Genomic DNA, 110,764 nt, shown 5'->3' with positions numbered 1-110,764 from the left:
AACCAGGACTTTGGCCTGGTCTGCCAATCGCAACGCGAGGGACAGACCGGCGGCACCGCTGCCAATGATCAGTACGTCGCAAAGGTATTCAACACTTGCTTTCATAAGTATCATTGGCCTGGATTAAGAACTGGCCCCATGGTAGCCCAAGGGGGGTTGTGATGCAGCTCGCATCACATTTTTTTCAATGCAAGCGAACTTTCTCTGATTCCTCCTGTCTGAACTTGTGCGCTTAGAAGGGGCCGGAAAAGAAGAACGATAACCTGATGGGGGTTTTACGGCTCTGATGAGCGACCAGAATCTACTGGACGAACAGCTGGTTGAACGGGTCCAGCGTGGCGATAAAAATGCATTCAACCTGTTGGTAAGAAAATACCAGCATAAGGTGGTCAACCTGGTGGCTAGGTATGTCAACAATCCGGGCGATGTGCCGGATGTGGCGCAGGAGGCCTTTATCAAGGCTTACCGTGCGTTGCCGACATTCCGTGGCGAGAGCGCGTTTTACACCTGGTTGTATCGGATCGCCGTCAACACGGCCAAAAATTACCTGACCTCACAGGGGCGCAGACCGCCCAGCAGTGATGTCGAAGCGGACGAGGCTGAATATTATGGTGGTGGTGAAGCCCTGCAAGAAGTGGCCACCCCGGAAAACCTGGCGCTGACCGACGAGATCAAGCGCACTGTGTTTGCCGCCATAGAAGCCTTGCCAGAAGACTTGAGAACAGCGATCACCCTTCGTGAAATGGAAGGGCTGAGCTACGAAGAGATTGCGGAGATCATGGATTGCCCTGTGGGTACGGTGAGATCCCGTATCTTTCGGGCGAGGGAAGCAATCGATAAAAAGCTGCAACCTCTGATCGAGAATTAAACTGGGGAAAGACAGGCAAACTTATGGCAAATAAAGAGCAACTTTCAGCCCTGATGGATGGTGACCTCAGCGACATGGAGGTTCTGAACGAGCTGGGAACGGATCCCGCTCTGCAAGATACCTGGGCTCGTTACCATCTGATCGGTGATGCCATGCGGGGAGACCTGCCGGTCAATCTGCAACTGGATCTCAGTGACAGCATCATGCTGGCACTGGAAGACGAACCCGTCATACTGGCGCCCAAGCCGGTGCAACCCGTTGCCCCCCAGCTGAAACCGGCTGGCAAGGTGATACCTCTGATCCGTCGCTTTGGTCAGCAAATGGGGCAGTATGCCATTGCTGCCTCCGTGGCTGCCGCCGTCATCTTCGGGGTGCAGCAGTATCAGGGCAACGACGGCATGCCGGCCAACCCTGTGCTCAACACCATACCGGTCGGTGGCAGTGCGACGCCAGTGAGCGTGCACTACCCCCAGGAGGGCAACCGTGCCACTCCTCGCCAGCAAGGCTTGAACGAGCAACAGATGCAGGAGCAGCGCGAGCGTATCAACGCCTTCCTGCGAGACCATCAATTGCAACAGCGTCTGCTGCAAGACAAGCAGATTCAGGAATAACGCATCTTTAGGGATCAGACCGTGCGCCAGTCCAGCCTCATTCTGCTGGCCTCTCTCCTGCTGATTTGTGCCAAGGCCTCGGCCGACGATCTGTCGGCCGAGGCCTTGTTGCAGCAGATGCAGAGTGCCGTTTCGCAACAAAATTTTGAGTTGTCCATGGTCAAGGCCCGTCAGGGACGCCTCGAGCCCATTCGCTTCAGCCACGGGGTGATCGATGGCAAGGAGGTCGCTCATCTGAGTTATCTCGACGGCAAGACGGTGGAGTATCTGCAACGCCAGAATGAATACACCTTCTTCGAAAACACCCACGAACCCTACACCCTCAAGGGGGCGCGTTTCCCGGGCGTCTGGTCGAGCCTGGTGAAGATGCCGCTGCCCCGGGTGCTGGAGAGCTATGATCCCGTGCTGGCCGGTCGCAGCCGGGTGGCCGGCCTGGTGGCCCAGGTCGTGAGACTGGTGCCCAAGGAGGCTGACAAGTACGGTTTTGTGCTCTGGGTCGACGAGCAGAGTCATCTGCTGCTGCGGGTGGACATGGTGGACAAGGAGGGCAACCTGGTCGAGCAGGTGCTTGGGGTGGATCTGGACAGGCAGCCGGCGCCCGCGCCCTGGCTTGTCACCCTGGCCCGCAGCAAGCTGCCCGATGCGCTGGCATTGGAAGACGCCTATCCCGCCCCCCAGCAGACCCTGAACTGGCACCTGACCTGGCTGCCGGGTGGATTCAAGGTGCTCTCTCAGGACAGGCACCAACTGGTCAGCACCAGCCTGCCGGTGGACTACATGATGCTGTCGGACGGCGTGGTGGATCTCTCCGTCTACGTCTCCCGGGTCGATCCCAAGCAGGCGGTGCGCCAGCAGTTGATCCGCCAGGGGGCCACCTCGCTGGTGAGCTTCGTCAACGAGGTCGGGGTGGAGATCACCGTGGTCGGGGAAGTCCCCACCGAGACGGCCAAGCGCATCGCCGAGTCGGTGCAGCCGCTGGCTCGCAACGAGGCGGTTCAGTGAGGCGGCATGCTGCCACTTGCCGAACCGGGACGAGCGTGCTGAGATCGGGTAAATCCATAGCCGTTCGTCTGGAGTCATCCTGTGAGTAACATGAGCGAAGAGCTGGCAACCGTGGTGGCCGTCGAGGGGGCTTTTGCCTGGGTGGAGTGCGAACGGCGCTCCGCCTGCAGCGGCTGCCATCAGCAGTCAAACTGCGGTACCGGCACCGTCGCCAAGGCCTTTCCCCTGAAGTCGCAGCGCCTGCGGGTGGCACTGACCGGCGAGGTCATGGTCGGTCAGCAGATCAGGCTCGGCATTCCCCAGGCGAGCATCCTGCGCGGCGCGGCCCTGGTCTATGTGCTGCCGCTGTTCTGCCTGCTGCTCGGTGCCCTGCTGGGTCAGCTCTGGCTGGCGCCGCTGCTGTCGGCGGGGGAGGGCGTCACCATCCTCAGTTGCCTGCTCGGCGGCACCATCGGATTTTTACTGGTTCGTTACTTTTCTGCCCGGCTCGAGCAAGGGGAATATGGTCCCCGCATGCTCGGTGTGGTACTCAATACCCGCCACCTCTCCTGAGCGGCGCCACCCTTTTCTGGCTCCGTCGCCGCCGTTTTGGTGCCGAGGGCCCGCCAGACAAGGCGCTATTTCTGGTGCCCGCCGACTAAAGATTGGCCGTCGACCGGGTTATCCAGTAAAATCCTGCCCTCATATCCGACCCTAACTTAATTTTGAGTGATTCTTGCTCGATGAAACACATTCGTAACTTTTCGATTATTGCGCACATCGACCACGGTAAATCGACCCTGTCGGACCGTTTGATCCAGACTTGTGGCGGCCTGTCCGACCGCGAGATGCAGGCTCAGGTGCTTGACTCCATGGATCTGGAGCGCGAGCGCGGCATTACCATCAAAGCACAGAGTGTGACCCTGAACTACCAGGCACAAGACGGTAACACCTATCAGCTGAACTTTATCGACACCCCGGGCCACGTGGATTTCTCCTACGAGGTTTCTCGCTCCCTGGCTGCCTGTGAAGGGGCTCTGCTGGTGGTGGATGCCGGTCAGGGGGTTGAGGCACAGACTCTGGCCAACTGCTACACCGCCATGGAGATGGAGCTGGAAGTGGTGCCCATCCTGAACAAGATCGATCTGCCTGCCGCAGAACCCGAGCGGGTTGCGGAAGAGATCGAGGACATCGTCGGCATAGACGCGGTGGATGCGGTGCGCTGCTCCGCCAAGACCGGCCTGGGTGTCGATCTGGTGCTGGAAGAGATAGTGGCCCGCATCCCGGCACCGGAAGGTGATCCGGATGCTCCGCTGCAGGCGCTGATCATCGACTCCTGGTTCGACTCCTACCTGGGGGTTGTCTCCCTGGTGCGGATCAAGAACGGTTCCCTCAAGAAGAACGACAAGATCAAGGTGATGAGCACCGGTCAGGTGTGGGGCGTGGATCGCATTGGTATCTTCACCCCCAAGCAGGTGGACACCATGGGCCTGGGTTGTGGCGAGGTAGGTTGGGTCGTCTGCGGCATCAAGGACATCCATGGCGCCCCTGTGGGCGATACCCTGACGCAGGCCAAGAACGGTGCCGACAAGGCGCTGGCCGGTTTCAAGAAGGTGAAGCCGCAGGTCTATGCGGGTCTGTTCCCCATCTCCAGCGATGACTACGAGTCGTTCCGTGACGCCCTCGACAAGCTCTCCCTGAACGATGCCTCCCTGTTCTTCGAGCCGGAAAGCTCCACCGCGCTGGGCTTCGGCTTCCGTTGTGGCTTCCTCGGCATGCTGCACATGGAGATCATCCAGGAGCGTCTGGAGCGGGAATACGATCTGGATCTCATCACCACGGCACCGACCGTAGTGTATGAAATCGAGCTGAACAACGGCGAGACCATCCACATCGACAGCCCGGCGGCCATGCCTGCGGTCAACAACATCAAAGAGATGCGCGAACCCATCGCCGAGTGCAACATCCTGTTGCCCCAGGAGTACATGGGCAACGTGATCACCCTCTGTATCGAGAAGCGTGGCGTGCAGACCAACATGGTCTATCACGGCAAGCAGGTGGCGCTGACCTACGAGATCCCGATGGCGGAAGTGGTGCTCGATTTCTTCGACCGCCTCAAATCCACCAGTCGCGGCTACGCCTCCCTGGATTACGGCTTCAAGCGCTTCGAAACCTCCGACATGGTCCGTCTGGACATCATGATCAACGGTGAGCGCGTCGATGCCCTGGCCATCATCACCCACAAGGAGAACGCCCAGTATCGCGGTCGCCAGGTGGTGGAGAAGATGCGCGAGCTGATCCCGCGCCAGATGTTCGACATCGCCATCCAGGCGTCCATCGGCAACCAGATCATCGCCCGCAGCACGGTCAAGGCCCTGCGCAAGGACGTGACCGCCAAGTGCTACGGCGGTGACGTGAGCCGGAAGAAGAAGCTGCTGAACAAGCAGAAAGAAGGCAAGAAGCGGATGAAGTCCCTGGGCCGTGTCGACGTGCCGCAAGAGGCCTTCCTCGCCATTCTCCACGTCGGAAAGGATTAATAGATGGCAAGCACCTTTTCCCTGATCCTGGCCATAGTCACTCTGCTGACCGGCATCATCTGGACAGTCGACAAGCTGGTCTGGTCCAAGCAGCGGGCGGCCAAGATTGCGGCCGCCCGTGCCAACGCCGGCTCGAACATCGATGAGAAGACCCTGGCCAAGGTGGCCCCCATGCCGGTCTGGATCGAGCAGACCGGCGGTGTCTTCCCGGTCATCGCGCTGGTGCTGATCCTGCGTTCCTTCATCTTCGAGCCGTTCCAGATCCCGTCTGGTTCCATGATGCCCACCCTGCTGGTGGGCGACTTCATCCTGGTGGAGAAGTTCGCTTACGGCCTGCGTGATCCCGTGACCAACACCAAGTTCCTCGAGACGGGTTCTCCCGAGCGTGGCGACGTGGTGGTGTTCAAGTATCCGCTGGATACCCGGGTGGACTACATCAAGCGGGTGGTCGGCATGCCCGGCGATCGGGTGATCTATCGCAACAAGGAGCTGATGATCCGGCCCAAGTGCGAGGAGCAGGAAGGGAAAACGTGCCCGGGCTTCAAGAAGCTCGACGTCAAGTTCGAGCAACGGGGTGAGTTCAGCCAGATGGGGATCCCGCTGGATCGCTACACCGAACAGTTGGGCACAGTTTCTCACGAGACCCTGCGCAACCCCCTGATGCCGGACCTGGTGGATCGCTACTATCGCCAGCCCGGCACCTACCCGGATGAGTGGGTGGTGCCGGAAGGCCACTATTTCGTGATGGGTGACAACCGCGACAACAGTACCGACAGTCGTTTCTGGGGCTTCGTGCCCGAGCAGAACCTGGTGGGCAAGGCGGTTGCCATCTGGATCAGTTTCGAATTTGAGCGCGAGGAAGGATCCAGCTTGCCAGGCTGGGTGCCGACCGGTGTGCGCTTCAACCGCATTGGCGGAATCAAGTAAATGAATATCAAGATGAACAGACTGCAGTCCCGTCTCGGGCATGTCTTTCAGGATCAAGAGCTGCTGACCCGGGCGCTGACCCACCGCAGCGCCGGTTCCCGTCACAACGAGCGACTGGAATTTCTGGGGGACTCCATCCTGAGTCTGGTGATTGCCGATGACCTCTTCCACCGCTTCCCGCAAGCGGCGGAAGGGGACCTCAGCCGGATGCGCGCCACCCTGGTGCGGGAGAAGACGCTGGCCGAACTCGGCCGGGAGTTTGACCTCGGGGATCACCTGATCCTGGGGCCCGGCGAGCTGAAAAGCGGCGGGTTCCGTCGCGAGTCTATCCTGGCCGACACTGTCGAGGCGGTGATCGGCGCCGTCTATCTGGATACCGATCTGGAGCGGGTGCGGACCCTGTTGCTCGGCTGGTACGCCAGCCGCCTGGATGAAATCAAGCCCGGCATCGAGCAGAAGGATCCCAAGACCCGGCTGCAGGAAATTTTGCAGGGAAGCCGCAAATCCCTGCCGACCTACACAGTGACCAACGTCAAGGGCGAAGCCCACAACCAGGAGTTCACCGTCCAGTGTGACGTGGATGGCCTGGATGGTCCGCTGGTCGGGGTCGGCACCAGCCGCCGCAAGGCCGAACAGGCCGCGGCGCAGCAAGCACTGGAAAAACTGTCATGACAGATACTACCTATTGCGGCTTTGTCGCCATAGTGGGCCGCCCCAACGTGGGCAAGTCCACCCTGCTCAACAAGCTGCTTGGCCAGAAGGTCAGCATCACCTCGAAGAAGCCCCAGACCACCCGTCACCGGATCCTGGGGATCGACACCGAGGATAACTACCAGACCATCTATGTGGATACCCCGGGTCTGCACATCGAAGAGAAGCGGGCCATCAACCGCCTGATGAACCGCGCCGCCACCAGCTCCCTGGGGGACGTGGCCATGGTGGTCTTCATGGTCGACGGCACCCACTGGACCAAGGATGACGAGATGGTGCTCGGCAAGTTGCGCCACCTGCACTGTCCCGTGGTGCTGGCGGTCAACAAGATCGACAACGTCAAAGAGAAAGAAGATCTGCTGCCCCACCTGGAGTGGCTGGGCCAGCAGATGAACTTTGCCCACATTCTGCCCATCAGTGCCGAGAAGGGCACCAACGTGGAGAAGATCCGCGAGTGGGCCAAGCCGTTGCTGCCGGAGAACGTTCACTTCTTCCCGGAAGACTACGTGACCGACCGTTCGTCCCGCTTCATGGCCTCCGAGATCATCCGCGAGAAGCTGATGCGCTTCACCGGCGAGGAGCTGCCCTACTCGGTGACGGTGGAGATCGAGCGCTTCAAGGTGGAAGAGAACGGCCTCTACCACATTCACGGCCTGATCCTGGTGGAGCGCGATGGCCAGAAGAAGATGGTCATCGGCAACAAGGGCGAGAAGATCAAGACCATAGGTACCGAAGCGCGCCTCGACATGGAACGGCTGTTCCAGAACAAGGTGCACCTGGAGCTGTGGGTCAAGGTCAAGTCCGGCTGGGCCGATGACGAGCGTGCCCTGCGCAGTCTCGGTTACGGCGATGACTAAGCGGCGCTGACGGATTGCTGAACCCGGCTTTCGTCATCCACAGTCGGCCCTATCGGGAGACCAGCCAGCTGGTCGAGGTCTTCACCCAGGATAGCGGCAGATTTACCCTGGTGGCTCGCGGTTCCCGCGGGCCACGCTCCCCTCTGAAGGGGCTGCTGCAACCCTTCACCCTGCTCACCATGAGCTGGCGTGGCAAGGGCGATCTCAAGAACCTCGCCCAGGTCGAATGCCCGGATCACTCCCTGCGACTCGGTGGCGATCGCCTCTTCTACGGCCTCTATCTCAACGAGCTGGTCTACTACCTGCTCGAAGCCCATACCCCCTTCCCCGAGGTGTTCGATGCTTATGCCCGTGCCCTGATGGCGCTGGCGGATGGCGAGACGCCGGAGCTGCCCCTGCGCCGCTTCGAGTTCCTGCTGTTGCAGGCCTTGGGCTATGCGGTGGATTTCGAATATGCCGCCGACAACGACACCCCGATCCAGCCCGATCTGCTCTACGGCTTCGAGCGGGAGCTCGGTTTTGTCGCTTGCGAGCGGGCGCCGGATCCCCGTACCCTGTTTCTCGGCGCCCACCTGCTGGCCTTCGCCGAGGGGCGATTCGATACCCCTCCCTTGCTGCAGGCGGCCAAGCGCTTCAGCCGGCTGGCGCTGCAGCCCTACCTTGGCAAACGCCAGCTCAAGAGCCGGGAGCTGTTTTTAAAACGCAAAGCCAGCATGCAAGGCTGACACAGATTACAGACATATGGATATTGGCGCGGAGTGATTCGCTGACCGCGCAGTCAACAGATGAAGAGTTTCAAGGAGTCCTCAATGAGTGAAATCTATCTGGGTGTGAACATCGACCATATCGCCACCCTGCGCAATGCCCGCGGCACCCAGTATCCGGATCCTGTCCAGGCCGCCTTCGTGGCCGAGCAGGCCGGTGCCGATGGCATTACGGTTCACCTGCGTGAAGATCGCCGCCACATCACCGACCGCGACGTGGAGATACTGCGCCAGACCATCCAGACCAGAATGAACCTGGAGATGGCGGTGACCGAGGAGATGATCGGCATCGCCTGCCGTATCAAGCCCCAGTTCGTCTGCCTGGTACCGGAGAAGCGCACCGAGGTGACCACTGAGGGTGGCCTGGACGTGGCCGGTCAGCTGGCCAAGGTGACCGATGCGGTGACCCGCCTCGCCGCCGTCGGTGCCCAGGTGTCGCTCTTCATCGACGCCGACCCCATCCAGATCGATGCGGCCGCCGAGAGTGGTGCCCCCTTCATCGAGATCCACACCGGCCGCTATGCCGATGCCACCACGGATGCGGAGCGCAACGCCGAGTTCAAGCGCATCGCCGCCGGCGCCTCCTATGCCGCCGGCAAGGGCTTGAAGGTCAATGCCGGCCATGGCCTGCACTACCACAACGTCAAGGCCATCGCCGCCATTCCCGAGCTCTATGAGCTCAACATCGGCCACGCCATCATAGGCCGTGCCGCCTTCGACGGTCTGGCCAAGGCCGTGAGCGACATGCGCCTTTTGATGCAGGAAGCCCGTCAGGGGATCTGATGCCGGTCTGCCTGCATCGCACAGACAAGGGACGCCTCGGCGTCCCTTGTTGTTTTCGGGGGGGCTCAGCCCGGCTCGGGAAAGTACCGCTCCAGCAGGGCCATCAGGATGGCCTGGCACTCGGCATCCGGCTCACCGGTGAGGTGATCTATGCGGGGCGGAAATGGAGCTGGAAGGCGGGCATCGCGACTTGGGAACACGCTGCGTTAGCGGAAATATCGGGACAACATCAGCCCGGCTCGGGAAAGTACCGCTCCAGCAGGGCCATCAGGATGGCCTGGCACTCGGCATCCGGCTCACCGGTGATCAGGGCGGGACGGAAATGGAGCTGGAAGGCACGCATGGCGGCGCGGCTCTGCTCATCCCAGGCGCCGTGCTGGGGGAGGCCGTAGCCGTAGCGGGCGAGCCGCTGCTGCCATTGCAGCGCATCCCAGGGGATGAACTGTGCCTGGCGCAGCTCGGCCACCCTGGCCTCGTCTGGCCAGGCGCCGACGCCATGGTGCAGGGCCAGCTCGCGCCAGGGGAAGTGGGGGCCGGGATCCTGCTTGCGTTCGGGGGCTATGTCGCTGTGGGCCAGCACCTGGGTGGGGGGAATGTGGTAGCGATCGACCAGATCCCGGGCCAGAGCGCCGAGGGCGGCGATCTGGGCCCGGGTATAGGGTTGCCAGCGCCGCTGGTGAGCGGGCAGGGCTTCGTCTTCCGTGGGATAACCCAGATTGACTATCTCGATGCCGAGGGAGCTGGCATTGAGCCCGGCATACTGATGCCAGCGGCTGCGACCGGCGTGCCAGGCGCGCTGGCTGTCGGGCACCAGCTGGTAAACGGGAAGCGGCCGCTCGTCGGTATCGCGGGGGATCAGGTAGTGGGCACTCACCTTGTGCTCGGGTTCGGTCAGCAGGCGCAGGGAGCGGGCGTCGTCCTCGTCGGTATAGTGGAGGATCAGAAAGGCGATGCGCTCATTCTGGTTGGCGCTGACATGACGGGTGTTGAGCTGATAAGGCGCCGGTTGGCAGGCGCCGAGCCCGAGCAGGCAGAGTGACAGCAGTATGGTGCGGCACCTGCCTGGCCAGGGGGCACTGAAAAGAAGCGCTGGCCAGCGCGGCCTGCCGCCCAGGCGGAATGACGGGGGGCAGGTGCGCTGGCCCATGGCTCAGGCGCGCTGTCTGAGGGGGACGCGCGCGCGCGGGCTCATGGCGCTGTCCTGTACTTGGCGGTGAGGCCGATGAGGAAGTTGCGCAGGATCTGATCCCCGCAATCCTGGTAGTGCTTGTGATCCTTGGCACGGAACAGGGCGCTCAGCTCGGACTTGGAGAGGTTGAAGTTGGCGAGCTTGAGGGTGCCCAGCATGTCCTCTTCCTTGTAGTCGAGGCCGATGCGCAGCTTGCGCAGGATCAGGTTGTTGTTGATCCGGTTCGGGATCACCTGGGGCGGGGCATTTTCCCGCACACCGCGACGCACGGCGATGAAGCCGTCGAGGAACTGGCTCAGGGCCGAGTCCGGGCAGGCGGCATAGCCGGCTTCCTGCTCTTCCCCTTCCGCGGCCTCTTTCAGCAACCAGCTGTGGAGCTGGGCGTGGGTGACAGTCAGGTTACCCTTGGCAAACATCTCGACCATCTGATCGTTGCTGATGGTGAGGGCGTAGCGCAGGCGGCGCAGAATATCGTTGTTGGTCATGTTGACTCCTGTGGAAACGGCGCGATTTTACCATCTGCGGGCCCCGCAGTCAGAAAAAGCGCCTCACTCGGCCAGGGAGAGGTAACGAGGGGCCTCCTGCCTCACCTGCTCCAGGGCATCTTGCAGCTCCAGCAGCTCGGGTTCGAGCTCGCTCACGGGCACGCCGTCGCGCAGCTGCTGCTCGAGCTGGGAGAGCAGGCGCTGCAGGCCGGGCACCCCCGAGTAGGCACAGCCGCCGTTGAGGCGATGGAGCTGGGCCAGCACCTCGGCATCCTCCACCTCTCCCGCCAGCGCCTCGTCCAGCATGGGTTCCACCTCGTCGAAGCTGGCCAGCAGCATGGTCAGCATCTCCCTGGCGAGATCCTCTTTGCCCGCCGCTTGACGCACCGCCAGGGTCCAGTCTATCTGCTGATCCCCCTGGTTCTGGTGGCGCCTGTGGGCGAAGTCGGTGATGAGCTGCGCCAGCATGCCCTCGTCGATGGGCTTGGCCAGGTAGTCGTCCATGCCCTGGCGGATCAGCCGTTCCCGCTCGCCCGGGATGGCGTGGGCGGTGACCGCGACTATGGGGGTCTCGGTGTTGAGGGAGTGATGGCGGATCGCCTGGGTGGCGCTGATGCCATCCATGACGGGCATCTGTATATCCATGAAGATGATGTCGAACGGCTGGCTCTGGGCCAGGTTGACCGCCTCCTTGCCGTTCTTGCACACCACCACCTCGGTCACCATCTCCTTGAGCATGGCGGCGATGAGCTTGAGGTTGGCGGCGTTGTCATCCACCGCCAGCACCTTGACGGCCTGTACCCGGTGGGGGGCAGGCGCGGGCAGCGGCGTGCGCCTGGCCGCCTCGGGGGAGAGCAGGGCGTGCAGCAGCTTGCGGTGGTTGATGGGCTTGGAGAGGCAGTGGGCGGCGCCATGGGCCAGCATGGCGTCATAGAGCGCCGGTTCATGGCTGCTGAGCAGCACTATGGTGTTCTGTTGCCCGCTGAGGCCATCGAGGCGGGTGATCACCTGCTGGGGGGTATGCAGTGTGCTGCTGCCGATGATCACCATGTCCTGGCTGCCCATCTCGGGCCAGTCGTCGGCCATGGTCAGGGAGTGCACGTCCAGCTGCCATTCGGCCAGCAGGGCGAGCAGGGAGGCGTGGGTGAAGGGATCCGGCTCCAGCAGCCAGACCCGTTTGCCCAGGATGCGATCCAGCGGCAGCCGCTCGGTCTGGGGCAGGGGGGAGACATCCAGCTCCAGATTGAAGGAGAAGACGGAGCCCTTGCCAAGCTCGGACTCGAAACGGATCTGGCCTCCCATCTGCTGCACCAGCTTCTGGGTGATGACCAGGCCAAGCCCGGTGCCACCATAGCGGCGGGAGATGGAGGAGTCGGCCTGATTGAAGGCCTGGAACAGCTGGCGCTGCTGCTCCTCCGAGATGCCGATGCCGGTATCCCGGATGAGGACTCGCAGGCGAACCTTGCTGCCGTTGGGGGCCCCGGTCTGCTCGACGCGCACATCCACGTTGCCCCGCTCGGTGAACTTGATGGCGTTGCCGGTGAGGTTGGTCAGCACCTGTTGCAGGCGCATGGGGTCGCCGGTGAGGTAGTCCGGCACGGTGGCATCCACCTGCAAGGAGAGCTCGAGCTGCTTGTCGTGGGCGCTTGGCCCCAGCAGGTGCATGGTCTCGTTGAGGGTGTCCCGCAGGCTGAAGGGGATGTGCTCCAACTGCAGCTTGCCCGCCTCCAGCTTGGAAAAGTCGAGGATGTCGTTGATGATCCCGAGCAGGTTGCGCGCCGACTTCTCTATGGTCTGCATGTAGTCGGTCTGGCTCGGGGTCAGGCTGGTCTTGAGCAACTGGCGGGTGAAGCCGATAACGCCGTTGAGCGGGGTGCGCAGCTCGTGGGACATGTTGGCAAGGAACTCGGATTTGACCCGGGCCGCCTCTTGCGCCCGCTTCTTCGCCATGTCGAGCTCGACGTTCTGGATCTCGATCTGCTCGAGCGTCTCTCGCAGATCCGAGGTCGCCTGATCGATGTTCTGCTGCATCTCCTCGTGGTATTCGGAGAGCGCCTTGGCCATGGCGTTGATGCCGTTTTTGAGCATGTCCAGCTCGCCGGTGAGCTGGCCGCTGACCCGGGTATCGAGGCGCCCCTCCCTGATCCGGTGCACCGCCTGCACCATGTCGGTGATGGGCTGGGTCACGCTCTTGACCAAGCGGAAGCCGAACAGGGTGCTGATGGCGAGGCCGATGAGCACGATGATCACCGCGAAGAAGGCGTCGCGATACTGCAGGACTATGGCCCTGTCGGTGGCGAGCTGCATGGAGATATAGCCGATGACAGGCGGCTCCAGATCGCTCGGCAGGGGGAAGCCGTCCAGGCTGGTCTCGGCCTGGATGGGGGTGCGCAATATGATGTCATCGCCATTGAAGGTGACGCTGGTCAGGGCCGGGATGGCGCTGCCGTCCGGCAGGCGCAGCTGGCTGAAGTCCCTGTGATAGTTGGACGTCACGAACAGCTGGTTCTCCTGGGTGAAGACGGCGATGGACTTGATGAAAGGAGAGTTCTTGCGATGGGTCAGCCCGATCAGCCGCTTGAGGGATTCGCGACTGTGCTGGGTCATGCCGTATTCACTGGCGATGGCCAGGGGCTCTATGATGTTGATGCCCTGATCGATCAGGTTGTTTTCCAGCTGATGGTAGCGGTGGAAGGTGAAGTAACCGGCGATCAGGCCGCCGATGATCAGGGTTGGCAATATGGTAAATGCCAGTACACGGGCTCTGAGGCCGTACTTGGTCATGCTGATAAACCGCCGGCAAACATGATGAAGACCATAGCCCGGGGGGCCTGTGGGCGCAGGGGGAGGGCTGGCAATACAGTCGATGTCACCGTACGGGCGCTCAGGCCGTATCCTGTCATATCAATGGGCCACTTATGGTCAGATTGGGCAATGGGGCAGAGGCCGCAGCTCGGGCCCACAGGCCGCATTTGGTCATACTATTATTCTTGTGGGACAATGGCCTGCTGCAGATTCCACAATCATGACATAGCCACCTATAGGCACCAAGTTTTATGGCCCAGTTTTTCAAGCCCCAAAAGAAATCCACCCAGCCCCAACGTATTGAATTTACGATAAACAGTCTGGACCACCACTGTGTCGGTGTCGGCCGTCATCAGGGCAAGGCCATCTTCGTCGAAGGGGCACTCCCCGGTGAGCTGATCAAGGCTCGCATCGTCGATGACAAGAAGCACTATGCCCACGCCGCCCTGCAACAGATAGTGACCCCGGCGGCCAATCGCATCGATCCCTTCTGCCCCCATTATCGCGAGTGCGGCGGTTGCAGTGCCCAGCACCTCGGCGAAGCGGATCAGCAGGCGGTCAAGGAGGCCGGGCTGGTCAGCCTGTTCGAGCGCCTTGGCAACATCAAGGCACCGGCGCTCGAGCCCGTGCTCAAGGGAGAGTCCCGTAGCTATCGCCGGGTCTGCCGTCTCGCCATCAAGTTTGACAAGAACGGTCGCTGCACCCGGGTGGGGTTCCGCCGCCGTCAATCCAATGATCTGGTGGAGGTGGCGGGCTGCCCCGTGCTGGCCGATCCCCTCTCCGCCCTCATCACCCCCCTGCGCGAGTGCCTCAATCGCTTGAAGAGCCAGCGCGAGCTGGGGCATGCGGAGCTCATCCAGGCCGAACAGGGCATCATGATGCTGCTGCGTCACACGGGTCGCCCCAACGAGGCGGATCGCGCCCTGCTGCTGGCATTTGCCGAGGCCCAGGGGATAGACCTCTATCTGCAGGCGGCGGATGAGCACATCGAATCCCTGCGTCAACAATTTCAGCCGAGCTACACCCTCGATGGCCTGTCTCTTGCATTCGCCCCTGGCGACTTCATTCAGGTCAACGGCCCCATCAACCAGAGCATGGTGACCCAGGCGCTGGCGTGGCTGGGGGCGACCAAGGACGACAAGGTGCTGGATCTCTTCTGCGGCATCGGCAACTTCACCCTGCCGCTGGCCCGTCAGGCCCGTGAAGTGGTGGGGGTCGAGGGGGAGCTCGCCATGGTGGCCCGTGCCGAGGAGAACGCCCGTCGCAACGGCATCGACAACGCTCGTTTCTACAAGGCGGATTTGAGCGGCGACATCGTCGGCATGTCCTGGGCGCGGGAAGGCTTCGATCTGGTGCTGCTGGATCCGGCCCGGCCCGGGGCGCTGGAAGTCATGAGCCACGTGGCGGCACTTTCGCCCAAGCGGGTGGTCTATGTTTCCTGTAACCCTGTCACCCTGGCCCGGGACAGCCAGGTGCTGGTGAAGGGGGGTTATCGACTGGCTCGCCTGGGGATGCTGGACATGTTCCCCCACACCGGTCATCTGGAGTCCATGGCGCTGTTTGAACGGGATTGAGCAGGCTGTTTTCAGATTGCCGGTGCGGTGTTTTGTCGGCCTTCCGATGCCGGTAGCGCTGTTTGCGCAGGGGTGATTAGGGTAATCTAGATCTGCAAAAATGGGCCTGATGTGCGAGAGAAACCTGTTGCCGGGATCGGCAACATGCCTTGAAAACTCTCCCGCGCATCCCCATTTGAGGCAGTCATCAGCTGATGAGGGGATGGCAGAAAGCATCGGCTTTCGGCCCCACAATTTTAAGGATTGATACCATGGTTGCGGTGCGCGAAATTCATTTGAAAGACAATTTCACTCTGGAGGAGTGGGTCAGTTCCCTTACCCTGAGTGAAAGCGACAAGAATCAACTGCGAACCGTCTACCAGTACTGTCTGACGCTTGGCGACGAGGCGCTTACCAACCGCCTGCTGGTGCGTGGCGTCGAGATGGTGGGCATACTGCTGATGCTCAGCATGGATCTCGCCACCCTCAAGTCGGCCATTCTCTATCCCTTCGTCGAAGCCGGCCTCATCAAGCAGGAGAAGGTGAACGAGGACTTCGGTCCCAAGATCTCCAAGCTGGTGGAAGGGGTGCTGGAGATGGAGGCCATCCGCTCCCTGCAGACCCTGCACCGCAGCGAGACCTCGCCGGAGCAGGTGGACAACGTGCGCCGCATGTTGCTCGCCATGGTGGAGGATGTGCGCGCCGTCGTCATCAAGCTGGCGGAGCGGATCGCCTGCCTGCGGGAGGCCAAGCTGGCGGATGAGGAGACCCGGGTGCTGATGGCCCAGGAGATCACCAACATCTATGCGCCCCTCGCCAACCGCCTCGGCATCGGTCAGCTCAAGTGGGAGCTCGAAGATCTCGCCTTCCGTTACCTGCACCCGGATACCTACAAGCAGATCGCCAAGCAGCTCGACGAGAAACGACTCGATCGGGAACGCTACATCCGCGAGTTCGTACAGTCCCTGCGGGATGCTCTGGCGGAGGCCGGGGTCGAGGCCGAAGTCTACGGTCGCCCGAAACACATCTACAGCATCTGGCGCAAGATGCAGAAGAAGCACCTCGAGTTCAACGAGCTGTTCGACGTGCGCGCGGTGCGGGTGATCACCAAGCGGCTGCAGGATTGCTATGCGGCGCTCGGCATAGTCCATACCCATTTCCACCACATTCCCCGCGAGTTTGACGACTATGTCGCCAACCCCAAGCCCAACGGCTACCAGTCCATCCACACAGTGGTGGTGGGGGAGGAGGGGAAGACGGTGGAGATCCAGATCCGCACCGAGCAGATGCATCAGGATGCCGAACTCGGCGTGGCGGCTCACTGGCGCTACAAGGAAGGGGCCCAGGCCGCCGCCAAGACCAGCACCTTCGAAGACAAGATCGAGTGGCTGCGCAAGCTTCTTGCCTGGCAGGAGGATCTCTCCGAGAGCGGCTCCCTGCTGGACGATCTGCGCAGTCAGGTGTTCGAGGACAGGGTCTATGTGTTCACCCCCAAGGGGGACGTCATCGACCTGCCGGCGGGGGCCACCCCGCTCGATTTCGCCTATCACGTCCACAGCATGATCGGCCACCGCTGCATCGGGACCAAGGTGGATGGCCGCATAGTGCCCTTCACCTACACGCTGCAGACCGGCGATCAGGTGGAGGTGATCACTCAGAAGGAGCCGAACCCGAGCCGCGACTGGATGAACCCCAATGCGGGCTTCCTGCGCTCCAGCCGGGCGCGGGCCAAGGTGGCAACCTGGTTCAGAAAGCTGGATCGGGACAAAAACATAGCCGCCGGCAAGGAGCTGCTGGAGAAGGAGCTGGACAGGCACAACCTGACGCTCTCCAAGGTGGACAAGGTGGTGCTGGAGCGCTTCCATGCGGAGGAGCTGGAAGACCTGCTGGCCGGGATCGGCAGCGGCGACATCCGCATCAACCAGCTGCTCAACTACCTCGACACCCGTTACAACAAGCCGACGGCGGAGGAAGAAGACCGCCGCCTGCTGGAGAAGCTGGAGCAGAAGGCCAATGCGCCCTTCCGCCCCAAGGCCAAGGATCACATCGTGGTGGAAGGGGTCGGCAATCTGATGACCCACATTGCCCGCTGCTGCCAGCCCATCCCGGGGGACTCCATCCAGGGCTTCATCACCATGGGCCGCGGCGTCTCCATCCACCGGGAGGATTGCGAACAGCTGAAAGAGCTGTCGCGCCGCAACCCGGAGCGACTGATCGATGCGGTCTGGGGGGAGAACTACTCCGGCGGCTATGGTCTCACCATCCGCATCCTCTCCAACGACAGATCCGGCCTGCTGCGGGACATCACGACCGTGCTGGCCAACGAGAAGATCAACGTCATGGGGGTGCGCTCGCGCTCCAACGTGCGCGAGCAGACCGCCGAGATCGACATGGAGCTGGAGATCTACAACATCAACGCCTTCAACCGGGCCTTGGCCAAGCTCAGCCAGCTCAATGACGTGATCAGCGCCAAGCGCCTCTGATACCCGATAAATAGTGACCGGCCCCCGTGGCCGGTTGTGCTTTATGACCCTTCTTGAACGAATCGAAAGCGAACATCCCATGTCCCAACGTTACGATCTCCCTCAACTGCTCGACATCATGGCTCAACTGCGCTCCCCGGACGGGGGATGCCCCTGGGATCTCAAGCAGAGCTTCCAGACCATAGTGCCCCACACCCTGGAGGAGGCCTACGAGGTGGCCGATGCCATCGAGACTCAGGATTGGGATGGATTGAAGGGGGAACTCGGGGATCTGTTGTTCCAGGTGGTCTTCTACGCCCAGCTCGGCAAGGAGCAGGGGTTGTTCGATTTTGCCGACATAGTCGATGCGGTGAGCGAGAAACTCATTCGCCGCCACCCCCATGTGTTCTCCGATGCGGACCTCGGTGACGAGCAGGCGGTCAAGGTAAACTGGGAGGCGGAAAAAGCCAGGGAGCGGGCCGCGCTCGACAAGGAGAGCGTGCTCGATGACATCCCCCTCTCGCTGCCAGCCCTGACCCGCGCCGCCAAAATTCAGAAGCGCTGCGCCACCGTAGGTTTTGACTGGAAGACCCTGGGGCCTGTGGTGGACAAGATCCACGAAGAGATCGAGGAGGTGATGGAAGAGGCGCTGATGGTCGACGTGGACGAGGCACGGGTGAGCGACGAGCTCGGCGATCTGCTGTTTGCCACCGTCAATCTGGTGCGCCATCTGGGCAAGGATCCCGAGCAGGTGCTGCGGGCTGCCAACGCCAAGTTCGAACGCCGTTTTCGTCAGGTTGAGCAGTTTATTGCCGCGGAAGGGCTGAAAATGACCGATTGCACCCTGGAGAAGCTGGACGAGGCCTGGAACAAGGCCAAGGAAACCGAGCAAAGTTGATTTGGCGCAAGACGGGGCGGCGGGGAGCCTGATAGATTTTTGTTCATTGTTTGGGAGAGGGGGTTTTGGTATACTGTTTCCCCGTCCTGCTTCATCCCCGAAGCACCCCTTAAAATTCCCTAAACTTCTTTCAGGTTCAGCATGACGACAAAATATATTTTTGTAACTGGTGGCGTTGTTTCATCCCTCGGCAAAGGCATTGCCGCAGCTTCTCTGGCAGCCATTCTGGAAGCCCGTGGTCTGGATGTGACCATCATGAAACTGGACCCCTATATCAACGTGGATCCGGGCACCATGAGCCCGACCCAGCACGGTGAAGTGTTCGTAACCGAGGACGGGGCCGAGACCGATCTGGATCTGGGCCACTACGAGCGTTTCATCCGCACCAAGATGACCCGTCGCAACAACTTCACCACCGGCCGCATCTATGCCGACGTGCTGCGCAAAGAGCGTCGTGGTGACTATCTGGGCGCCACCATCCAGGTCATCCCGCACATCACCAACGCCATCAAGGAGCGGGTGATTGCCGGCGCCGAAGGCCATCAGGTGGCCATCGTCGAAGTGGGCGGTACCGTGGGCGACATCGAGTCCCTGCCGTTCCTCGAAGCCATTCGTCAGCTGGCTGCCGAAGTGAGCCGCGACAATGCCATGTTCATGCACCTGACCCTGGTGCCTTACCTGGCCGCCGCCGGCGAGGTGAAGACCAAGCCGACCCAGCACTCCGTCAAAGAGCTGCTCTCCATCGGGATCCAGCCAGACGTGCTGATCTGCCGCTCCGATCGCGCCATCCCGGCCAACGAGCGTGCCAAGATCGCCCTGTTCTGCAACGTGCCAGAGCGCGCCGTCATCTCCATGAAGGACGTCGACTCCATCTACAAGATCCCGGCCCTGCTCAAGTCCCAGAATCTGGATGACTACTTCATCGCCCGCTTCGGCCTGGAGTGCAAGGAAGCCGATTTGTCCGAGTGGGAGCAGGTGGTCTATGAAGAGGCCAACCCGACTGCAGAAGTGACCATCGGCATGGTCGGCAAGTATGTCTCCCTGCCGGATGCCTACAAGTCCGTCAACGAGGCGCTCAAGCACGGTGGTCTGAAGACCCGTCTCTCCGTCAACATCAAGTACATCGACTCCCAGGACATCGAGACCCGTGGCTCCGAGCTGCTGGAAGGTCTGGACGCCATCCTGGTGCCGGGTGGCTTCGGTGAGCGTGGCGTGGAAGGCAAGATCCTGGCCGCCCAGTATGCCCGTGAGAACAAGATCCCTTACTTGGGTATCTGTCTCGGCATGCAGGTTGCCATGATCGAATTTGCTCGCAACGTGGCGGGCATGGCCGGTGCTCACTCCTCCGAATTCAAGAAAGATTGCGCCTATCCGGTTGTCGGCCTCATCACCGAGTGGGTGGATGAAGAGGGCAACGTCGAGACCCGTACCGAGAAATCCGATCTGGGCGGCACCATGCGTCTGGGTTCCCAGCTCTGCCACCTGGTGGAAGGCTCCAAGGTGCGCCAGATGTACGGCAGCCCGACCATTTACGAGCGTCACCGTCACCGTTATGAGGTGAACAACAAGCTGCTGCCGCAGATCGAAGCGGCTGGCTTGAAGGTGACCGGTCTCTCCGCCGACAAGAAGCTGGTGGAAATTATCGAGATTCCGGATCACCCTTGGTTCGTGGCGGCGCAGTTCCACCCGGAGTTCACCTCGACTCCCCGTGATGGCCACGCCCTGTTCGCCGGTTTTGTGAAGGCCGCCGGCGAGTATCAGAAGCGTAATTTGAAGTAATTGAAAATAAATGCGGTTGGGGCTCTGTGCCGCAGCCGCTTTTTTTGGCATATTTTTGTTGTTTTTTTACGAAACCTGAGGAAATACACATGTCCAAGATCGTTAAAGTGATCGGTCGTGAAATCATCGACTCCCGTGGTAACCCGACCGTTGAGGCCGAAGTTCACCTGGAAGGTGGTTTTGTTGGTATGGCAGCAGCTCCGTCTGGCGCGTCCACCGGTTCCCGCGAAGCGCTGGAACTGCGTGACGGCGACAAGAGCCGTTTCCTGGGTAAAGGCGTGCTGAAAGCCATCGAAGCCGTTAACGGCCCGATCGCTCAGGCTCTGCTGGGTAAAGATGCCAAGGACCAGGCCACCGTTGACCAGATCATGATCGACCTCGACGGTACCGAGAACAAATCCAAGTTCGGCGCCAACGCCATCCTGGCCGTTTCCCTGGCTAACGCCAAAGCCGCTGCTGCTGCCAAGGGCCTGCCGCTGTACGCCCACATCGCCGAGCTGAACGGCACCCCGGGTGTCTACTCCATGCCGCTGCCCATGATGAACATCATCAACGGTGGTGAGCACGCCGACAACAACGTCGACATCCAGGAGTTCATGATCCAGCCGGTTGGCGCCAAGACCCTGAAAGAAGCCATCCGCATGGGTGCCGAGGTCTTCCACAACCTGGCCAAGGTACTGAAGTCCAAAGGCTACGCCACTGCAGTGGGCGACGAAGGCGGTTTCGCACCTAACCTGAAGTCCAACGCCGAAGCGCTGGAAGTGATCGCCGAAGCCGTTGCCGCTGCCGGTTACAAGCTGGGCACCGACATCACCCTGGCCATGGACTGCGCTGCTTCCGAGTTCTACGACGCAGAGAAGAAAGAGTACAACCTGAAGGGCGAAGGTCGTATCTTCACCTCCAACGAGTTCTCCGACTACCTGGCCGACCTGACCACCAAGTTCCCGATCGTCTCCATCGAAGATGGCCTGGACGAGTCTGACTGGGAAGGCTTCGCCTACCAGACTGCTGAACTGGGTAAGAAAATCCAGATCGTGGGTGACGACCTGTTCGTAACCAACACCAAGATCCTGAAGCGCGGCATCGACAACGGCATCGCCAACTCCATCCTGATCAAGTTCAACCAGATCGGTTCCCTGACCGAAACTCTGGCTGCCATCAAGATGGCCAAAGACGCTGGCTACACCGCCGTCATCTCCCACCGCTCCGGTGAGACCGAAGACGCGACCATCGCCGACCTGGCCGTGGGTACCGCTGCTGGCCAGATCAAGACCGGTTCCATGAGCCGTTCTGACCGTGTTGCCAAGTACAACCAGCTGATCCGTATCGAAGAAGCCCTGGGTGCCAAGGCTCCGTTCCGCGGTCTGAAAGAAGTCAAAGGCCAGTAATTACTGCCTGCAATTCTTAAGCTGTTGAAAAGCCCCGCCACTCTGGCGGGGCTTTTTTGTATCCGTCGCCACCCCATTGTCAGGCCCGCCCCTGAGCGGCGGCGGTTTTCCTGTGGTTGCCGCCAACCTGGCGCCAAGGTCGTCGTCCTGGGAACTGTGCGGTTTTTTGGCCCTCGTCTGCGGGGCCCCGTCATCTTTTTTAGTCCCCCGCCCCGTCTGGCACACCGGCTTTCTTTTGTCTTGCCTGCGAATATGGGAAACTAGGCCGCTTGAAGGAGACTCAGTGCATGCGGCTACTCACTCTTATCCTGCTCCTCCTCTTGGGAGGGCTGCAATATGACTTCTGGCTGGGGAAAAACGGCCTATCCGATTATCGGGAGCTCTCCAATGCCATCGAGCGGCAACAGCAGGACAATCTGGTTCTCAAGGACCGCAACAACCTGATTTACCGGGAGATCGACGATCTGACCTCGGGCCTTGAGGCCATCGAGGAGCTGTCGCGCAACGATCTTGGCTATATCAAGCAGGGCGAGACCTTCTACCGGATCATTCCCAAAGACAAAGACCAAGCAACGGAGCCGGACGGCGTCCCCTACGATGACTGATTGCCACAGCGGGCTGACCGCCATAGTTCCGGCCGCCGGTATCGGCAGCCGCATGGGGGCCGACTGCCCCAAGCAGTACCTGACACTGGCAGGGAAGACCATCCTGGAGCATACGCTCGGCTGTTTACTGTCCCATCCGGCCATAGCCCGGGTGATAGTGGCGCTGGCGCCCCACGACCGCTGGTTTGAGACGTTGGCCGTGGCCGCCGATCCGCGGGTGCTGCGAGTGGAAGGGGGATGCGAGCGCGCCTATTCGGTGCTCAACGCCCTGCATGTGGCAGAGGGGAAGTGGGTACTGGTGCATGACGCCGCCCGTCCCTGTCTGACCCAGGGGGATCTCGATGCCCTGATAGCCAGTGCCATGGCGTGCGATGGCGCCATCCTCGGCAGCCGGGTGCGTGACACCATGAAACGCACCGACGGGGCTGGCAACATAGTGGCGACCGTCGAGCGCGAACAGCTCTGGCATGCCCTGACGCCGCAGATGTTTCCCACCGGCACCCTGAAGCGGGCGCTGGAGGAGGGGCTGGCCCTGGGAGCACTCATCACAGACGAAGCCTCCGCCATGGAGCGCGCCGGTTTTACCGTGAAGATGGTGGAGGGGCGTGCCGACAACATCAAGGTGACCCGCCCGGAAGATCTCTCCCTGGCCGAGCTCTTTTTACAACAACAGAGTGCGCGCCAGCAGGCGCGACCCGATTGACCCGCAGAGGGGCCCGCATGATCCGCATTGGACATGATTTTGATGAGACAGATTTCTGTGTATTGAGGGGGGAGCAGGCATGATGCGAATTGGACATGGTTTTGACGTGCACAAGTTTGGCGGGGTTGGCCCCTGCATGCTGGGTGGCGTCCCGGTACCCTATGAGCAGGGCCTGCTGGCCCACTCCGATGGCGATGTGGTGCTGCACGCGGTGAGCGATGCCCTGCTGGGGGCCATCGGTGCCGGCGATATCGGCCGCCACTTTCCCGATACCGCGGCCGAGTTCAAGGGGATCGACAGCCGCATCCTGCTGCGGGACGTCTTTGCCCGGGTACAGCAGGCTGGCTACGTCATCGGCAACCTGGATGTGACCATCATCGCCCAGGCCCCCAAGATGGCGCCCCATATCGCGGCCATGTGCGTCGTGCTGGCGGCCGATCTGCAATGTGATTTGAACCGGGTGAATGTCAAGGCGACCACCACAGAACAACTCGGGTTTACGGGGCGCAAGGAAGGGATCGCCACCGAAGCCGTCGTCTTACTGGTGAAACAATGATGCTGGAACAGCTGAGCTATCTGCACGGGGCGCCCACTGCCCGCGGCATCCTCAAGGCCGAGGCCGCCGACTTCGTGGTGAATGAAGATCTCGGCTTCGAACCCTGCGGCGAGGGGGAGCACATCTTCGTGCGGGTGCGCAAAACCGGCGAAAACACCGCCTGGGTCGCGGGCCTGCTGGCCGATGCGGCCGGCGTCAACCGCAATGCGGTGACCTGGGCGGGGCTCAAGGATCGCCACGCGGTGACCGAGCAGTGGTTCGGCATTCATCTGCCGGGCAAGGGCGAACCGGATCTCTCTGTCATCCAGAGCGACAGCATCCAGATCCTGCAGGCCAAGCGCCACAACAAGAAGCTGCGGGTTGGCTACCTCAAGGGCAACCACTTCACCCTGCGCCTCACCGGTCTGGAACAGGCAGGCGATCTGGAAGCTCGGCTGCAGGCCATCGCCACTCAGGGTGTGCCCAATTACTACGGCGAGCAGCGCTTTGGCCGGGATGGCAACAACCTGGACGCGGCCAAGGCGATGTTTGCCGGCAAGCGGATCAAGGATCGCAACAAGCGCTCCCTCTACCTCTCCGCCGCCCGCAGCATGCTGTTCAACGCCATCGTCAGCGCCCGCATCGAGCAGGGGCTGGCACACCAGCTGCTGGCCGGTGACTGCGTGATGCTGAGGGGCAGCCACTCCATCTTCAGTGAAGAGGTGCTCACCCCCGAGCTGGAGGCGCGTCTCGCCTCTGGCGACGTGCAGCTCACCGCCCCCCAGTGGGGCCGTGGCCGGCTGGCGAGCCAGGGTGCCGCCGCCGAGTTTGAACAGGCGGTGCTGGCCCCTTACGCCGAATGGTGTGACGGGCTGGAGAAGGCCGGACTGGATCAGGACAGGCGTCCGCTGCTGCTCAAGCCGGAGCAGATGAGCTGGCAGCTGGATGGCGAGGTGCTGACCCTCTCCTTCTTCCTGCCGGCCGGTGCCTTTGCCACCAGCGTGGTGCGCGAGTTAATGCAGGCCGAAGAGGCCGATCACGGTTTCAGGAACCCAACCGATGCGAATTCTGGTCAGTAATGACGATGGAGTACATGCCGAGGGCATTCGTGCCCTCAGCGAGGCGCTGACTGCCTGCGGCGAAGTCATTGTGGTGGCGCCGGACCGCAACCGCAGCGGCGCGAGTCACTCCCTGACGCTGGAAGTGCCGCTGCGGGTTACACGCCTTGGCGAAACCGGCTTTAATGGCAGCGAGAGCTATGCGGTGAAGGGGACCCCGACCGACTGCGTGCACCTGGCGGTCAACGAGCTGGTGCGCCCGGAGCCGGACATGGTGGTGGCCGGGATCAACCACGGCGCCAACCTGGGGGATGATGTCATCTACTCGGGCACGGTCGCGGCGGCCACCGAGGGGCGCCACCTCGGCTTCCCCTCCATCGCCATTTCTCTAGTGGGCAAGACCCATTTCGCCACGGCGGCCCACTACGCGGTCCTGCTGGTGGAGGGACTGATGAAACATCCCCTGCCTGCCGATCGGATCCTCAACGTCAACGTACCTGACCTGCCCCTCGAACAGATCAAGGGGATCAGGGTGACCCGCCTTGGCAACCGCCATCCCGCCGAGTCGGTGATCCGCAGCGAGGATCCCCGTGGCCAGCCCATCTACTGGATAGGCCCCCCCGGCAGCCAGCAGGATGCGGGAGACGGCACGGATTTCGCTGCCATCGAGCAGGGTTATGTCTCCATCACCCCGTTGACCATCGACATGACTGCCTATGACAGTCTGGCGAGTCTGGGTGCCTGGCTGGATCTTCAGGGATGACGTTGTGATAGTACAGCGCCTGTTGAATCAACTGATTGCCCAGGACATTCGTGATTTCCGCGTGCTCGCGGCGATTGCGAAAGTGCCGCGCCAGCTGTTTGTGGATGAAGCCATGGCCCACAAGGCCTGGGACAACACAGCTCTGCCCATCGGCCACGGCCAGACCATCTCCCAGCCCTATATAGTGGCGCGGATGACAGAGTTGCTGATCCAGAACGATCCGGCCCATGTGCTGGAGATCGGCACTGGCTCCGGCTATCAGACCGCAGTGCTGGCCCACCTGGTGGAGCATGTCTACACGGTGGAGCGGATCAAGTCGCTGCAGTTCCAGGCCCGGCGCCGGCTGCGCCAGCTCGACCTGCACAATGTCTCGGCCAAGCACGGCAATGGCTGGCTGGGCTGGCCCAACAAGGGACCGTTCGATGCCATCCTGGTGACGGCTGCGGCGAGCGAGGTGCCCAAGGCCCTGACCGATCAGCTGGCCGAAGGGGGGCGTCTGGTGCTGCCGGTGGGGGATAGCCAGCAGACTCTGCAGCTGATCGAGCGATCCGGCTCCCAGCTGACCAGCCGGATCCTGGAGCCGGTGCGTTTTGTTCCCCTGATTGACGGAGATGTGGAGTGAAGTTGTTTTCCCGTTTGTACGTACTGGTGATGCAGTGGGCCCGCCACAAGCACGCCCCCTGGTACCTCTCCATCACCGCCTTTATCGAGTCGGTGTTCTGGCCGATCCCGGTGGACGTGATGCTGGCCCCGATGGCGCTCGCCAAGCCGCACAAGGCGTGGCACTACGCCGGGTTGGCAACCCTCTTCTCTGTGCTGGGGGCGCTGTTTGGTTATGCCCTTGGCTATGCACTGTGGGAGCCCGTGGTCCAGCCGCTGGTGGTCTCCGTCGGCTATGAAGACAAGATGGCGCTGGCGGAGCAGTGGTTCACGCAGTGGGGGATCTGGGTGGTTTTTATTGCCAGTTTCACGCCGATCCCCTACAAGGTGTTTACCGTCACGGCGGGCTTGCTTCATATGGCGCTACTGCCATTTATCGTGACCTCCCTCATCGGTCGTGGCATGCGCTTCTTCCTGGTCGCGGGCCTGATGCGGTGGGGGGGTGAGAAGATGGAGCGCAAGCTGATGCACTATGTGGATGTGCTCGGCTGGCTCTGTATTGGTTTGGCCATTGCGGCCTATTTCTGGTTTAGTCGTTAAGGATCCACTATGCGTTCGCGTGTTTGGCAAGGAAGTAGTGTCGTCGTGTTGTCATGGCTACTGCTTGCCTGCTCTTCCAGCAAGACTGCTGCCCCGGTACAGAGTCTCGGCAATGATCCCATTGCCTCGACCATCCCGACTCGTCAAAACATGGCCAATTCGGGCATGCAGGGTGGCAGTTACACAGTGGTGAAGGGGGATACCCTGTACTCCATCGCATTCCGTTCGGGCATGGATGTCGCCTCTCTGGTCAGCCTCAACGGGATCAGCCCCCCCTACAACATCTATCCGGGCCAGCAGCTCAGGCTGGATGGCTCTTCCGGCGCCGTGGTCAGCACCGGCATGGCGATGAGCCGCCCTGTCACAAGCGGCAACGGCACCTATGAGGTGCGCCGTGGCGATACCCTGAGCAGCATAGGCCGCCAGTTCAACGTCTCCAATCAGACGCTGGCACAGCGCAACAACCTGCAGGCACCCTATTCGCTCCATGTTGGCCAGGTGCTCAACGTGGGGGCGAGTGCGGCGGCAGGCGGCCAGATGGTGGCGGCGACCACTCCGTCGGTGACCAGCTCAGGACCCAAACCCATGGCGACGGCACCGGCAGGTACGACCACCCCATTTATTGCTCAGAAAACGATTGCTCCTGCATCGTCAACAGCATACGCTCAGGCGAAAGAACAAAAAAACATCAGTTCCCAGTCAACTCTCTCCTGGCATTGGCCAGCTAAGGGACGGATAGTCGAAGGCTTCTCCGTTGCGGAACAGGGCAACAAGGGCATCGATATCTCCGGCCAGAAGGGCCAGCCCGTTTACGCCGCCAGCGGCGGCAAAGTGGTCTACGCGGGCAGTGCACTCAGGGGTTACGGCAAGCTGATTATTCTCAAGCACAACGATGACTATCTCTCTGCTTACGCCCACAACGACGAGTTGAGGGTCAGGGAGGGAGACTCCGTCAAAGGCGGAGCCGTTATCGCCAACATGGGTAGCACGGATGCGCCGGATGTGCGCCTGCACTTTGAAATCCGGTACAAAGGCAAGTCAATCAACCCGATGGGCTACTTGCCAAAGCGTTAACCCAGAGAGCTAGGTCTTACTCTGGTTCAGGTCAGGGAGACATATCATGAGCCAAGAACAACTGGTAATGCAGGATGCAGAGTTAGAGTTCGACGAAGAGCTGGAGGCCCAGGAGGAAGAAGAGGTTCAGGAGGTTGCCGCCGAGGCTGAGGAGACCATCTCCGATGAGCTCATGGTGCCGGAACTGAACAAGGTGATGGACGCCACCCAGCTCTATCTGGGGGAGATCGGCTTCTCCCCCCTGCTCACCGCCGAAGAGGAAGTCTATTACGCCCGTCGTGCCTTGCGCGGTGACAAAGCCGCGCGCAAGCGCATGATCGAATCCAACCTGCGCCTGGTGGTCAAGATTGCCCGGCGCTACAACAACCGCGGCCTGGTGCTGCTGGATCTCATCGAAGAGGGCAACCTCGGTCTCATCCGCGCGGTCGAGAAGTTCGACCCGGAGCGCGGCTTCCGTTTCTCCACCTATGCCACCTGGTGGATCCGCCAGACCATAGAGCGGGCCATCATGAACCAGACCCGCACCATCCGGCTGCCGATCCATGTGGTCAAGGAGCTGAACGTCTATCTGCGCACCGCGCGCGAGCTCTCCCATCGTCTCGACCATGAACCCACTGCCGAAGACATCGCCTTCGCGCTGGATCGCTCGGTCGACGATGTGAACCGCATGCTCAAGCTCAACGAGAAGATCACCTCGGTGGATACCCCCATCGGCGGCGATCGTGACAAGGCCCTGCTTGACGTCCTCTCCGATGAGCGAGGAATGGGGCCAGAGCTGGAGTCCCAGGAAGATGACATGCGCAGCAGCATAGTCCACTGGTTGGAAGAGCTGAATCCCAAGCAGCGTGAGGTGCTGGCTCGCCGCTTCGGCCTGCTCGGTTACGAGCCGGCGACGCTCGAAGACGTGGGGGCCGAGATTGGTCTGACCCGGGAGCGGGTGCGCCAGATCCAGGTCGAGGGATTGCGCCGCCTGCGGGAGATCCTGCTGGGGCAGGGGCTCTCCATCGAGGCCCTGTTTAGAACCAATTGATCCGAACCAGCCGACGGCTGTTATGCCGAGGACAGACACAACAAAGGGGCCAGAGGCCCCTTTTTCATTGCGAGAGGATCCTTGGGATCACACGGGATCCAGGGTATCCAGCGGCCAGCGCGGCACCGCCTTGACGACCAGCGGCTCGAACACGCCTGCCTTGAGGCGTTGCATGCCGGCATAGGCGATCATGGCGCCGTTGTCGGTGCAATACTCGGTGCGCGGATAGAACACCTCGCCCTTGAGGCTCTCCATCAGCTCGGCCAGCTGGGCGCGCAGATGACGGTTGGCGCTGACGCCCCCGGCCACCACCAGGCGCTTGAGCCCGGTCTCTTTCAAGGCGCGGCGGCACTTGATGGCCAGGGTGTCGACCACAGCATCCTCAAACGCCCGGGCGATATCGGCACGGGTCTGCTCATCGTCACCGTTGGCGGCTATGGAGTTGGCGGCAAAGGTCTTGAGGCCGGAGAAGCTCATGTCGAGGCCGGGTCTGTCGGTCATGGGGCGGGGGAAGGTGAAGCGTCCCGTGGTGCCCTTCTCGGCCAGACGGGAGAGCAGGGGACCGCCCGGGTAGTCCAGCCCCATCAGCTTGGCGGTCTTGTCGAAGGCCTCGCCGGCGGCATCGTCGATGGATTCCCCCAGCAGCTGATAACTGCCGATGCCGTCGACCCGCACCAGCATGGAGTGACCGCCGGAGACCAGCAGCGCCACGAAGGGGAACTCGGGGGCCCGCTCCTCCAGCATGGGGGCCAGCAGGTGGCCCTCCATATGGTGCACCGCCACGGCGGGTTTACCCCAGGCCATGGCGAGGGAGCGGCCTATGGTGGCCCCTACCAGGATGGCGCCAACCAGACCCGGTCCCGCAGTGTAGGCGATGCCGTCGATGTCATCTTTACCCAGTCCCGCCTCTTGCAATGCGGCCTGGATCAAGGGGATCGTCTTGCGGACGTGATCCCGGCTGGCGAGCTCGGGGACGACGCCACCGTAGTCCGCATGCAGCTTGACCTGGCTGTACAACTGGTGGGAAAGGATCCCTTTTTGATCGTCGAAGATCGCGATCCCGGTTTCGTCACAGGATGTCTCTATGCCCAATACACGCATTGCTAAAAAATTTCACTGCTAAAATGAGACGGCTATGGTAACCTTCGCGGGTTTTTTAAACCAGAGCGATCTCTGCGGGTTTACTTTCATTCCCTGTCCAGAGTATAATTTCGCACCATTTTAAGACATGCTGATCGATTGAAGGTCAGCTAACCATATATCACTGAGGTGAAAGGCACATGCCAGTAATCAAAGTCCGTGAAAATGAGCCGTTTGACGTTGCTCTGCGTCGCTTCAAGCGTTCTTGCGAAAAGGCCGGTATCCTGTCTGAAGTTCGTAGCCGTGAGTTCTACGAGAAGCCGACTACCATTCGCAAGCGTGCCAAAGCGTCTGCCGTCAAGCGTCACGCCAAGAAGCTGTCCCGCGAAAACGCACGTCGTATCCGCCTGTACTAATCGGGGGATCATGCCGTGTCTCTGAAGGATCGACTCAAGGATCAACAAAAACTCGCCATGCTGGCCAAAGACAAGGCCCGCTTGGGAGCGATCCGTTTGTTGATGGCAGAAATCAAGCAGCGTGAAGTCGATACCCGTGTCGAGCTCAATGATGAGGATATCCTCGCTGTCGTGACCAAGATGGTCAAACAGCGCCGTGATTCCATCAGCCAATTTGAAGCTGCCGGTCGTCAGGATCTTGCCGACAAAGAGTCCGCCGAGATCCTGGTGCTGCAGGAATTCCTGCCGCAACAGCTGACCGCAGAGGAAATTGCCGTGTTGATCGAGCAAGCCATCACCGAAAGTGGGGCTGCCGTCATGGCGGACATGGGCAAAGTCATGGCTGTCTTGAAGCCGAAAATTCAGGGGCGTGCCGATGTCGGCGCCGTCAGTGCTCAGGTGAAAACCCGCTTGGCGTAACAGGCATTTCTCTTGTTAGTCGAAAGAAGCCGTGCTTCCCTGTGAATGCGCGGCTTTTTTATTTTCTCTGCAGTGAAACAGGACGGTTATGGCAGGCAGGATCCCACAATCCTTTATCGATGATCTGCTCGTACGCACAGACATAGTCGAGCTGATCGACTCGCGAGTGCGGCTGAAGAAGGCCGGCAAGAACTATCAGGCTTGTTGTCCTTTTCATAACGAAAAAAGCCCCTCTTTCACCGTCAGTCAGGAGAAGCAGTTCTACCACTGCTTCGGTTGCGGTGCTCACGGCAATGCCATCGGCTTTGTCATGGAGTACGACGGACTCGAATTCCCGGACGCCATCGAAGAGCTCGCCAGCATGCAGGGCATGCAGGTGCCTCGCGAGCAGAGCCTGGGCGGTACAGGCAGTGCCCAACCCGCCGTCAGCAAGGATCTCTTTGAGCTGATGAACCAGATCGCCCGCTTCTACGAAAGCAACCTGAAGAGCGCTCCCCATGCGGTGGAGTACCTCAAAGGGCGTGGCCTGACCGGGGAAGTGGTCAAGCACTTCAACATAGGTTATGCCCCGGGAGACTGGGATCAGGTGAGGCGCCATTTCGGGACCAGCCGGGATCACGAGCAGTTGCTTATCTCCGGCGGCATGTTGATCCCCCGAGACAGCGGTCCTGGCAGCTATGATCGTTTCCGCGATCGCATCATGTTCCCCATCCGCGACAAGCGGGGTCGGGTCATCGGCTTCGGTGGCCGGGTGCTGGGGGATGGCACTCCCAAGTACCTGAACTCCCCTGAAACCCCCATCTTCCACAAGGGACGTGAACTGTTTGGCCTCTACGAGGTGAAGCAGGCACACAAGGATCCTCGCCGGATCCTAGTGGTGGAAGGCTACATGGATGTGGTGGCGCTCGGTCAGTACGACATCGACTATGCGGTGGCCGCGCTGGGCACCGCCACTACCAGCGACCATATCCACACCCTGTTTCGCACCACGGCCGAGGTGGTCTGCTGTTACGATGGCGACAACGCCGGTCGTGAGGCGGCCTGGCGGGCGCTGGACAACGCACTCTCCCATCTGCAGGACGGGCGCGAACTCAAATTCGTGTTCCTGCCCGATGGGGAGGATCCCGACTCTCTGGTCCGCCAGATCGGCAAGGAGGGGTTTGAGGCCTTGCTGGACGAGGCCCAGCCCTTCGCCGATTTCATGTTCGAGCGTCTCGGGCGTGATGCCGCCCTCTCTGGCGAGGCGGGCAAGTTTGAAGTGGCCAACAAGGCTGCCGAACTGATCCGCCGCGTGCCGGAGGGATTTACCCGAGAAGGATTGATCACCCGGCTCTCCAGCATGATGCGTTGGGGGGAGAACAAGCAGCGGATCGCCGAGCTGTTTGCCCGCAATAGCCAGCCCAAGGGGGAAGTCAGCAAGCCCAAGGCCGCCAAACTGACCCCCATTCGCCGGGCACTGGCTCTGATGGTGCAATATCCGGCGGTGACGGCTGAACTGCCGGCCATGCCGGAACTGGCCGGGCTGCGGGTGCAGGGCATCAAGTTCCTGTTGCAACTGCATCAGCAGATCCTGACTCAACCAGGGATCACTACCGGCATCCTGCTGGAGCACTGGCGCGGCACCAAGGAGGGGGAAATCCTGGCTCAGCTAGCCATGCACGACCTGTTTGAAGAGATCAAGCTCGACCAGGAGCCGGATATTCTGGGAGAATTGCAGGATACCTTCGTCGGTTTCATCAACCAGTTTCTGAAGCAACGAATCGAAGAATTGCAGGCCAAGGTGGCTCAGGAAGGGCTAAGCTCTGAGGAAACACAAGAGCTGATGATGCTGATCAGAGAGGTACAGATTGAGAAAAGAAATGAGAGCGGGGCTTGATATTTGAGTGATTAGTCCCAATATGAATACCGTTGCCCGAATCGACGGGATTAAAAGCAAACATTTTATAACCGCCTGGCCCCGACAATACTGCGGGCAGGGGTTTCTCATGACCGACGCCGCAACCAGACATAGCATGTCTGGCGGTTTTCTATTAGAATTGGCTATTTGCGCAGCAGCGCACTGTACGCGCAACCTAGCAACACCAACCGGATGAGTTCTATGGAGCAAACCCCGCAGTCTCAGCTTAAACTCCTCGTTGCCAAAGGTAAAGAACAGGGCTACCTGACCTATGCCGAGGTGAACGATCACCTCCCGCAAGACATTGTCGACTCTGACCAGATCGAAGACATCATCCAGATGATCAACGATATGGGGATCCAGGTAGTGGAAAACGCCCCGGACGCCGATGATCTTATCATGGCCGAAGGTGGTACCGCCGATGAGGACGCTGCCGAAGCAGCGGCCCAGGCTCTGGCATCTGTTGAATCTGAGATTGGTCGCACGACCGATCCCGTCCGCATGTACATGCGGGAAATGGGTACCGTCGAACTGCTGACCCGTGAAGGCGAAATCGACATCGCCAAACGGATCGAGGACGGTATCAATCAGGTACAAAGCTCTGTTGCCGAGTACCCTGAAGCCATCACTTACCTGCTCGAACAGTACGACAAATACGAAGCCGAGCAACTGCGTCTGTCCGACATCATCTCCGGCTTTATCGATCCGAATGAAGCGGACGACGTGGCGCCGACCGCCACTCACATCGGCTCCGAACTCAGTGAAGACGATCTCGCTGACGAAGACGAAGATGAAGACGAGGATGAAGACGAAGACGGCGACAGCTCCGACGACGACGGGGACGGTGGTCCGGATCCGGAAGTCGCCCGCGAGAAGTTCGGCGAGCTGCGTGCCCAGTACGAAGTCACCCGTCTCTCCATCCAGAAGAATGGTCGCGCCCACGACGACACCCAGGCTGCCATCGCCCAGCTGGCCGATGTGTTCCGTCAATTCCGCCTGATGCCCAAGCAGTTCGATCGCCTGGTCAACAACATGCGGGAGATGATGGAGCGGGTTCGCGTGCAGGAACGCATCATCATGAAGCTCTGCGTTGAGCAGGCCAAGATGCCGAAGAAGACCTTCGTCGCGGCCTTCACCAACAACGAGTGCGAAACTGCCTGGTTTGAATACCAGAAGCAGGCCGGCAAGGCTTGGTCACCGCGTCTGGTGGAGATGGACGAAGATGTGCTGCGCGCCATCGGCAAGCTGCAGCAGATCGAGGAAGAGACCGGTCTGTCCATCGCCCAGATCAAGGACATCAACCGTCGCATGAGCATCGGTGAGGCCAAGGCCCGCCGCGCCAAGAAAGAGATGGTCGAGGCCAACCTGCGTCTGGTTATTTCCATCGCCAAGAAGTACACCAACCGTGGTCTGCAGTTCCTGGATCTGATCCAGGAGGGCAACATCGGTCTGATGAAGGCGGTAGACAAGTTTGAATACCGTCGTGGCTACAAGTTCTCGACCTATGCGACTTGGTGGATCCGTCAGGCCATTACCCGCTCAATCGCGGATCAGGCCCGTACCATCCGTATCCCGGTGCACATGATCGAGACCATCAACAAGCTCAACCGTATCTCCCGCCAGATGCTGCAGGAGATGGGTCGTGAACCGAACCCGGAAGAGCTGGCCATGCGCATGGGCATGCCGGAAGACAAGATCCGCAAGGTACTGAAAATCGCCAAGGAGCCCATCTCCATGGAGACGCCCATCGGTGATGATGAAGACTCCCACTTGGGCGACTTCATCGAAGATACCACGCTCGCCCTGCCGGCGGATGCGGCGACCAGCGAGAGCCTGCGCAACGCCACCCGCGAAGTGCTGGCCGGTCTGACCGCCCGCGAAGCCAAGGTGCTGCGGATGCGTTTCGGTATCGACATGAACACTGACCACACCCTCGAGGAAGTGGGCAAGCAGTTCGACGTCACCCGTGAGCGTATTCGTCAGATCGAAGCCAAGGCACTGCGCAAACTGCGCCACCCGAGCCGCTCGGAAGTGCTGCGCAGCTTCCTGGACGAATAGTCCTGAGGCGCCGCCTGAACTTGTCTCAAAAGCCCCGCCATGCGGGGCTTTGTTTTATCCGGCAGCCTGGGTGCAAAAGATTAGCGGATTAGTGGACAAAAACTCGCCAAGTGGTTGATCTGCCTATGGACGGCTTATCTCGCATCCCCTATAATCCACGCCGCAAAACCAAGATTCTGGCCCCTTAGCTCAGTTGGTTAGAGCAGTCGACTCATAATCGATTGGTCGCCCGTTCAAGTCGGGCAGGGGCCACCAATTTCAGAGGGTTGGCGAGTTAGTGCTCGCCAACCCTCTTCTCTCTAGGATACCTATAGGATATCTCAGCCTGTAGAGTAACCACTCTAAAATTACTCTCCTGCCACTCCAAAAAATTTTTCTCCACCAGGAAGAAAAATGATCAGCCTCTTCGAAATGTTCTCTTTTGAGAACCATCGCTAAAATTTTTTCTCCTCCCCAGATTTCCCTTTTCTATCTCTATATATCGAAAAAAACGGGGTTACACGGGTTACGAGGTTACAACTCGGCTCTAGCCCAGTACTGGCGCGGCTTTGAGCTGTAACCCCACTCAGGGCACAAAAAGCGAATAGAGGTTACACGCACAGAAAGAGGCATGAGGTTACAAGCCTGTAGCCCTTGTCTGGTGCGGGCTGTAGCCATTTTTCTTGACGCTGTAACCTGTAACCCCGTGAGGTTACAAATCTCAGCGTCCCACGACTTGCCATGTAACCCCTGGAGAAACCCGCCGGTTCCTCCCCCATCAAATAGCCACCTCTGGTCAGCGCCTCTATCACCCCATGCCCTCATTCCCAGCATGAGGGCATGCCTTGCCCCCAGTGAAGGCCAGGACGCGTTTAGCGGCCGTATACGGCCTTCTGGTGGGTTAGGTGGAAAACTGAAATTTTTCAGATCTTATAAATCTGAGAAATACACATAGGTCATTGTTTTTAAATGAAAAGAGGTGATTCCAGTCGGCAAACTGAAAAATCTGGGCAATAGCGAAACGGCCACGGAAAGTACAGTTTTTATATATAAATCAGATGGTTAAGTTTTACGTCTGGCCTGCTAATGCGGCGCATTTTTGCAAAAAACTGAAATTCCTTTCACTTCGTGCAGTTCCTCCCAAGCCCCCACCCCCCAAGAGCGGCGCGGCCTAGAGCTAGGAAACTGCGGTAATCCATTTCTGCAAAAAATTTTCTCAACGCGACCCGCAGGCGGGAGCGGATGAGCGCGGATTCCGTGACGTAGCTCTGTCCGTGGCTCTTTCCGCGGGCCTAGACGCTGCGTGGAGGTATGTAAGCTCTGAGCTTGGCTGTGGGTTCTCTTAGTAGCCCAGCAGGGTGTTGTTGATGATACAGCTCTTGCTGCTTGGCACGTTCAAACCGTCTTGTTTTTCAAACCCTAGGTTTTTGCAAAATAGATGATATATACAGCACGTAGGCGGGAGCGGATGAGCGCGGATTTTGTAGACAATATGCCACGGAGAGCGTTAAACGGGGGTGTAGTTTGATGTTAGGGCCTATAGCTGATGACTTCTCATACAATTTAGAGTTGATTAATATGGGGAGTGTGACCACTCCCCAATTTTTAATTACTTCGGTAATAATCTATCATTTTTTTCCTGGCGGATTTGTTGGACCACTTCCTGAACCTGAGGGGGGCTGATAGCCTCCACGCTGTTCTTTGCTATTAGGTTGATAGTGTTTATCATTTGATTGACTTGGTGTTTTTGGTGCTCTTTGCTTATCTTTCATTTTTATCTCCGTTAGTTTTCTTCACGAAATTCGATGTGGCTAATTTCACTATGGAGGATGATCACTCCTGCGGAACGCTCCACTTTTCTCTCGAATACACCATCTGAATCAATCATCCATCGCTGTTCTAGATAAATATGCTCATTCTCTGGTGCGCTTGAAGCGAAAGAGTTACCACCATAATACCCGGCAATGATGGTTTTATCTTTTAAACAAACCTCAATCCAGTATCTTTTTCGTTGAGAGAAAACGAAGTCCCATGCACTTTCAGATGGATGGCATATTATTTTTTTAAATAGCGTAAGAGAGCGAATGTAGTTCCATAAAAATACAATTAAGATTGGCGATAGAAACATTATAGAAAAATAAAATGCCGCCTTGTATATTGGAGGCACTCCATAAGATTCCACTAGATATATGGCCCAGCTCCAAAGTGCATAGTTGATACAGCTATATGTAACAGCATCATATAAAAGCAATCCTGCATCTTTTCTCTGTGATGGGTATATTAATCCATATACTTTCACGCAGATAAAACCAGGAATGAAAAACATAATAAAAATAGCTATTTTATTCTCATCCCATATATCCATATCCCAACCTTAGACTCTTCCAGTGTGACCAGAAATTAACATAGATAATGGTCCTCGTTTGCGACTCTAGTCACGAAATTAAATTGATATACATGCTATCTGTACAGTGTTTGATAAGGCTTTAAGTGCGGTCAAAAAAACAAAGTATATAGGAAAACATCGATCATGAAACTAACTAATCCAGAGAAACTGATCCTAACAATGCTTGCTGATGTCCATGAAGAGCTAGGTATTAAAGAGGTGAATACACACTTTTTAAAAGAAGCAATTTATACTGACAACACATGGGCATTAACTTGGGAAATGCCTGGCATTGTGGGTGACAATGGTGATGAAACACCCGAGGAAGTTTTATTTGTTTGTGATGTTCTTAATATGTGGTCTGTATTGGAGCGCTCATACGCACAATATACAGAACCTCAAAGGGAGCAGTTGGCCATAGAAGCTGATCCTTTTGGCGCACGGGTACACTTCGATGGTTTTGATGGAAATAATGAATCCAATTATTTAAGTATAGTGCATTTCCTTGTAAATGAAATGAATCGATTTAATGAGTTCGAAGGTCGAGATTTTAATTCACATGCACCTTCAATCGGTGGTTATAGAAGAATGCTAGCTGTCTTTAAAGAATTACCGATGAATTATAATGGGCAACCACTATCATTGCCACAGTTGAGTCGGGTATTGCAAGCTAGAAGGGCTTGATTATTGAAATATTGGCAGAGGGCGGTCAACCCTCTGCCATTTTTCATATAGAGCTTTCTGCTAAAACCAGATCGCAGAAAACATATACTTTCGCAGGGCGATTAGCTGTACAAGGCAATCTAACTGTAACTTGAGTTCTATTGTCTTTAGTTTTTATTAACCAGCCACATTTTTGAACTAATTTTGCGGCTTTTTTATAGTCTCTCCCTTTCGTTATGTCTCTCCATCCTTCTGGCAATACCAGGAAAGTAACCCCTTCTGTATCACCGATCTTCGCATTTCTTCTATATCCTACCATCTGCGAAGGTCGGTGATTAGGATCGTCCCAGTCCGCAAATCTGCTGTACTGATAAGCGGTGAAAAACTGGCGGATTTGGCGCAGGGTCGCGGCGTCTTCCTGATTGCCCAAGTGGCCACGGTCGGCCAGCCACGCTTCAAGGCAAATTCGTGCAGCTTTGGTCGCCTCTCCTAAAGCCCATCCAGTGATCCCGAGATGAGTGGCCAGTTCACCGGCCGCAGCGACTAGGGCAAAGCGGTTAATGGCTCGCCCTACCTGATTACCGGCTCCCTCTGGGGTCATGGCCGTGACCAATCGGCGGATCTCGCCCTTCATCCATGCGCTATGCCCGTTTAGGTCATTGGCCAATGCCTCGACATAGGCACGAAAGGCGGTGCCGTGTTGCCCTTGCAGGCGCTCACGCAAGGTATCGGCGAACTGGCGGCCATCGGCCATGCCGTGCAGCTCCTCAAACGCACCATGCTTGCCGGTATCACTCGGGATCTGGATAGTGCGGATCTCCATACCGGCAAAGGTGCGCTGGCCCGCTTGCTCGGCGTGGTCTTCCAGTGAAAGCTCACCAGTGGAGAGGAACAGCAAGCGCCACTGCTTGCGCTCGCGCAGCTCCCCATCCTGGCGGCTTCGCCCCTTGCCCTGTCCGTTGGCCAGCATATAGGCCACCAGACCGGCCTCTCGTCCATCCACCTCCTTGATTTCATCCAGGCACAGCAAGGCATCATTGCGGCGACTGGCGATCCCTTCTATCGCGTTACCGGTGGCTCGCCAGGTATGGGCAAACGCCTCTGGGCCGTACACGCTGGCAGCAGCCATCATCACGGTGGTCTTGCCATCGGTACTCTCACCTTTCAGGTGGAACCCTCCCCCCTCTACCCCGATCAGTGATAGCAAGGGAGCAGCAAAGGCACACGACATGGCAAAGGCTAACCGACTATTGCCGACCGCTAGGGCGGCAACCTGGGCTTGCCACTCGGCCAAAGAGCCGGATGTAGTGAAGTCGTTATTCACATAACCGGTGGTTTGCAGGATCACCTCGTTGGCATCCGGCCCCAAGTTGCCATTTGGCAGCACATAGGCCCGCTTGTGCCAACCAGTGCGCTCGACACAGGTGATCCTGGCTTGCGGCTGGCAGCTCATGAGGTAATCGCGCAGCAGGTTCTTTTTGCTCATGTTGATGTAACTGAGCCCGCTCTCCGCCAGCTGGCCGAATACCTCCTCCCCGCCTTTGTGAACCAGCATGCGCATGGGCATTGCCCAACGGCGGATCTTGCCGTTGGTATCCCGCCACTCCAGCAACCGGCCAAAGCCTTGGCCCTGCTCGGTGTGGGTGATCGCCCTGACATGCAGCGGGGAACTGATAGGCACCGGCACCCGCTCGGCCTCCTCCCCCTTGCCGCGCCACTCCATGGCGAAGAGGCGATCTTTCCCCATGCTGTAGTTGTCGGGGAGTTCTGGTGTCTCTGGTGTTTGTTCTGCTGGGGTCTTGGTATCTGCGAAAGAGGTCATGATCGCCTTCTTGGTATCGAGCAGCCCATGGGCCTGGTGGTAATCGTTCCAGTCACCAGCTTCACCAGGAAGGCAGATCAGCGCCCCTATCGCTGTTGCTGCTTCTTGGGCTTTAGCTTGGCCAGGGTTGCCATCAATATGAGCGTCGTTGTCACCGGCAATCAGGATCGGCGCTGCACCTTCTCGGCGCTTGGCTATCTCCGCCACGGCTAGCAGATTGCTTGCATCCATGGCGCAATAGACGGTTGCACCTGTCGCCAAATGGACAGAGACCCCCGTTGCGTAACCTTCACAGATTGCTACCAGTAGCCCGCCGGTTAACCGGTGAAATGCCCCTGCTTTCTGGCCGCCGGCCAAATAACGCTTTGCGCCCTGGGGGTCGATGAGCTGGACATTGACCAGCTGATCATGTTCATCCGTGAGCGGGATAACCAGGGAGCCTTGGGGGAAGTTGTGCCGAGCTTCTCGGATCAGGGTCTGATTGGTATCTGCCAGCCAGTCGGGCAGGTGCTTGAGGGAGAGATAGGGGCTACGGCCCTTCACGCAATCCCCCATGATTGAGGCAGCCCTGATGCAGGCTTTGCGCTTGGCTTTCTCTTCATCCTGTCTGGCTTTGGCTGCTACCTGCTCGGCATTCTGACGGCGGGCGGCTACCTCGTTTTCATCCAGACCTTCTGGGGATAACCCGAGCAAGGTGGCCACCTCTTGGGCGGCCTCCTTGGTACTCTTGTGGGTGGCCTTGGCCAGAAGGGTTAAGCCATCACCGGCACCACACTGGGAACAAATCCAGGTGCCTCGCCCCTCCTTATCGTCCAGGCGAAACCGGTCTTTGCCACCACAGGCTGGGCATGGGCCATGTTGGCCACGCTTGGGAACTGATAGACCGAGTTCAGCGAGGATAAAGGGCCATTGCCCACGGGCAGCCAGGGAGACATCAGAGACAATCCGTATAGAGGTCATGACTCACCCCCAGGCAGCCGGTCATTCAGCTCACTGATCCGGCAAGAGTTGGTGTCTATGTCTTTTGCCAGTGCCTTGAGCAGGCCGGAAAGGCCATAGGTAAACTCTTCATGGTCGATGCGGCTCTTGCGCTCCCAATCCACGCTGGCGGACAACAAATGTGACAGGGTATGAAGGGCACACGCTGACGTATCTAGTTCAGCAGTAACGCGGGTAAGCTCTTTTGAGGGGGGTTGGTGAATGTTCATGCTTGCCCCCTTTTCGCACAGGGAATACGGGCAACAAACACGAGCGGCAAACCAGGAAGATTGGCACGCGCTTGGGCTTCGGTATCAGCGACGGCAGAAATGGTGCGTATACGGTGAAGGTCAGAGACCCTGCCATGAGTGGCGATCAGGAAGGTGAAGATCATGATTGCAGTCCTTGGTTTTGGTAGACCAAGGCGGATCGGGTAGCCGCAAGACAGTGCCAAACCAAGGAAGGCACAGTGGGGGCGTTTTCTTTGGCTCCCGACCCATGCCCCCAAAAAAGGATAGATCTCCGGCATGAGGCCAAAGATGGGGGAAATGGTGCAAATTGTCCTTGGTTTAGTCATTGCCTGCGGGTGTCTAATCCGCCAGCCATACCAAGGGGTGTCTAAGCCCTTGGTGACCTGAAGGCTATCCGAATTGATCCGTGGATGCAACTCTTGCCGGGGATCAGGGGCTTTGCTATGGTGCATGGGCTTGCTCCTCTGGATTTGGGGGTGGGGTAAGCAAATAGGGAGCCCTGGCAGGCTCCCTTTTGTTTTTCTGGGCGGTTACTCCTCCAACTCCCGTTGCAGGCATTGGCGTTTGCCTGGACTGTCACACAGGGCCAGCAGGTCAGCCGCTTGCGGGCGGGTCGAGGTGCCCAACACCTCGCGGGCGGCGGGGTTGTCGCCCTCCAGCTCGACCTGCTCGCCGCTCATGGCCTCCTTGAGCGCAGTGCCTAACTCGTTCATCGCCCAGCGGCGCGCCCCTTCCTGACCGATGATGCAGCCCTTGGCTCGGGCCAAGGCAGCCAGCTCGGCTAGCTGTTGCTTGAGCGGTGCCAGAATTGCGGGAGTCAGCTTGTGGTCGAGGTAACTTTCATAGCCTCCGGCGACCATGCTTTGGGCACTGTTGACGGCTAGCTGTACCTGATAGAGCGGGATGGCCAAGCGCCTCTCTTGCTGCTCAGACAAGATGGCCGCCGCATTGGCATCGTCGAGCAGCTCGGTCAGCTCGCGATATTCCCGCGCCGCTTCCAGCGACACCACGCCGCCCATCAGTTGGTTAATACGTCCCTGGCGCAACTCTTCACGGCGGGCCTTGGCGGCGGGTATCTGGGCTAGCATGGCTTTTCGTTGCTCACGCAGGGTTAACACCTCCTTGTCCAGCTCCATCAGCTTGGCGTGCTCGCTTTGGAACAGGGCCACATGCTCATCCAGGCGGCTGGCACGGGTGGCGGCGGGGGCGGTCGGCACGGTCTGCAAAGTGGTCTGTTGCATCGGGTTACTCCTGGGTGGCAATGGTGATGGCATCAAAGGCGGCGTAGGCGGTGGGAATGCCCAAGGCGTAGGACTGGGCGCGGTTGTAGCGGATACCCCAGCTGGCGAGGTCGTCAATGTCCCCTGCATTGAGGCGGTGGGTGAGGTTGACGGTGAGCACTTGCAGGTTCTCCACCAGGGTGATGGCGAGGTAGTTTCCAGGCATGTGCTGGTGCGAGATAAAGGGTAGGTCGGCAATCTTCATGCGCTGCTGCTTGTCCCGTACCTGCCCTGGCTTGAGATAGGCTTTCTGGTGAGCCCGCAGCAGGTCGCCGCCGACCATCACGATTAAGCGCGGGTCTTGGCGGTAACTCTCCGGCAGTTTCTCAATCAGGGCATACACCATGGCATCCAGGTCGGCAAAGTCGCCCTGGCCGCTCGGGTCGAACGTGACCACATCGCGCAGCACCCGCAGTCCTTCGGGGTCGGCGGCCTTGGCCAGTGCGGGCCAGCCCATCATGACGTCTTCCCCGTTCGGGTTGGCCTCGGGGTCGGTATTGACGGCGGCGGTTTGGCCATGGAAACCGACCCGTATCAGGTCATCCCCAAAGGCGGCGAGTGCCAGCTCTTCGAGCAGGTTGTTAGCTTGGCGCTGGTCGAGCCCCGCCAACATCTGGGCCAGTTGCTGCCATGTCCAAATAACGCTGCTGTCCAGCTCTTCGAATTCATGTTGGCGCTTGCTCGGGCTTGCGGGCACCAGGAAGCGCCCTTGTGCCTTGCGGCCACTGCGCAGCCCTGGCTTGAGCGGGTCAAAGCGGGGAGCGGTGTGGTCATCGACCCCCTGAATGGACACCATCCACAGAAACGGAACGGCCTGCACGATGGCGGCGGTCAGGGCCATGCTTGTGGCCTCGTCCAGGTTGCCAAAGCTGGCTTGGGACGCAGGGGTAAAACTCAGGCGCACATCGTGCAGCAGGTCAGATAAGTTCATCGGGCAGGGCTCCTTAGTAAATCTGGTAATGGTTGGCGTGCGTGGGGTCGTCACGATGGCCAGAGATGGGATCACGGGCTTGGTCGGGGCGATATGGGGCAAAACTGTCCAGTTTTTGGTTAAGCGCGGTCAGTCCGGCAGACAGGGCCTCTAGCTGGCTAAACATCTGCTCAGGATTGAGTGGTTGGGACGCTGCTTTGGCAGGTGCAGGCATCGGTGCAGGGAATGAAGCTGGCACCAGCAACGGGCGGGCACTGGGCGGCTTGGCGCGAAACTGCAACTGGGTGAGCCCCGTTAGGCAAGGTTGGTCAGTGACCGTGACCCCAGCCAGATACCATTTGCCCGTGCCTGCAAAGTTCTCGGCCGCCTCAATGGTGCAAAAGCCATGGGTGCCGTTGCTGTTGAGGTCAATCAGCTCCAGGGTGGGGCACAGCACCGCCAGCAGCTTGAGCTGACTGCCTTCCTCTTGCACCTTCAACGCATCCACATGCCCAAGGGGGCGAGTGCGAGCGCCCTCCGGCCAGAGCTTGGCGACATAGAAACTCGGGTCGTAAACCTCGGCCATCTGGCGCAAGGATTCGGGGCTGATGTTGCGCCCGTCCAGGGTAGGGCCCGCCGTGGCGATACAGATCCAGCCTGTTTTCACCTGACTGCTCATACTGCCCTCCGCAAGGTCACCACTGGTTTATCCAGCTCTTGCGCGGCCAGCATGTTCAGCTGTTGCTGGCGCTCGTTCACGCTATGGCACAGCGAGCCGTGCGCCTCCGGCGACAGGCCCCGCGCCAGATTCATGGCCATGTCACTGGCCCGCTTGGCGGATGGGCTTAGGGTGTGGCTATAGGCCAGCGTGGACACCCAGGAGTGGCCGCAACTGGCGTCGGTGCATTGGCAATAGAGGTTGGCGACCCCCGCAGTCATGCGGTTGGTCTTGGTGATGCGGCCCAGTTGGCCGCACTCGGTGCACATCACGCGCATAGTGAATACCTCCAAGGTTATTGGATGGGGTTCGCGGGTTTGCTGGAATGCAGCATCTTGCGGGAGGCGAGGAACGCATCGAGATCGGCGCGTTCGTAGAGGGTTCGGTTGCCGAGCTTGTAGTAAGGGATCTCATAGCGGCCATTGCTGGCCCAGACCCCTAGGGTCTTCTCAGACAATCCAAGGTAGGCGGCAGCCTCGCGGCGAGTGAGGCGTTGCGGAGTGTTCTGGTTTATTGCGGATTTCATCTTGGCACCCCCAGTATTGCTTTGATGGTGCTGATTTTCTCTGGGGGGGCATTAGGAGTTAAGGTATAACTGGCAAGCAGTAAACAACCCTTGCGATATTAGAATTTTTTTGCTATCGCCTCTTTTATTGTTAGATGTTCCACTCCAGATTTAGTCAGGGCCCGCTTCCAAGCTGAGACATGACGCACATCAGCAAACTTCATCGCTTGGTGTTTGTATGTTTTCCTCAGCGCATCCAGCTCAATATCAAGCGATGGATAGAGAACATCCAAAATTGTTGTGTCACTCACTGCACCATTAAATATTTTATTTGCAATCATGCCATCTAATAACGGGAGGTATTTATTGTTGATGGCCTTCCTTAGAGAATTTGAGCTAATGCCTTTGCAATCGTCCTCTTGGTGAATGGATAGTTCATTACGCCACATTTTAAGTAATGTTGCCATGTCATCTAAAATTTCCTTGTCGGAAAAATCCTCAATATTGACGTTTATGGCTACTAGCTTTGGCATGCTTTCTTTGTATGCCTCAGAAAGCAACGTTGCTAAAGGCATTTGTGGCATCCTGTAGCTGTAAGAGTCATTGCTATTAAAACCATCACGCTTTGCTATCTCTGCCATGGCAATGATAGTTCGAACGCTCACAGGGTTGATGCTATTGAGTGAGGACAACTTATCGCCAGGACTATCAAGATTATATGAAAACTCGCTCTCTACCATTTCCACTTTAGCTTCAGGTGATAACATCGCGGACACATCTACAAGTAATCCCTCTGGCTCAGAGATATAAATATCATCAGATAAATATACCGCTAACCAATTAGGCAGGTAATGGGGCAAGCAGGGGGAGCCAATATTAAGCATTTCCATAACATCAGCCCTTATGCGCAACTGTTCAATAAAATCAAAGGCGCTAAGGTCACTCACCTTTTCGTACTTCCCAGACGCATAAATCTTTAAAAAGTTTTCTTTGTGTTCTTTATTGTCGCCGTTATTCTCTGCATGGCGAATCAGATCGTCAATATCCACAATCATACTCATGAATTTGATCCTTTTTATTTGCTGCCAGCATTGCTAATACTTAAAAGCAAGCGGCGCTGCTCGTCTTCTGGCAACGTGGCGAAAATAGTCAATAGATTACTATTGGCATTATTTTTACTGTCCAGGCGGCCCGCATATTCCAACATATCCCGTTCAATCCTGGTTGCCGGTTTGCGCAGCTCGTCTGCGGTGAAGTGGATGTAACCCTGGGTGACATCGGCACTACGCAGGGTGCGGTGGTTCATCAGGCGCTTGATGGTGTACTGACCGACCTCGGCCAGTTCGGCCACGGTGCCGAAGGTACGGCGGGCATCGTGGCATTTGAACTCGAGCGGCGGTAGGCCGTCAGGATTCGGGTTCGGTACAGTGGCCGCGCAGATCTTGGCTATGACACGGCGCGGCTCATGGATAGGGCGATCCGGATTGCGACCTGGGAATACAAAGCGGCTCTGTTTCAGGTTCCAGTGCCAACGGCGGCGGAAAATGGTGAGCAGGGTATCGGTGATCGGCAGCTCCAGCGGATCGCCATTCTTGGTCTGGTCAATCCAGAAGTAGCCGCCGCTCATGCTGACCCGATCCCAGGTGAGCTGGAATACTTCAGCGCGGCGTAACCCCGTAAACAGCGCCATGTCGATGGCATCGCAGACGGTGGCGGTCGTATCGTCCCGCCAGTCGATAGCGTGCTGCCTGACCTGCTCCACGGCATCCAGCCAGCGCCTCAGCTCATGGGTGCGGATCCGGTCGTTGCGTCTGGGGGTGTTGTGCCAAAGCCGCTTGCTGCTCAGGACTTCGGTCGGTGGCTCGGGCAGCATGACCCGATCATTGGCATCCCGATAGTGATCACGGGCAAAGCGCCACACGGCCCGCAGTGTGCGCGCCCAGCGGTCGGCCTGCGCCTTGCTGCCTTTGCCGGTGCCCGCCTTGCGAAACTCTGGCGATGCACCGTGCCAGGCACTGGGCAACCCCTCGGTGATGGCCTTGTGGCGTACCTCGATCTTTTCCCGGGTGAGCTTGACCAGGGGGATCGTCATCCAGTCGCCGGAGTAGTTGGTCAGGTCGGCGCGGTAGTGCTTGGCCGTCTCGGGCCGGATCCGGTCGCCACGGCTGGCTAGGTAGGCATCTACGGCCTCGCCCAGGGTGACTTTCAGCTTGTCCTGTTCGCGGCGGATCACGTTAGGGTTCTGGCCACTGATGGCCACCTCTCCCAGGATCTCCAGCGCCTTGGCGCGGGCCATGTCGATGGTCAATGCCGGATAGCGCCCCAAGGTCGCCCTGATAAAGCGCCCCTCTTTCCTCTTGGCCACGCTAAACGACTTGCTGCCAGTGGCCCCGACCCGAAGCCTCAACCCCTGCACCATGGCATCACAGTACTCGACCTGCTTCCCCTCTGGTGCAGGGGGTAGAGCATCGATCGTGGCCTTGGTGAACTTGAACGCTTTCATCTTCCCCCCACAAAACCGGCTAGCCAGAGGAAGGGCAGGCAAGACAGGGCTTGTAACCCCTGTAACCTCTGACTATTTCAGGTGAGGTTACAAACAAACCCAGTAAAACCGTGGCTTGTAGAGAGATGTAACCTTGTAACCTCTGTAACCTCAAGAATGAAACCCTATGCGAGCTTTTTTGGCCCAAGGGGGGGAGTCGTGTGTGCCACTCCTTTCCCTGGCTAGCCTGCTCTTGGCCGACCAATCGATCCAGGTATCCTAGAAATCGATTGGTCGCAATAGGATACCTATAGGATATGACAGAGGGAGAATATAGGGGAAGACCAGGGAAGGTCATAAAATGAACGGTTCGCCATAAGGTATTGATTTATATAACATCATATACTGTACATAAATACAGTAAAATGCGTTTTTCCCACGCTCATAATCGATTGGTCGCCCGTTCAAGTCGGGCAGGGGCCACCACATTCAGACAAAGCCGCTCATCATGAGCGGCTTTGTCGTTTCTGGCGTTCACCAGCGCCGGTCCAGGTCGGCGGCGTAGAGTGCCATGGCACGCCTGTAGGGGACGAGGGCAGGATCTGCGGTCGTCTCGGCCAGCACTCCCAGCAACGCCTCCATCCCCTCCTTGTGGCGCCCCAGGTTATGGCAGGTCATGGCACGGAACACCCTGAACTCGGTGGCATCCGGAAAGCGGGCCAGGGCCTCGTCGAAAGTGGCCAGCGCCTCGGCATATTGCCCGGTGCAGCGATAGGAGCTGCCAAGGCCGAGCCAGGCGCCGCGCAAGGAGGCCTCACCCAGCCCCAGCGTGATGGCCTTCTGGTAGAGAGGGATGGCCTGGGCCTCGCGCCCCTGCATGTCGTGCAGGCTGGCCACTTCATAATGCAGTTCGGCGTGTTGCGGGTGCTCGATGAGTTGCAGCAGGCCGTGCTGGCGGGCTTCTTCGATCCGTCCCTCGGCCTTGAGGGTTTCCAATAGTTTCATATGCGCTCCTGCATGGGGATGAAGGATCAGTATGCCTGCCGACGGGCTGGCGGGGAACCGGCCATGGGGCCATGAAAAAGGCCTCCCGCCGATGGCGGGAGGCCTGATTCTGCGCCGGGGCTCAATGCCCTGGGCGTGTGTCCAGCCTTACTGGGCGCTCAGGCTGTAGGCCAGTGTCTGGTCGTTGAAGCGCACCACATAGGCACCGACCACCGCCGTGGTGATGTCTGCCCCGGCCAGCTCGGCCACGCCGTCCTTGTTGGTGTCGCCGTAGTTCTGGGTCCAGTCGCCCTTGACGTCGAACTTGAAGCGCTGGCCGCCGCTGGCATCACCGGCCCCCGTGAAGGTGACGCCGGCCTGCCACTGGTGATCCCCCACCAGCGTCATGGGGGTGGTGCCCCAGCCATTGGTGGTGCCACGGATGTTGAGGCTGGCGACATTCCTGGCATAGCCGACGCTGACCGGAGTCAGGCTGTATTGCAGGGTCTGGTCGCTGAAGCGCACCCGGTACTGGCCGCTGACCGGGGTCAGTATGTCGGCGCCCCCCAGCTCGGCCACGCCATCCTTGTTGGTGTCGCCATAGTTCTGGGTCCAGTCACCCTTGACGTCGAACTTGAAGCGCTGGTTGGCCTGGCCGTCGAAGGTGGCCAATGCCTCCCACTGATTGTCGGCAACCAGCGTCATGGCCAGCGAACCCCAGGCATTGGGTGTGCCGCGCAGGTGCAGGGTCGGCAGCACGCTGTTGTAGGCACCGTTGCTGTCGGTGACTGTCACGGTGGCGCTGGCACTGGCGGTCAGCCCCTCGGCATCGGTGACTGTCAGGGTGACAACATGGGTGCCCGGGGTATCGAACTGGACTGTCTCAGTGGGGGCGCTGCCGCCGGTGGACCAGCTGTAGCTCGCCACGCCTCCATCATCGGTAGAGGCGGAGCCATCGAACACCACGCTCTCTCCCGTCTTGACGCTGAGGACCTTGGGGGAGAGGGCGGCGACCGGTGCCTGGTTGCTGGTGAGGGGGGTGACCGTGTAGCGCAGATCCCCTTCGTTCAGGGTGATGCGATAGGTGCCCGCCCCGCTGACCAGGATATCCTTGCTGCTGCTCTTGTCGGCGATGCCGTCCCCTTCGTTGTCGCCGTAGTTCTCGGTCCAGTTGCCGAAGACGTCGAACTTGAAGCGCTGGGCGCCGGTGGCGTCACCGCTGCCGGTCAGGGTCAGGGTGGCGGACCAGACACGGTTGGCATCGACTGTCATGGGGGTGTTGCCCCAGGCGTTATGGGTGCCGCGCAGGTTCATGCTGCTGAACTTGTTGCCCGGCAGGGCGCTGCCGGCGCAGGGGCTGGCCTTGGTGCAGCCGGCGATGATGGCAGCCGCCTTCATGGCGGGCACGTTCAGGCTGGCCTTGCCGCTGCCGTCGACGGTGACATAGCCCCCGCTGCAGTAGTCATTGCCCCCCAGGAGGTTGCAGTACTCGCCCGCCGGCAGGCCGGTCTGCACCGAGGCCACCAGGCTGCCGCTCTCGTTGTTGATGGCGACGAAGCCCTTGTCACCGCGGCCGAAGGCTATCTGGTTGTTGCCGTTGTCCCACCAGTGACTGACAGCTTGCCCTTCGGTCCTGTTGTGGAACAGGGCCATGTTCATGATGGTCGGGCGACGCTGCTCGCAGTTCCATTGGCCGTCTGTGCAGGGCGTGCTGCCCGGCGCCCCCTTGTCGGTTTCATAGGTGCCCATGTTCTCGAAGCGATAGCCCGACATCACCTGCTTCCAGCCATAGGGCCAGGCCATCATGAAGGTGTTGGCCAGCTCATAGCGGGCACCGCTCATGAAGGTGAGCATGCCGCCACCGCCGTGGCCGCGCTCGCGGTCGTGGTTGACCACGAAGACGAAGGCCTTGCTGGAGGGGAGCAGGCCCCAGCTCTCGCCGAGGGTCTTGAGGTTCTTGATCTGACCGTTGAAGTTGGCTGCGAGATCCGTGCCGTATTTGAAGTCGGTGACGGTATCGATATAGGTGTAGCGACCCGGCTGGATGTCCGCCGATTCTCCCCCGGCACCTATCACCTCCAGATAGGCCTTGGGGCTGCCCGCCTTGTCGAGAATGGCCTTCACCTCGCCGGGAGCCATGTGCTTGGCCGCATCGATACGAAAGCCTGCCACGCCCCAACCCAGCAGGGTCTTCATGTAGGTGGCTATCTGATCCTGCACGTAGGGAGAGCCGGTATTGAGATCCGGCATGCCGTAGAGGGCGCCGTTCCAGACGTTGTTGCTGTCGCCGTAGTTGGTGATGTCACCGCTGTGGTGGAAGTCGTTGTAGCCGAACTGGGGATACTGATACTGCCCCGAGTTATAGCTGCCGCCGCCGGTGGCGGTTCCGGTGCCCGAGGCCAGCTGGTTGAAGACGGCGTCCGCATAGACCTTGACCCCGGCCGCGTTGCAGCGGGTGATCATGCTCCTCAGTTCCGCCTCGCTGCCGCCGAAGCTGTTGAAGTTCTTGAAGCTGACTGGCTGGTAGACGGTCCACCAGACCTGGCTCCCCTGCTTGTGCTCGGCGGGCGGGGTGATCTGGACACCGCCGAATCCCTTGGGACCGAGCACTGTCTCGCACTCGTTGGCGATGTCGTTGAACTTCCATTGGAACAGGTGGACCATGACCCCTTCGGCGGCGGCTGTGTGGCTGAATGAGCCCAGCACCGCGGCGAGCACGGCGGTTCGAAACACTGTGTTGTGCATGACGATTTTCCCTTCGATCTTGTTATTGACGTCTCACTGTCATCATGTCGAACGGACCACAAACAACCTCGTTCGGCTCTGTAGCATTCATGAAATCGAGGGGATTGAAAATCGTACAGCCGGGATTAGTTAAGAAGTGTGAATGAAAATGCTTTCATGGCGGCGTGGCAAAAGAGGGAGGAGGCGTCACGCCGTTGAGGGGGATAAACCGGTGCGGTCGCCAGGCTGATATGGCCTTGCGGCCGGACCGGCGGGAAGGGAAGACGGGCACAGTGGTGCCCGTCTGCTTCAGGAATGGGGTTCCTGCTGGTGCTGAGACACCCTGCGCCGGCGGCGGGGCAGCATGCGGGTCACCAGGTTGCTGCGCTGACGCCAGGAGGTGTAGACGATGGCGGACAGGTGCAGGGCTATCATGGCCTGCAGCGCCCAGGTACACCATTCGTGCCAGTCGTCTGCTCCCAGCTCGAAGCCGGTCTCTGTGTTCTGGAACCAGCCGCTGCCGGCGGTCGCCAGCACCAGCAGCCAGAGTACCCAGACCGCCAGCTTGCCGCTGCCGTGATGGCCGGGCGCTGCGGGGGCGCGCTCGCGCAGCGCTACCGCCTGCTGGCGGAAATCGTCCCGGCTCGGGATCAGGGCGCTCAGGCGGGCATGGCCCCGTGCCAGGGTGAGCCCCCACAGCAGGCGCAAGCCGATCAGGGCCATGGCGGCATAGCCCAGCCACTCATGCCACTCCTCGCCCGCCTCGTTGAGCCAGAGGTTGCCGATGCAGACCGCTGCCACACCCCAGTGGGTGAGGCGGACCAGGCCATCCCAGTGGAAGGGATCAGCCTTTCTGCTTGGCATATTGGTGGTACTCCTTCTTCAGGTCGTTGACCTTGGCCAGGTGGGCCTGGGCCTTCTCCTGATCACCGGCCTGCAGGGCCGCCAGGCTGGCATCCAGCTCGCTCTGCACCTTGTTCATGCCCTCGAGGAACTTCTCCTTCTTGGCAGCCGGCATGTTTCTCTCCTTGGCCACATCGAGCTGAGCCTTCATCTCCTTGATGTGTTTCTCCATGGTGGCCGCATCATCTGCCTTGACGGCCTGCTTGTAGTTGAAGCCGATCTTCTTCATCGGCTGCTCCAGATCGCCGGCCATGGCGGGCAGGGTCATCAGGCCAAACATCAGGGGCAGCAGCAGGGGACGCACAGTTTTCAACATGGGATTTCCTTATGAGACGACGAGATTGCAGGTTCTTATGGCACTCATTTGAGTGCGGTATCATACAGCATGATGCCATGAAAGCGGGGCAATTGTATGGGGAAAGTGCGACCAATTGTGACGAAATGTGTGCATTGTGCTGTACATATGTAGTCAGAAGGGGATGAGCCGGGAGCGGAAACAGGCGGCAACCCGGGGCCGTGGACCCGAGGCGGCGAGCGGTGCCAAGGGATGGATGCCGCCTGCCACCCCCATGCCGGGCTTGGGAGGAAGCCTGGGACCGGCAGGGCGATCCCCGGTAGCCCGGGCAGCAAAAAGGGCCCGCAGGCCCTTGTGTTCGGTGGGGGAGGCGGCCTTTATTTGGCCTGCTCGCGCTCGATGGCACGCCAGCCGATGTCCTTGCGGTAGAAGACACCGTCCCACTGGATGCGACCCGCCAGCTGGTAGGCGCGTTGCTGCGCCTCGGCGACGGTGTGACCCAGCGCGGTGGCGCACAGCACGCGGCCACCGGCGGTGACTATGGTGTCTCCCGCCAGCTGGGAGCCGGCATGGAATACCTTCTCGCCGCTCGCCTCTTCCACCGGCAGACCGCTGATGGGCTTGCCCTGCTGGTAGTCACCGGGGTAACCGCCCGCCGCCAGCACCACGCCGATGGCGACGCGGGGATCATAGATGGCTTCGACCTGATCCAGATTGCCGGCACAGGCGGCCAGGCAGAGCTCCACCAGATCGGAGCGCATGCGCAGCATGATGGGCTGGGTCTCGGGGTCGCCGAAGCGGCAGTTGAACTCGATCACCTTGGGGTTGCCCTGGGCATCGATCATCAGGCCGGCGTAGAGGAAGCCGGTGTAGATGTTGCCCTCGGCCGCCATGCCGCGCACCGTCGGCATGATCACCTGCTCCATCACTTTTTGATGCACCACATCTGTCACCACGGGCGCCGGGGAGTAGGCCCCCATGCCGCCGGTGTTGAGACCGGTGTCGCCGTCGCCCACCCGCTTGTGATCCTGGCTGGTGGCCATGGGCAGCACGTGCTCGCCGTCCACCATGACGATGAAGCTCGCCTCTTCCCCGTCCAGGAACTCCTCGATCACCACACGGGCACCGGCGTCGCCGAAGGCATTGCCGGAGAGCATGTCGCGCACTGCCGCTTCCGCCTCTTCGAGGGTCATGGCGACGATGACGCCCTTGCCTGCCGCCAGACCGTCAGCCTTGATGACGATGGGGGCACCCTGCTCGCGCAGGTAGGCCAGCGCCGGCTCCACCTCGGTGAAGTTCTGGTACTCGGCGGTGGGGATGGCGTGGCGCGCCAGGAAGTCCTTGGCGAAGGCCTTGGAGCCCTCCAGCTGGGCGGCGGCGGCGGTCGGGCCGAAGATGGCGAGCCCTTCGGCACGGAAGGCATCCACCACCCCTTTCACCAGGGGCGCTTCCGGCCCGACTATGGTGAGACCGATCTGCTGGGCCTTGGCGAAGGCCAGCAGGGCCTGGATGTCGGTCGCTTCGATGGCGACGTTCTCTATGCTGCCCTCGTGGGCGGTACCGGCATTGCCGGGGGCGACGAACACCCGGGTCACCATGGGGGATTGCTTGGCCTTCCAGGCCAGGGCGTGCTCACGGCCGCCGTTGCCAATGATCAGTACTTTCATCGTATCGCTCGCTTCTATTTGTGATAACCGCTTGGGGCAGCGGTTGAAAATAGTCAGTTGAAAAGAGACAACAAAAGGGCCGCCAGTGGCGGCCCTGACTCATCAGTGACGGAAATGGCGCATGTTGGTGAACACCATGCACATGCCGTGCTCGTTGGCGGCCTCGATCACCTCGTTGTCGCGCATGGAGCCACCTGGCTGGATGACGCAGGAGATGCCCGCGGCAGCGGCGGCATCTATGCCGTCGCGGAACGGGAAGAAGGCGTCGGAGGCCATGACGGAGCCCGCCACGGTCAGCCCTTCATCCTCGGCCTTGATGCCGGCGATCTTGGCGGAGTAGACCCGGCTCATCTGGCCGGCACCCACGCCTATGGTCTGGCCGTCTTTGGCGTAGACGATGGCGTTGGACTTGACGAACTTGGCGACCTTCCAGCAGAACAGCAGGTCCTTGAGTTCGGCCTCGGTGGGCTGACGCTGGCTGACCACGGTGAGCTCCCCCAGGGTGACCATGCCGTGATCCCGCTCCTGCACCAGCAGACCGCCGTTGACACGCTTGAGGTCAAAGCCCTGGGCCGGGGCAGTCCACTGGCCGCATTCCAGCAGACGCACGTTCTGCTTGGCTGCGACCGCCTCGCGGGCCGCCTGGCTGATGCTGGGGGCGATGATCACCTCGACGAACTGACGGGCGACGATGGCCGCCGCGGTGGCACCATCCAGCTCGCGGTTGAAGGCGATGATGCCGCCAAAGGCGGAGGTGGGGTCGGTCTGGTAGGCGCGATCGTAGGCACCCAGCAGGTCGTCACCTATGGCAACGCCACAGGGGTTGGCGTGCTTGACGATGACGCAGGCCGGCTCGGCGAACTCCTTCACGCACTCCAGCGCCGCGTCTGTGTCGGCGATGTTGTTGTAGGAGAGGGCCTTGCCCTGCAGCTGGATGGCGCTTGCCACCGAGCCTGGTGCGGCCTGCTCTTCGGCGTAGAAGGCGGCAGCCTGGTGGCTGTTCTCGCCGTAGCGCATGTCCTGCTTCTTGATGAACTGGGCGTTGAAGGTGCGCGGGAAGCGGGACTCGGCGTCGCCCTCCTTGTTGTCACCGTAGGAGGGGACCAGGGTGCCGAAGTAGTTGGCTATCATGCCGTCGTAGGCGGCGGTGTGCTCGAAGGCGGCGATGGCCAGATCGAAGCGGGTAGCCAGGGTCAGGCTGTTGCCGTTGCCATCCATCTCGGCGATCACCCGGCCGTAATCGGCCGCCTTGACGACTATGGTGACGTCCTTGTGGTTCTTGGCGGCGGAGCGAACCATGGTCGGGCCGCCGATGTCGATGTTCTCGACGGCGTCTTCCAGGGTGCAACCGGGCTTGGCCACGGTAGCGGCGAAGGGATAGAGGTTGACGACGACCATGTCGATGGGGGAGATAGCGTGCTGGGCCATGATGGCGTCATCCCGATCGCGGCGGCCGAGGATGCCACCGTGCACCTTGGGGTGCAGGGTCTTGACCCGGCCGTCCATCATCTCGGGGAAGCCGGTGTAGTCGGAGACCTCGGTCACCGGCAGGCCCGCGTCGGCCAGCAGCTTGGCGGTTCCACCGGTGGAGAGCAGGGCCACGCCACGCTCGTTGAGTGCCTTGGCAAATTCCAGGATGCCAGTCTTGTCAGACACACTCAGCAGCGCACGGCGAATGGGTCGAGCTTGTTCCATCACACTATCGTCCTCAGCATAACGGGGACCGTTCCATGGGAGGCGAGGCTCAACACAGAGAGTCCCCAAATAAATGGAAGTGGGGGATTTCGCAAACCACTCTCGCCCGGCGAGCCGGGGGTTGGCAAAAGCGTTTTAGGAAATGCCCGCTTGACGCGACGCTCTCTTGTGGGCGCGTATTCTACACAAAAAATGTGACCCGTGGTGGATTTTTTAAAGAGACAAAGCCTTGTGCGGTGCGGTGTTAAACGTTTTCTGGTGATTTTTTGTGAAACGTTTGTCTTTTCAGTGTTTTGAGGGCCAAGGGGCGGGATCGCCCGGGTTGTCTACTGCTTTCCCGCCTTTGGCTGGCAATCGCCGGGCAAAGGGGTGATAGTGGAAGCCGGTTTATATTGAGTACCATTTTGGGCGCTATGCCATGTCGGGGAGAGGGTTATGTATCGGATCGGGGAACTGGCCAAGGCGTGCGGGGTGAAGGCGGACACCCTGCGCTTTTACGAGAAGAACGGGCTCATCTCGCCGGGGATCCGCAACGAGTCTGGCTACCGCCTCTATGGGGAGCAGGACAGGCGGCGGCTGGAGTTCATCATCCGCGCCAAGTCGGTGGGTTTCTCCCTGGCGGACATCGGAGAGTTGCTCGCCCTCGACACCAACAAGGCGCGGGTGACCTGCCAGGAGGTAAAAGCGGTGGCCGACACCAAGCTTGAACAGGTGGAGCAGAAGATCCTGGAGCTGACCCGCTTTCGGGAGAACCTGAAGGCGCTCTCCGACATCTGCTGCGGTGGCCCCCGCTCGGCGGAGCACTGCGCCATCCTGGAGACCCTAGAGTCCGGCGCCCCCTCCCGTCACGAGCATCACGACCATGAGCACTGAGTGCCATCGGCCCCGGGTCTCTGCCTTCCTCGCCCTCTCCCTCGACGGCTTTATCGCGGGGGAGGGCGGGGATCTTGACTGGCTCGCCCCCTATGGCGGCGACTCCCAGGAGGAGACCGGCTACAGCGCCCTGATGGCCAGCGCCGATCTGCTGCTGATGGGGCGCAGCAGCTATGAAACCGTGCTCGGCTTCCCCGAGTGGCCCTATGGCGACAAACCTGTGACTGTGCTGACCCACAGGCCCGCCATGTCCCGTGCCCATGTCTCTTTCCGGCAGGGGTCGCTGGCGCAGGTGCTGAGCGAGCTGGGGCAGCAGGGAGCGCGCCACATCTATCTGGACGGTGGCGAGGTCGTGAGGCAGGGCCTGCAGGCCGCGCTGGTGGACGAGCTGACCCTGTTCTGGGTGCCGGTCACCCTGGGGGCCGGCGTTTCCCTGTGGACGCAAGCCCTGCCCGGGCGCCTGGTGCCTGTGTCCAGCGCCGTGCTGCCAAGTGGCCTGGTGCGGGTCGTCTATCACCCGGCCTGAGCCTCCCGCCTGACCCCTTGCAGGCGGGCGGCAAGAGGCGCACAATCGGTGCGTTTTTTCGCCGTCCTGAGCTGCCTCCTTGGCCCCTCGTTCGGCAAAGTGCCATTCATTACCATCACCGCAAAGGAGCCAGCATGGCCAAGAAGAAGGTGGCCCTTGCCACCACTGAACCCGTCCACGATCATCAGCGCGGCATCATCCAGGACAATCACCTCAAGGCACTGGTGACTTCTCCCCTGTTCCAGGCCAGGGTCGAGCCAAGCAAGAAGGGCAAGGGGAGCTACCAGCGCAAGGCCAAGCACGGCAAGCGGTGGGAGCCCGGTCAACAGCAGATGATGCGCATCTGCTGCTGAGCGGGTTTCTGCTTTGGAACCTGTCCACGATCTTGCTGCGAGGCCGTGATCAAGGCTCATGTGCTGCTCGGAATCCTCATGTGTACTTACACACTCCGGTTCCTGCGCTGCTCTTCACCTTGCTGACAGCCTCTCGCGACAGACCGTGAACAGGTTCCTGGAACCAAAACAAGCGGGGCGCTCATGGCGCCCCGCTTGTGTTCCATCTGGTTAAAGGCGGTTACCTTATTCGTCCATAAAGAGCTCGAGCAGCACGTTGAGGTAGCGATGGCCGAGGGAGGTCAGCTGCCAGCACTCTCCCAGGTCTTCGATAAGCTCCTTGGTCTGGGCAACAGCGAGCATGGTCTCCACCCGCTCCAGCGGCAGCCCGGTATAGGCCTCGAACTCCGACTTGGGGGCAGGTTCAAACAATCTGAACCGGTTCATAAAGTACTCCAGCGGCAGATCGTCCGCGCTCACCTGCCACTGGCTGTCCAGATAGGGGCGGGCAGGGTCCAGATACCCCTTGGGGTGCTTCACCTTGGCGGTGCGCAGGATCTGCTGGTTCGCGAGATCCGTCACCTTGCCGTGGGCGCCGCAGCCTATGCCCAGATAGTCGCCAAAGCGCCAGTAGTTGAGGTTGTGGCGGCACTGATAGCCCGCCTTGGCGTAGGCCGAGATCTCGTACTGCTGATAACCCTGGGCGGTGAGCATGGCGTGGCCCTGCTCGTAGATGTCCCACAGGGTGTCGTCCTCCGGCAGCCTGGGGGGCTTGGAGGCGAACGCCGTGTTCGGCTCTATGGTGAGCTGATACCAGGAGAGGTGCGGCGGTGCGCAGTCGATGGCCTGCTGCAGATCATAGAGGGCGTCCTCCAGGCTCTGATCCGGCAGGCCGTGCATCAGATCCAGGTTGAAGGTGGGAAGCGATATGGCATGGGCCAGCTCGGCGGCCTTGCGCGCCTCTTCCGGGCCATGGATGCGGCCGAGGCGGGTCAATTTTTCCTGCTGGAAGCTCTGCACCCCGATGGAGATGCGGTTGATGCCGGCGCGCTGGAAGCCGGCGAACTTGTCCGCCTCCACCGTGCCCGGGTTGGCCTCCATGGTGATCTCGCAGTCCGGGGTCAGGGCGATGCGCTCACGCACCCCGTCCAGCAGCGCCTGCATGGCCTCCACGGAGAGCAGACTCGGCGTACCACCGCCGATGAAGATGGAGGAGAGCGGGCGCCCCTGGGCCCAGTGCAGATCCTTATCCAGATCCTCCAGCAGGGCGGCCACGTACTCGAGGTGGGGCAGCTCCCCCTTCTGGGCGTGAGAGTTGAAGTCGCAGTAGGGGCACTTCTGGACGCACCAGGGCACATGGATATAGAGGGAGAGGGGCGGCAGTTGCAGCATGGTGTTTCCAGTATTCAAAAAATCAAAATGGGGGCCGGTCGGGTGGCCCCCATTGTAGATGAAATGCGTGCCGGCGTATCCCGGCGCCCGGTCGGGTCTCAGTGCGCCGCGGCCAGCGCCGCCTTGAGCTTGCCCAGGGCCTGGCCGCGATGGCTGAGCTGGTTTTTGAGCTCCGCCGGCATCTGGGCCGAGGTGCAGTCGTGATCCGGCACGAAGAACACGGGATCATAGCCAAAGCCGTGCTGACCACGGGGCTCGTCGATGATCATCCCCTCCCAGCTCGCCTGGCAGATGATGGGGGTGGGATCGTCGGCGTGGCGCATATAGACCAGCACGCACCAGAAGCGGGCGCTCTTAAGGTAGTCGGGGGCGCCTTGCAGCTCGGCCAGCAGCTTGTCGATGTTCTCCTTGTCGCTGGCACCGGCGCCGGCAAAGCGGGCGGAGTAGACGCCGGGGCGACCGTGCAGCAGGTCCACTTCCAGGCCTGAGTCGTCGGCGACGGCGGGCAGGCCTGTGATGCGGGCGGCGTGGCGTGCCTTGATGATGGCATTCTCGACGAAGGTGGTGCCGGTCTCGTCGGCATCGGAGACCGCAAACTCGCTCTGTGGGATCACCTGGATCTTCATATCGGCCAGCATGGCGGCCAATTCCTTCACCTTTTTCTGGTTCCCTGTTGCCAGGACAAGCTTGTTCATCACGCACCTCCGCAAAAATAATCTGCGCATTCTATGCGGGGCAGGGGTTTAGTAAAAGCGCCAATTGCCTGCAATCCGGCACCGGATGTGGGTCGCCGCGGCAGTGCAGAGGAGTGGATAAAATACATGTTTCCAAGGAGGAATAACCGAAGTGATTAAATACCATTTCAATTCATTACTCTGAGTCAGTAGACTCGCGCACCAATCGATTTTCCCCTAGGGCTTGAGGTGACTGATGCCATTGATTCTTCTGCTTGTACTCCTGGTGCTGTTCAGCCCGCTGGCCATCGACATCTATCTGCCCGCCATCCCGCAGATGGCCGAGCAGCTGGGGGCCGAAGTGACCCTGATGCAGGGCACCATCACCTGGTTCCTGTTCAGCATGGGGCTGGGTCAGCTGCTGGTGGGGCCGCTCGCCGATCGCTACGGGCGCAAACCCATCGCCCTTGGCGGCGTGCTGCTCTACGGCCTGAGCGCTCTGGCCGCCGGTTTTGCGGCGAGCCTCGGCGAGCTGATGCTGGCGCGGGTGCTGCAAGGCTTCGGTGCCTGTGCCACCTCGGTCGCCGCCTTCTCCGTGGTACGTGACAGCTATGGCCCCAAGAAGAGCGGTCAGATGATCTCCTACCTGAACGGCGCCATCTGCTTCATTCCCGCCCTGGCGCCCCTGCTCGGCGGCTGGCTCACCGCCAAGGCGGGCTGGTCGGCCAACTTCTGGTTTATGGCCGGGTATGCCGTTGTGGTCGGTAGCTGGCTGCTGTGGCGGATGCCGGAGACCCGCCCGGAGGAGACCAGCAGCAGCGGCCCGCTCATCAGCTGGTCGCGCTACAGCCCTGTGCTGCGCTCCCCGAGCTTCCTGTTCAACGCGGCGCTCTGCATGCTGGCGATGGCGGTGATCCTGGCCTATGTCACGGCGGCGCCGGTACAGCTGATGGTGAAGCTGGGTCTGGACATGAACGGGTTCAGCTACTGGTTCACCGCCAACGCGGCGCTCAACATCCTGGCCTGCTTCCTGGCGCCGCGCTTCATCGCAAGAGTGGGACCGAGACGCACCCTGCGCATCGGCCTGCTGGTGCTGCTGCTGTCGGCCATCCTGCTGACGCTGACCATGCACCTGGCTCATCCGCTGGCGATGATGGGGCCGGTATTCCTCTCCAGCATCGGCTTCGCCATGATACTGGGCGCTGCCGCCGGCATGGCGCTGGCACCCTTCGGTCACTGCGCCGGGACCGCCGCCGCCCTGCTCGGTCTGTTCCAGATGAGCGGCTCCGGCGCCCTGGTGGGGATCACCGGTTGGTTGATGCCGGATCCCCTGAGCCAGCTGGCCCTGCACATGTGGCTGCTGCTGCCGCCCTTGCTGATGCTGATGACGCGGCAGGGTCGTCGCCTCTGCCTGCAGCCTTGATGCGCGGGGGCAGAGCCCCGGCGTCGATGGATAACGTCGCTTGCACAGGCCATAAATCCTGTGCTCTGATGAACGAAACGGGGGCTTAAGGCCCCCTTCTTTTTTGGGCGCAGCGTCGCCAGGTGCCTATCATATTGGACAGTTCAGCGGAGAATCCCATGAGTCAGACAATCAACGCCGCCCTGGTGGGTTACGGCTTTGCAGGACAGACCTTCCACGCCCCCTTCCTGACCAGCACCCCGGGGCTTGCCCTGCGCCGGGTGGTGAGCCGTGATGCCGCCAAGGTGCAGGCCGAGCTGCCGGGCTGCCAGGTCGGCACCCTGGACGAGGTGCTGGCCGACAGCACGGTCGATCTGGTGGTGATAGCGACCCCGAACGATACCCATGCCCCCATCGCCCGTCAGGCCTTGCTGGCGGGTAAGCACGTGGTGATCGACAAGCCGTTCGCGCTGGATCTGGCCGAAGCCGAGGCGCTCGTCGAGCTGGCCGAGAAACAGCAGCGGCTGCTCAGCATCTTCCACAACCGGCGCTGGGACGGAGACTTCCTCACGGTACGCCGCCTGCTGGCGGAAGGGGCGCTGGGCAAGATCGCCCAGTTTGAATCTCATTTTGATCGCTACCGCCCCGAGGTGCGTCAGCGCTGGCGCGAGGCGGGCGGCCCGGGTTCCGGGCTCTGGTTCGATCTCGGTCCCCACATCCTGGATCAGGCGTTGCAGCTGTTCGGCCAGCCTGACTGGATCCAGGCTGACTTGGTCGCCCAGCGCCCCGGCGCCCTGAGCGATGACTACTTCCACGTGGTGCTGGGTTACGGCGAGATGCGGGTCATTCTGCACGGCAGCTGCCTGGTCTCTGCCACCATGCCGCGTTTCGTGATCCACGGCAGCGAAGGATCCTTCATCAAGTTCGGCATGGATGTGCAGGAGGAGCAGCTCAAGCTCGGCCTGCGCCCGCCCGCGGCGAACTGGGGCCAGGATCCCGAACCCGGCCAGCTCAGCCGCATGGTGGAGGGGCAATCCTCGGTGCAGGCGGTGAGCGGGGAGGCCGGGGATTACGGCGCCTACTACCGCGGTGTCTGCGCCGCCATCAGGGGGGAGGCTGGCAACCCTGTGCCCGCGGTGGAGGCCCTGGCGGTGATGGCACTGCTGGATCTGGCCAGAGAGAGCGACAGCCAGGGGCGGCGGCTGAGCTGTCAGAAGCTGTCTGACTGAGGGCACGTTCACGATACCGGTGACGGCTGCCGAAATGGCAATCATTGACTGACAATCGTTCTCTTGTTGGTGTTTAATCGTGCGGTTTAGCGGCAATAATGGCGTATTGTATTAACATTTGTCGTTGCAGTAGTTCTTTTTATCCAGCCAACGAGAAAATATCATTGTGATACGCGTTTTCATTGGTCGCATATGGGGATATATTTCGCGCGCCTCCCGACTCCCGGTGGCTCGCTGTTTTACCGGGGGCGAAGACGCACAGTGATGGTTTTTGACACCATCTCTCCATCTTTTTTTGAGGGTATGCACATGAACAAAGTACTGGTAGCCGGTATCCTGGGTCTGATGTTGACCGCCTGTGGTCAGAAAGAAGAAGCCGCCGCTCCGGCCGCTACTCCGGCCGCCGACGTTGCTGCAACTGTTAGCGAAGCTGCCTCTACCGTAGAGAAGGCCGCTTCCGAAGCCTCTGCTACCGTCGAGAAGGCTGCTGCTGACGTAGCCACCAAGGCAGAAGCTGCTGTGAGCGATGCCAAGGCCAACTAAGCCTGCACCTCATAAAAAAATGGGCCCGGCGGTAACGCCGGGCCCGTTTTTTTATGGCCACTGCGGGCAACGGCTCCCCGCTCAGGGCAGCGGCTCCACCAGCAGGATATGGGAGTCATATCCCGTCACCCGGACTCTGCTGCCCGCCGCCAGCGGCTGGTTGCAGCGCACCGTCCAGACGGTGTCATCTAGGTGCACCCGGCTCATCCCCTGGCTCACCTCATCGAGCAGGGTCAGCTCCCGTCCCAGATAGCTCTGCATTCGCTCGTTGATGGGGGCGGCCGCATCGCGGCTCGAGCGGTCGCGCTTGTGCTGCCAGCGCCACCAGGCCCAGGTGGTCACCAGGGACTGCGCCGCGAACAGCAGCAGCTGTGCCTGCCAGCCGAAGGGCCAGATCAGCAGCAAGATCCCCACCTCCAGGGCGGCGATACCGGTCCAGAGCAGGAAGCCCACCGATCCCAGCACCTCGATGGCCAACAGCACGAAGCCGAGCCCCAGCCAGTGCCAGTGGGTCAGCCCCTCGAACAGGGCTGTCATGACTTGCCGACCTTGCCATCTTTGTTGAACAGCTCGGCCATGCCGGCCACCGAACCTATCAGGCTGCCCGCCTCCAGGGGCATCATGATGATCTTGCTGTTGGGCCCTTCACCGATGCGGGCCAGGGCCTCGGTGTATTTCTGGGCCACGAAGTAGTTGATGGCCTGCATATCTCCTTCCGCAATTGCCTGGGAAACCATGTGGGTCGCCTTGGCTTCCGCCTCGGCGGCACGCTCCCGCGCCTCGGCGGCGAGGAAGGCGGCCTGGCGTTCCCCCTCGGCTTTGAGGATCTGGGACTGCTTCTCCCCTTCCGCTTTCAGGATCTTGGACTGACGCACCCCTTCGGCCTCCAGCACCTCGGCTCGCTTCTGGCGCTCGGCCTTCATCTGGGCGTTCATCGCTTCTACCAGGGCGAGCGGCGGGCGCACATCCTTGATCTCGATCCGGGTCACCTTGATGCCCCAGGGGGCGGTGGCGGCATCCATGGTGCGCAGCAGCTTCTCGTTGATGGTGTCGCGCTGGGAGAGCATCTCGTCCAGCTCCATGGCGCCGAGCACTGTCCGCATATTGGTCATCGTCAGATTTCTGATGGCGCTGGTGAGATCGTTGACCTCATAGGCCCCTTTGCGGGCATCCACCACCTGCACGAAGCTGATGGCGTCTATGGTGACGTTGGCGTTGTCCCGGGAGATCACCTCCTGGGCCGGGATGTCCAGCACCTGCTCCATCATGATGATCTTGTGGCCGACTCTGTCCACATAGGGGATCAGCAGGTTGAGGCCCGGGGTCAGGGTACGGGTGTAGCGGCCGAAGCGCTCCACGGTCCAGTTGAAACCCTGTGGCACTATCTTGATGCCCGCGCTCAGGGTGGCCAGCACCAGGAACACGAAGATCCCCAGCACAATCAATGACTCATTCATGGTAAAGCTCCTTATGAAACACTTTCACTAGCCTAGAGTCTGGTGCGAACCGCCACAAGGACATTCGCTCCCCTTTGCCACGGCACGGCTTTACTAATTACTAAAACGCATTAAAGAGCATTTTTTATTATTTTGAGGGATAAGGACTCCTGCCTATAGTCGCCCAAGATGTCGTCGTATGCCGAGGAGTGGGCCCTGATGGATTATTTACCTATGTTTGCCAGGTTGGAAGGCCGCCCGGTATTGCTGGTGGGCGGGGGCGAGGTTGCCCTGCGCAAGGCACGCTTGCTGCTGGCGGCAGGTGCCCGGCTGACCCTGGTCTCTCCCGAGCTCGAGCCCGACTTCCATGAGTTCGCCGGTCGCTTCACCCATGTGGCGGCGCGCTTCGAGCCGGCCCATCTGGCCGGCCAGATCCTGGTGGTGGCGGCGACCGACAGCCTCGAGGTCAACGCCCTGGTCTACCAGAGCGCTAATCAGCTCGGGCTTTTTGTGAATGTGGTGGATGACCCCGAGCGCTCCAGCTTTATCTTCCCCTCCATCATCGATCGCAGCCCCATCATGGTGGCCGTCTCCAGCGGCGGCAAGGCGCCGGTGCTGGTGCGCCTGTTGCGCGAGCGGCTCGAGAGCCTGCTGCCCCGCCATCTGGGCGGACTGGCGGAACTCTCCGGCCGGGTGCGCAGCCGGGCCAAGCGGGTGCTGGCCTCCCTCTCCGATCGCCGCCGCTTCTGGGAGCACGCCTTCGCCTCCAACACCCTGGCCGGTCTGATCGAGAAAGCCGATTGGCAAGGTGCCGAGCAGTGGCTGAACGAGGGGCTCGACAAGGCCCAGACCGAAATGGGGGAAGTGGTGCTGGTAGGGGCGGGCCCAGGCGATCCGGGCCTCTTGACCCTCAAGGCGCTGCAACAGATTCAGCAAGCCGAAGTGGTGCTCTATGACCAGCTGGTCTCCCCGGAGATCCTGGATCTGGTGCGCCGGGACGCCACCCTGGTGTCGGTCGGCAAGAAGGCGGGGGCCCACAGCGTGCCCCAGGAAGAGACCAATCGCCTGCTGGTGGAATACGCCAGGGCGGGCAACCGGGTGGTGCGGCTCAAGGGGGGGGATCCCTTCATGTTCGGCCGTGGCGGCGAGGAGCTGGAAGTGCTGGCAGAGGAGGGCATCCCCTTCTCCGTGGTGCCCGGCATCACGGCCGCCGCCGGTGCCACCGCCTATGCGGGCATTCCGCTCACTCACCGCGACCATGCCCAGAGCGCCGTCTTCATCACGGGCCACTGCCAGAAGGAGGGCAAGGAGCCCGACTGGCAGCAGCTCGCTTCAACCAACCAGACCCTGGTCATCTACATGGGGCTGATGCGTTCCGAGCACATCCAGCAGCAGCTGGTGAGCCATGGCCGAAGCGCCGCCACCCCCATCGCCATCATAGAGCGGGGCACCACGGCGCGGCAGCGGGTACTGACCGGCACCCTCGACGAGCTGGCGGAACTGGCCCAGCAGGCGGTGAGCCCGTCCCTCATCGTCATCGGCGAGGTGGTGGCCTTGCGCAAGCAGCTCGCCTGGTTTGGCGAGCAGGCGGGCGAGCGGGCCGAGACAGAGGCGAGCCGCCACGAACTCAAGCTGGTGAGCCTGGCCTGAAGGGCGAGACCCGAATCGATTTGACGGTGCGGCCAAGGCGGCACCGAACTGAACCAGAACCGCGCCCCGAGCAGGCGCGATAGCAATGAACCGAGGACCCAGACATGGACCGTGAAAGACTTACCCACTTGCAGCAGCTGGAAGCCGAGAGCATCCATATCATCCGCGAGGTGGCTGCCGAATTTGAAAACCCGGTGATGATGTACTCCATCGGCAAGGACTCCTCCGTCATGCTGCACCTGGCCCGCAAGGCCTTCTATCCGGGCAAGATCCCCTTCCCCCTGCTCCACGTGGACACCAACTGGAAGTTCAAGGAGATGATCAAGTTCCGGGACGAGACAGCCAAAAAGTACGGACTGGATCTCATCGTCCACAAGAACCCGGATGGTCTCGCCATGGACATCAACCCCTTCGTGCACGGCAGCGGCAAGCACACCGACATCATGAAGACCGAGGGGCTCAAGCAGGCGCTCAACAAATATGGTTTCGACGCCGCTTTCGGCGGCGCCCGCCGTGACGAGGAGAAGTCCCGTGCCAAGGAGCGGGTCTACTCCTTCCGCGACAAGTCCCACCGCTGGGATCCGAAGAACCAGAGACCCGAGCTGTGGCGCGTCTACAACAGCCAGGTCAACAAGGGGGAGAGCATCCGGGTGTTCCCGCTCTCCAACTGGACCGAGCTGGACATCTGGCAATACATCTATCTCGAGAACATCGACATAGTGCCGCTCTACTTTGCCGCCCATCGCCCGGTGGTGGAGCGCAATGGCATCAAGATCATGGTGGATGACGAGCGCATGCCCATAGGTCCGGAAGACGAGATGAAGCAGGAGCTGGTGCGCTTCCGCACCCTGGGCTGCTACCCGCTGACCGGGGCCATCGAATCCAATGCCACCACCTTGCCCGAGATCATCGAAGAGATGCTGCTCACCACCTCGAGCGAGCGGCAAGGGCGGCTCATCGACCACGATCAGGCCGGCTCCATGGAGCAGAAGAAGCGTCAGGGCTATTTCTAAAAAATGTTCTAAGGAATCGCATCATGAACAACCACATTCAGACCGCCATCAGCGAACAGGGCATTGAAGCCTACCTGCACGCCCAGCAACACAAGAGCCTGCTGCGCTTTCTCACCTGCGGCAGCGTGGACGACGGCAAGAGCACCCTCATCGGCCGCCTGCTGCACGACTCCCAGCAGATTTATGAAGATCAGTTGAAGGCGCTGGAGTCCGACAGTCAGAAGCTCGGCACCACGGGCGAGAAGCTGGATCTGGCGCTGTTGGTGGACGGCCTGCAGGCGGAGCGCGAGCAGGGCATCACCATAGACGTGGCCTACCGCTATTTCTCCACCGCCAAGCGCAAGTTCATCATCTCGGACACTCCGGGCCACGAGCAGTACACCCGCAACATGGCCACCGGCGCCTCCACCTGCGATCTGGCCATCATATTGATCGATGCCCGCAAGGGGGTGCTGGATCAGACCCGTCGCCACAGCTTTATCGCGAGCCTCCTTGGCATCAAGCAGTTCGTGGTGGCGGTCAACAAGATGGACCTGGTGGAGTTCAGCCAGGAGGTGTTCGATCGCATCAGTGCCGAATACCGCGAGTTCGCCAGGAAGCTCAGCGTCGACACCATCCACATAGTGCCGGTCTCGGCCCTGGACGGTGACAATGTGGTGAACCAGAGCGACAAGCTGGCCTGGTACGAGGGCGAGACCCTGCTCTCATTGCTGGAGAGCGCCGAAGTGGAGCGCGAGCTGGAGCGTCACCCGGTGCGCCTGCCGGTGCAGTACGTGAACCGCCCCAACCTCGATTTTCGCGGCTTCGCGGGCACGCTCGCCTCCGGCATCCTGCGGGTTGGCGACAAGCTGGCAGTGCTGCCCTCCGGCAAGGAGAGCACGGTAACTCGCATCGTCACCTTCGACGGGGATCTGGAGTACGCCCTGCCGGGCCAGGCCATCACTGTCACCTTCGCGGACGAGATCGACATCAGCCGGGGCGACCTGCTGGTGGATGCGGCGAAGAAGCCCCAGGTGACCCAGAACGTGCTGGCTCACATCGTCTGGATGGGGGAAGAGTCCCTGCAACCGGGCCGGGTCTATGACGTCAAGCTGGCCACCAAGAAGAGCCGCGGTCAGGTGGAGGCCATTCGCCACCGCATCGAGATCAACAAGCTGGACGAGCTGGACGCCTCCGAGCTCAAGCTCAACGAGATCGGCCTGTGTGAATTCAGCCTGACCGACCCGGTGGCGTTCGACCCCTACCAGGAGATCCGCGATACCGGCAGCTTCATCCTGATCGACCGGCTGACCAACGTCACCGTGGGCGCGGGCATGATAGTGGAAGGCTTGGCCGCGAAAGTGGCTAAAGGGCAATACAGCGAGTTCGAAGTGGATCTCAACGCCCTGGTGCGCAAGCACTTCCCCCACTGGCAGGCGCTGACCATCAGCAACGATTCCGGCAAGGAGTAAGCCCATGACCTGGCAACAATCCCTGGTGCTGGGTCTGCTGGCTGCCCTCGTCGCCCTGCTGATCCAGGGCAAACTCCGGCCGGCGCTGCTCTTCTCGGGCGCCGTGCTCATCACCTACCTGAGCGGCCTGGCGGACATCAACGCCGTGGTGGCGGGCTACACCAACAGCGCCCTGCTGACCCTGGTGCTGCTGCTGCTGGTGTCGCTCGCGGTGGAGAAGACCCGGGTCATGAGCTGGTTCGCCAACCTGGTGGGCACCGGCTCCTTCAACAAGGTGCTGGTGAAGGTGTGGTTCTCCACCGCCTTCCTGTCGGCCTTCGTCAACAACACCGCCGTGGTGGCCTCCATGCTGGGGGCGGTCAAGCGCAACCCCAACCATGCGCCCTCCCGGCTGCTGCTGCCCATGTGCTTCGCGGCGACCTTTGGCGGGGTGCTGACCCTGATCGGCACCTCCACCAACCTCATCGTCAACAGCTTCCTCATCAAGATGGGGGCGCCGCCGCTCGGCATGTTCGACTTCTTTATGGTGGGGGCGGGGACATTGCTGACCGGCCTGGTCGCCGTGCTGCTGTTTGCCCGTCACCTGCCGGAACAGGACACCGAGATGAGCCGGGAATCCGGCTACTTTCTCGAGGCCAAGGTGGGCCCCGGTTCCCCCATGGCCGGGCGCAGCGTCAAGGAGAACGGCCTGCGCAGCCTGAAAAGCCTCTATCTTGCCGAGATCATCCGCGGCAACCAGGTGATCTGCCCGGTGCAGCCGGAACACGAGCTGCACGAGGGGGACATGCTGCTGTTTTGCGGCGACGTGGAGAGCGTCGGCGTGTTGCAGGAGCTCAAGGGGTTGGATCTCTACGGTCAGCACCGCCTCAACGGCCAGCACCTGGTGGAGGTGATCGTCAGCCACAGCTCGCGGCTGGTGGGGCAGACCATCAAGGATGCGGAGTTTCGTACCCACTTCGATGCGGTGGTGCTGGCGGTGCGCCGGGGCGAGACCCAGCTCACCGGCGGCCTCGGCCAGATTGAACTGCACGCAGGGGACACCCTGCTGCTGGCCCCCGGCCCCAAGTTTGCGGGCAACAAGTCCCTCTCCCGGGAGTTCGTGGTGGTGAGCGGGCTGGAAGCCTCCACCCGGCTCGATGGCAAGCGCAGCGCCGCCGTGGTGCTGGGCTTTCTCGGGGTGCTGGCACTGTCGGTGTTCGATCTGGTGCCGCTGTTCAAGGGGTTGTTGGTGATGCTGGTGGTGCTGCTCTTCTCCCGCATCCTGACCCTGGACGAGATCCGCCGCCGCTTTCCGCTGGACATCTGGCTGGTGGTGGGTGGGGCGCTGGCCATCGCCGATCAGCTGGAGAAGAGCGGGCTGGCCAGGTTGATTGCCGACTGGCTGATGGGGGAGTTCAACGGCTCCAGCCCCCTCATCGCCTTTATCGGCATCTACCTGTTCACCCTGGTGCTGACCGAGCTGATGAGCAACAACGCCGCCGCGGCCCTGGCCTTCCCCATGGGTTACCAGCTGGCGCTCAGCATGGACGTCTCCACCATGCCGTTCATCCTGGCGGTGCTGTTCGGGGCCAGCTCCAGCTTTATACTGCCCTACGGCTACCAGACCAACCTGATGGTCTATGCGGCGGGCAACTACAAGATGCCGGATTACCTCAAGCTGGCGGTGCCTGTCTCCCTGGCCTACAGCCTCGGGGTGATCGTCATGGTGCCCCTGCTGTTTCCGTTTTAAGGCGCAACCCTCTTCGTTTTGGGGCCCTGATGCCTCGCAAGGAGTTTGAATGAGCAATATCGTGTGGCATGCCCATGCCGTCGACAAACAGAGCCGGGCCGAGCAGAAGGGGCAAAAGCCCCTGGTGATCTGGTTCACCGGGCTCTCCGGGGCGGGCAAGTCCACCCTGGCGGGGGCGCTGGAGCAGGCGCTGGCCGCCTCGGGCAAGCACACCTATCTGCTGGATGGGGACAATGTGCGCCACGGCCTGTGCGGCGATCTCGGCTTCGATGACGCTGCCCGCCAGGAGAATATCCGCCGGGTCGGCGAGGTGGCAAAACTCATGGTGGATGCGGGCCTTATCGTGCTCACTGCCTTTATCTCGCCATTCCGTGCCGAACGGGATCTGGTGCGCAGCCTGCTGGGTGCTGACGAGTTCGTCGAGGTGTTTGTCGATGCGCCGCTCGCCGTCTGTGAAGAGCGCGACCCCAAGGGGCTCTACAAAAAGGCGCGAGCCGGGGAAATTCGCAACTTCACCGGTATCGACTCCGCCTACGAGGCCCCGGAGCAGCCGGAAATCCATCTGCTGAACGCCGGCAAGCCGGTGGAAGTGCTGGTGGATGAGTTGCTGACTGCACTAAGGCAGCGGGGGTTGATCGGCTGAGGTCGCTTATCCGAACCGAAATTTGATAAACAAGGGGGCGTTTGCCCCCTTGTTTATTGTCTACCAACTATTCCCCTTATTGTCAGTGGCAAGAGGCTTCATGAGGCATATTGTATGGAGATGAAAAGATGTATTTTTATTTGACTAATGCCCCAATCACTAGGCCAACTTAGTTAGCTCCGTGTGCATTGGCTTGTTATGCGTAGTTGGTACTACTGGCCGTAGTATTTTGAACTAAATCCTACAGAAATTGGAGCTCCATCATATTGACACGAAACCCCAACTTTCAATCTTCTACGATGTTCATAATAGGTATGGTAGTGCGTTTTCTTTCTTACTAATTCAAGCTCAGACAAACTTATACTCAATGCGCCAAGTATCGATTCAGAATCAAACTCCTGATCCTGCTTGTGTGGGGCTGTTCTTTTTAGCTCTATATCAACATAACTTATAAAATTGCCCTCTGCCTCCAAAAGCATATGGCATTCGTCACTCTCAACTATGATGTTACCAACATCATTCGCTTTGACCCCGACCGCCTTTTCTGCCCTATCTATGTTCAGACCTATATATTGAAATGGACGATGAAATGGAGCGCTCATTAGTGGCAGGTTATAAGATGCTGCCTTGTCAAGGGCAGTCCCTAAATTATTTGGAAAATAATCATCGCTCATCGCGTTTTTATTAAAAACTACGCCGATAGAGTTTAGTAGCTTTTTAAAAGATTCAATATATTTGCTATCATCCTTGAAATCGCCATAAAGTTTACCAACCAAAAAACTTGGCGGTTCGCACTCCTTAAGCATGATCGGAAGAACCTTGATGGATTTTCCATTTATTTGATGGTTCATTGCCACATCTAGTTCATTTACTACCCACGGTGCTTTTACTGAATTTGGGGATAAAACTACAGCGAAATAATCGACAGTATCAATCCCATCTCTGATTTTCAGGATCAGAGAATCCCCAATTTTCATTTCCGCTTCATCAAGCCAGCATTTAACGTTGTGATTTGCTAAATCTCTTGCCAATTTTCTAACAAATTCCTTGTCAGCGTGATTATGGCTCAAGAAAACACTTGTTATCATCGAAGACGAACTCCTATTTTTTGGCACGACAGTGACTAGATGGGAGGTGGTACTAAGACCTTAATACCGCCTTCCATCTAACTCCGCTTCGCCCTGATGTAGGCCACGAAAGTGACATTTAAAATAAATCTCTTGTATGTATATCTCTGAAGCTAAGAGTATACGCTTGGCTTCCTCCTTATACGCAATTAGAAAGGCAGCGAAGGTATTGACATAGTGATCGCCAGCAAGATTGCCTCCCCTGAATTTCAGCCTCCAGTTTGCTACGCTTTCCCTGTGGTGTGGCTCTGGTCTGACTCATAGCTGACTTCGGCAAAAGGTGAATACATAAACTGCTTATCATCGTATGAAGAGGAAACTAACCAACCCCGCTCTACCTCAATCAGTTATCACTGGATTTATTGGCTGGGTTGCCTAGCTTCGACCTTAACCAAATATTTATATCGCCGACGACCTCTTTGCGCAGGCTTTTCCCGTCACTGTTTTTCAATCCATGGTCAAGCGCTTCATAACGCCGATACTCGATATTGTTCTTCCCGAGCTCTTTAAGGCGCTGCATCAATTCATCTGTTTTTTGAGGTGATACCGAGGTATCCATTCCTCCCTGAATGATCAGCAAAGGGGATTTTACGTCTTGCAGGGTATCAAGCTGATCGATGGATAGCATCTGCTGCCACCAATGATAACCGTGTCCGCTGACTTCAAGCTCAAATGGTTTGCTGCTCCGCACATGCTCGGCAAACCCTTTTAAACCGTCGTTCTCTTTTCTCGCCGCTTCGGGGTTGTTATGTTTTACAGCGATACTGTGTGAGACGTCATCGATAAACCTGCGACCACCGCCATTAAAGGCGATGGTGGCATCGATAGAGTCAATATCTGCGCTCACCAGGTTGGCGATAACGGCCCCTTCACTGCCGCCCAAGAGGATAAATCTCTTGTATTGGCCGTCTTTTCGGATGATATCGAGTACAACCTTGATATCCGCTACTCGCTGGGCAGGGCTGTCCTTTTCAAGGTATTGAGCAGGGCAATCCTTGCGTGCCGGGTCGGGACTGTATTTTAATTTACGAGTGATGCCGTATTTTTCGATTAACAACAGGTCAGCTTCTGACCAAACATTTTTATACTCGGTGAGTATGGACGCTATTTTCAAGACACTATTGCAATCAGAGCCTTGCAGGATCAACAGCAGTGTATCTGTGTCATGGGCATGTTGGACAAGATAATAAGAGATAAACGAACCATCATCCCTGCTAACTATGCGAGTCATGATCTCCTGAGGGTTCACCGAACTCGTCAAAAAAAGAAAACCAAAAAATATTAATCGAACGTTCATGTTGAATATGATGGTTGTGGTTTTTTAATGATTGATACTAAGACAAATGTGGCAATCACATGCTATGAATATGCTATCAATCTTATCGGTTTATCTATGTGGGAATATTGAATGGCTTAAATTTTATAGGCTAAATCTTGCATATTCCTAAGCACCAATTGATAGGCGTGGTCTCGCATTAAAAACATCATCAACTCAATATCCTTAAGTTGAGATAATTTGATAGGATGGGCTTCCCATCGAGGTGGGGGATGACCGGCATCGTTACAATGAACAAGATATATTCGTTGTTTACTCTGATACAGGGCAAAAAAATTCATGTCACATTGCTTAGCTATAGATAAATAAGGTTCAAAAGAAAGTTCATACAAATTCATTTCATCATATTCAGTTGATCTTATATAACGAGACATCTCGTAATATGTATCAGGTAAGTTCGCGTCTTGGCTTATTGAATCAAATAACTTGATAACTTCTTGAATATGAGAAAGCTTGATTATTGGTTTTCTTTTCAAACATTTACCCCTTTGGTCGTGATCTTCCCAACATTCAGGCAAAGCTACCGCCCCTGAATTTCAGCCTCCAGTCTGCTGATCCTTTCCCTGTGGCTCTGGTCTGGTACATGGCTGCTCCGACAAGAGGTGATCCTGATGGCTATGTTACCGAACGGAGCCTGCTAGGGAAGGGGGAACTGGTAGTTTCTCGGGCAAGATCAATAAATTGAGTGGGTATGGAGTTGTGGTCGGGAGGGGATGGTGGATGAGAAGGCTCCCAAGGCTCTGCTCTTTTTCAGGCTCAACGCTCTCGGTGTATGGGGCGGGAGTGAACCAGGATGATCAGCTCTGCTGAGCGCCATGCTGCGTCGCCGATATGGTCGCACGGCAAGGCAGGCAGGTGGCTGCGCGGGCGGATTCGCGACGGACCATCTTGCCCGGGCGCTAGTCCAGGCGGGGCAGCCCGGTCAGACTCGTATTTCCCACCAGAGATAATTGGGCCCGCTGTCGGTGACGACAGGGGCCCATGCTTTTTTGTATTAGCGCACGCTCTTTGGGTCTGGTTTGCTCCGTGAGGGCTCATCGGGCCAGCAGGGGCTGGCCGCTGGTCAGGGTCGCACTGGTTGGCTGGGCGGCGGGATGCTGCTGGAACTGGCGCACCAGCCGCTCCAGCTCGCCGAGTTGGCGCACCAGCTGAATGATGCCCTGCACGGCGTGGCGGCTGCCCTGGCTGGAGTCGTCGACCAGGGTCTTGATGCTGAGCACGCTGCGGTCGATGTCGGCGGTGACCTGGGACTGCTCCTGCACCGCCTGGGCTATCTGGCTGCTGCCGGAGGCCACCTGCAACAGGCGATCGCTTATCTGTTGCAGCACGTCCCCGGTGGCGGCGGCCTTGAGTCGGCAGATGGCGGAGCGCTGCTCTCCCTTCTCCATCGCCTGTTCCGCATCCCCGGCGCTGCCTTGCAGCAGGGTGATCATCTTCTGGATCTCGCCGGTGGAGGATTGGGTCTTGATGGCCAGGGTGCGGATCTCGTCCGCCACCACAGAGAAGCCGCGACCCGCCTCGCCGGCCCGGGCGGCCTCGATGGCGGCGTTGAGGGCCAGCAGGTTGGTCTGGTTGGCGATGTTGTTGATAACATCCAGGATGCCGTCGATGGCCCGGCACTGGGTGGCGAGGGTGGTGATCACCCCCTTGGAGGCGATCAGCTCGCTGTGCATCCCCCCCACCTCGACCAGTGTCTCCTGCACGCTGCGGTTGCCCTCCCTGAACAGATCGGCGGTCTCATCGAGCCGATCGGAGGCGGCGGTCGAGCTGTGGGAGACCTCGCGGATGGACTCCGCCATCTGGGTGATGGCGGTCGCCACCTGGTTGGTCTGGGCCTGCTGTTGCTGCAGGTTGTCGGTGATGGTCTCGGCGTTGTGCAGATCCGTCTGGGCGGATGTCAGGATCTGCTGGCAGGTCTGCTGGGTGCGGGCCAGCACCGCATTGAACTCGGCCTGGTTCATCTGCATGGCGAGCTCGACGGCGGCCAGGCGATCGACCCGGCCGGTGTAGAGCAGCTGCATCAAGGGGTTGTCGAAGCGGTCGCGAGCCAGGGTATCCAGCCGCGCGAGGCGGCGAGAGAGGGTCTGGTTGATGGCGAGCGCCAGCATCAGGGAGAGGGCGCCGAGGAGAAGGGGCCAGTCAGTGCCGTGCTGATAGCCCAGAGCCACCAGGGCCGCCAGGCAAGGCAGCAGGCAGAGAGTGAGCGCAAGCGTGTGGGAGAAGGGGGGAAGGCGCAGGGCCCGCGGGGTCTTGCCGCTGCGTATCCCCTCATAGACTCGCTCCGCCCGCTGCTTGACTGCGTCATCCGGCGCCGTGCGCACCGACTGGTACTCCACCACCTTGCCGCTCGCATCCTGGATGGGGGTCACGAAGGCGCTGACCCAGTAGTGATCCCCGTTCTTGCAGCGGTTCTTGACCGGGCCCATCCAGCTCTTGCCTTCCCGCAGATGGCGCCACATGTCGGCGAAGGCCTGGGGTGGCATGTCGGGGTGGCGGACCAGATTGTGGGGCGCGCCCTGCAGCTCCTCCAGGGTGAAGCCGGCGATCTGGCAGAATTCGTCGTTGGCATAGGTGATGCGGCTCTCCAGATCCGTGGTGGAGATGAGGTTCTGGTGCACTGGATAGAGGCGCTCACGCTGGGTAACGGGTTGATTGACTCTCATGGCGACGTCCGGCTGTGGAGGGGATGATGAGTCCCGACAATTTGGGACTAGTGGTCCCATTGCAAGCCGTGCACCAGAGTGTCAGAAGGCGCTTAAATTGTGTGCAGAATGCATCTTGTCTGCCCAAAACCCGGGAATCGACGAAAACGAGCCGGGCCTGCGTCTTCGCCTGCTGAATCGTTTCGCTTTTTGGGAGCCGTTTTGGCAACGGCGGGACGGGTTTCGCAATTTGGCAAGGCGGGGCCGGGGGGGCCCCGCCGGGATCAGCTGGGGAGATCGGGCTCGCCGACCGGGGCCGGCCCCTGGGTCTCTATCTGCAGGTGGGTGGAGAGCAGGGTCTTCAAGTCCTGCAGGTACTCCTCCAGGGGGGGCTCTTCCAGCAGCAGGGCAAGCTCGTTGCCGATGGGGGTGAGGCGGTAATAGAGCAGGGTGAGGTTGCTCTGGCGCTGGCGCAGGCGCCAGCGCTGATTGCCGAAGGCCAGCTCGACCCCGTCCGCAGGCAGGGGACCGGATTCCAATTCGCCGCGGTGCAGCAGGCCGAGATCGCACAGCAGCAGCAGGGCGCTGTAGGGGACCCGGTATTTGCCAAGCCCCATCCGGGTGACCTTGGCGCGGCTGAGCAGGCCAGCCCCCTTGTGCATGCCCAGCAGCAGGCGCTGCTCGTCGCTGCCTTCGTAGTGGCAGGAGAGGGCGCAGATGCGCTGGAACAGCTGGGCTTCGCGCTGGGTCATCTCCTTGAGGGTGTTGAGGGCCCGGATGGAGAAGCGGCCCGGGGTCGCCACCTCCAGGGCGAAGATCCGCCCCCACAGCTGCTGCATGGGCACCATGCTGATGTCTTCGGCCAGTTGCAGGAAGCGGGTCAGCCAGTCGCTGTCCATCTCGCCGCCGGCCGCCGTCTCTTCACAGTGGCGGGCGGCCATCACCATGATGGCCTCCAGATTGCGCTGGCGGGCAGCCTGATCCGCCAGATGGCGGAAGGTGGCGCGCTGTTCGAAGGTGCTGTCGCTGTTGCGGGTCAGCATGCCGTCTATGCCACGGCTGCGGGCCAGGCGCAGGGTCTGCTCCTGGCTGCTCAGGATGGCACTCTCTTTCTTGGGGGGCAGGTCGGCCATGCTGGCTCCGTGATCGCAGGGTCTGGTGTTGAATGTTACTCCAACCGGGCCCATGAACAATCCCTCAGGCGGGGACGGCGCACCGGGCCCAGGATAAAAAAATGGCCTCCCGCAGGAGGCCATCGGTGTGGCTTACTCTTCGTAGACGCTGACCTCGACCGCATCCATGGAGTAGGAGGCGGTCGCCATCTCGTGGCTGGAGCTGACGGTGTGCATCTTGCCCTTGACCCAGATGGCGTCCCAGAGATCGTCCACCGGTGCCCCCTTGGGGTAGCTCACGTAGATCACCTGGTTGGTGGGGGGCGGCGGCACGTGGATGCAGGCGCCGAAGTAGGGCACCAGCAGGAAGGCGGTGATGGTCTTGGCATCCCCCTCTAGCGGCACCACGAAGCCGGGGATCCGCACCTCTTGGTTGTCCAGCTTCTTGTTCACCCCGCCCACCGGCTGCGGCACCGACATGGGATCTTCGTGATTGACCTGGGGCGGTGGCAGCAGCTTCTCCCCCTCCGGGATCAAGACGTCCCAGTCGATGGTCTTGTAATCGGCGGCCATGGCAGGCAGCACCAGCAGGCTGGCCAGCAGCGCCACTATCTTCCACTTCATCATCTGTCCTTCTTTCTTGGTCGTATGCGTCCGGGGTCAGACGCGGATGCTCATGCCGTCGCTCAGGCTGTAGCGGTAAGCGCGGGCGGCGGGGAGCAGGCCTATCACCATGCCCGCCAGCCAGACCAGCCCCAGCAGTTGCCACTCATAGGCGCTCGGCAGCCCCAGGCTCATTTGCAGGCCATAGTGGCTGAGCAACCAGGGGGTGGCAAGCCCCTGGCCGAGATAGAGCGCGGCCACCCCGAGGGCGATGCCGAGGGTGGTCAGCGCCATCGCCTCCAGCGCCAGCAGCAGGAAGAGGTGGGAGGGTCCCGCGCCCAGGGATCTCAATATGGCGAGCTCGCGGCGCCGCTCGTTGAGCCCCGCCAGCAGGGTGGTCAGCATGCCGATGAGGCCCGCCACCACCACGAAGCCGGCGATGACAGAGAGTGCCGTCTCCGCCACGCTCATCAGGCTCCACAGCTCCTGCAGGGCGGCCCCCGGCAGGATGGCCATCAGCGGCTCCCTGGGGTAGGTGTTGATGCTGCGCTGCAGCTGGAACGCCAAGATGCGATTACTGAGGCCCACCATAAAGGCGGTGATGGTCTTGGGGGTGAGATCCAGCGCCAGCGCCTGCTCCGGGGTGACGTTCTTGCTGTGACGGCCGGTGTCCCAGCCCAGGTGGATCGCCTCTATGCCCGCCAGCGGCACATGTATGGTGCGATCTATGGGGGTACCGGTCGGTGCCAGAATGCCCACCACCTTGAACGGCATGTTGTCGTGCTGGCTGAAGGAGGTGTTGCCGGCGCCGTGGGCGATGACGATGGCTTGATCCAGCTTGTAGCCCAGCTTCTGTGCCACCTGGGCGCCCAGCACCGCCTCGAACGGCGTCTCGAACGGGCGTCCCTCGCGCAGTTGCAGCGACTGCTGCTGGCCGTACTTCAGATGGGTGAAGTAGTCGCCGTTGGTGCCGAGCACCCTGAACCCCTTGTGGGAGTCACCGAGGGAGAGCGGGATGGTCCAGGCGACGCCTGGCTTTGTCTTGATGGCCTGGTAGGAGTCCCAGCCCACGTTGTTGGTGGGGTTGCCGATGCGAAACACCGAGTAGAGCAGCAGGTTCACCTGACCGGAGCGGGCGCCGACGATGAGGTCGGTACCCGAGACGGTGTTGGAGAAACTTTCGCGCGCCTGGGTGCGCACCCGCTCCACCCCGAGCAGCAGGGTGACGCTGATGGCGACGGCGAGCAGGGTGAGCCCGGCGGTGAGGCGACGGGCCCAGAGACTTTGCAGGGCGAGTTTCAGCATGATGCCCTCCGTTTATGCGCTTGTGATCGACCCGACACGACGGGGCTGGCCGGGCAGAGGCCCTGGTTTGCGTCAGTCATCATGCGGCCCTCCGGTTGAGCAGTTGCAGATTCTCCACTCGGGGGAAGAGGGGCTCCAGATAGGGGTCGTGGCTGACGAAGACGAGGGTCGACCCCTGCTTGTCGCACTCCTCGAACAGCAGCCGGATGAAGGCGGCTCTGTTGTCGGTATCCAGGGCCGAGGTGGGCTCGTCGGCGATCACCAGGGGGGGCGAGCCGATCAGCGCCCGGGCGGCGGCGACCCGCTGCTGCTGGCCGATGCTGAGGGCGTGGACGGGTCTGTGCAGCGCCTCGTCAGGCAGTTGCAGCTCCCCTAGCAGGCGGCGCGCCTCCTGCTCCGGGCTCCCCTGCAGGCGGGCGCGCTTCTCGGGGGAGAAGGTGAGGGCGGCGGTGACGTTGTCCAGCACGGATAAAAACGGCAGCAGATTGAACTGCTGGAAGATGTACCCCAGATTGGCCGCCCGGAAGTGGTCACGGGCACGGCCGGAGAGCCGGGCCAATGGCTGGCCCAGCACCTCCAGGGTGCCGTGGTTGGCGGTCTGGATCCCGGCCAGCAAGCCGAGCAGGGTGGACTTGCCGGAGCCCGACGGCCCCTTGATAAACACCCGTTCCCCCTCGGTGATGGTGAGGGCGGGCAGATCGAGCACGGCCTCGCCACCTGGCCAGGCAAAGGCCAGATCGCGGATCTCAACCACGGCGTTTTTCATGGCGTTACCAGCTCAGCTTGTTGGCGGACGGGGTCAGCTCGGCCGCGGTCTGGCCGGTGGGCAGTATGCCCTGCACACTCAGCTTCTCTAGGCTCGGGTAGAGGCTGAACAGGGTGGCCTCCAGGCCGGTGAGCTTGGCCGGAGTGGCGCAGGTGTAGGTATACATGGCTCCGAGATCGGCGTGGCCGGTGTCGGCGTGACCCGCTTCGTCATGGTGGTGTTCATGTTCGTCGCTGGCAGCCTTGTCATGGTCGTGGTCGTGATCCTCTTTGGCGGCTTGCAGCTCCTGCTGGGTCAGCTTGCAGCCGGCGGCCGGGTCCAGGCGGAACAGGGCGTCAGGCTGCTGGAGCCGGGCCACCGCCTTGGCGTATTGCGCCTTCTCTTCCTCGCTCTTGGCGGCGTGCTCGAAACCCACCAGATCGGCGGCGGGTGCCTGCAGCTCGATCATCAGCTGGTTGCCGTCGACCACCAGATTGAGATGACCGTGGCCGTGCTCGTGGGCGCCGTGGCCGTGGCTCTCATGTTCGTCGTGATGTGCCTGGGCGCCGAAGGCGGCTGCGGCCAGCAACAGGGTGATAGCTTTCATCGTTAATCCTTTTGAAAAATTGATAAGAAACTGATTCAACGGAAGAAACAATGAGGGTATGGCGGGGCTCTGATGCGGCTATGCCCTGTTGTGGTGGTGGTGATAGTCGGCAGGGGGGCGCCGACAAACAGCGCTATGGCAGAGGACGGGGTGGGGACGACGGGGCTCGGGGTCAGTGCCAGCTTGCCATCCAGATGCAGGGCGCAGAGGGAACAGGCGTGGCTATGTTCGGGCAGGTCGGCTTCGAGCGGGTGTTGTGCCAGCGCCGGTTGCATCCACAACCAGCCCAGCAGCAACACCCAGATTGTCAACGTGGAACGACCCATAGACCCTTATGGAAAGGGCGCCATCAGCGCCCTTCTCTCTGATTCAGAGATGGGACTGGATGAGCCCCATCACCTTGGTTATCTCGGTGGCATCGAGCTGGCCATCTTTGGCAAACAGCACCTTGCCCTCTTTATCCAGCACTATGATGGCCGAACTCTCCGGCGCCAGATCCCAGGCGTTGCGGGCCATGCCCTTGGCATCCAGCACCATGGCGGACCAGGGGAACTCTTTCTTGCTGTCTTCGGCGCTGCTCTTCACAAAGCCGGAGGTGCCCCAAATGGCATCATTGCTGTTGATGATGGTAACCGTCTGGTACTTGTCATGGGGCAGCTTGGCCGCCTTGATCGCCTCTATCATGGGGGCGTTGAGCTCCTTGGCACTGGAGCGACCCGCGATATGCTGGATCAGAAAGACCTTGCCGGTCAGTACCTTGCTTTGCCAGGGCTGATAGCTGATCGCTTTATCCTTCAGCACAAGCTCACCCTTGTCGCCGATGTTGACCAGCGGCACCTGGGCCGACTCCTTGATGTTGTGGGCCAGAACCAGGGTTGGCAGCAGCGCCAGGGTAAGTACGAGATGTTTCATCCGTATGACACTCCTTTGTTATGTTATAACGATTTTGGGATCGAGGGAATGGGACAACCCACATCCTAAACTGATCGGATCTGTTTAAAAAGTGTTAAATAAACGCGAGAGTTGATCAGGTCGCAGCATCAATCTGCCCCTGAATCTGCAAACAACGGCGGCAAGGATGGCACGGAGTCGATAAAAATCAACTGGTTGCCCATGTTTTGGGCGCTGGACTCAATAGAGTGGCTCACTGACCAGGGGGATCTGGGCCATGGTCATCTGCTGGGCCAGCAGGGGGGAGCCGGTCAGCAGCACGTGGCGCTGGTTGTCTATCACCAGGGTGTCCCCTTCCAGCCCGCTGTCGGCGGTGATGGCGAGCCAGGCCGGCGAGACGCTGCCGATGCTGATGCCCGGATAGATGATGCTGAGGTTGTATTGCGGTGCCAGCTCCGCCAGCAGACTGGCCATCAGCAGCGCCTTCTCGTCGCTGTCGGCCTTGTTGTCCTGCAGGGCCTGCAGGGGAGGGGCGAAGTGATCCATCTGCTCGGGCGGGGTGGGGATGGCGCTCAGCCACTCCTGCAACAGGTTGACGCTGGTGGCCAGATCCTTGGCCGAGAACTGCCGGGCCAGGGGCTTGAGGTCCCCCTTGAACTGGTAGAACAGCTGGGAGTAGTTGGGCCTCACGCAGGGGAGCTGGCGATTGGCCGGGTGCACGCAGGGCAGCACCCGCATCTCGTAGAAGGCATCTTCCTGATACTGCTCGTAGGCTTGCCAGAACTGGGTGGATTCTAAGCTGTTGTCATGCAGTGTGAAGGCCTGCTCCAGATTGCGAAACTTGGTCGCCGTCTCCGGGCTGTGCTGGTTGATCTGGTTGATGCTGTTGTAGAGCCTGGGGCTGATGTAGGAGTAGAGGGTCTCCAGCGGGTAGTTGAGGGAGGTATCGAGCAGCGTCATCTCGTGGCGGCTGGCCGAGAGGACCCGCTCGTCCGTGCTCAGTTGCAGGTGCTTGCGTTGACCGTCGGCTGATTGCCACTGCCAGCTCAGGTTGACCTCGTTGGCCATAGCCGCGGAGCCGAAGAGTAGACTCCACAGCAGGCCTTGTGCCAGTTTCATGGTGTGCATCCTGCTTGGGTGATACTAAACAACTAGGTGAGCCGACGGAATTTGGATTGGTTTAGTGATGACGATATTGGTAATTATCTGATCCAGCTTTAAATTTAATCAGGGAAATAAGTCATGCGGGAAATAACCATGAAGCCTGTTTCAATGTGTTTGCTGATATTGCTCTCTCTGCCGGCACTGGCGGGTCAGGTGATCGTCAATCAGGGCATGTCCACGGCAGATACCTTCGCCCTGCGGGATCAGCTGGCACGGGAACATGAGTGGCAGGAGTGGTTGCGGTTCCAGCAGGCCGTCAAGTGGCTGGAGGTGCTGCCGGTCAACTGCGATCTGGTGGGGGGCGCCGGGCGGGAATATCGCTGTGGCGACAACTATTACCGCCCCTATCGACAGAACGGGCGCGACCTCTATATCCAGGGGGATCCTCCCGGCCAGTCCCCGCAACGGCCGATAAAAAAGGCGCCATAAGGCGCCTTTTTTTTGCGAGAGAGACGCTTACTTGGCTGCGTAACGCTCGGCAGAAGTCAGGATTTCGGCTTCGGCGGCGGCCTTGTCGCCCCAGCCTTCCACCTTGACCCACTTGCCTGCTTCCAGCTCTTTGTAGCGCTCGAAGAAGTGCTGGATCTGGGCTTTCAGCAGCTCGGGCAGGTCGTTCACATCCTGGATGTGATCGTACTGCTTGGTCAGCTTGGAGTGGGGAACGGCCACGATCTTGGCATCTTCGCCAGATTCGTCGGTCATCTTCAGCACGCCGACCGGGCGGCAGCGGATGACGGAGCCGGCCAGCAGCGGGTAGGGAGTCGGCACCAGCACGTCGACGGGATCACCGTCCAGGGACAGGGTGGCGTTCACGTAACCGTAGTTGCACGGGTAGAACATAGGGGTGGACATGAAGCGATCAACGAAGATGGCACCGCTGTCCTTGTCGACTTCGTATTTGATCGGGTCGGCATTCTGCGGGATTTCGATGATGACGTAGATGTCGTCAGGCAGGCTCTTGCCAGCCGGTACCAGGTTCAGGCTCATGACGTTTCCTTTGAGTGTTGGAGTCAAGTTTGCAGGCCGACATTATAGCGATGTCCCGTCAAATGACCATATTTCGCGGGCAGGGGAGCACGCTGGTGGATGTCGCGCCGCCTGAGTTCGTCCGATTTCTGTCGCCTCGTCGGGCCTGGCTGCGCTCTGGCCATGGTCGCGGCTTGTGCCACCGGGTCAACAGACCCTAGAATGCGCACTCCCTTTACTGGAAAAGGCAGCGGTATGCACATTCACATTCTCGGGATCTGCGGCACCTTCATGGGTGGTCTGGCGGTGTTGGCGAAACAGCTGGGCTATCGAGTCACCGGCTCGGATGCCAACGTCTATCCCCCCATGAGCACCCAGCTCGAGCAGCAAGGCATAGAGCTGACCGAGGGTTATGACCCGTCCCAGCTCGATCCGGCGCCGGATCTGGTGGTGATCGGCAACGCCATGAGCCGTGGCAACCCTTGCGTGGAATATGTGCTGGATCGCAATCTGCCCTACATCTCCGGCCCCCAGTGGCTGCTGGAGCACGTGCTGCAGGATCGCTGGGTGCTGGCCGTGGCGGGCACCCATGGCAAGACCACCACCGCCAGCATGCTGGCCTGGGTGCTGGAGTACGCCAAGCTGGAGCCCGGCTTCCTCATCGGCGGCGTACCGGGCAACTTCCCGGTTTCCGCCCGTCTGGGCGCAGCCCCCTTCTTCGTCATCGAAGCGGACGAGTATGACTGCGCCTTCTTCGACAAGCGCTCCAAGTTCGTCCACTACCACCCGCGCACCCTGGTGATGAACAACCTGGAGTTCGACCACGCGGACATCTTCCCGGATCTCGCCGCCATCCAGCGCCAGTTCCACCACCTGATGCGCACCGTGCCGAGCAATGGCCGGGTGCTCTTCCCCCAGGCCGACGACAACCTCACCGCGGTGCGCAAGATGGGCTGCTGGAGCGAGGTGGAGCTGGTGGGTCAGGACGACGCCAAGTGGAAGGCGGTCAAGCTGGCCGATGACGGCTCCGCCTTCGAGGTGTGGCTGGATGGTGTCAAGCAGGGGGAGGTGCACTGGGAGTGCATCGGCGAGCACAACGTCAACAACGGCCTGATGGCCATCGCCGCCGCCCGCCATGCCGGTGTCATGGTGGAACACGGGATCAAAGCCCTCTGCCAGTTCAAGTCCCCCAAGCGGCGGATGGAGCTCAAGGGCGAGGTGGCTGGCATCAGCGTCTATGACGACTTCGCCCACCACCCCACCGCCATCGAGACCACCCTCGGCGGCCTGCGCGCCAAGGTTGATGCCGTGGGAGGGCAAGCCCGCATCCTGGCGGTGCTGGAGCCCCGCTCCAACACCATGAAGCTCGGGGTGCATAAAGAAGAGCTGGCCGGCTGTTTCGACGGCGCCGACCAGGTGTTCTTCTTCCAGCCTGCGAACATCGGCTGGGATCTCGGCGAGGTGACAGCCCACATGCAGCGCCCCGCCACCGTGTTTGACGATCTGGAGACCCTGATCGGCGCCCTGGTGGCCGAGAGCCGCGCGGGGGATCATATTCTGATCATGAGCAACGGCGGCTTCGGCGGCATTCACGACAAGCTGATCGCCCGCCTCAGGCAAGGCACATCATGAACAAGCAGATCACCCTGGCGCTGACCGGCGCCTCCGGCGCCCCCTATGCCCTGCGCCTGCTCCAGTGTCTGGTGCAGGCGGACTATCGGGTCTACCTGCTCGCCTCATCGGCGGCTCGTGTGGTGCTCAAGACCGAGCAGCAGCAGGAGTGGCCAGGCTCGCCGAAAGAGCTGTCGGCCCATCTCTGTCGCCAATATGGCGCCAGAGAGGGGCAGATAATCGCCTGCGGCAAGGAGGAGTGGTTCTCGCCGGTGGCCTCCGGCTCGGCGGCGCCGAAACAGATGGTGGTCTGTCCCTGCTCAATGGGCACCGTCTCGGCCATTGCCAACGGCACCTCGGACAACCTGCTGGAGCGGGCGGCGGACGTGGTGATCAAGGAGCGCGGCCAGCTCATTCTGGTGCCCCGCGAGAGCCCCTTCTCGGCGATCCATCTGGAGAACATGCTGAAACTGGCGCGGCTCGGGGTGACCATCATGCCCGCCGCACCGGGGTTCTACCATGAGCCGAAAAGCATCGAGGATCTGGTGGACTTCATGGTCGCCCGCATTCTCGATCATCTGGGTGTCGAGCATGAGCTGACCAGCCGCTGGGGCTATGCCAAGTCCTGAGTCAGCGAGACGAAAGAGAGACAAACAAAAGCGGCGCCGACCTGAACAGTCCGGCGCCGCTTTTTATTGGCAGGGAGGATCAGACCACCTGGAGGGGGGCCGTCACGTACTTGAACAGAAAATCGGTCACCTCTTCCCGGCTCGGGCGCTGTGGCTGATTGATCATCTGCATCATGACGTAGCCGAACCCGGTCAGGGAGCGGGCCAGATCCTGCGCCGACAGCACGCTCTGGATCTCGCCGCTGTCCATGGCCGCTTGCAGGTGGGGGGCGATGCGCTCCAGCGCCTTGTCCAGCAGGCGGGTGTAACGGGGCCAGACCTCTTCCCGTACCGATGAACTCCATTCCAGCCAGATGCTGGCGTGGTCCGGTTTGTCATAGGCGGCGTCAACGAACAACTTCACATGGCGGTGGATGCTGTCCCTGACCGAGCCCTGGCCGTTATAGGCCTGCTCGAGGATCTGCTGCACGAAGCCTTCAATCTCGGCCAGCACTTCATCAACCAGATCTTCACGGGTGTTGAAATAGTTGAACACGGTGGCAACCGAGACTTTGGCCTGCTCGGCAATCTCGGCATGTCCCGCACGGCCGATGCCGCGACGGGAAAATACCTCGATGGCACATTCCATCAATTGATCACGACGAGCCTCCGGCGACAGCCGGGTCCGACGTCTTATTTCTGCGCGTGGTTCCATAGTTTTTTCATCTAATAGTTATTGATTATGGTGTTTATAGTATTGTCACCGATAATGCCCGAAGGCTTGCTAACTCTATCAATTAAAATAAGCCGATAAAAGCATCACGTATGCCTGACGCCTTCCGGTTGGAGTGGTAGAATCATCGGTTTTGATGTTAATGAACGGCCAATAACCCTTTGGCCATTATTGGAGTATGTGATGAAACACAACGTCGAGGTGATGATCTCCGAGGCCGAGGTCGCCGCCCGGATCGCCAAACTGGGTGAAGAGATCACCGCCCGTTACCAGGGCTCCGATGAAGTCGTGATGATAGGCCTCTTGCGCGGCTCCTGCGTCTTCCTGGCCGATCTCTGCCGTCAGTGCCAGCTGCCCATCACCCTGGATTTTATGACTGCCTCCAGCTATGGCTCCGGCATGCACAGCACCCGTGACGTGCGCATCCTCAAGGATCTGGATGATGACATCAAAGGCAAAGACGTGGTGATCGTCGAGGACATCATCGACACCGGTTACACCCTCAACAAGGTGCGCGAGATCCTCTCCCTGCGCGAGCCGAAATCCCTGGCCATCTGCACCCTGCTGGACAAGCCGTCCCGTCGTGAGGTCCAGGTGCCGGTGGACTGGATTGGCTTCGCCATTCCGGACGAGTTCGTGGTGGGCTGTGGCATCGACTACGCCCAGAAGTACCGTAATCTGCCCTTCATCGGCAAGGTAGTTCCGCAAGAGTAAGCAAGGCTCGGACGTGGCAGGGCAGCTTGGCCGCCCGCCATCGACTGTCTTCAGGCGGCGCTCGAGCCGCCTTTTCTGTCTCGAGATGGGCTCATCCATCACAGGGGTTGCAATGAACGCATTGGAAATCAGCGGTCTGAAGAAGACCTATCAGGGGGGCGTCGAAGCCCTCAAGGGCATAGATCTCACCGTCAAGCAGGGGGATTTCTTCGCCCTGCTCGGCCCGAACGGGGCGGGCAAGTCCACCACCATCGGCGTGATCAGTTCGCTGGTGAACAAGAGTGCCGGCAAGGTCAAGGTGTTCGGTTACGACATCGACACCGATCTGGAGCTGGCCAAGGCCCAGCTCGGGCTGGTGCCCCAGGAGTTCAACTTCAGCCAGTTCGAGAAGGTGAGCCAGATTGTCACCCACCAGGCCGGTTTCTACGGCGTGCCAAGTGCCGAGGCCAAGGTGCGCGCCGAGAAGTACCTGCGTCAGCTCGATCTGTGGGACAAGCGCGACATGGCGGCTCGCACCCTCTCCGGCGGCATGAAGCGCCGGTTGATGATAGCCCGCGCCCTGATGCACGAGCCCAGGCTGCTGATCCTGGATGAGCCGACCGCCGGGGTGGACATCGAGATCCGCCGTTCCATGTGGAGTTTCCTCAAGGATCTGAACGAGCAGGGTGTCACCATCATACTCACCACCCATTACCTGGAAGAGGCCGAGATGCTGTGTCGCAACATCGGCATCATCGACAAGGGGCGCCTCATCGAGAACACCAGCATGAAGAACCTGCTCGGCAAGCTGGGCCGCGAGACCTTCCTGCTGGATCTGGTGCCCGGCAGCCAGGTGCCGACCCTGCCCGAATTCAACGGTCGCATGCAGGATGAGCACACCCTGGAGGTGGAGCTGGACAAGAGCCAGTCCCTCAACAGCCTGTTCGAGCAGCTCTCCGCCCAGGGGGTGAAGGTGCTGAGCATGCGCAACAAGGCAAACCGGCTGGAAGAGCTGTTCGTCAACCTGGTAGAGGAGGGTCGCAAAGCATGAACCCCATGACCTATTACATCGCCTTCAAGAGCATACTGGCCAAGGAAGTGAGCCGCTTTACCCGGATCTGGATCCAGACCCTGGTGCCGCCGGCCATCACCATGAGCCTCTACTTCGTCATCTTCGGCAACCTCATCGGCTCGCGCATCGGCGACATGGGGGGCTTCAGCTACATGGAGTTCATCGTGCCCGGCCTCATCATGATGTCGGTCATCACCAACTCCTACTCCAACGTCGCCTCCTCCTTCTACAGCGCCAAGTTCCAGCGCAACGTGGAGGAGCTGCTGGTGGCGCCAGTGCCCAACTACATCATCATCGCCGGCTACGTGGGCGGCGGCGTGGCACGGGGCCTCTGTGTCGGCCTCATCGTCACCCTGGTGTCGCTGTTCTTCGTGCCGCTGCAGGTCCACCACCTGTTCAGCGTCTGCTTCACCGTGCTGCTGACCTCGATCCTGTTCTCCCTGGGGGGGCTGATCAACGCCGTGTTCGCGAAGTCGTTCGATGACATCAGCATCATCCCGACCTTCATCCTGACGCCGCTCACCTATCTGGGGGGGGTCTTCTACTCCATCAGCCTGCTGCCGCCGTTCTGGCAGGGGGTCTCCCAGGTGAACCCCATCATCTACATGGTGAATGCGTTCCGCTACGGCTTCCTCGGCATCTCCGACGTGCCGCTCGGCACCGCCTACCTCATCATCATCGGCTTCATCGTCGCCCTCTACGGGCTGGCCTGGTGGCTGATTTCCCGGGGTACCGGGCTGCGCCACTGAGGCGCAGCCGGCCAGCAAAAAGGCGCCCTCGGGCGCCTTTTTATGTGCTTGAGATCTGCCTCAGAGGGCAGGGGCGTCATAGTCCGCCGGCTCGTCGCTGTAGACGCAGACGTTCCACTTGGCCGCCAGCCCCTCTTCGGCCAGACAGTAACGCTCGAAGAAGGCCTTGATCTCGGCGCGCTGGCAGTGGGCCTCGAAGCTGGCCATGTCTTGCCAGATCTCGTTGAAGACGATGGGGAAGCTCTCCCCCTCGGCGAAGGGGCTGGCAATGTGGCGGGTGACTCTGTACTGCAGGCAGCCGTCTTCCCTCAGGGTATTGGGCTCCAGCCCCTGCAAGACCTGGAACAGGGCCTGCTCCTTGCCCGGCTTGGGCAGGAACTGGGCGATGCAATAAACCTTCTTGGACATCTTTGTCTCCTTGCCGTGTCTCAGCCCTGAAGGGTGACGACACTATTGTCGATAAGGCGGGCCTTGCCCAGATACGCAGCCATCAGGATCACCAGCCGCTTGCTGGCGGCACTGGCCGATTCGAGGGTGTCGGCGTCGACGATGTCGATGGCATCCGTCCTGAATCCGGCGGTGTCGAGACGCTGGCTGGCCTGGGCCACCAGGGAGGGGAGGTGGTGGTTCCCCGCCTCTATCTGCTCTGCTATCCAGTTCATGGTGCGCGCGAGCTCGGGGGCCTGGGCGCGCTCGGCGGCAGTCAGGTAGCCGTTGCGCGAGGAGAGGGCCAGCCCGTCCTCGGCCCGTACCGTGGGCACGCCGACTATCTCGACCGGCATGGCCATGTCGGCCACCATCTTGCGAATGAGTGCCAGCTGCTGGTAATCCTTCTGGCCGAAGCAGGCCACGTCGGGCTGCACCAGGTTGAACAGCTTGGTGACGACAGTGCTGACACCGCGGAAGTGCCCCGGGCGTAGCGCCCCTTCCAGCAGGCCGGAGAGACCCGGCACCTCGACGAAGGTCTGGCTGGCCAGCCCGTGGGGATACATCAGCTCCGGGGTCGGGGTGAACACCAGATCCACGCCGGCGGCCTCGAGGGCGGCGCAGTCCTGCTCCAGGGTGCGGGGATAGTTGGCGAGATCCTCGGCCTTGTCGAACTGCAAGGGGTTGACGAAGATGCTGACGACCACCTTCTCGCCGTGGCTGCGGGCCTCATCGACCAGGGTGAGATGGCCCTGGTGCAGATTGCCCATGGTGGGCACGAATGCGATGGCGCGGCTTTCGCGGCGCCATTGGCCGATCTGTTCACGCAGAGCGGCAGGATTGTTCACAACCAACATCAACAGTTCACCTTCGGATAGGTCAAAGAAACAGGGATTGAAAGGGCCCGTGTGGATGGCACGGGATAGTTCACGAGCAACATCATCAACAGTTCACCTTCGGATAGGTCAAAGAAACAAGAATTGAAAGGGCCAGAGAGGGAGGCGAAACGGGGGGCGAGCCCCCGTTGCGGTTCATGAGGCCAGGATCAGTTGAAGCAGTGCTCGGGACCGGGGAAGGTACCCTCGCTCACCTGCTGCACATAGAGGCGGATGGCGGCGCGCATGTCACCGGTCTCGGCCAGGAAGTTCTTGGTGAACTTGGGCACATAGCCGGAGGTGATGCCAAAGGCGTCGTGCATCACCAGGATCTGGCCATCGGTGGCCGGGCCCGCGCCTATGCCGATGACAGGGATGCGCAGGGCCTTGCTGATGCGCTCGGCCAGGGCGACTGGCACGCATTCGAGTACCAGCAGCTGGATGCCCGCGGCCTGCAGCTCGAGGGCCTGGCGGTAGATCTCCTGGGCGTGGAACTCGTCGCGCCCCTGCACCTTGAAGCCGCCAAACACGTGGACGGATTGCGGGGTCAGCCCCAGGTGACCACAGACAGGCACGCCGTTGCGGGTGAGGTGGCGAATGCTCTCGCACAGCCAGTCGCCCCCTTCCATCTTCACCATGCGGGCGCCGGCGGCCATCAGCCGGGCGGCGTTCTGGTAGGTCTGCTCGGGAGTGGCATAGCTCATAAACGGCATGTCGGTCACCACCAGCGCCTTGCTGGTGCCACGCACCACGCAGCGGGTGTGATAGACCATCTCATCCATGCTGACGGCCAGGGTGTCGTCCCCTCCCTGCAGCACCATGCCGAGGGAATCACCGATGAGCAGCACCTGGGCACCTTCGTCGTCGAACAGCTTGGCGAAGGTGGCGTCATAGGCGGTGATGGCGGTGATTTTTTGTCCGTCCTGCTTCATCTTCTGCAGGTCGGTGATGGTGATCTTGCTCATTACGTTGCTCCTACTCGTCTACTCACCCGTGGCATCGGCAAGGATCTCGAGACCATTGCGCGGGCAGCGGGCAACCAGTTCGGTGAGCGGGGTGCCGCAGGGCAGCACCAGGGCGGGGGCGATTTCGGCAAGGGGCAGCAGGACGAACTCCCGCTCCTTCATGCCGTAGTGGGGAACGATCAGGCGTTCATGCTGGATGACTTGCTCGCCGTACAGCAGCAGATCCAGATCCAGGGTTCTTGGACCCCAACGCTCGTCCTTGCGCACACGTCCCTGTTCCCGCTCGATTTTCTGCAGTTGATCCAGCAAAGCCAGGGGGCCGAGCCGGGTATGAAGCCGCACCACGGCATTGACGTAGTCCGGCTGATCCGCAGGGCCCATGGGGCGGCTGCCGTAAAGCTGCGAGGCCTGTTGCAATGCGGATTCCGGCAGCCTGCCCAGGGCGGCGACGGCCTGTCTGGCCTGGGCGACGGGATTGCCCAGGTTGGATCCGACGGCAACGAAGACCTCGATCATCGGGTGGCCTTTATTCTGCCGCTTTCGGCTTGCGACGACGGGGGCGACGGCGATTGCGGCTGTTGCTGCCACGTTTCTCACCGTCTCCGCGCGGCTCGGCCGCCGGGGCTCGCTCACCGCTCGCCGGGCGGCGGGTCGCTTCCCGTTGCAGTTGCGGACGCACATCCGGGTTGGAGGCCACATAGCGCTCCCACCAGCTGGCCAGCTCGCCGAGGCCACGTTCGACCCGGTTGCGCAGCAGCAGGAAGTCAAAGGCTGCGCGGAACTTCGGATGCTCCATGGCGCGCTCGGGGTGACGACCCTGGCGACGGGTCAGGCGCTGTTGCAGGGCCCAGATGTCGCGCACATCCGTGGTGAAGCGGCGCGGCACGGCGATGATCCGCACCTGGGCATCCAGCACCTCGTTGATGGCCAGCATGAAGGCGTCGTGCCAGGGCAGGCCGCTCTCGTTTTCCAGCACCCGGGCACGGGACTCGACGGCGCCCCACAGCAGGGTGGCATAGAGGAAGGCCGGGGTGACGCGCTTCTCTTCACGGACCCGGGTATCGGTATCCATCAACGCCAGCTCGATGAACTGCTCGTAGGGGGAGTTGCCGTTGGGGGTGAACAGGGCGGCGACCTGGGGGAACAGGGGCTGGAACAGCCCGTATTCCCGCAGCAGCTTGTAGGTGGCGAGACCGTCACCGGCCAGGAACAGCTTGAGGGTCTCCTCGAACAGGCGGGCGGCCGGAATGTCCTGCAGCAGGGGCGCCAGTTCCCGGATGGGGGCGGCGGTGCGCGGGCTGATGGTCATCTCCAGCTTGGCGGCGAAGCGTACGGCGCGCAGCATGCGCACCGGATCTTCCCGGTAGCGGGTCTCGGGGTCACCGATCAGCTCCAGCTTGCGCTCGGCAAGATCCTCGATGCCACCCTCGAAGTCGTGCAGGGTGAAATCCTTGGCGCTGTAGTAGAGGGCGTTGACGGTAAAGTCGCGACGTTCGGCATCCTCTTCTATGGTGCCGTAGACGTTGTCGCGCAGCAGCATGCCTTCATCCGACTGGGCCGACACGTGCTTGCTGGTATTGACCTGATGGTGGTGACCACGGAAGGTAGCCACTTCGATCACGTCACGACCAAAGACGATGTGGGCCAGGCGGAAACGACGGCCGATCAGGCGGCAGTTGCTGAACAAGGCCTTGATCTGCTCAGGCGTCGCATCGGTGGCGATGTCGAAATCCTTTGGCGTTTTCCCGAGCAGCAGGTCACGGACGCCGCCACCCACCAGGTAGGCTTCGTAGCCTCCCTTGTTCAGGCGGTAGAGCACCTTGAGCGCATTCTCGCTGATCTCTTTGCGCGAGATGGGGTGCTGGTCACGGCTCAAGGTTCGACGTTGACCGGCGACACGGGCTGGAATGGGAGACTCCATCGACTGCTCGCCGTCTTCCTTGCCGAGCACCTTGCGGCAAAAGTTTGCGATCTGGGAAAAAATGGTACACCTCTTCATGACTTCAAATTGACGGGAGGCCAAAAAATAGCGGCCTATCATAGCTCAGGCCCGACCAAATGAGAAACGCTGCGGTCTGCTTCCCCGATCCGGACCCGGTGACACCAGAAACACGGTGGTCTGCTTTCCGTGTTTAAGGCTGGTGACACCAGTAACGCAGTGGCCTGCTTTCCCTATTCGGGGCTGGTGACATCAAAAACGCGGCAGTCGGTTCTTGCTCTTGGGGTCTGCCTATCTGGCCCCCAGCACTATCTTCTGCTGGCGGGGAACCCGGGCCAGCTGCCAGTGGGCAATGCCCCAGGCGATGATCTCGTCGACGCTATTCTCTCTCAGGCAGGGCGGTGGGCACTGGCCGAGGAAGGCGAGGGCCTGCCACAGGGCGGGCCTGACGTCATCCTGTGCCAGCGCCGGCGCATGGTTCTGCTTCGACAGCTTGTTACCATCCGCCAGCACCGCCAGCGGCAGGTGCACCCAGTCGGGGACGTCCGCTCCCAGGGTCTGGTAGAGGGCAATCTGGCGCACCGTGGGCTCCAGCAGATCGGCGCCGCGCACTATCTCCGTGATGCCGCTGTCCATGTCATCCACCACCACCGCCAGGTTGTAGGCGTAGAGCCCGTCCCGGCGGCGCACGATGAAGTCCTCCTCGGCGAGCGCCGCAGGCACAGCGATATGGCCCTGCAGCTGATCCTCGAAGTGGTAGACCGGATGGTGCTGGCGCAGGCGGGCGGCGCAGCCCTCTGCGGTCAGCCCCAGGGTGCGGCAGTGGCCGTTGTAGAAGCCGCCTGCCGCCATGATCTCGCGCCGGGTGCAGCGGCACCAGTAGAGATCCCCGGCCCGGTAGAGCCCCTCGATGATCTCGTCGTAGCGCCCATGGCGCCGGCTCTGGTACATCACCTCCCCATCCCAGCCGAGGCCATGGGTCTCCAGGGTCTGGAGGATGAGCTCGCTGGCCCCGGCCATCTCCCGCGGCGGATCTATGTCCTCGATGCGCACCAGCCAGCGCCCCTGTTGCGATCTCGCCTGCAAGAAGCTGCCAAGGGCGGCGACCAAGGAGCCGAAGTGGAGCGGACCGGACGGGGAGGGGGCGAAGCGGCCCACATGGGGTCGGACAGAGGAGGAGGGGGTCATGGCCATGGGAATTCGGGTAGACGATGCATTGAGGCTGCATTCTGGGATGGTCGTGGGAAAAGCTCAATAAAAAAGGGAGCCTGCGAGCTCCCTTTTTTGTCCATGTCGATGGGCGGCATCAGCCAGCCATCTGTTTTTCCTTGATTTCAGCCAGCGTCTTGCAGTCGACACAGAGGTCGGCAGTCGGACGGGCTTCCAGACGACGAATACCGATTTCGATACCGCAATGTTCGCAGTAGCCAAAGTCGTCTTCTTCGAGCAACAGCAAGGTCTTCTCGATCTTCTTGATCAGCTTGCGTTCACGGTCGCGGGTGCGCAGCTCGAGTGCGAACTCTTCTTCCTGCGCGGCGCGATCGACCGGATCCGGGAAGTTTGCAGCCTCATCCTTCATGTGGTCGACGGTGCGGTCAACTTCCTGCATCAGTTGGTTGCGCCAGGCTCCCAGGATCTTGCGAAAATGTACCTTTTGTTGGTCATTCATGTACTCCTCACCGGCTTTTACCTGGTAAGGCTCTACACCCGCAATGGCCAGGGGGCCCAGAGATTTCCTGTTTTCGCCTGTTGGCATGCCCTGTCTCCTAATTCAGCACGCTACCCGTGCCATCCATAAATTGAGGGCGGTATCTATAGCAGAAGGGTCAACGGGAGGCAAACAAGCCTTGTCAATATTGTTACCCACTCCAGCATTTATTCTCAGCCCTCGGGTAGCAGATGGTCAGATTCAAATGGAATAAAATCTTGAGCCACCATGCCCTGCACCCCAACATGGGGGCGATAGCATAAAATTTCAACCCCTGCCGCCATCGCCTGCTCAACAAGCTGACTATAGTGCGGATCTATATGGGCTGCAGGGCGCATTCTCGCGATGCCGGAGTGCAACACCATGAACAGCAGCACGGCTCTGTGCCCGGCCGCCTTCATGGCCATCAATTCACGCAAGTGCTTGGCGCCACGGGTAGTGACCGCATCGGGAAAGTAGCCCATGCCCGCGTGTTCCCGCTCGTCGAGCAGGGTGACGGATTTCACCTCTATGTAACAACTTGGCCTGTGATCATCCTCCAGCAGCAGGTCGATGCGGCTGTTCTCCTCCCCGTATTTCACCTCGGTGCGCAGCCTGGCATAACCCGCCAGCGGCGCCAGCGCCCCTTGCTCGATCAGCTCCCGGGTGATCTGGTTGGCCCGCGCCGTGTTGACGCAGATGAAGTGACCCGCCGGACTCTCGGCTATCTCCCAGCTGTGTGCCAGCTTGCGCTTGGGGTTGCTTGAGGTGGAGTACCAGACCCGGGTGCCCGGATCGGCACAACCCGTCATGGCACCGGTATTGGCGCAGTGGAGGGTGATCACCTCGCCGTTGTCGAGCTGCACATCGGTCAGGAAGCGCTTGTAGCGGGCGATGAGCAGACCGGATTGCAAAGGGGGATCGAAAATCATGGGGCCAGCTCCTCGCTGTTGGTCTCTTTGATGCGGGCACGCAGGGGCCAGCAGGCGATGGGTTCATAGCTGACCCCCTGCGGGGTGCTGACGGACTGGTAGAGGCAGAAGCTGTCCGCCTGCAGCACAAGATCGGGGGCGGGCAGCGCCTCCGGGGCCTCGCCGGCCTTGCGCGACAGGGTGACATGGGGGCGGTAGCCCTGTTCCCCGTTGCCAAGCCCCAGCTTCTCGCCGTGGCGACGCAGGGCCCTGGCGAGGACGTTCAGCTCGTTTGGCCACTCGCTCGGTCCCACCCAGGCGGCTTTGGCACGCTGAAACCAGCCGGTCTGATCCAGATGGACGCTGAAAGGGGGGCAGCGCTGCTGCCCGGCGGCGGCGATCAGCCTGGCCTGGGTGGCCTCGTCGGCCTCGCCGAGAAAGGCCAGGGTCAGATGCAGATTGCGCTCGGGCACCGGCAGGCCGGGCCAGGGGCGCCGTTCGCGCCAGTCGATCAGGGCGGGGGCAAGCTGGTGCAGGGGCAGGGCAAAGAAGAGTCTGGGCATGCGCAGCGTCGGTCCTCGTGGTACTCACATGAAAGGGCCATTCTATGGCAGCTCGTCTGCGGATGTCTCCTGGTCGCGTCTCGCGCCTGTCTGGGCGTGGCTGTCGTACCGGCGGGGACGTCCCGGGTCTGCCCCAACCGGTTGGCGCGCACCCGGCACGGCTGCTGACGGTGGGCGGCTGGCTGTGGCAGAATGGGCGCCGTTTTCATGGTCATCACAGAAGGTCTTCGCCGTTTTGTCCCAACTCCCCATCGTCTCTGTGCTGCCCGAGCTGTTTGATGCCATCGACAGCCACGCCAGCGTGATACTGCAGGCCCCCCCGGGGGCGGGCAAGTCGACCCTGCTGCCCCTGGAGCTGGTGCGCCGAAACCGGCTGCCCGGCCGCATCATCATGCTGGAGCCCCGCCGTCTCGCGGCGCGCAACATAGCGGGCTTTCTGGCGCGCCAGCTCGGGGAGAAGGTGGGGGAGCGCATCGGGCTGCGGGTGCGGGGCGAGAGTCGCACCAGTGCCGCGACCCGGCTCGAGATAGTGACCGAGGGGGTGCTGACCCGGATGTTGCAGCAGGACCCCGAGCTTAGCGGGGTGTCGCTCGTCATTTTCGATGAATTCCACGAGCGCAGCCTGCATGCCGATACCGCCCTGGCCTTCGCCATCGAGAGCCAGCAGGGGCTGCGCGATGATCTCAAGCTGCTCATCATGTCCGCCACCCTGGATGGCATGGCGCTGGAGGCCCTGTTGCCGGACGCCCCTGTGATCCGCTCCGAGGGGCGCGGCTTCCCCATCGACTACCACTACCGCCCCGCCAATCGCCAGCAGTGGCTGGAGCCCCAGGTGGGCGCCGTGGTGCTGGAGGCGCTGGCGGCCCACGCCGGCAGCGCCCTGGTGTTCCTGCCGGGACAGGGGGAGATAGAGCGGCTCGCCCAGTGGCTGGAGGGGCGCCTGCCGGATGACGTGCGCCTCGCCCCCCTCTACGGCCGCCTCGACATGGCGGCCCAGCAGGCGGCCATAGAGCCCGCTCCGGCGGGGCGTCGCAAGCTGGTGCTCACCACCAATGTGGCGGAAACCTCCCTCACCATAGAGGGGGTCTCTGTGGTGATCGACAGCGGGCTGGAGCGGCGGGCTTCCTTCGATCTGAGAAGCGGCGTCACCCGGCTGGAGACCCGTCAGATTGCCAGGGCCTCCGCCACCCAGCGGGCCGGCCGTGCCGGCCGTCTCGGCCCCGGGGTCTGCTACCGGCTGTGGAGCGCCGAGGTGCAGGAGCGCCTCGCCGAGCAGAGCCCGCCGGACATCCTCACCCAGGAGCTGACCGGCCTGCTGCTGGACGCCGCCCAGTGGGGGGCCAAGGTAGAAGATCTGCCGCTGCTGGACATGCCCCCCGCCCCTGCGGTGGCGAGCGCCCGTAGCCTGCTGGTGGCCCTTGGCGCCATGAAGCCGGAGGCTGAGCAACAACTCACTCCGGCCGGCCGCACCATGGCCGCCTTCGGCACTCATCCCCGGCTGGCGCGCATGCTGTTGCGGGCCCGGGAGCTGGAGGCCGAGGGTCTGACAGGGATTGTCGCCGATGCGGTATTCCTGGTGGCGCTGCTGGAAGAAGATCTGCGAGGATCTGAGCGCCTTTCCGTGCTCTTCCATCGCCGTCTGGGGGCCCTGCGTCAGGGGGCCGCCCGCTGGTTCGAGCGGCTGGGGGCCCGCCCTGCCGGCGCCCAGGGGCAGTGGCTGGGGCTGCTGTGCGCCCTCGCCTGGCCGGACAGGATCGGCAAGCTGCGCGGCGGCAGCCGCTATCAACTCAGTGGTGGGATCAGCTGCGATCTGGTAGAAGGTCACCCATGTCAGGGACAAGGGGCCCTGATCGCCATCGAGATGGGGCAGAACGATCGCGGCAGCCGCATCTTCATCGCCGAGCCGGTGGCGCTGGACGAGCTGGTGCGCCAGCTGCCGGAGCTGGTGAGCGAGCGCCAGTGGTTCGACTGGGACGAGCGCGAGGAGCGGGTGCGGGCCGAGCGCCAGCAGGTGATCGGCGAACTGGTGCTCGGCCAGCGGCCGCTGACCGAGCTGTCGGACGAGCAGAAGGGGCGCTGCCTGTTGCAGGGCATTCGTCGCAAGGGGCTGCACGTGCTGCCCTGGGACGAGGGCAGTGAAGGCTTGCTGGCACGATTGCGCTGCGCCCGCGACTGGCTGCCGGACGAGGGGTGGCCCGCTGTGGACGACGAGAGTCTGCTGGCCCGGCTGGAGGAGTGGCTCTTGCCAGCCCTGAGCGGCATGACCCGGCTGGAGCAGCTCAAGAGGCTCAACCTCTCGGATCTGCTGCGCCAGTCCCTGCCCTGGCCCTTGCCAAAACGGCTGGACGAGGCGCTGCCGAGCCACTTCAGTGCGCCGACCGGCAGCTGGGTGCGGATCCGCTATCAGCCGGGGCAGGCCCCGGTGATCCCGGTGCGCATCCAGGAGATGTTCGGGCAGGGCACCACCCCCTGCGTGGCCGATGGCCGGGTGCCCCTGGTGGTGGAGCTGCTCTCCCCGGCCCAGCGGCCGCTGCAGATCACCGCCGATCTCGCCGCCTTCTGGGCGGGCTCCTACGAGCAGGTGAAGAAAGAGATGAAGGGGCGTTACCCCCGTCACTACTGGCCGGACAATCCCCTGGAGGCCATGCCGACCCGGGTCACCAAGAAGAAGATGGGGTTGTAGGTGGGGGCTGGCATGGGGAAGCCCAACGCCAGCAGACGGCCCTCACCCTCTCCCAGGGGGAGAGGAAACCGAGCGAGTCTGGTGTTTGCTCCCTTCTCCTCTCCCTTTTTCAACGACATGGGAGAAGGGTTGGGATGAGGGGGCATCCCTTTGCCTGGCGAAGCGAAACCCAGGATCCTGGTTCGATTGGTTAAGCCCGATCGGACGTTCGCGCATGCGACATCACAAGTAGAAAGGAAAGCAAAGAGGAATTATGGCAACGCAACAACGCAAGCGTACCCCCAAGAAGGCGGCGCCCAAGCGCACCATCTGGCGCACCCTGTTCTGGCTGGGCTTCAAGCTCTCCCTGGTGGTGGCGGCCTTCATGGTGGTCTTTGGTATCTACCTCGATACCAAGGTGCGCGAGCGCTTCGACGGGGAGAAGTGGCAGTTGCCCGTGATGGTCTACAGTCGCCCGCTGGAGCTCTACCCCAGCCAGCGGCTCTCCCAGACCCAGATGCTGCGGGAGCTCAACATGCTGAGCTACAAGCAGGTGCGCCAGCCCCACACCCCGGGGGAGTATGCCGTGAGCGGCAACCGCATCGAGCTGGTCCGCCGTCCGTTCGAGTTCCATGACGGTGCCGACGGCGCCCGTGGCCTGCGTCTCACCTTCAACGGGGCGCGGCTGGAGGGGATCCAGTCCCTGGAGAACCAGCGTCAGCTAGGTTATGCCCAGATGGACCCGGTGTTGCTGGATCGTCTCAATACAGAGGATCGGGAGGATCGCCTGCTGGTACGCCTCTCCGAGGTGCCGGACAGCCTGCTGGTCACCCTGCTGACCACAGAGGATCGGGACTTCTACCAGCACGGCGGCGTTTCCCCGGTGGCCATCATGCGCGCCATGGCAGCCAACCTGCTGGCGGGTCGTACCGTGCAGGGGGGCAGTACCCTCACCCAGCAGCTCGCCAAGAACTTCTTCCTGACCCGGGAGCGCAGCCTGTGGCGCAAACTGCAGGAAGCCTATATGGCGGTGCTCATCGACTACCGCTACAGCAAGGACGAGATCCTGGAGGCCTACCTCAACGAGGTCTATCTGGGGCAGAACTTCTCGCAAGGGGTCTATGGCTTCGGGCTCGCCTCCTACTTCTACTTCGGCATCCCGGTCAACGAGCTGGACATCGATCAGGTGGCCCTGCTGGTGGGCATGGTGAAGGGACCCTCCTATTACGATCCCTGGCGCTTCCCCGAGCGGGCCAAGGCGCGTCGGGATCTGGTGCTCAAGCTGCTGATGGATCACGGCAGCCTGACCCAGGCCGAGTATGAGCTGGCCAGCAAGCAGCCCCTTGGCATCATCACCCGGGGCCAGATGAGCTATGGCCGCACCCCGGCCTTCATGGGGCTGCTCAAGCGGGAGATCCAGAACCGCTTCGGCCCGGATCTGCTCAAGCAGTCCGGCCTCAAGATCTTCACCAGCCTGGATCCCATCGCCCAGCACGCTGCCGAGCAGGCGGTGCAGACCGGCCTCGCCACCATAGAGAAGCAGCGCGGCAAGAAGAAGCTGGAGGCGGCCATGGTGGTCTCCGACTGGCACAAGGGCGAGGTGGTCGCCATGGTGGGGGGACGGGATCCCCGTTACGCCGGCTTCAACCGTGCCCTGGATGCCCGTCGCCAGATAGGCTCCCTGGTGAAACCGGCTGTCTATCTCACCGGTCTCTCCAACGGCCTGACCCTGGGCACGCCGCTGAAAGATCAGCCGATCCGCATCCGCGGTCAGGATGGCCAGATCTGGACGCCGCAGAACTACGATCGCAAGTTCCGCCAGAGCGTGCCGCTGATGGAGGCGCTCGCCAGCTCCCTCAACGTGCCGACCGTCAACCTGGGGATGCAGGTGGGGCTCGACAAGGTGGTGGACACCCTGCACAAGCTGGGGGTCCAGCAGGAGATCCAGCCTTATCCGTCTCTGGTGCTGGGGGCGGTGGCGCTCTCCCCCATGGAGGTGAACCAGATGTATCTGCCCATCGCCAACCAGGGGCTGACCCAGCCGCTGTCGGCCATTCGTGCCGTGGTGAACGGCGATGGCAGCCAGCTCTATCAGCATGACGAGACCGCCAAGCGGGTGACGGATCCCCAGGCCAGCTGGCTGACCCTGTTCGCCATGACCAAGACGGTGAGCCAGGGCACGGCCCGGGCGCTCGGCGCCAAGTTCCCCGGCGCCACCATGGCCGCCAAGACAGGGACTACCAACGAGCTGCGGGACTCCTGGTTTGCCGGTATGGACAACAACGAGCTGGTGAGCGTCTGGGTCGGCCGGGATGACAACCAGCCCGCCGGGCTGACCGGGGCCAGCGGTGCCTTGCAGCTGTTCAGCGGCTACATGAGCCAGCGCGGCGTCAACAGCCTGGGGCTGAAGATGCCGGAAGGGGTGAGCTGGGCCAGCTTCTCCCGCGCGAGCGGCGCCCGGGTCGCCAGCGACTGTCCCGGCAGCCTGCAGGTGCCGGCCAAGCTGGCGGGGCTCGGGGCTCCGGCAAGCTGCGCCAGCCCTGTCTCCAACCCGGTCAACGCGCTGGATGACTGGTTCGGCGGCTTCTTCAACTAACGAAAACGGGCAGCCCTGGCTGCCCGTTTTACAAGGATTGCCATGACACTTCCCCTGCTCGGCGGCATTCACCATGTGGCCATCATCGCCAGCGACTATGATCGCTCGCGCCACTTCTACCACCAGGTGCTGGGGCTGCCCATACTGGCGGAGACCCTGCGGGAGGCCCGCCACTCCTGGAAGCTGGATCTGGCGCTGCCGGATGGCAGCCAGCTTGAGCTGTTCAGCTTTCCCGCCCCCCCTGCACGCCCCTCCAGGCCGGAGGCGTGCGGCCTGCGGCACCTGGCGTTTCGGGTGCGGGCGCTCGAACCCGTCATCGCCCATCTGGAGCGCCACGGGGTGGCCGTGGAGCCGGTACGGGTGGACGAGCTGACCGGCAGTCGCTTCACCTTCTTCGCAGATCCGGACGGCCTGCCGCTGGAGCTCTACGAGGTCGATGCGGAGCCGGCATGAGCGGGCTTTGCATCAGCATGAGTGCGCAAGAGAGCCGCCTGGCAAACACCGGGCGGCTTTTTTCATGGGGTCAGGCCGTGGTCAGCAGGGCCACGGCGACGGCCATCACCAGGATGCCGACCCAGCCGACGGGCTTGAGGCGCTCGCCAAACAGCAGCAGGCCGCCGAGGGCGGTGCCCAGGATGCCGATGGCGCCCCAGGTGGCATAGGCCACGGCGAGATCTATCCTGCCGGTGCTCACCGCCTCACTGAGCAGGGTAAAGGCACAGAGCACCAGCAGTATGCCGAGCAGGCCCCAGCCCTTGTGGCGAAAGCCGAGGGAGCGGTTGATGGCCATGTTGGCCCCCACATCCAGCAGGGCGGCGCCCAGTACGATGATCAACGGGTGCATGGAAGCTCCTTGGCCGTAGTTGCATCAAGCGGCTCGGCATGGGTTTCCCCCAGGGTCACCATAACAATGCCCACTATTGCCAGCGCCAGCCCTATCCACTCCTGCACACTCAGCTCGTAGCCCAGGAACAGCACGGAGACGGCGGTGATCAGGGCGATTCCCAGCCCCTCCCACAACGCGAACGCAATACCAATGGAGATTGTTTTGGCGGCCTTGGCCAGCAGCAGGTAGGAGAGGGCGATGAGCAGCCACATCGGCAGATGGTGGAGCCAGCCGGTCTCACTCTCCGGGATCAGGGCCATGGTGGAGGTGCCTGCCACCTCGGTCAGGATGGCCCCCGTCAGGAAGAGGCGGGCCAAAAGCAGGGGACTGAATGACATGGGGTTTCCTTCTGTTGCTGCGACGAGGGAGAGGATAGCCGCAGCCGGGGCAGAGCTGGGTATCGCTGAGCGTCGATAATTACGGCGCTACGGGTTTGCCTTGAGGAAGGGGGGCGGCGTAAGGTGAAGATGGAACAAGCTGCCACCAGAGCGCGACCATGAAGCTTTATCAGATACAACTCTTTGTAGAATCAGCAGACAGTGGTTCGATTGCCAATGCCGCCAGACGCCTTGGCAAGAGCCGGAGCGCCGTCAGCACGGCGATCGCCTCCCTGGAAGTGGAGCTTGGCGTCGACCTTTTTGAACGAGGTGCCAACCAGAGCCGACTCACCGAGATAGGGGAGCAGGTGCTGGACGACTGCCGGCGGCTGCTGCAGGCGGCCAACAGCCTCAAGCTCAAGTGCGAGCACCACGCCTCCGGGGCCGAGGTGGCGCTGCGGGTAGCGCGGGACGACGCCATTCCGGAGCCGGTCTGGCGCGAGATGCTGGGGGCGCTGCGCCACCAGTTTCCCGGTACCAGCATCTCCCTGGTGCTGGCCTCGCCCCCCGAACTGCCAGCCCTGGTGGAGGAGGGGTTCGTGGATGCCGCCTTCGGCCTCATCACCGAGGATCAGGAGCGTAGCGGCCTCAACATAGACGTGCTCAACCCCATCCGCACCCTGATGGTGGTGGCGCCCAGCCACCCGCTGGCGGGGTTGAAACGGGTGCTGCAGCAGGATCTCACCGATCAGACCCAGGTCACCCTCTCCTATGTGGACGAGTTCTCGGTCAAGAGCCTGCTCCCCATCGGCGGCCAGCACATCGGGTTGTCGAGCTTCGAGCTGATGCGGGATGCCGTGCTGGACGGTCTCGGCTGGGCGGTGCTGCCCTCACCGCTGATCCAGAGCCAGCTGCGCCAGGGGGAGCTGCTGACCCTGAAGCACAAGTTCAGCCTGCAGTGGCGCGATTACGGGGTCTATCTGTCGGAGAACGCCCATCACGGCAAGGTGCTGGCCTGGCTGAAGAAGGCCATCGAGGCCTACCTCGAACCCTTCGAGTAGCCCCTTTCGGGAGGAGAACGACAACAGGGGCCGCTGGCCCCTGTTGCTTGAGACGGCTAGGGGTCAGCGCAGGGCGTGACGGGGGGCGGGCTGGCGCTGGCGAAAGGGCAGCAGGAGCAGGCCGAGCAGCAGATCCCCCAGCAGGGATGCGAGCAGTCCCGCCGCCACACCGCAGAAGATGGCGGCCTGCTTGAGGGGCACCACATAGCCGTAGTTGCGCAGGGTGTCCTGCCAGAGCTGGGAGTCCGCCTGCAACAGCAGGTGGGAGACTTGCAGATACCAGGACCTATCCTGGAAGGCGCGCTCCTGCTGCAGGTGGCGCTGCTGGCTCACCAGTTGCTGCAGGCTGGTGGCATCCTGGGTGAAGACGGGATCCTGGCTGGCGCCGTAATGGGCGACCAGGGCGTCGAGATCGCCGCCAAAGTGCTGATCCGCAGTGCGCTGGAAGGGGGCCAGACTGAGGCCGGCCTGCTGCAGGCGCGCATCCAGCCTCTGGTAGTAGAGATCGACGATCCCCGGTATCTGCACGCCCGCCAGCAAACCGAGGGCAAACAACATCATGCGAAGGTAGCTGCGCATAGCCATCATCCTGAGTAAAAAGAGCCTCATACTAGCCGCAAGCCCCTGGCGCGCCAAGGTGCTGCTGGCCGCTCCCGCATCCGGGGGGGCTGGGCGGGTATAAACAAGATTCAATAGAGCATGGTTTGTTACATGAATTCTTACATTTTTGTGATTCAAGTCACCGGGAGGCTGGCCTAGAATCACCGCTTTTTGAAGGAAGGCTCGGCATGAGCAAGTTCATACCTTTCTATCTGATCGGGGGCCTGATTGCCCTCAGTTGGGCCACCCTGCCGGGTCATGGCCCCTGGGATCACTGGGATCTCGCCACCTTCCAGCTGGTCAATGGCTGGCTGGGTGAATCCGCCCGCTGGGCCGATCTGGTGGCCATCACCAACAATCGCCTGTTCGATCTGGCCGCCCTGGGCTGCATGGGGCTGATCCTGGCCACCTGCTTCTTCCGGGCCCAGGGTGAGGAGCGCCGTCGCCTGGTGGCCATGGGGATCGTCATGTTGCTGGGGGCCCTGGTGATCAATCAGCTCGGCCACCTGCTGCCGGTCAGCCGTCCCAGCCCCACCCTGATGGTGGACGGGGCACTGCGGCTGACCGAGCTCAGCACCATCCCGACCAAGGACTCTGCGGGCGACAGCTTCCCCGGTGATCATGCGCTGTTTTTGATGATCTTCGCCGGCTTTGCCCTGCGTTACCTGCCGCGCCGGGCCGCGGTGATCACCGTGCTGATGGTGCCCCTGTTCTCGGCTCCCCGCATCCTCGCCGGTGCCCACTGGCTGACGGACGTCTATGTCGGCGCCCTCTGCCTCGCCCTCATCTGCCTGCCGCCCTTGCTGTTGACCCCATTGTCGGATCGGCTGATCGACCGCCTGGCTCCCAGGTTGCCCCGCTGGATCGCCGGAACGCCTTGTTGCTTGAGTAACGGAGGGCAATAAAAAGAAGGCGGGTGACCGCCTTCTTTTGCTTATGCCCATCGGTGCTGTGGTCGTCGCGAAATGACCAGGACTACGCCCGATGAGTGCGGGCTTGTGCCCTCAACGACAAGTATTGGCAGAGTCATTCGAGCTTTACCATCAGAAACTGACGGGGCAAAACGTTTGCATCCGATGAAAGCGTGATCCAGACCAGGATCTTTTCTGTGGGCTGCCTTAGAATCGCCGCCCGTTGCTGGAGGTCCCCCTATGCTTGTCACTTTTCTGCGCCTGTTGTTCATCGGTTGCGCCCTGGTCTTTATCTTCATGCTGATCCACGCCTGGTGGCACAAGCGGCGCCGGGGCGAGCTGGAGTCCACCCCCTTCTGGCCGGTGGCGGCCATCGGCTTCGTCGCCAACTTTCTCGACACCCTTGGGGTCGGCAGCTTCGCGGTCAAGACCGCCTGCTACAAGCAGTTCAAGCTGATCGACGATCGCCTGCTGCCGGGCACCCTCAACGGTCAGTGCGTGCTGCCGACCGTGACCCAGTCCCTCATCTTCATCGGCGTGGTCAAGGTGGATCCGCTCACCCTCATCAGCATGATGGCCGCCGCCGCCGCGGGTGCCGCCTGGGGGGCCCGTCATGTGGCCTCGTTCGATCGCCAGACCATCAGGCTGGTGATGGCGGTCTCCCTGCTGGTGGTGGCCGGACTCATCTTCGCCGGCCTGCTGGGTCTGTTCCCGCTCGGGGGCGAGGCCATGGGGCTCAGTGGCTACAAGCTCGGAATAGCCCTGCTCGGCAACTTCCTGTTCGGGGTGCTGATGAATGTGGGCATCGGCCTGTTTGCCCCCTGCATGACGCTGGTCTATCTGCTGGGGATGAACCCGCTGGCGGCCTTCCCCATCATGATGGGGTCCACCGCCGTGCTCAGCGTCTTCTCGGCGGGCACCTTCATCCGCAAGGGGGCCTTCGATGCCAGGGCCGTGCTGGCGGTGGCCCTCTTCGGCCCCATCGGTGTGGTACTGGCGGCCATGCTGGTACAGTCCATGGACATGGAGATGCTCAAATGGCTGGTGGCCTTCATCGTCATCTACACCTCCTGGACCATGTACGCCTCCTGGCAGGCGGCGCGCCGTCAGCCCGAGTCTCGGCTGGCCGGTGCCGCCAGCTAGCTGACACCTGGAGGCTGGCGAGGAGTTATCTCGCCCGTCTGAAGCCACTGCGTCGCCGAGGCAGAAGGCCTGCCCCTGACTCGCCGCCACTGCTCAGGGGCCGCTGACTGGAGGCGACCAGGGCGGCCTCGGCCTTGGCCCCGAGGAAGACATAGAGCCCCAGCGCCAGCAGCAATCCCACGGCACAACCCATCACCCCCACCGCAGGCCAGAGCAGTTCGTTCTGGCCGAGGGATCCATTGAACAGCAGCAAGAGCCCCTCGATGGAGACCGCAATCAGGATGGCGGCGATGAAGCGGGTGATGGTGCGGCGAATGGCGCTGTGGCGGAAGATATCCTTATGCAGCAGCACCTCCTCCTCCAGTATGGTCTTGCCGAGATCGAACACCGCCAGCGCCAGGGTCAGGAAGATGATGGCGCTGAAGGCGCCGAGCCGGTTCTGCTGGGTGCCGCACAGCAGCAGATAGAGCTGCTCGAGGCCATGCCAGATCAGGGTTCCCACGATGAGAAACAGCGCCAGGCTCAGGATCACGTAGACGGCCCTGAACCAGGGGATGGCGCGGCGCCGCTCCCTGTCCCCCATCAGCCAGGCGATCAGCTGGTGCAGATTGATCTCAAGCTCGCGGCCATGACCCTGCACCCTCAGCCTCAACTGCCCCTGGGGGGCCGGAATGGGGGGCAGGATCCTCGCGCTTGCCTGGCTCTGGCCCAGGCTCTGCACGCTCAGCACGAAGGGATAGCCCTTGAGGGCCTCCTGGGGGAGGGTGAGCAGTCCCAGCAACAGGGGGGTCAACTCGGTTTCGTACTCCTGATAGCGCCGCAGCACATCGATGGGGCTCATCTCTGCCATATGGACCTCGGTCAAGTGGGCTCCTGAGTAAGGCAGTGCAAATAGTGGGCCCGCTTTATGACAGCCAGTGTGGCCGCGAATGCACCAGCAAGTGGCAAACGCCGGCGAGAAGAGAGAGGGGGCTGCACCAGAAGGGGGCTCTTGGCAAGACGAGGCGACGGAGGTAACAAAAAAGGGCCCTTCGCGGGCCCTTGGTTCATGCTGGCAGGGCTCAGCCCGCCAGTTTGGCGAAGCTGCGCTCGGCGGCGGCCAGGGTGTGTTCGATCTCCTTGTCACCGTGGGCCAGGGAGAGGAAGCCCGCCTCGTAGGCGCTCGGCGCCAGATAGACACCCTCTTCCAGCATGAGATGGTAGAAGCGCTTGAAGCGCTCCATGTCGCAGCGGGTGACCTGCTCGTAGCGGGTGATCTCGCTCTCTTCGGTGAAGAAGAAGCCGAACATGCCACCCACGTAGTTGATGGCGAGCGGGATGCCGTGCCTGGCGGCGGCCGCTTTCAGCCCTTCCGCCACCCGGGCCGTCTTGTCGCTCAGCTGCTCGTAGAGGCCCGGTTCCAGCAGCAGGTCCAGCATGGTCAGGCCGGCGGCCATGGCCACAGGGTTGCCGGAGAGGGTGCCCGCCTGATAGACGGGGCCGGTCGGGGCTATGTATTGCATCACCTTCTTCTTGCCGCCGAAGGCGCCCACCGGCATGCCGGCCCCGATGATCTTGCCGAGGGTGGTCAGATCCGGGTCTATGTTGTAGTGACCCTGGGCGCCGCGCAGGGAGACGCGGAAGCCGGTCATCACTTCGTCCAGGATCAGCAGGGCACCGAACTCGTCGCAGATGTCGCGAAGTCCTTCCAGGAAGCCGGGCACCGGCGGGATGCAATTCATGTTGCCCGCCACCGGCTCGACTATGATGCAGGCGATCTCGCTGCCGTACTGGGTGAAGGCCTCGCGCACCGAGTCCAGGTCGTTGAACACGCAGGTGAGAGTGTGCTTGGCAAAGTCGGCCGGAACGCCCGGGCTGTTGGGCTGACCCAGGGTCAGGGCGCCGGAACCCGCCTTCACCAGCAGGGAGTCGGCGTGGCCGTGGTAGCAGCCCTCGAACTTGACGATCTTGTCCCGGCCGGTGAAGCCACGGGCGAGGCGGATGGCGCTCATGGTCGCTTCGGTGCCGGAGTTGACCATCCGCACCTGCTCCATGGAGGGCACTATCTGGCGTACCTTCTCGGCCATCAGCACTTCGATCTCGGTGGGGGCGCCGTAGCTCAGCCCCTTCTCAACGGCCTTGATGACGGCGGCCTTGATGGCCGGGTGGTTGTGACCCAGCAGCATGGGGCCCCAGGAGCCGATGTAGTCCACATAGGCCTGGCCGTCCACGTCATAGAGGTAGGCGCCATCGGCGTGATCGATGAAGCGGGGTGTGCCGCCGACCCCATTGAAGGCGCGGACCGGTGAGTTGACGCCGCCCGGAATGGTCTGGCGGGCCTGTTCAAACAGCTGATCTGATTTTGACATGGATCATCCTTAATGGGATTTTGGTCGTCACCCGGGCGCAGGCGGTCGATTGCGGCTCGGCAGGCTGTGGTGGGAGGAGTATGCTTTGCGCTCTCGCCACCCGGACTCCCGGTCTGCACCCGTGATAAATGAAACGGGCCGACTATAGCAGAAAGGCCCTGTGCTGGGCAGCCGAGCCGAGGCCGGGTGTTTTCCGACCCTCGTTAGATGAGCGTGAATACCCATGGTGCAACAAGCTATCCCCCCTCGCGAGGCGACCACACAAGGCCGCCCTCCTGCCCTGCAGCGCCTGATCCGGCGGGACAAGATGCCGCTGCTGGTGCTCTTGCTGGCCGCCCTGGTCGGGGTTCTGGCCGGACTGGTCTGCGGGTTGTTTGAATCCGGTGTGCACTGGCTGGCACAGCAGCGAGTCCTGCTGCTGGCGGATCGCCCCTGGTGGCAACTCGGTCTGCTGGGCTTTGGTTTCAGCGCCCTGCTGGGGTTTGTCGGCTACTTCCTCACTCACACCTTCGCCCCGGAAGCGGGTGGCTCCGGCATTCCCGAGATCGAGGGGGCCATGGACGAGCTGCGCCCGGTGCGCTGGTGGCGGGTCTTGCCGGTCAAGTTTTTCGGCGGCATCTGTACCCTGAGTTCCGGCATGGTATTGGGGCGGGAGGGGCCCTCGGTACAGATCGGCGGCAACCTTGGCAAGATGGTGGCGGACATCTTCCGCCTGCCGAAGGAGCATGGTCACGCCCTGCTGGCGGCGGGGGCAGCGGGCGGTCTGGCTGCCGCCTTCAATGCGCCGCTGGCGGGGATACTCTTCGTGATGGAGGAGATGCGGCCGCAGTTCCGTTACTCCTTCCTCGCCATCAAGGCGGTGGGGATCTCGGCCGTCATGGCGACCCTGATGCTGCAGAACATGAAGGGGCAGGCGCCTGTCATCAGCCTGTCCCACTACGACGCCCCGGCCCTGAAGGCGCTCTGGCTCTTCCTCTTCATGGGGGGCTGTTTCGGCGTGCTGGGCTTCGTGTTCAACAAGCTGGTGCTCGCCTGTCAGGACGGCTATCTGGCCCTGCACCAGAACAAGCGTCACCGCTTCGTCGCCATCGGCATGGTGGTGGCGGGGACCTTCGGCGTGCTGTCGCTGTTTGCCCCCTCGGTGACCGGTGGGGGAACCGAGCTGATCCCTCATCTGGTGGGGAGCGACTATGGGATGGCGACCCTCTTCCTCATCTTCTCGGTGCGACTGATCGCCACCTTCGTCTGCTTTTGTTCGGGCGCCCCCGGCGGCGTCTTCGCCCCGACCCTGGCACTCGGCACCCTGTTCGGGGTGGTCTTCGGTCACCTGTTCCATGCGGCCTTTCCCGATCTGGGCATAGAGCCCGGCGCCTTCGCCATCGCCGGCATGGGAGCGCTGTTTGCCGCCACAGTGCGGGCCCCCATCACCGGCATAGTGCTGGTGACCGAGATGACGGACAACTATCAGCTGATCCTGCCCATGATGATCACCACCATAGGAGCCACCCTAGTGGCGCAGTGGTTGGGAGGGCGTCCCATCTACTCCCAGATCCTGGAGCGAACTTTACGGCTTGCGGCGCGTCAAAAGCGGGGAGACGGCAGCGTGGCTGCCAGTTAACTCCTTGTTTATCCGTATCAATCCGGCAAGGTCGCGTATAGTGAAGGGAGACAGGCCGTGGTATGGCGTGCTAATAGAAGAGGCCCTATGTCCCAAATCGTGAAGGTATTGGTGGTGCTGGCGGTGGGGGCCTGCATCGGCTATTTCATCGGGAATCGGCAAGAGCTGGCACAGAGCAGTCTGCTGACGGTGCAGCAAGAGACCCTGGAGCGGCAGAGCAAGGCCATAGGCCAGCTCAAGACGGATCTGGGGGTCAAGGAGACCTTGCTGGCGACCCAGAAGGCGGCCTTCGAACAGCTGCAGAAGACCCTCAAGGATCAGGAGGCCCAGGTACAGGAGCAGAAGCGCCAGCTGGCCTTCTTCGAGCGGATCATGCGTCCTACCGGTGATCAGGTAGGGGTGACCATCGACAACCTGACCCTGCAGGAAACCAGCGTGCCGGGTCGCTATCACTATCGTCTGGCCCTGACCCAGCCCGCCAAGAAGCGGGAGCTGTTCCGAGGCCAGGTACAAATCAGGGTCGAAGGCAGTCTGGCAGACCAGCCCAGGATCCTCAGCGGGCGTGAGCTTGGCATGAAGGTCGGGGAGGGGCGCTATGCGCTGCGCTACTTCCAGCTGCTCGAAGGCAACTGGCAACTGCCAACAGGCTTTGTGCCGGATCGGGTGAGGATCATCATCGCCAAGGAGGGGCGCCAGCCGGCCCAGGAGTTGCTGGCGGAGTGGAGTGAGGTACTCAAGCCTCTGGTGACCCAACCAGCACCCTTGCCCGTGGTGCAGTAAGAGAGTGGTGAATACTTGAACTAAATGGTCGGGTATTGGATAATTTCGCGGTTTCCATGTTTGTGGATGTAATGGTTGTGAGGTCAGTAATGAGTGCAGTAGCAGAAGCCCCGTTGCCAATCCAGATGACGGATGCGGCGGCGAACAAGGTAAAGACCTTGATTACCGAAGAAGAAAATCCCGAGCTCAAGTTGCGGGTCTACATCACTGGGGGGGGCTGCTCCGGTTTCCAGTACGGTTTCACCTTTGACGAAAAGATCAACGACGGGGATACCGTGGTCGAGAAGAGCGGCGTGACCATGGTGATCGATCCCATGAGCCTGCAGTATCTGGTTGGTGGCAGCGTGGACTACACCGAAGGTCTGGAAGGCTCCCGCTTTACCGTGACCAACCCCAACGCCTCGACCACCTGTGGTTGTGGCTCCAGCTTCTCCATCTGATTGGTCAGCAGCACACATTTGAAAGGGTCCGGCAGGGCCCTTTTCTATTTGCGCATCTCTCCCTCATATATGAACCCACTCTATATAGAGCCGGCAGCCTAGTCTGAGCGGCCCGGGTGCTGCCGAAAGTGACCTCTTATGAGCCCTATGGCGAAGGTGTTTTGCACGATCTGGTTGCGGATTAAACACTTGAACGTCTTTCTCAAAAAAACACATAGTTTTTGCTTGTCAGAAAGAATCAGATCCCTATAATGCGCCTCCATCAGCACGGCGCAGTGCGCTGCTGGTCTGGCTTGCAAAGCAACCCAGTGAGGGTTATAGTTTCAGACCCTGCTCTTTAACAATTTGAATCAAGCAATCTGTGTGGGCACTCACAGCATCGAGCATCAAAAACAATTTTTGATTTTCAATGTCTGGTGAAGTGACCAGGACAACTTCGGTTGTCACAGTTTATTTCAGCA

At 61.0% G+C, this 110,764-nt stretch carries 110 protein-coding genes, 1 tRNA gene and 1 pseudogene (1 of these 112 cut by a window edge); 56 read left to right on the top strand and 56 right to left on the bottom strand.

Translation table 11 applies throughout. The features are described 5' to 3' along the window. Positions 1 to 105 carry the start of an L-aspartate oxidase gene (gene nadB / locus AC3WR3_RS12075; protein WP_492291960.1) on the bottom strand. It extends 1,503 nt beyond the left edge of the window, so the window shows 105 of its 1,608 coding nt (coding positions 1-105); it begins with the start codon at positions 103 to 105; the stop codon falls past the left edge of the window. A gap of 181 nt (positions 106 to 286) precedes the next feature. On the opposite strand from nadB, the gene rpoE reads away from it, so the two are divergent. From rpoE to pdxJ, 10 genes are all read left to right on the top strand, one after another. Continuing rightward, the gene (gene rpoE, locus AC3WR3_RS12070) at positions 287 to 868 is read left to right on the top strand and encodes an RNA polymerase sigma factor RpoE (RefSeq protein WP_005332791.1); all 582 of its coding nucleotides are present in this window, start codon (positions 287 to 289) and stop codon (positions 866 to 868) included. 23 nt (positions 869 to 891) lie between these two features. Beyond that, entirely contained in the window at positions 892 to 1,479 is a 588-nt protein-coding gene (locus AC3WR3_RS12065) for a sigma-E factor negative regulatory protein (RefSeq protein ID WP_492291959.1), read from the top strand. Positions 1,480 to 1,500: 21 nt separating this feature from the next. Then, positions 1,501 to 2,481, top strand: a complete 981-nt coding sequence (locus tag AC3WR3_RS12060; RefSeq protein WP_492291958.1) for a MucB/RseB C-terminal domain-containing protein — start codon at positions 1,501 to 1,503, stop codon at positions 2,479 to 2,481. Positions 2,482 to 2,571: 90 nt separating this feature from the next. Next, positions 2,572 to 3,033 (top strand): SoxR reducing system RseC family protein, encoded by a 462-nt coding sequence (locus AC3WR3_RS12055; RefSeq protein ID WP_342059620.1) that lies wholly within the window; start codon positions 2,572 to 2,574, stop codon positions 3,031 to 3,033. 170 nt (positions 3,034 to 3,203) lie between these two features. Further along, the gene (lepA, locus tag AC3WR3_RS12050; RefSeq protein WP_139434016.1) at positions 3,204 to 4,997 is read left to right on the top strand and encodes a translation elongation factor 4; all 1,794 of its coding nucleotides are present in this window, start codon (positions 3,204 to 3,206) and stop codon (positions 4,995 to 4,997) included. Between the two features lie 3 nt (positions 4,998 to 5,000). Further along, positions 5,001 to 5,924: a signal peptidase I gene (gene lepB / locus AC3WR3_RS12045; RefSeq protein ID WP_139434017.1), complete on the top strand. Its 924-nt coding sequence runs from the start codon at positions 5,001 to 5,003 to the stop codon at positions 5,922 to 5,924. Beyond that, positions 5,925 to 6,596 (top strand): ribonuclease III, encoded by a 672-nt coding sequence (gene rnc / locus AC3WR3_RS12040; RefSeq protein WP_111910479.1) that lies wholly within the window; start codon positions 5,925 to 5,927, stop codon positions 6,594 to 6,596. Then, positions 6,593 to 7,492 (top strand): GTPase Era, encoded by a 900-nt coding sequence (gene era, locus AC3WR3_RS12035; RefSeq protein WP_139434018.1) that lies wholly within the window; start codon positions 6,593 to 6,595, stop codon positions 7,490 to 7,492. Before rnc ends, era begins: the two co-directional genes overlap by 4 nt. Before the next feature lie 14 nt (positions 7,493 to 7,506). Further along, entirely contained in the window at positions 7,507 to 8,217 is a 711-nt protein-coding gene (gene recO, locus AC3WR3_RS12030) for a DNA repair protein RecO (RefSeq protein ID WP_492291957.1), read from the top strand. A gap of 84 nt (positions 8,218 to 8,301) precedes the next feature. Then, positions 8,302 to 9,039 (top strand): pyridoxine 5'-phosphate synthase, encoded by a 738-nt coding sequence (gene pdxJ, locus AC3WR3_RS12025; protein WP_492291956.1) that lies wholly within the window; start codon positions 8,302 to 8,304, stop codon positions 9,037 to 9,039. 65 nt (positions 9,040 to 9,104) lie between these two features. Here pdxJ and AC3WR3_RS12020 read toward each other — a convergent pair. The 4 genes and pseudogenes from AC3WR3_RS12020 to barA form a co-directional block, all read right to left on the bottom strand. Continuing rightward, positions 9,105 to 9,235: pseudogene (locus tag AC3WR3_RS12020) on the bottom strand (N-acetylmuramoyl-L-alanine amidase); the annotation flags it as partial. A 33-nt stretch (positions 9,236 to 9,268) separates the two neighbouring features. After that, positions 9,269 to 10,186 carry an N-acetylmuramoyl-L-alanine amidase gene (locus AC3WR3_RS12015; protein ID WP_492291955.1) on the bottom strand — a complete coding sequence of 306 codons (918 nt, stop codon included), beginning with the start codon at positions 10,184 to 10,186 and terminating at the stop codon, positions 9,269 to 9,271. A gap of 41 nt (positions 10,187 to 10,227) precedes the next feature. Beyond that, positions 10,228 to 10,713, bottom strand: a complete 486-nt coding sequence (locus AC3WR3_RS12010) for a YehS family protein (protein ID WP_139434022.1) — start codon at positions 10,711 to 10,713, stop codon at positions 10,228 to 10,230. A gap of 63 nt (positions 10,714 to 10,776) precedes the next feature. After that, positions 10,777 to 13,497 (bottom strand): two-component sensor histidine kinase BarA, encoded by a 2,721-nt coding sequence (gene barA / locus AC3WR3_RS12005; protein WP_492291954.1) that lies wholly within the window; start codon positions 13,495 to 13,497, stop codon positions 10,777 to 10,779. A gap of 272 nt (positions 13,498 to 13,769) precedes the next feature. On the opposite strand from barA, the gene rlmD reads away from it, so the two are divergent. From rlmD to rpoS, 14 genes are all read left to right on the top strand, one after another. Then, a complete protein-coding gene (rlmD, locus tag AC3WR3_RS12000) occupies positions 13,770 to 15,092 on the top strand; it encodes a 23S rRNA (uracil(1939)-C(5))-methyltransferase RlmD (protein WP_492291953.1) in 1,323 nt (440 codons plus the stop codon). Positions 15,093 to 15,343: 251 nt separating this feature from the next. Continuing rightward, a complete protein-coding gene (gene relA, locus AC3WR3_RS11995; RefSeq protein ID WP_404837141.1) occupies positions 15,344 to 17,554 on the top strand; it encodes a GTP diphosphokinase in 2,211 nt (736 codons plus the stop codon). Between the two features lie 79 nt (positions 17,555 to 17,633). Then, positions 17,634 to 18,431 carry a nucleoside triphosphate pyrophosphohydrolase gene (gene mazG / locus AC3WR3_RS11990; RefSeq protein WP_492291952.1) on the top strand — a complete coding sequence of 266 codons (798 nt, stop codon included), beginning with the start codon at positions 17,634 to 17,636 and terminating at the stop codon, positions 18,429 to 18,431. A gap of 141 nt (positions 18,432 to 18,572) precedes the next feature. After that, on the top strand, positions 18,573 to 20,210 hold the full coding sequence (gene pyrG / locus AC3WR3_RS11985) for a glutamine hydrolyzing CTP synthase (protein WP_139434027.1): 1,638 nt from the start codon (positions 18,573 to 18,575) through the stop codon (positions 20,208 to 20,210). Positions 20,211 to 20,299: 89 nt separating this feature from the next. Further along, positions 20,300 to 21,598 (top strand): phosphopyruvate hydratase, encoded by a 1,299-nt coding sequence (eno, locus tag AC3WR3_RS11980; protein WP_139434028.1) that lies wholly within the window; start codon positions 20,300 to 20,302, stop codon positions 21,596 to 21,598. Between the two features lie 287 nt (positions 21,599 to 21,885). Next, positions 21,886 to 22,203 carry a cell division protein FtsB gene (ftsB, locus tag AC3WR3_RS11975; protein WP_025328246.1) on the top strand — a complete coding sequence of 106 codons (318 nt, stop codon included), beginning with the start codon at positions 21,886 to 21,888 and terminating at the stop codon, positions 22,201 to 22,203. Beyond that, positions 22,196 to 22,906 (top strand): 2-C-methyl-D-erythritol 4-phosphate cytidylyltransferase, encoded by a 711-nt coding sequence (ispD, locus tag AC3WR3_RS11970; protein ID WP_492291951.1) that lies wholly within the window; start codon positions 22,196 to 22,198, stop codon positions 22,904 to 22,906. The genes ftsB and ispD overlap by 8 nt, the downstream gene beginning before the upstream one ends. A 79-nt stretch (positions 22,907 to 22,985) precedes the next feature. Further along, positions 22,986 to 23,462, top strand: a complete 477-nt coding sequence (gene ispF, locus AC3WR3_RS11965; RefSeq protein WP_492291950.1) for a 2-C-methyl-D-erythritol 2,4-cyclodiphosphate synthase — start codon at positions 22,986 to 22,988, stop codon at positions 23,460 to 23,462. Beyond that, entirely contained in the window at positions 23,462 to 24,520 is a 1,059-nt protein-coding gene (truD, locus tag AC3WR3_RS11960; protein WP_492292010.1) for a tRNA pseudouridine(13) synthase TruD, read from the top strand. Before ispF ends, truD begins: the two co-directional genes overlap by 1 nt. After that, positions 24,501 to 25,262 (top strand): 5'/3'-nucleotidase SurE, encoded by a 762-nt coding sequence (surE, locus tag AC3WR3_RS11955; protein ID WP_205642448.1) that lies wholly within the window; start codon positions 24,501 to 24,503, stop codon positions 25,260 to 25,262. Before truD ends, surE begins: the two co-directional genes overlap by 20 nt. Before the next feature lie 4 nt (positions 25,263 to 25,266). Further along, positions 25,267 to 25,884, top strand: coding sequence for a protein-L-isoaspartate(D-aspartate) O-methyltransferase (locus tag AC3WR3_RS11950; RefSeq protein WP_005332743.1), 618 nt, complete (start codon positions 25,267 to 25,269; stop codon positions 25,882 to 25,884). Next, positions 25,881 to 26,462, top strand: a complete 582-nt coding sequence (locus tag AC3WR3_RS11945) for a YqaA family protein (protein WP_492291949.1) — start codon at positions 25,881 to 25,883, stop codon at positions 26,460 to 26,462. The genes AC3WR3_RS11950 and AC3WR3_RS11945 overlap by 4 nt, the downstream gene beginning before the upstream one ends. A 9-nt stretch (positions 26,463 to 26,471) precedes the next feature. Then, positions 26,472 to 27,536: a LysM peptidoglycan-binding domain-containing protein gene (locus AC3WR3_RS11940; RefSeq protein ID WP_265435115.1), complete on the top strand. Its 1,065-nt coding sequence runs from the start codon at positions 26,472 to 26,474 to the stop codon at positions 27,534 to 27,536. Between the two features lie 46 nt (positions 27,537 to 27,582). Next, the gene (rpoS, locus tag AC3WR3_RS11935; protein WP_043131996.1) at positions 27,583 to 28,566 is read left to right on the top strand and encodes an RNA polymerase sigma factor RpoS; all 984 of its coding nucleotides are present in this window, start codon (positions 27,583 to 27,585) and stop codon (positions 28,564 to 28,566) included. Positions 28,567 to 28,653: 87 nt separating this feature from the next. On the opposite strand, the gene tsaD is transcribed toward rpoS, so the two are convergent. Further along, positions 28,654 to 29,667, bottom strand: coding sequence for a tRNA (adenosine(37)-N6)-threonylcarbamoyltransferase complex transferase subunit TsaD (gene tsaD / locus AC3WR3_RS11930; RefSeq protein WP_492291948.1), 1,014 nt, complete (start codon positions 29,665 to 29,667; stop codon positions 28,654 to 28,656). 179 nt (positions 29,668 to 29,846) lie between these two features. On the opposite strand from tsaD, the gene rpsU reads away from it, so the two are divergent. The 5 genes from rpsU (at position 29,847) to AC3WR3_RS11905 (ending at position 34,731) form a co-directional block, all read left to right on the top strand. After that, positions 29,847 to 30,062 (top strand): 30S ribosomal protein S21, encoded by a 216-nt coding sequence (rpsU, locus tag AC3WR3_RS11925; protein WP_005309452.1) that lies wholly within the window; start codon positions 29,847 to 29,849, stop codon positions 30,060 to 30,062. 15 nt (positions 30,063 to 30,077) lie between these two features. Beyond that, entirely contained in the window at positions 30,078 to 30,521 is a 444-nt protein-coding gene (locus AC3WR3_RS11920) for a GatB/YqeY domain-containing protein (protein ID WP_202047197.1), read from the top strand. An 88-nt stretch (positions 30,522 to 30,609) separates the two neighbouring features. Next, a complete protein-coding gene (gene dnaG, locus AC3WR3_RS11915) occupies positions 30,610 to 32,397 on the top strand; it encodes a DNA primase (RefSeq protein ID WP_492291947.1) in 1,788 nt (595 codons plus the stop codon). A gap of 183 nt (positions 32,398 to 32,580) precedes the next feature. After that, positions 32,581 to 34,476 (top strand): RNA polymerase sigma factor RpoD, encoded by a 1,896-nt coding sequence (gene rpoD / locus AC3WR3_RS11910; protein WP_305730020.1) that lies wholly within the window; start codon positions 32,581 to 32,583, stop codon positions 34,474 to 34,476. A 178-nt stretch (positions 34,477 to 34,654) separates the two neighbouring features. After that, positions 34,655 to 34,731: transfer RNA gene (locus AC3WR3_RS11905), tRNA-Ile, on the top strand. Positions 34,732 to 36,083: 1,352 nt separating this feature from the next. Here the strand turns inward: AC3WR3_RS11905 and AC3WR3_RS11900 are convergent. Together AC3WR3_RS11900 and AC3WR3_RS11895 are read right to left on the bottom strand one after the other, a co-directional pair. Continuing rightward, positions 36,084 to 36,227 (bottom strand): hypothetical protein, encoded by a 144-nt coding sequence (locus AC3WR3_RS11900; protein WP_492291946.1) that lies wholly within the window; start codon positions 36,225 to 36,227, stop codon positions 36,084 to 36,086. Positions 36,228 to 36,238: 11 nt separating this feature from the next. Beyond that, positions 36,239 to 36,820 (bottom strand): DUF6338 family protein, encoded by a 582-nt coding sequence (locus AC3WR3_RS11895; protein ID WP_492291945.1) that lies wholly within the window; start codon positions 36,818 to 36,820, stop codon positions 36,239 to 36,241. A 165-nt stretch (positions 36,821 to 36,985) separates the two neighbouring features. Between AC3WR3_RS11895 and AC3WR3_RS11890 the strand changes: the two genes are divergently transcribed. Then, a complete protein-coding gene (locus tag AC3WR3_RS11890) occupies positions 36,986 to 37,525 on the top strand; it encodes a YfbU family protein (RefSeq protein ID WP_492291944.1) in 540 nt (179 codons plus the stop codon). A 43-nt stretch (positions 37,526 to 37,568) separates the two neighbouring features. On the opposite strand, the gene AC3WR3_RS11885 is transcribed toward AC3WR3_RS11890, so the two are convergent. The 16 genes from AC3WR3_RS11885 to purH all read right to left on the bottom strand — a co-directional run bounded on the left by AC3WR3_RS11885 (position 37,569) and on the right by purH (position 54,718). Further along, positions 37,569 to 40,286, bottom strand: a complete 2,718-nt coding sequence (locus tag AC3WR3_RS11885) for a DUF927 domain-containing protein (RefSeq protein WP_492291943.1) — start codon at positions 40,284 to 40,286, stop codon at positions 37,569 to 37,571. Beyond that, positions 40,283 to 40,534, bottom strand: coding sequence for a hypothetical protein (locus AC3WR3_RS11880; protein ID WP_492291942.1), 252 nt, complete (start codon positions 40,532 to 40,534; stop codon positions 40,283 to 40,285). The genes AC3WR3_RS11885 and AC3WR3_RS11880 overlap by 4 nt, the downstream gene beginning before the upstream one ends. Next, the gene (locus AC3WR3_RS11875) at positions 40,531 to 40,698 is read right to left on the bottom strand and encodes a host cell division inhibitor Icd-like protein (protein WP_234781341.1); all 168 of its coding nucleotides are present in this window, start codon (positions 40,696 to 40,698) and stop codon (positions 40,531 to 40,533) included. The genes AC3WR3_RS11880 and AC3WR3_RS11875 overlap by 4 nt, the downstream gene beginning before the upstream one ends. Positions 40,699 to 41,085: 387 nt before the next feature. Next, positions 41,086 to 41,796 (bottom strand): hypothetical protein, encoded by a 711-nt coding sequence (locus AC3WR3_RS11870; RefSeq protein ID WP_492291941.1) that lies wholly within the window; start codon positions 41,794 to 41,796, stop codon positions 41,086 to 41,088. Positions 41,797 to 41,800: 4 nt separating this feature from the next. Beyond that, positions 41,801 to 42,766, bottom strand: a complete 966-nt coding sequence (locus AC3WR3_RS11865; protein WP_492291940.1) for a P2 family phage major capsid protein — start codon at positions 42,764 to 42,766, stop codon at positions 41,801 to 41,803. Positions 42,767 to 42,779: 13 nt separating this feature from the next. After that, entirely contained in the window at positions 42,780 to 43,424 is a 645-nt protein-coding gene (locus AC3WR3_RS11860) for a GPO family capsid scaffolding protein (RefSeq protein WP_492291939.1), read from the bottom strand. Beyond that, positions 43,421 to 43,741, bottom strand: a complete 321-nt coding sequence (locus AC3WR3_RS11855; RefSeq protein ID WP_492291938.1) for an ogr/Delta-like zinc finger family protein — start codon at positions 43,739 to 43,741, stop codon at positions 43,421 to 43,423. Before AC3WR3_RS11855 ends, AC3WR3_RS11860 begins: the two co-directional genes overlap by 4 nt. A 17-nt stretch (positions 43,742 to 43,758) precedes the next feature. Beyond that, positions 43,759 to 43,989 carry a helix-turn-helix domain-containing protein gene (locus AC3WR3_RS11850; RefSeq protein ID WP_124250538.1) on the bottom strand — a complete coding sequence of 77 codons (231 nt, stop codon included), beginning with the start codon at positions 43,987 to 43,989 and terminating at the stop codon, positions 43,759 to 43,761. Positions 43,990 to 44,087: 98 nt separating this feature from the next. Continuing rightward, positions 44,088 to 45,029, bottom strand: coding sequence for a DUF6387 family protein (locus tag AC3WR3_RS11845; protein ID WP_492291937.1), 942 nt, complete (start codon positions 45,027 to 45,029; stop codon positions 44,088 to 44,090). Positions 45,030 to 45,043: 14 nt separating this feature from the next. After that, positions 45,044 to 46,471, bottom strand: coding sequence for a tyrosine-type recombinase/integrase (locus AC3WR3_RS11840; RefSeq protein ID WP_492291936.1), 1,428 nt, complete (start codon positions 46,469 to 46,471; stop codon positions 45,044 to 45,046). 513 nt (positions 46,472 to 46,984) lie between these two features. After that, positions 46,985 to 47,455, bottom strand: coding sequence for a tetratricopeptide repeat protein (locus tag AC3WR3_RS11835; protein WP_492291935.1), 471 nt, complete (start codon positions 47,453 to 47,455; stop codon positions 46,985 to 46,987). 147 nt (positions 47,456 to 47,602) lie between these two features. Continuing rightward, entirely contained in the window at positions 47,603 to 50,179 is a 2,577-nt protein-coding gene (locus tag AC3WR3_RS11830) for an alpha amylase C-terminal domain-containing protein (RefSeq protein WP_492291934.1), read from the bottom strand. Positions 50,180 to 50,467: 288 nt separating this feature from the next. Continuing rightward, the gene (locus tag AC3WR3_RS11825; RefSeq protein WP_492291933.1) at positions 50,468 to 51,022 is read right to left on the bottom strand and encodes a cytochrome b/b6 domain-containing protein; all 555 of its coding nucleotides are present in this window, start codon (positions 51,020 to 51,022) and stop codon (positions 50,468 to 50,470) included. Continuing rightward, positions 51,003 to 51,377 (bottom strand): cytochrome b562, encoded by a 375-nt coding sequence (locus AC3WR3_RS11820; protein WP_025328232.1) that lies wholly within the window; start codon positions 51,375 to 51,377, stop codon positions 51,003 to 51,005. The genes AC3WR3_RS11825 and AC3WR3_RS11820 overlap by 20 nt, the downstream gene beginning before the upstream one ends. 356 nt (positions 51,378 to 51,733) lie before the next feature. Next, positions 51,734 to 53,023, bottom strand: coding sequence for a phosphoribosylamine--glycine ligase (purD, locus tag AC3WR3_RS11815; RefSeq protein ID WP_492291932.1), 1,290 nt, complete (start codon positions 53,021 to 53,023; stop codon positions 51,734 to 51,736). Positions 53,024 to 53,125: 102 nt separating this feature from the next. Beyond that, positions 53,126 to 54,718, bottom strand: coding sequence for a bifunctional phosphoribosylaminoimidazolecarboxamide formyltransferase/IMP cyclohydrolase (gene purH / locus AC3WR3_RS11810; protein ID WP_492291931.1), 1,593 nt, complete (start codon positions 54,716 to 54,718; stop codon positions 53,126 to 53,128). Between the two features lie 435 nt (positions 54,719 to 55,153). Between purH and zntR the strand changes: the two genes are divergently transcribed. The 3 genes from zntR to AC3WR3_RS11795 all read left to right on the top strand — a co-directional run bounded on the left by zntR (position 55,154) and on the right by AC3WR3_RS11795 (position 56,470). After that, positions 55,154 to 55,591 carry a Zn(2+)-responsive transcriptional regulator gene (zntR, locus tag AC3WR3_RS11805; RefSeq protein ID WP_139434040.1) on the top strand — a complete coding sequence of 146 codons (438 nt, stop codon included), beginning with the start codon at positions 55,154 to 55,156 and terminating at the stop codon, positions 55,589 to 55,591. Further along, a complete protein-coding gene (locus tag AC3WR3_RS11800; RefSeq protein WP_492291930.1) occupies positions 55,581 to 56,117 on the top strand; it encodes a dihydrofolate reductase family protein in 537 nt (178 codons plus the stop codon). The genes zntR and AC3WR3_RS11800 overlap by 11 nt, the downstream gene beginning before the upstream one ends. Positions 56,118 to 56,251: 134 nt before the next feature. Then, a complete protein-coding gene (locus AC3WR3_RS11795; RefSeq protein ID WP_202047189.1) occupies positions 56,252 to 56,470 on the top strand; it encodes an alternative ribosome-rescue factor A in 219 nt (72 codons plus the stop codon). Positions 56,471 to 56,695: 225 nt separating this feature from the next. Here the strand turns inward: AC3WR3_RS11795 and hemW are convergent, their stop codons facing one another. Both hemW and rdgB read right to left on the bottom strand, forming a co-directional pair. Next, positions 56,696 to 57,841 carry a radical SAM family heme chaperone HemW gene (hemW, locus tag AC3WR3_RS11790; protein WP_492291929.1) on the bottom strand — a complete coding sequence of 382 codons (1,146 nt, stop codon included), beginning with the start codon at positions 57,839 to 57,841 and terminating at the stop codon, positions 56,696 to 56,698. A gap of 98 nt (positions 57,842 to 57,939) precedes the next feature. Continuing rightward, positions 57,940 to 58,536 carry an RdgB/HAM1 family non-canonical purine NTP pyrophosphatase gene (rdgB, locus tag AC3WR3_RS11785; RefSeq protein ID WP_492291928.1) on the bottom strand — a complete coding sequence of 199 codons (597 nt, stop codon included), beginning with the start codon at positions 58,534 to 58,536 and terminating at the stop codon, positions 57,940 to 57,942. Positions 58,537 to 58,771: 235 nt separating this feature from the next. Here rdgB and AC3WR3_RS11780 point away from each other — a divergent pair, with 235 nt between their 5' ends. The 3 genes from AC3WR3_RS11780 to AC3WR3_RS11770 all read left to right on the top strand — a co-directional run bounded on the left by AC3WR3_RS11780 (position 58,772) and on the right by AC3WR3_RS11770 (position 61,689). Continuing rightward, entirely contained in the window at positions 58,772 to 59,938 is a 1,167-nt protein-coding gene (locus tag AC3WR3_RS11780) for a multidrug effflux MFS transporter (RefSeq protein WP_162519103.1), read from the top strand. 158 nt (positions 59,939 to 60,096) lie between these two features. After that, on the top strand, positions 60,097 to 61,146 hold the full coding sequence (locus AC3WR3_RS11775) for an oxidoreductase (RefSeq protein WP_429161075.1): 1,050 nt from the start codon (positions 60,097 to 60,099) through the stop codon (positions 61,144 to 61,146). Between the two features lie 309 nt (positions 61,147 to 61,455). Continuing rightward, positions 61,456 to 61,689: a hypothetical protein gene (locus AC3WR3_RS11770; protein ID WP_025328222.1), complete on the top strand. Its 234-nt coding sequence runs from the start codon at positions 61,456 to 61,458 to the stop codon at positions 61,687 to 61,689. An 81-nt stretch (positions 61,690 to 61,770) separates the two neighbouring features. Here the strand turns inward: AC3WR3_RS11770 and AC3WR3_RS11765 are convergent, their stop codons facing one another. Both AC3WR3_RS11765 and AC3WR3_RS11760 read right to left on the bottom strand, forming a co-directional pair. Further along, on the bottom strand, positions 61,771 to 62,226 hold the full coding sequence (locus tag AC3WR3_RS11765; protein WP_139434045.1) for an NfeD family protein: 456 nt from the start codon (positions 62,224 to 62,226) through the stop codon (positions 61,771 to 61,773). Further along, the gene (locus AC3WR3_RS11760; RefSeq protein ID WP_139434046.1) at positions 62,223 to 63,146 is read right to left on the bottom strand and encodes an SPFH domain-containing protein; all 924 of its coding nucleotides are present in this window, start codon (positions 63,144 to 63,146) and stop codon (positions 62,223 to 62,225) included. Before AC3WR3_RS11760 ends, AC3WR3_RS11765 begins: the two co-directional genes overlap by 4 nt. 198 nt (positions 63,147 to 63,344) lie before the next feature. Between AC3WR3_RS11760 and cysG the strand changes: the two genes are divergently transcribed. The 5 genes from cysG to cysC all read left to right on the top strand — a co-directional run bounded on the left by cysG (position 63,345) and on the right by cysC (position 69,611). Next, positions 63,345 to 64,775: a siroheme synthase CysG gene (gene cysG / locus AC3WR3_RS11755; RefSeq protein ID WP_492291927.1), complete on the top strand. Its 1,431-nt coding sequence runs from the start codon at positions 63,345 to 63,347 to the stop codon at positions 64,773 to 64,775. 104 nt (positions 64,776 to 64,879) lie between these two features. Continuing rightward, complete coding sequence (cysD, locus tag AC3WR3_RS11750; protein ID WP_492291926.1) at positions 64,880 to 65,788, top strand: sulfate adenylyltransferase subunit CysD; 909 nt, start codon at positions 64,880 to 64,882, stop codon at positions 65,786 to 65,788. Positions 65,789 to 65,811: 23 nt separating this feature from the next. Beyond that, positions 65,812 to 67,239 carry a sulfate adenylyltransferase subunit CysN gene (gene cysN, locus AC3WR3_RS11745; protein ID WP_492291925.1) on the top strand — a complete coding sequence of 476 codons (1,428 nt, stop codon included), beginning with the start codon at positions 65,812 to 65,814 and terminating at the stop codon, positions 67,237 to 67,239. Between the two features lie 4 nt (positions 67,240 to 67,243). Next, positions 67,244 to 68,968 (top strand): SLC13 family permease, encoded by a 1,725-nt coding sequence (locus AC3WR3_RS11740; protein ID WP_492291924.1) that lies wholly within the window; start codon positions 67,244 to 67,246, stop codon positions 68,966 to 68,968. 49 nt (positions 68,969 to 69,017) lie between these two features. After that, positions 69,018 to 69,611 carry an adenylyl-sulfate kinase gene (cysC, locus tag AC3WR3_RS11735; protein WP_492291923.1) on the top strand — a complete coding sequence of 198 codons (594 nt, stop codon included), beginning with the start codon at positions 69,018 to 69,020 and terminating at the stop codon, positions 69,609 to 69,611. A 212-nt stretch (positions 69,612 to 69,823) separates the two neighbouring features. Here the strand turns inward: cysC and AC3WR3_RS11730 are convergent, their stop codons facing one another. The 12 genes from AC3WR3_RS11730 to AC3WR3_RS11675 form a co-directional block, all read right to left on the bottom strand. After that, positions 69,824 to 70,699 (bottom strand): toll/interleukin-1 receptor domain-containing protein, encoded by an 876-nt coding sequence (locus tag AC3WR3_RS11730; protein WP_492291922.1) that lies wholly within the window; start codon positions 70,697 to 70,699, stop codon positions 69,824 to 69,826. 382 nt (positions 70,700 to 71,081) lie between these two features. Next, entirely contained in the window at positions 71,082 to 71,969 is an 888-nt protein-coding gene (locus AC3WR3_RS11725; protein ID WP_492291921.1) for an alpha/beta hydrolase family protein, read from the bottom strand. Between the two features lie 182 nt (positions 71,970 to 72,151). After that, entirely contained in the window at positions 72,152 to 72,550 is a 399-nt protein-coding gene (locus AC3WR3_RS11720; RefSeq protein WP_492291920.1) for a hypothetical protein, read from the bottom strand. Between the two features lie 558 nt (positions 72,551 to 73,108). Beyond that, positions 73,109 to 74,737, bottom strand: a complete 1,629-nt coding sequence (locus AC3WR3_RS11715; protein ID WP_492291919.1) for a methyl-accepting chemotaxis protein — start codon at positions 74,735 to 74,737, stop codon at positions 73,109 to 73,111. Between the two features lie 263 nt (positions 74,738 to 75,000). Next, positions 75,001 to 75,849, bottom strand: a complete 849-nt coding sequence (locus AC3WR3_RS11710) for a TIGR03899 family protein (RefSeq protein WP_492291918.1) — start codon at positions 75,847 to 75,849, stop codon at positions 75,001 to 75,003. Positions 75,850 to 75,981: 132 nt separating this feature from the next. Further along, positions 75,982 to 76,455, bottom strand: a complete 474-nt coding sequence (locus AC3WR3_RS11705) for a DUF3299 domain-containing protein (RefSeq protein WP_202047172.1) — start codon at positions 76,453 to 76,455, stop codon at positions 75,982 to 75,984. A gap of 33 nt (positions 76,456 to 76,488) precedes the next feature. After that, positions 76,489 to 77,736 (bottom strand): ABC transporter permease, encoded by a 1,248-nt coding sequence (locus tag AC3WR3_RS11700; RefSeq protein WP_139434055.1) that lies wholly within the window; start codon positions 77,734 to 77,736, stop codon positions 76,489 to 76,491. 79 nt (positions 77,737 to 77,815) lie between these two features. Next, positions 77,816 to 78,502 carry an ABC transporter ATP-binding protein gene (locus AC3WR3_RS11695; protein WP_247625574.1) on the bottom strand — a complete coding sequence of 229 codons (687 nt, stop codon included), beginning with the start codon at positions 78,500 to 78,502 and terminating at the stop codon, positions 77,816 to 77,818. A 4-nt stretch (positions 78,503 to 78,506) separates the two neighbouring features. After that, positions 78,507 to 79,088 (bottom strand): DUF2796 domain-containing protein, encoded by a 582-nt coding sequence (locus AC3WR3_RS11690; protein ID WP_492291917.1) that lies wholly within the window; start codon positions 79,086 to 79,088, stop codon positions 78,507 to 78,509. Between the two features lie 35 nt (positions 79,089 to 79,123). Then, positions 79,124 to 79,414: a hypothetical protein gene (locus tag AC3WR3_RS11685; protein WP_492291916.1), complete on the bottom strand. Its 291-nt coding sequence runs from the start codon at positions 79,412 to 79,414 to the stop codon at positions 79,124 to 79,126. Positions 79,415 to 79,457: 43 nt separating this feature from the next. Next, positions 79,458 to 80,000, bottom strand: a complete 543-nt coding sequence (locus AC3WR3_RS11680) for a YtfJ family protein (RefSeq protein WP_139434059.1) — start codon at positions 79,998 to 80,000, stop codon at positions 79,458 to 79,460. Between the two features lie 219 nt (positions 80,001 to 80,219). Then, entirely contained in the window at positions 80,220 to 81,098 is an 879-nt protein-coding gene (locus AC3WR3_RS11675) for a hypothetical protein (RefSeq protein WP_139434060.1), read from the bottom strand. A 123-nt stretch (positions 81,099 to 81,221) separates the two neighbouring features. Here AC3WR3_RS11675 and AC3WR3_RS11670 point away from each other — a divergent pair, with 123 nt between their 5' ends. Continuing rightward, a complete protein-coding gene (locus AC3WR3_RS11670; RefSeq protein ID WP_193558717.1) occupies positions 81,222 to 81,572 on the top strand; it encodes a hypothetical protein in 351 nt (116 codons plus the stop codon). Positions 81,573 to 81,599: 27 nt separating this feature from the next. Here AC3WR3_RS11670 and ppa read toward each other — a convergent pair whose 3' ends face one another. Continuing rightward, positions 81,600 to 82,130: an inorganic diphosphatase gene (gene ppa / locus AC3WR3_RS11665; RefSeq protein ID WP_005329022.1), complete on the bottom strand. Its 531-nt coding sequence runs from the start codon at positions 82,128 to 82,130 to the stop codon at positions 81,600 to 81,602. Positions 82,131 to 82,364: 234 nt separating this feature from the next. Here ppa and mpl point away from each other — a divergent pair, with 234 nt between their 5' ends. Both mpl and AC3WR3_RS11655 read left to right on the top strand, forming a co-directional pair. After that, positions 82,365 to 83,741, top strand: a complete 1,377-nt coding sequence (gene mpl, locus AC3WR3_RS11660) for a UDP-N-acetylmuramate:L-alanyl-gamma-D-glutamyl-meso-diaminopimelate ligase (protein WP_492291915.1) — start codon at positions 82,365 to 82,367, stop codon at positions 83,739 to 83,741. Beyond that, on the top strand, positions 83,738 to 84,349 hold the full coding sequence (locus AC3WR3_RS11655) for a flavin prenyltransferase UbiX (RefSeq protein WP_319914126.1): 612 nt from the start codon (positions 83,738 to 83,740) through the stop codon (positions 84,347 to 84,349). Before mpl ends, AC3WR3_RS11655 begins: the two co-directional genes overlap by 4 nt. Before the next feature lie 79 nt (positions 84,350 to 84,428). Here the strand turns inward: AC3WR3_RS11655 and AC3WR3_RS11650 are convergent, their stop codons facing one another. Beyond that, positions 84,429 to 85,043 (bottom strand): TetR/AcrR family transcriptional regulator, encoded by a 615-nt coding sequence (locus AC3WR3_RS11650; protein ID WP_025328201.1) that lies wholly within the window; start codon positions 85,041 to 85,043, stop codon positions 84,429 to 84,431. 201 nt (positions 85,044 to 85,244) lie between these two features. Here AC3WR3_RS11650 and hpt point away from each other — a divergent pair, with 201 nt between their 5' ends. From hpt to AC3WR3_RS11635, 3 genes are all read left to right on the top strand, one after another. Further along, on the top strand, positions 85,245 to 85,775 hold the full coding sequence (gene hpt, locus AC3WR3_RS11645; protein WP_041205063.1) for a hypoxanthine phosphoribosyltransferase: 531 nt from the start codon (positions 85,245 to 85,247) through the stop codon (positions 85,773 to 85,775). Positions 85,776 to 85,887: 112 nt separating this feature from the next. Further along, positions 85,888 to 86,805, top strand: a complete 918-nt coding sequence (locus tag AC3WR3_RS11640; protein ID WP_139434064.1) for an ABC transporter ATP-binding protein — start codon at positions 85,888 to 85,890, stop codon at positions 86,803 to 86,805. Continuing rightward, positions 86,802 to 87,575 (top strand): ABC transporter permease, encoded by a 774-nt coding sequence (locus AC3WR3_RS11635; RefSeq protein WP_025328198.1) that lies wholly within the window; start codon positions 86,802 to 86,804, stop codon positions 87,573 to 87,575. Before AC3WR3_RS11640 ends, AC3WR3_RS11635 begins: the two co-directional genes overlap by 4 nt. A 60-nt stretch (positions 87,576 to 87,635) precedes the next feature. Here the strand turns inward: AC3WR3_RS11635 and AC3WR3_RS11630 are convergent, their stop codons facing one another. From AC3WR3_RS11630 to thpR, 9 genes are all read right to left on the bottom strand, one after another. Further along, the gene (locus tag AC3WR3_RS11630) at positions 87,636 to 87,983 is read right to left on the bottom strand and encodes a putative quinol monooxygenase (protein WP_139434066.1); all 348 of its coding nucleotides are present in this window, start codon (positions 87,981 to 87,983) and stop codon (positions 87,636 to 87,638) included. A 20-nt stretch (positions 87,984 to 88,003) separates the two neighbouring features. Then, positions 88,004 to 88,858: a pantoate--beta-alanine ligase gene (gene panC / locus AC3WR3_RS11625; RefSeq protein ID WP_492291914.1), complete on the bottom strand. Its 855-nt coding sequence runs from the start codon at positions 88,856 to 88,858 to the stop codon at positions 88,004 to 88,006. A gap of 188 nt (positions 88,859 to 89,046) precedes the next feature. Beyond that, the gene (panB, locus tag AC3WR3_RS11620; RefSeq protein ID WP_163155880.1) at positions 89,047 to 89,841 is read right to left on the bottom strand and encodes a 3-methyl-2-oxobutanoate hydroxymethyltransferase; all 795 of its coding nucleotides are present in this window, start codon (positions 89,839 to 89,841) and stop codon (positions 89,047 to 89,049) included. 18 nt (positions 89,842 to 89,859) lie between these two features. After that, positions 89,860 to 90,357, bottom strand: a complete 498-nt coding sequence (folK, locus tag AC3WR3_RS11615) for a 2-amino-4-hydroxy-6-hydroxymethyldihydropteridine diphosphokinase (protein ID WP_247625581.1) — start codon at positions 90,355 to 90,357, stop codon at positions 89,860 to 89,862. A 10-nt stretch (positions 90,358 to 90,367) separates the two neighbouring features. Beyond that, the gene (pcnB, locus tag AC3WR3_RS11610) at positions 90,368 to 91,840 is read right to left on the bottom strand and encodes a polynucleotide adenylyltransferase PcnB (protein WP_492291913.1); all 1,473 of its coding nucleotides are present in this window, start codon (positions 91,838 to 91,840) and stop codon (positions 90,368 to 90,370) included. A 231-nt stretch (positions 91,841 to 92,071) separates the two neighbouring features. Beyond that, a complete protein-coding gene (gene gluQRS / locus AC3WR3_RS11605; protein ID WP_492291912.1) occupies positions 92,072 to 92,974 on the bottom strand; it encodes a tRNA glutamyl-Q(34) synthetase GluQRS in 903 nt (300 codons plus the stop codon). 112 nt (positions 92,975 to 93,086) lie between these two features. Continuing rightward, on the bottom strand, positions 93,087 to 93,536 hold the full coding sequence (dksA, locus tag AC3WR3_RS11600) for an RNA polymerase-binding protein DksA (RefSeq protein ID WP_005329052.1): 450 nt from the start codon (positions 93,534 to 93,536) through the stop codon (positions 93,087 to 93,089). Between the two features lie 125 nt (positions 93,537 to 93,661). Next, positions 93,662 to 94,399 carry a DNA/RNA nuclease SfsA gene (gene sfsA, locus AC3WR3_RS11595; protein ID WP_492291911.1) on the bottom strand — a complete coding sequence of 246 codons (738 nt, stop codon included), beginning with the start codon at positions 94,397 to 94,399 and terminating at the stop codon, positions 93,662 to 93,664. Further along, entirely contained in the window at positions 94,396 to 94,941 is a 546-nt protein-coding gene (gene thpR / locus AC3WR3_RS11590; RefSeq protein WP_492291910.1) for an RNA 2',3'-cyclic phosphodiesterase, read from the bottom strand. The genes sfsA and thpR overlap by 4 nt, the downstream gene beginning before the upstream one ends. 235 nt (positions 94,942 to 95,176) lie before the next feature. On the opposite strand from thpR, the gene hrpB reads away from it, so the two are divergent. From hrpB to gloA2, 3 genes are all read left to right on the top strand, one after another. Further along, positions 95,177 to 97,624: an ATP-dependent helicase HrpB gene (gene hrpB / locus AC3WR3_RS11585; protein WP_492291909.1), complete on the top strand. Its 2,448-nt coding sequence runs from the start codon at positions 95,177 to 95,179 to the stop codon at positions 97,622 to 97,624. A 253-nt stretch (positions 97,625 to 97,877) separates the two neighbouring features. Next, complete coding sequence (gene mrcB / locus AC3WR3_RS11580) at positions 97,878 to 100,199, top strand: penicillin-binding protein 1B (protein ID WP_139434074.1); 2,322 nt, start codon at positions 97,878 to 97,880, stop codon at positions 100,197 to 100,199. Positions 100,200 to 100,241: 42 nt separating this feature from the next. Further along, the gene (gloA2, locus tag AC3WR3_RS11575; protein ID WP_429161143.1) at positions 100,242 to 100,652 is read left to right on the top strand and encodes an SMU1112c/YaeR family gloxylase I-like metalloprotein; all 411 of its coding nucleotides are present in this window, start codon (positions 100,242 to 100,244) and stop codon (positions 100,650 to 100,652) included. Positions 100,653 to 100,722: 70 nt separating this feature from the next. Here gloA2 and AC3WR3_RS11570 read toward each other — a convergent pair whose 3' ends face one another. Beyond that, a complete protein-coding gene (locus AC3WR3_RS11570) occupies positions 100,723 to 101,043 on the bottom strand; it encodes an SMR family transporter (RefSeq protein ID WP_025328187.1) in 321 nt (106 codons plus the stop codon). Continuing rightward, complete coding sequence (locus AC3WR3_RS11565) at positions 101,031 to 101,423, bottom strand: DMT family transporter (RefSeq protein WP_139434076.1); 393 nt, start codon at positions 101,421 to 101,423, stop codon at positions 101,031 to 101,033. The genes AC3WR3_RS11570 and AC3WR3_RS11565 overlap by 13 nt, the downstream gene beginning before the upstream one ends. Before the next feature lie 158 nt (positions 101,424 to 101,581). On the opposite strand from AC3WR3_RS11565, the gene AC3WR3_RS11560 reads away from it, so the two are divergent. Continuing rightward, positions 101,582 to 102,463 (top strand): LysR family transcriptional regulator, encoded by an 882-nt coding sequence (locus AC3WR3_RS11560; protein WP_139434077.1) that lies wholly within the window; start codon positions 101,582 to 101,584, stop codon positions 102,461 to 102,463. Between the two features lie 63 nt (positions 102,464 to 102,526). Here AC3WR3_RS11560 and AC3WR3_RS11555 read toward each other — a convergent pair whose 3' ends face one another. After that, positions 102,527 to 103,042 carry a DUF2937 family protein gene (locus AC3WR3_RS11555; RefSeq protein WP_492291908.1) on the bottom strand — a complete coding sequence of 172 codons (516 nt, stop codon included), beginning with the start codon at positions 103,040 to 103,042 and terminating at the stop codon, positions 102,527 to 102,529. A 209-nt stretch (positions 103,043 to 103,251) separates the two neighbouring features. On the opposite strand from AC3WR3_RS11555, the gene AC3WR3_RS11550 reads away from it, so the two are divergent. Beyond that, on the top strand, positions 103,252 to 103,968 hold the full coding sequence (locus AC3WR3_RS11550; protein WP_429161149.1) for a phosphatase PAP2 family protein: 717 nt from the start codon (positions 103,252 to 103,254) through the stop codon (positions 103,966 to 103,968). A gap of 246 nt (positions 103,969 to 104,214) precedes the next feature. Next, complete coding sequence (locus tag AC3WR3_RS11545; protein ID WP_371161796.1) at positions 104,215 to 105,117, top strand: TSUP family transporter; 903 nt, start codon at positions 104,215 to 104,217, stop codon at positions 105,115 to 105,117. Between the two features lie 25 nt (positions 105,118 to 105,142). Here the strand turns inward: AC3WR3_RS11545 and AC3WR3_RS11540 are convergent, their stop codons facing one another. Next, positions 105,143 to 105,967, bottom strand: a complete 825-nt coding sequence (locus tag AC3WR3_RS11540; protein WP_492292009.1) for a hypothetical protein — start codon at positions 105,965 to 105,967, stop codon at positions 105,143 to 105,145. A 211-nt stretch (positions 105,968 to 106,178) separates the two neighbouring features. Next, positions 106,179 to 107,465 (bottom strand): glutamate-1-semialdehyde 2,1-aminomutase, encoded by a 1,287-nt coding sequence (gene hemL, locus AC3WR3_RS11535; protein WP_492291907.1) that lies wholly within the window; start codon positions 107,463 to 107,465, stop codon positions 106,179 to 106,181. A 223-nt stretch (positions 107,466 to 107,688) separates the two neighbouring features. Between hemL and clcA the strand changes: the two genes are divergently transcribed. The 3 genes from clcA to erpA all read left to right on the top strand — a co-directional run bounded on the left by clcA (position 107,689) and on the right by erpA (position 110,303). Continuing rightward, complete coding sequence (gene clcA, locus AC3WR3_RS11530) at positions 107,689 to 109,083, top strand: H(+)/Cl(-) exchange transporter ClcA (RefSeq protein WP_492291906.1); 1,395 nt, start codon at positions 107,689 to 107,691, stop codon at positions 109,081 to 109,083. 87 nt (positions 109,084 to 109,170) lie between these two features. After that, positions 109,171 to 109,863: a DUF6776 family protein gene (locus tag AC3WR3_RS11525; RefSeq protein WP_265436842.1), complete on the top strand. Its 693-nt coding sequence runs from the start codon at positions 109,171 to 109,173 to the stop codon at positions 109,861 to 109,863. Between the two features lie 89 nt (positions 109,864 to 109,952). Beyond that, entirely contained in the window at positions 109,953 to 110,303 is a 351-nt protein-coding gene (gene erpA, locus AC3WR3_RS11520) for an iron-sulfur cluster insertion protein ErpA (protein ID WP_025328177.1), read from the top strand. Positions 110,304 to 110,764: the final 461 nt, after the last annotated feature.

The organism is Aeromonas sp. EU05-FHT14A05, from assembly GCF_058791175.1.
The sequence above is the reverse complement of the archived record's forward strand: the minus strand, read 5'-3'. Positions and strand labels throughout refer to the sequence as shown.

What these genes read in the sequence shown, in the direction of transcription:
- AC3WR3_RS11685 (WP_492291916.1), bottom strand. Translation starts at nt 79,414, where the DNA reads ATGGGTCGTTCCACGTTGACAATCTGGGTGTTGCTGCTGGGCTGGTTG.
- AC3WR3_RS11570 (WP_025328187.1), bottom strand. Translation starts at nt 101,043, where the DNA reads ATGCACCCGTTGATCATCGTACTGGGCGCCGCCCTGCTGGATGTGGGG.
- hemL (WP_492291907.1), bottom strand. Translation starts at nt 107,465, where the DNA reads ATGTCAAAATCAGATCAGCTGTTTGAACAGGCCCGCCAGACCATTCCG.
- AC3WR3_RS12015 (WP_492291955.1), bottom strand. Translation starts at nt 10,186, where the DNA reads ATGGGCCAGCGCACCTGCCCCCCGTCATTCCGCCTGGGCGGCAGGCCG.
- AC3WR3_RS11765 (WP_139434045.1), bottom strand. Translation starts at nt 62,226, where the DNA reads ATGACAGCCCTGTTCGAGGGGCTGACCCACTGGCACTGGCTGGGGCTC.
- cysN (WP_492291925.1), top strand. Translation starts at nt 65,812, where the DNA reads ATGAACAACCACATTCAGACCGCCATCAGCGAACAGGGCATTGAAGCC.
- mazG (WP_492291952.1), top strand. Translation starts at nt 17,634, where the DNA reads ATGTCCCAACGTTACGATCTCCCTCAACTGCTCGACATCATGGCTCAA.
- surE (WP_205642448.1), top strand. Translation starts at nt 24,501, where the DNA reads ATGCGAATTCTGGTCAGTAATGACGATGGAGTACATGCCGAGGGCATT.
- AC3WR3_RS11700 (WP_139434055.1), bottom strand. Translation starts at nt 77,736, where the DNA reads ATGCTGAAACTCGCCCTGCAAAGTCTCTGGGCCCGTCGCCTCACCGCC.
- AC3WR3_RS11835 (WP_492291935.1), bottom strand. Translation starts at nt 47,455, where the DNA reads ATGAAACTATTGGAAACCCTCAAGGCCGAGGGACGGATCGAAGAAGCC.
- mrcB (WP_139434074.1), top strand. Translation starts at nt 97,878, where the DNA reads ATGGCAACGCAACAACGCAAGCGTACCCCCAAGAAGGCGGCGCCCAAG.
- AC3WR3_RS11770 (WP_025328222.1), top strand. Translation starts at nt 61,456, where the DNA reads ATGAACAAAGTACTGGTAGCCGGTATCCTGGGTCTGATGTTGACCGCC.
- AC3WR3_RS11880 (WP_492291942.1), bottom strand. Translation starts at nt 40,534, where the DNA reads ATGAACATTCACCAACCCCCCTCAAAAGAGCTTACCCGCGTTACTGCT.
- eno (WP_139434028.1), top strand. Translation starts at nt 20,300, where the DNA reads ATGTCCAAGATCGTTAAAGTGATCGGTCGTGAAATCATCGACTCCCGT.
- AC3WR3_RS11630 (WP_139434066.1), bottom strand. Translation starts at nt 87,983, where the DNA reads ATGTCCAAGAAGGTTTATTGCATCGCCCAGTTCCTGCCCAAGCCGGGC.
- hpt (WP_041205063.1), top strand. Translation starts at nt 85,245, where the DNA reads ATGAAACACAACGTCGAGGTGATGATCTCCGAGGCCGAGGTCGCCGCC.
- AC3WR3_RS11695 (WP_247625574.1), bottom strand. Translation starts at nt 78,502, where the DNA reads ATGAAAAACGCCGTGGTTGAGATCCGCGATCTGGCCTTTGCCTGGCCA.
- AC3WR3_RS11650 (WP_025328201.1), bottom strand. Translation starts at nt 85,043, where the DNA reads ATGGAACCACGCGCAGAAATAAGACGTCGGACCCGGCTGTCGCCGGAG.
- AC3WR3_RS11680 (WP_139434059.1), bottom strand. Translation starts at nt 80,000, where the DNA reads ATGAAACATCTCGTACTTACCCTGGCGCTGCTGCCAACCCTGGTTCTG.
- AC3WR3_RS11550 (WP_429161149.1), top strand. Translation starts at nt 103,252, where the DNA reads ATGAGCAAGTTCATACCTTTCTATCTGATCGGGGGCCTGATTGCCCTC.
- AC3WR3_RS12065 (WP_492291959.1), top strand. Translation starts at nt 892, where the DNA reads ATGGCAAATAAAGAGCAACTTTCAGCCCTGATGGATGGTGACCTCAGC.
- AC3WR3_RS11800 (WP_492291930.1), top strand. Translation starts at nt 55,581, where the DNA reads ATGAGCACTGAGTGCCATCGGCCCCGGGTCTCTGCCTTCCTCGCCCTC.
- sfsA (WP_492291911.1), bottom strand. Translation starts at nt 94,399, where the DNA reads ATGATTTTCGATCCCCCTTTGCAATCCGGTCTGCTCATCGCCCGCTAC.
- tsaD (WP_492291948.1), bottom strand. Translation starts at nt 29,667, where the DNA reads ATGCGTGTATTGGGCATAGAGACATCCTGTGACGAAACCGGGATCGCG.
- AC3WR3_RS11885 (WP_492291943.1), bottom strand. Translation starts at nt 40,286, where the DNA reads ATGACCTCTATACGGATTGTCTCTGATGTCTCCCTGGCTGCCCGTGGG.
- pdxJ (WP_492291956.1), top strand. Translation starts at nt 8,302, where the DNA reads ATGAGTGAAATCTATCTGGGTGTGAACATCGACCATATCGCCACCCTG.
- rpoE (WP_005332791.1), top strand. Translation starts at nt 287, where the DNA reads ATGAGCGACCAGAATCTACTGGACGAACAGCTGGTTGAACGGGTCCAG.
- ispF (WP_492291950.1), top strand. Translation starts at nt 22,986, where the DNA reads ATGATGCGAATTGGACATGGTTTTGACGTGCACAAGTTTGGCGGGGTT.
- cysD (WP_492291926.1), top strand. Translation starts at nt 64,880, where the DNA reads ATGGACCGTGAAAGACTTACCCACTTGCAGCAGCTGGAAGCCGAGAGC.
- AC3WR3_RS11690 (WP_492291917.1), bottom strand. Translation starts at nt 79,088, where the DNA reads ATGAAAGCTATCACCCTGTTGCTGGCCGCAGCCGCCTTCGGCGCCCAG.
- AC3WR3_RS11855 (WP_492291938.1), bottom strand. Translation starts at nt 43,741, where the DNA reads ATGCGCGTGATGTGCACCGAGTGCGGCCAACTGGGCCGCATCACCAAG.
- ftsB (WP_025328246.1), top strand. Translation starts at nt 21,886, where the DNA reads ATGCGGCTACTCACTCTTATCCTGCTCCTCCTCTTGGGAGGGCTGCAA.
- AC3WR3_RS11865 (WP_492291940.1), bottom strand. Translation starts at nt 42,766, where the DNA reads ATGAACTTATCTGACCTGCTGCACGATGTGCGCCTGAGTTTTACCCCT.
- AC3WR3_RS11825 (WP_492291933.1), bottom strand. Translation starts at nt 51,022, where the DNA reads ATGCCAAGCAGAAAGGCTGATCCCTTCCACTGGGATGGCCTGGTCCGC.
- AC3WR3_RS11895 (WP_492291945.1), bottom strand. Translation starts at nt 36,820, where the DNA reads ATGGATATATGGGATGAGAATAAAATAGCTATTTTTATTATGTTTTTC.
- relA (WP_404837141.1), top strand. Translation starts at nt 15,344, where the DNA reads ATGGTTGCGGTGCGCGAAATTCATTTGAAAGACAATTTCACTCTGGAG.
- clcA (WP_492291906.1), top strand. Translation starts at nt 107,689, where the DNA reads ATGGTGCAACAAGCTATCCCCCCTCGCGAGGCGACCACACAAGGCCGC.
- AC3WR3_RS11730 (WP_492291922.1), bottom strand. Translation starts at nt 70,699, where the DNA reads ATGATAACAAGTGTTTTCTTGAGCCATAATCACGCTGACAAGGAATTT.
- mpl (WP_492291915.1), top strand. Translation starts at nt 82,365, where the DNA reads ATGCACATTCACATTCTCGGGATCTGCGGCACCTTCATGGGTGGTCTG.
- AC3WR3_RS11545 (WP_371161796.1), top strand. Translation starts at nt 104,215, where the DNA reads ATGCTTGTCACTTTTCTGCGCCTGTTGTTCATCGGTTGCGCCCTGGTC.
- barA (WP_492291954.1), bottom strand. Translation starts at nt 13,497, where the DNA reads ATGACCAAGTACGGCCTCAGAGCCCGTGTACTGGCATTTACCATATTG.
- dnaG (WP_492291947.1), top strand. Translation starts at nt 30,610, where the DNA reads ATGGCAGGCAGGATCCCACAATCCTTTATCGATGATCTGCTCGTACGC.
- gloA2 (WP_429161143.1), top strand. Translation starts at nt 100,242, where the DNA reads ATGACACTTCCCCTGCTCGGCGGCATTCACCATGTGGCCATCATCGCC.
- AC3WR3_RS11760 (WP_139434046.1), bottom strand. Translation starts at nt 63,146, where the DNA reads ATGAATGAGTCATTGATTGTGCTGGGGATCTTCGTGTTCCTGGTGCTG.
- AC3WR3_RS11655 (WP_319914126.1), top strand. Translation starts at nt 83,738, where the DNA reads ATGAACAAGCAGATCACCCTGGCGCTGACCGGCGCCTCCGGCGCCCCC.
- purD (WP_492291932.1), bottom strand. Translation starts at nt 53,023, where the DNA reads ATGAAAGTACTGATCATTGGCAACGGCGGCCGTGAGCACGCCCTGGCC.
- AC3WR3_RS11640 (WP_139434064.1), top strand. Translation starts at nt 85,888, where the DNA reads ATGAACGCATTGGAAATCAGCGGTCTGAAGAAGACCTATCAGGGGGGC.
- AC3WR3_RS11850 (WP_124250538.1), bottom strand. Translation starts at nt 43,989, where the DNA reads ATGAAATCCGCAATAAACCAGAACACTCCGCAACGCCTCACTCGCCGC.
- AC3WR3_RS11560 (WP_139434077.1), top strand. Translation starts at nt 101,582, where the DNA reads ATGAAGCTTTATCAGATACAACTCTTTGTAGAATCAGCAGACAGTGGT.
- AC3WR3_RS11780 (WP_162519103.1), top strand. Translation starts at nt 58,772, where the DNA reads ATGCCATTGATTCTTCTGCTTGTACTCCTGGTGCTGTTCAGCCCGCTG.
- AC3WR3_RS11795 (WP_202047189.1), top strand. Translation starts at nt 56,252, where the DNA reads ATGGCCAAGAAGAAGGTGGCCCTTGCCACCACTGAACCCGTCCACGAT.
- AC3WR3_RS11525 (WP_265436842.1), top strand. Translation starts at nt 109,171, where the DNA reads ATGTCCCAAATCGTGAAGGTATTGGTGGTGCTGGCGGTGGGGGCCTGC.
- AC3WR3_RS11875 (WP_234781341.1), bottom strand. Translation starts at nt 40,698, where the DNA reads ATGATCTTCACCTTCCTGATCGCCACTCATGGCAGGGTCTCTGACCTT.
- AC3WR3_RS11775 (WP_429161075.1), top strand. Translation starts at nt 60,097, where the DNA reads ATGAGTCAGACAATCAACGCCGCCCTGGTGGGTTACGGCTTTGCAGGA.
- AC3WR3_RS11840 (WP_492291936.1), bottom strand. Translation starts at nt 46,471, where the DNA reads ATGAAAGCGTTCAAGTTCACCAAGGCCACGATCGATGCTCTACCCCCT.
- AC3WR3_RS11860 (WP_492291939.1), bottom strand. Translation starts at nt 43,424, where the DNA reads ATGAGCAGTCAGGTGAAAACAGGCTGGATCTGTATCGCCACGGCGGGC.
- AC3WR3_RS12055 (WP_342059620.1), top strand. Translation starts at nt 2,572, where the DNA reads ATGAGCGAAGAGCTGGCAACCGTGGTGGCCGTCGAGGGGGCTTTTGCC.
- AC3WR3_RS11740 (WP_492291924.1), top strand. Translation starts at nt 67,244, where the DNA reads ATGACCTGGCAACAATCCCTGGTGCTGGGTCTGCTGGCTGCCCTCGTC.
- panB (WP_163155880.1), bottom strand. Translation starts at nt 89,841, where the DNA reads ATGAGCAAGATCACCATCACCGACCTGCAGAAGATGAAGCAGGACGGA.
- AC3WR3_RS11890 (WP_492291944.1), top strand. Translation starts at nt 36,986, where the DNA reads ATGAAACTAACTAATCCAGAGAAACTGATCCTAACAATGCTTGCTGAT.
- ispD (WP_492291951.1), top strand. Translation starts at nt 22,196, where the DNA reads ATGACTGATTGCCACAGCGGGCTGACCGCCATAGTTCCGGCCGCCGGT.
- AC3WR3_RS11830 (WP_492291934.1), bottom strand. Translation starts at nt 50,179, where the DNA reads ATGCACAACACAGTGTTTCGAACCGCCGTGCTCGCCGCGGTGCTGGGC.
- AC3WR3_RS11900 (WP_492291946.1), bottom strand. Translation starts at nt 36,227, where the DNA reads ATGAAAGATAAGCAAAGAGCACCAAAAACACCAAGTCAATCAAATGAT.
- AC3WR3_RS11675 (WP_139434060.1), bottom strand. Translation starts at nt 81,098, where the DNA reads ATGAAACTGGCACAAGGCCTGCTGTGGAGTCTACTCTTCGGCTCCGCG.
- gluQRS (WP_492291912.1), bottom strand. Translation starts at nt 92,974, where the DNA reads ATGGCCATGACCCCCTCCTCCTCTGTCCGACCCCATGTGGGCCGCTTC.
- cysG (WP_492291927.1), top strand. Translation starts at nt 63,345, where the DNA reads ATGGATTATTTACCTATGTTTGCCAGGTTGGAAGGCCGCCCGGTATTG.
- thpR (WP_492291910.1), bottom strand. Translation starts at nt 94,941, where the DNA reads ATGCCCAGACTCTTCTTTGCCCTGCCCCTGCACCAGCTTGCCCCCGCC.
- rdgB (WP_492291928.1), bottom strand. Translation starts at nt 58,536, where the DNA reads ATGAACAAGCTTGTCCTGGCAACAGGGAACCAGAAAAAGGTGAAGGAA.
- AC3WR3_RS11845 (WP_492291937.1), bottom strand. Translation starts at nt 45,029, where the DNA reads ATGAGTATGATTGTGGATATTGACGATCTGATTCGCCATGCAGAGAAT.
- lepB (WP_139434017.1), top strand. Translation starts at nt 5,001, where the DNA reads ATGGCAAGCACCTTTTCCCTGATCCTGGCCATAGTCACTCTGCTGACC.
- AC3WR3_RS11715 (WP_492291919.1), bottom strand. Translation starts at nt 74,737, where the DNA reads ATGAGAGTCAATCAACCCGTTACCCAGCGTGAGCGCCTCTATCCAGTG.
- folK (WP_247625581.1), bottom strand. Translation starts at nt 90,357, where the DNA reads ATGATCGAGGTCTTCGTTGCCGTCGGATCCAACCTGGGCAATCCCGTC.
- AC3WR3_RS11705 (WP_202047172.1), bottom strand. Translation starts at nt 76,455, where the DNA reads ATGATGAAGTGGAAGATAGTGGCGCTGCTGGCCAGCCTGCTGGTGCTG.
- rpoS (WP_043131996.1), top strand. Translation starts at nt 27,583, where the DNA reads ATGAGCCAAGAACAACTGGTAATGCAGGATGCAGAGTTAGAGTTCGAC.
- hemW (WP_492291929.1), bottom strand. Translation starts at nt 57,841, where the DNA reads ATGCTGCAACTGCCGCCCCTCTCCCTCTATATCCATGTGCCCTGGTGC.
- AC3WR3_RS11555 (WP_492291908.1), bottom strand. Translation starts at nt 103,042, where the DNA reads ATGCGCAGCTACCTTCGCATGATGTTGTTTGCCCTCGGTTTGCTGGCG.
- truD (WP_492292010.1), top strand. Translation starts at nt 23,462, where the DNA reads ATGCTGGAACAGCTGAGCTATCTGCACGGGGCGCCCACTGCCCGCGGC.
- rlmD (WP_492291953.1), top strand. Translation starts at nt 13,770, where the DNA reads ATGGCCCAGTTTTTCAAGCCCCAAAAGAAATCCACCCAGCCCCAACGT.
- rnc (WP_111910479.1), top strand. Translation starts at nt 5,925, where the DNA reads ATGAATATCAAGATGAACAGACTGCAGTCCCGTCTCGGGCATGTCTTT.
- AC3WR3_RS11820 (WP_025328232.1), bottom strand. Translation starts at nt 51,377, where the DNA reads ATGTTGAAAACTGTGCGTCCCCTGCTGCTGCCCCTGATGTTTGGCCTG.
- dksA (WP_005329052.1), bottom strand. Translation starts at nt 93,536, where the DNA reads ATGCCAACAGGCGAAAACAGGAAATCTCTGGGCCCCCTGGCCATTGCG.
- pcnB (WP_492291913.1), bottom strand. Translation starts at nt 91,840, where the DNA reads ATGAAGAGGTGTACCATTTTTTCCCAGATCGCAAACTTTTGCCGCAAG.
- era (WP_139434018.1), top strand. Translation starts at nt 6,593, where the DNA reads ATGACAGATACTACCTATTGCGGCTTTGTCGCCATAGTGGGCCGCCCC.
- AC3WR3_RS11940 (WP_265435115.1), top strand. Translation starts at nt 26,472, where the DNA reads ATGCGTTCGCGTGTTTGGCAAGGAAGTAGTGTCGTCGTGTTGTCATGG.
- AC3WR3_RS12010 (WP_139434022.1), bottom strand. Translation starts at nt 10,713, where the DNA reads ATGACCAACAACGATATTCTGCGCCGCCTGCGCTACGCCCTCACCATC.
- ppa (WP_005329022.1), bottom strand. Translation starts at nt 82,130, where the DNA reads ATGAGCCTGAACCTGGTACCGGCTGGCAAGAGCCTGCCTGACGACATC.
- pyrG (WP_139434027.1), top strand. Translation starts at nt 18,573, where the DNA reads ATGACGACAAAATATATTTTTGTAACTGGTGGCGTTGTTTCATCCCTC.
- AC3WR3_RS11870 (WP_492291941.1), bottom strand. Translation starts at nt 41,796, where the DNA reads ATGCAACAGACCACTTTGCAGACCGTGCCGACCGCCCCCGCCGCCACC.
- lepA (WP_139434016.1), top strand. Translation starts at nt 3,204, where the DNA reads ATGAAACACATTCGTAACTTTTCGATTATTGCGCACATCGACCACGGT.
- purH (WP_492291931.1), bottom strand. Translation starts at nt 54,718, where the DNA reads ATGGAACAAGCTCGACCCATTCGCCGTGCGCTGCTGAGTGTGTCTGAC.
- AC3WR3_RS11565 (WP_139434076.1), bottom strand. Translation starts at nt 101,423, where the DNA reads ATGTCATTCAGTCCCCTGCTTTTGGCCCGCCTCTTCCTGACGGGGGCC.
- zntR (WP_139434040.1), top strand. Translation starts at nt 55,154, where the DNA reads ATGTATCGGATCGGGGAACTGGCCAAGGCGTGCGGGGTGAAGGCGGAC.
- AC3WR3_RS11635 (WP_025328198.1), top strand. Translation starts at nt 86,802, where the DNA reads ATGAACCCCATGACCTATTACATCGCCTTCAAGAGCATACTGGCCAAG.
- AC3WR3_RS11670 (WP_193558717.1), top strand. Translation starts at nt 81,222, where the DNA reads ATGCGGGAAATAACCATGAAGCCTGTTTCAATGTGTTTGCTGATATTG.
- rpsU (WP_005309452.1), top strand. Translation starts at nt 29,847, where the DNA reads ATGCCAGTAATCAAAGTCCGTGAAAATGAGCCGTTTGACGTTGCTCTG.
- AC3WR3_RS11710 (WP_492291918.1), bottom strand. Translation starts at nt 75,849, where the DNA reads ATGGCCGACCTGCCCCCCAAGAAAGAGAGTGCCATCCTGAGCAGCCAG.
- AC3WR3_RS11725 (WP_492291921.1), bottom strand. Translation starts at nt 71,969, where the DNA reads ATGACTCGCATAGTTAGCAGGGATGATGGTTCGTTTATCTCTTATTAT.
- AC3WR3_RS11540 (WP_492292009.1), bottom strand. Translation starts at nt 105,967, where the DNA reads ATGGCAGAGATGAGCCCCATCGATGTGCTGCGGCGCTATCAGGAGTAC.
- cysC (WP_492291923.1), top strand. Translation starts at nt 69,018, where the DNA reads ATGAGCAATATCGTGTGGCATGCCCATGCCGTCGACAAACAGAGCCGG.
- erpA (WP_025328177.1), top strand. Translation starts at nt 109,953, where the DNA reads ATGAGTGCAGTAGCAGAAGCCCCGTTGCCAATCCAGATGACGGATGCG.
- panC (WP_492291914.1), bottom strand. Translation starts at nt 88,858, where the DNA reads ATGTTGGTTGTGAACAATCCTGCCGCTCTGCGTGAACAGATCGGCCAA.